Source organism: Variovorax sp. J2P1-31 (assembly GCF_030317215.1).
In the GTDB taxonomy this organism is placed as follows: Bacteria; Pseudomonadota; Gammaproteobacteria; order Burkholderiales; family Burkholderiaceae_C; genus Variovorax.
Window position 1 is genome coordinate 2,296,480 of sequence record NZ_JASZYA010000001.1, and the last position, 85,207, is coordinate 2,381,686.

General features: G+C 68.9%; 78 protein-coding genes, 1 tRNA gene, 1 pseudogene and 2 riboswitches (1 of these 82 cut by a window edge). Of the genes and pseudogenes, 39 read left to right on the top strand and 41 right to left on the bottom strand.

Translation table 11 applies throughout. The features are described 5' to 3' along the window. The 3 genes from QTI20_RS10660 to QTI20_RS10670 form a co-directional block, all read left to right on the top strand. A protein-coding gene (locus QTI20_RS10660) for an ATP-binding protein (protein WP_286550937.1) crosses the window boundary here: on the top strand, window positions 1-1,400 show its 3' portion. It extends 133 nt beyond the left edge of the window; only the last 1,400 of its 1,533 coding nucleotides appear in the window; its start codon lies off the left edge, out of view; it ends in the stop codon at window positions 1,398-1,400. Beyond that, complete coding sequence (locus tag QTI20_RS10665; protein WP_286547997.1) at window positions 1,397-2,077, top strand: response regulator; 681 nt, start codon at window positions 1,397-1,399, stop codon at window positions 2,075-2,077. The genes QTI20_RS10660 and QTI20_RS10665 overlap by 4 nt, the downstream gene beginning before the upstream one ends. Window positions 2,078-2,203: 126 nt before the next feature. Beyond that, window positions 2,204-3,232, top strand: coding sequence for a hypothetical protein (locus tag QTI20_RS10670; RefSeq protein ID WP_286547996.1), 1,029 nt, complete (start codon window positions 2,204-2,206; stop codon window positions 3,230-3,232). Between the two features lie 111 nt (window positions 3,233-3,343). On the opposite strand, the gene bamA is transcribed toward QTI20_RS10670, so the two are convergent. The 26 genes from bamA to QTI20_RS10800 all read right to left on the bottom strand — a co-directional run bounded on the left by bamA (window position 3,344) and on the right by QTI20_RS10800 (window position 29,730). Then, entirely contained in the window at window positions 3,344-5,752 is a 2,409-nt protein-coding gene (bamA, locus tag QTI20_RS10675) for an outer membrane protein assembly factor BamA (protein WP_286547994.1), read from the bottom strand. 74 nt (window positions 5,753-5,826) lie between these two features. Beyond that, on the bottom strand, window positions 5,827-6,264 hold the full coding sequence (locus tag QTI20_RS10680; RefSeq protein WP_286547992.1) for a DUF1178 family protein: 438 nt from the start codon (window positions 6,262-6,264) through the stop codon (window positions 5,827-5,829). 22 nt (window positions 6,265-6,286) lie between these two features. Then, entirely contained in the window at window positions 6,287-6,865 is a 579-nt protein-coding gene (locus QTI20_RS10685) for an NUDIX domain-containing protein (RefSeq protein ID WP_286547991.1), read from the bottom strand. Window positions 6,866-6,868: 3 nt separating this feature from the next. Then, window positions 6,869-7,177 (bottom strand): DUF2818 family protein, encoded by a 309-nt coding sequence (locus QTI20_RS10690; protein WP_286547990.1) that lies wholly within the window; start codon window positions 7,175-7,177, stop codon window positions 6,869-6,871. Window positions 7,178-7,183: 6 nt separating this feature from the next. Continuing rightward, window positions 7,184-8,671 carry an NADH-quinone oxidoreductase subunit NuoN gene (nuoN, locus tag QTI20_RS10695; RefSeq protein ID WP_286547989.1) on the bottom strand — a complete coding sequence of 496 codons (1,488 nt, stop codon included), beginning with the start codon at window positions 8,669-8,671 and terminating at the stop codon, window positions 7,184-7,186. Window positions 8,672-8,695: 24 nt separating this feature from the next. Then, window positions 8,696-10,171 carry an NADH-quinone oxidoreductase subunit M gene (locus QTI20_RS10700; protein ID WP_286547988.1) on the bottom strand — a complete coding sequence of 492 codons (1,476 nt, stop codon included), beginning with the start codon at window positions 10,169-10,171 and terminating at the stop codon, window positions 8,696-8,698. Between the two features lie 25 nt (window positions 10,172-10,196). Then, window positions 10,197-12,227, bottom strand: coding sequence for an NADH-quinone oxidoreductase subunit L (nuoL, locus tag QTI20_RS10705; protein ID WP_286547987.1), 2,031 nt, complete (start codon window positions 12,225-12,227; stop codon window positions 10,197-10,199). Between the two features lie 12 nt (window positions 12,228-12,239). Further along, window positions 12,240-12,548, bottom strand: coding sequence for an NADH-quinone oxidoreductase subunit NuoK (nuoK, locus tag QTI20_RS10710; RefSeq protein WP_183026580.1), 309 nt, complete (start codon window positions 12,546-12,548; stop codon window positions 12,240-12,242). After that, complete coding sequence (locus QTI20_RS10715; protein WP_183026581.1) at window positions 12,545-13,210, bottom strand: NADH-quinone oxidoreductase subunit J; 666 nt, start codon at window positions 13,208-13,210, stop codon at window positions 12,545-12,547. The genes nuoK and QTI20_RS10715 overlap by 4 nt, the downstream gene beginning before the upstream one ends. 26 nt (window positions 13,211-13,236) lie before the next feature. Further along, window positions 13,237-13,749, bottom strand: coding sequence for an NADH-quinone oxidoreductase subunit NuoI (gene nuoI / locus QTI20_RS10720; protein ID WP_183026582.1), 513 nt, complete (start codon window positions 13,747-13,749; stop codon window positions 13,237-13,239). A gap of 15 nt (window positions 13,750-13,764) precedes the next feature. Next, a complete protein-coding gene (nuoH, locus tag QTI20_RS10725; protein ID WP_286547985.1) occupies window positions 13,765-14,841 on the bottom strand; it encodes an NADH-quinone oxidoreductase subunit NuoH in 1,077 nt (358 codons plus the stop codon). Beyond that, on the bottom strand, window positions 14,838-17,024 hold the full coding sequence (gene nuoG, locus QTI20_RS10730; protein ID WP_286547984.1) for an NADH-quinone oxidoreductase subunit NuoG: 2,187 nt from the start codon (window positions 17,022-17,024) through the stop codon (window positions 14,838-14,840). The genes nuoH and nuoG overlap by 4 nt, the downstream gene beginning before the upstream one ends. 19 nt (window positions 17,025-17,043) lie before the next feature. Beyond that, on the bottom strand, window positions 17,044-18,384 hold the full coding sequence (gene nuoF / locus QTI20_RS10735; RefSeq protein ID WP_183026585.1) for an NADH-quinone oxidoreductase subunit NuoF: 1,341 nt from the start codon (window positions 18,382-18,384) through the stop codon (window positions 17,044-17,046). Further along, on the bottom strand, window positions 18,381-18,917 hold the full coding sequence (gene nuoE, locus QTI20_RS10740) for an NADH-quinone oxidoreductase subunit NuoE (protein WP_286547983.1): 537 nt from the start codon (window positions 18,915-18,917) through the stop codon (window positions 18,381-18,383). The genes nuoF and nuoE overlap by 4 nt, the downstream gene beginning before the upstream one ends. Beyond that, complete coding sequence (locus QTI20_RS10745) at window positions 18,914-20,167, bottom strand: NADH-quinone oxidoreductase subunit D (RefSeq protein ID WP_183026587.1); 1,254 nt, start codon at window positions 20,165-20,167, stop codon at window positions 18,914-18,916. Before QTI20_RS10745 ends, nuoE begins: the two co-directional genes overlap by 4 nt. Before the next feature lie 9 nt (window positions 20,168-20,176). Next, window positions 20,177-20,788: an NADH-quinone oxidoreductase subunit C gene (locus QTI20_RS10750; RefSeq protein ID WP_286547982.1), complete on the bottom strand. Its 612-nt coding sequence runs from the start codon at window positions 20,786-20,788 to the stop codon at window positions 20,177-20,179. A gap of 10 nt (window positions 20,789-20,798) precedes the next feature. After that, window positions 20,799-21,281 carry a NuoB/complex I 20 kDa subunit family protein gene (locus tag QTI20_RS10755; RefSeq protein WP_140839331.1) on the bottom strand — a complete coding sequence of 161 codons (483 nt, stop codon included), beginning with the start codon at window positions 21,279-21,281 and terminating at the stop codon, window positions 20,799-20,801. Window positions 21,282-21,307: 26 nt separating this feature from the next. Then, window positions 21,308-21,667, bottom strand: coding sequence for an NADH-quinone oxidoreductase subunit A (locus QTI20_RS10760; protein ID WP_183026589.1), 360 nt, complete (start codon window positions 21,665-21,667; stop codon window positions 21,308-21,310). A gap of 65 nt (window positions 21,668-21,732) precedes the next feature. Then, a tRNA-Leu gene (locus tag QTI20_RS10765) sits at window positions 21,733-21,817 on the bottom strand. A gap of 116 nt (window positions 21,818-21,933) precedes the next feature. Then, window positions 21,934-22,341, bottom strand: coding sequence for a preprotein translocase subunit SecG (gene secG, locus QTI20_RS10770; protein ID WP_286547981.1), 408 nt, complete (start codon window positions 22,339-22,341; stop codon window positions 21,934-21,936). A gap of 32 nt (window positions 22,342-22,373) precedes the next feature. Next, window positions 22,374-23,123, bottom strand: a complete 750-nt coding sequence (gene tpiA / locus QTI20_RS10775; protein ID WP_286547980.1) for a triose-phosphate isomerase — start codon at window positions 23,121-23,123, stop codon at window positions 22,374-22,376. Between the two features lie 17 nt (window positions 23,124-23,140). Continuing rightward, window positions 23,141-24,139 (bottom strand): NAD(P)H-quinone oxidoreductase, encoded by a 999-nt coding sequence (locus QTI20_RS10780; protein ID WP_286547979.1) that lies wholly within the window; start codon window positions 24,137-24,139, stop codon window positions 23,141-23,143. A 96-nt stretch (window positions 24,140-24,235) separates the two neighbouring features. Next, entirely contained in the window at window positions 24,236-26,551 is a 2,316-nt protein-coding gene (pnp, locus tag QTI20_RS10785) for a polyribonucleotide nucleotidyltransferase (protein ID WP_286547978.1), read from the bottom strand. Between the two features lie 214 nt (window positions 26,552-26,765). Next, window positions 26,766-27,032, bottom strand: a complete 267-nt coding sequence (gene rpsO, locus QTI20_RS10790) for a 30S ribosomal protein S15 (protein WP_007837783.1) — start codon at window positions 27,030-27,032, stop codon at window positions 26,766-26,768. A gap of 231 nt (window positions 27,033-27,263) precedes the next feature. Next, window positions 27,264-28,427 (bottom strand): pyridoxal phosphate-dependent aminotransferase, encoded by a 1,164-nt coding sequence (locus QTI20_RS10795; protein ID WP_286547977.1) that lies wholly within the window; start codon window positions 28,425-28,427, stop codon window positions 27,264-27,266. A 19-nt stretch (window positions 28,428-28,446) separates the two neighbouring features. Beyond that, window positions 28,447-29,730: a branched-chain amino acid ABC transporter substrate-binding protein gene (locus tag QTI20_RS10800; RefSeq protein ID WP_286547976.1), complete on the bottom strand. Its 1,284-nt coding sequence runs from the start codon at window positions 29,728-29,730 to the stop codon at window positions 28,447-28,449. A 116-nt stretch (window positions 29,731-29,846) separates the two neighbouring features. Here QTI20_RS10800 and QTI20_RS10805 point away from each other — a divergent pair, with 116 nt between their 5' ends. The 3 genes from QTI20_RS10805 to QTI20_RS10815 all read left to right on the top strand — a co-directional run bounded on the left by QTI20_RS10805 (window position 29,847) and on the right by QTI20_RS10815 (window position 31,820). Beyond that, window positions 29,847-30,221 carry an Hsp20/alpha crystallin family protein gene (locus tag QTI20_RS10805; protein WP_286547975.1) on the top strand — a complete coding sequence of 125 codons (375 nt, stop codon included), beginning with the start codon at window positions 29,847-29,849 and terminating at the stop codon, window positions 30,219-30,221. Window positions 30,222-30,563: 342 nt separating this feature from the next. Continuing rightward, window positions 30,564-31,148, top strand: a complete 585-nt coding sequence (locus QTI20_RS10810; RefSeq protein ID WP_286574185.1) for an alpha/beta hydrolase — start codon at window positions 30,564-30,566, stop codon at window positions 31,146-31,148. Between the two features lie 78 nt (window positions 31,149-31,226). Beyond that, window positions 31,227-31,820, top strand: a complete 594-nt coding sequence (locus QTI20_RS10815) for a phospholipase D family nuclease (RefSeq protein ID WP_286547972.1) — start codon at window positions 31,227-31,229, stop codon at window positions 31,818-31,820. Window positions 31,821-31,829: 9 nt separating this feature from the next. Here QTI20_RS10815 and tsaD read toward each other — a convergent pair whose 3' ends face one another. Continuing rightward, window positions 31,830-32,885: a tRNA (adenosine(37)-N6)-threonylcarbamoyltransferase complex transferase subunit TsaD gene (gene tsaD / locus QTI20_RS10820; protein WP_286547971.1), complete on the bottom strand. Its 1,056-nt coding sequence runs from the start codon at window positions 32,883-32,885 to the stop codon at window positions 31,830-31,832. 90 nt (window positions 32,886-32,975) lie between these two features. Between tsaD and QTI20_RS10825 the strand changes: the two genes are divergently transcribed. The 4 genes from QTI20_RS10825 (at window position 32,976) to QTI20_RS10840 (ending at window position 37,489) form a co-directional block, all read left to right on the top strand. Beyond that, the gene (locus tag QTI20_RS10825) at window positions 32,976-34,229 is read left to right on the top strand and encodes a nitrate regulatory protein (RefSeq protein WP_286547970.1); all 1,254 of its coding nucleotides are present in this window, start codon (window positions 32,976-32,978) and stop codon (window positions 34,227-34,229) included. A 284-nt stretch (window positions 34,230-34,513) separates the two neighbouring features. Next, window positions 34,514-35,758 (top strand): CmpA/NrtA family ABC transporter substrate-binding protein, encoded by a 1,245-nt coding sequence (locus QTI20_RS10830; RefSeq protein ID WP_286547969.1) that lies wholly within the window; start codon window positions 34,514-34,516, stop codon window positions 35,756-35,758. 10 nt (window positions 35,759-35,768) lie between these two features. Then, entirely contained in the window at window positions 35,769-36,680 is a 912-nt protein-coding gene (gene ntrB, locus QTI20_RS10835; protein ID WP_286547967.1) for a nitrate ABC transporter permease, read from the top strand. Then, window positions 36,677-37,489 carry an ABC transporter ATP-binding protein gene (locus tag QTI20_RS10840; protein WP_286547966.1) on the top strand — a complete coding sequence of 271 codons (813 nt, stop codon included), beginning with the start codon at window positions 36,677-36,679 and terminating at the stop codon, window positions 37,487-37,489. Before ntrB ends, QTI20_RS10840 begins: the two co-directional genes overlap by 4 nt. A 17-nt stretch (window positions 37,490-37,506) precedes the next feature. On the opposite strand, the gene QTI20_RS10845 is transcribed toward QTI20_RS10840, so the two are convergent. From QTI20_RS10845 to QTI20_RS10855, 3 genes are all read right to left on the bottom strand, one after another. Further along, window positions 37,507-38,154, bottom strand: a complete 648-nt coding sequence (locus QTI20_RS10845; RefSeq protein ID WP_503011344.1) for a 4-carboxy-4-hydroxy-2-oxoadipate aldolase/oxaloacetate decarboxylase — start codon at window positions 38,152-38,154, stop codon at window positions 37,507-37,509. Between the two features lie 8 nt (window positions 38,155-38,162). Continuing rightward, window positions 38,163-39,146 (bottom strand): Bug family tripartite tricarboxylate transporter substrate binding protein, encoded by a 984-nt coding sequence (locus QTI20_RS10850; RefSeq protein WP_286547964.1) that lies wholly within the window; start codon window positions 39,144-39,146, stop codon window positions 38,163-38,165. 63 nt (window positions 39,147-39,209) lie between these two features. Beyond that, entirely contained in the window at window positions 39,210-39,887 is a 678-nt protein-coding gene (locus QTI20_RS10855) for an RraA family protein (RefSeq protein WP_286547963.1), read from the bottom strand. Window positions 39,888-39,954: 67 nt separating this feature from the next. Between QTI20_RS10855 and QTI20_RS10860 the strand changes: the two genes are divergently transcribed. The 3 genes and pseudogenes from QTI20_RS10860 to QTI20_RS10870 all read left to right on the top strand — a co-directional run bounded on the left by QTI20_RS10860 (window position 39,955) and on the right by QTI20_RS10870 (window position 45,490). Beyond that, a complete protein-coding gene (locus tag QTI20_RS10860; RefSeq protein WP_286547962.1) occupies window positions 39,955-40,926 on the top strand; it encodes a LysR family transcriptional regulator in 972 nt (323 codons plus the stop codon). A 239-nt stretch (window positions 40,927-41,165) separates the two neighbouring features. After that, window positions 41,166-42,386: pseudogene (locus QTI20_RS10865) on the top strand (NAD(P)/FAD-dependent oxidoreductase); the annotation flags it as partial. Between the two features lie 290 nt (window positions 42,387-42,676). Further along, window positions 42,677-45,490, top strand: coding sequence for a nitrate reductase (locus QTI20_RS10870; RefSeq protein WP_286547961.1), 2,814 nt, complete (start codon window positions 42,677-42,679; stop codon window positions 45,488-45,490). Here QTI20_RS10870 and QTI20_RS10875 read toward each other — a convergent pair. Next, window positions 45,484-47,754: a DUF6351 family protein gene (locus QTI20_RS10875; RefSeq protein ID WP_286547960.1), complete on the bottom strand. Its 2,271-nt coding sequence runs from the start codon at window positions 47,752-47,754 to the stop codon at window positions 45,484-45,486. The genes QTI20_RS10870 and QTI20_RS10875 overlap by 7 nt on opposite strands. Window positions 47,755-47,959: 205 nt before the next feature. Here QTI20_RS10875 and QTI20_RS10880 point away from each other — a divergent pair, with 205 nt between their 5' ends. The 11 genes from QTI20_RS10880 (at window position 47,960) to QTI20_RS10930 (ending at window position 58,637) form a co-directional block, all read left to right on the top strand. Continuing rightward, window positions 47,960-49,045 carry a PAS domain-containing sensor histidine kinase gene (locus QTI20_RS10880; RefSeq protein ID WP_286547959.1) on the top strand — a complete coding sequence of 362 codons (1,086 nt, stop codon included), beginning with the start codon at window positions 47,960-47,962 and terminating at the stop codon, window positions 49,043-49,045. Further along, window positions 49,042-49,677 carry a response regulator gene (locus QTI20_RS10885; RefSeq protein WP_286547957.1) on the top strand — a complete coding sequence of 212 codons (636 nt, stop codon included), beginning with the start codon at window positions 49,042-49,044 and terminating at the stop codon, window positions 49,675-49,677. The genes QTI20_RS10880 and QTI20_RS10885 overlap by 4 nt, the downstream gene beginning before the upstream one ends. A 142-nt stretch (window positions 49,678-49,819) precedes the next feature. After that, entirely contained in the window at window positions 49,820-52,240 is a 2,421-nt protein-coding gene (locus QTI20_RS10890) for a DUF6351 family protein (RefSeq protein ID WP_286547955.1), read from the top strand. A gap of 115 nt (window positions 52,241-52,355) precedes the next feature. Beyond that, the gene (ybiB, locus tag QTI20_RS10895; RefSeq protein WP_286547954.1) at window positions 52,356-53,267 is read left to right on the top strand and encodes a DNA-binding protein YbiB; all 912 of its coding nucleotides are present in this window, start codon (window positions 52,356-52,358) and stop codon (window positions 53,265-53,267) included. Continuing rightward, window positions 53,264-54,058 carry a uroporphyrinogen-III C-methyltransferase gene (gene cobA / locus QTI20_RS10900; RefSeq protein WP_286547953.1) on the top strand — a complete coding sequence of 265 codons (795 nt, stop codon included), beginning with the start codon at window positions 53,264-53,266 and terminating at the stop codon, window positions 54,056-54,058. The genes ybiB and cobA overlap by 4 nt, the downstream gene beginning before the upstream one ends. A gap of 69 nt (window positions 54,059-54,127) precedes the next feature. Beyond that, window positions 54,128-55,258 carry a sterol desaturase family protein gene (locus QTI20_RS10905; RefSeq protein WP_286547951.1) on the top strand — a complete coding sequence of 377 codons (1,131 nt, stop codon included), beginning with the start codon at window positions 54,128-54,130 and terminating at the stop codon, window positions 55,256-55,258. Window positions 55,259-55,262: 4 nt separating this feature from the next. Further along, a complete protein-coding gene (locus tag QTI20_RS10910; protein ID WP_286547950.1) occupies window positions 55,263-56,045 on the top strand; it encodes a YaeF family permuted papain-like enzyme in 783 nt (260 codons plus the stop codon). Further along, window positions 56,042-57,250 (top strand): BaiN/RdsA family NAD(P)/FAD-dependent oxidoreductase, encoded by a 1,209-nt coding sequence (locus tag QTI20_RS10915; protein WP_286547949.1) that lies wholly within the window; start codon window positions 56,042-56,044, stop codon window positions 57,248-57,250. Before QTI20_RS10910 ends, QTI20_RS10915 begins: the two co-directional genes overlap by 4 nt. Window positions 57,251-57,396: 146 nt before the next feature. Beyond that, a complete protein-coding gene (gene rpsU, locus QTI20_RS10920) occupies window positions 57,397-57,609 on the top strand; it encodes a 30S ribosomal protein S21 (RefSeq protein ID WP_007833691.1) in 213 nt (70 codons plus the stop codon). Window positions 57,610-57,717: 108 nt separating this feature from the next. Next, entirely contained in the window at window positions 57,718-58,167 is a 450-nt protein-coding gene (locus QTI20_RS10925) for a GatB/YqeY domain-containing protein (RefSeq protein WP_286547948.1), read from the top strand. A 2-nt stretch (window positions 58,168-58,169) separates the two neighbouring features. After that, complete coding sequence (locus QTI20_RS10930) at window positions 58,170-58,637, top strand: NUDIX domain-containing protein (RefSeq protein ID WP_219217941.1); 468 nt, start codon at window positions 58,170-58,172, stop codon at window positions 58,635-58,637. A 6-nt stretch (window positions 58,638-58,643) separates the two neighbouring features. On the opposite strand, the gene QTI20_RS10935 is transcribed toward QTI20_RS10930, so the two are convergent. After that, window positions 58,644-59,402, bottom strand: a complete 759-nt coding sequence (locus tag QTI20_RS10935; RefSeq protein ID WP_286547945.1) for a sulfite exporter TauE/SafE family protein — start codon at window positions 59,400-59,402, stop codon at window positions 58,644-58,646. Window positions 59,403-59,493: 91 nt separating this feature from the next. On the opposite strand from QTI20_RS10935, the gene QTI20_RS10940 reads away from it, so the two are divergent. Continuing rightward, window positions 59,494-60,396 carry a LysR family transcriptional regulator gene (locus QTI20_RS10940; protein ID WP_286547944.1) on the top strand — a complete coding sequence of 301 codons (903 nt, stop codon included), beginning with the start codon at window positions 59,494-59,496 and terminating at the stop codon, window positions 60,394-60,396. Here the strand turns inward: QTI20_RS10940 and QTI20_RS10945 are convergent. The 5 genes from QTI20_RS10945 to pmbA all read right to left on the bottom strand — a co-directional run bounded on the left by QTI20_RS10945 (window position 60,386) and on the right by pmbA (window position 66,025). Beyond that, window positions 60,386-61,381: an SDR family oxidoreductase gene (locus tag QTI20_RS10945; RefSeq protein ID WP_286547942.1), complete on the bottom strand. Its 996-nt coding sequence runs from the start codon at window positions 61,379-61,381 to the stop codon at window positions 60,386-60,388. The genes QTI20_RS10940 and QTI20_RS10945 overlap by 11 nt on opposite strands. Then, on the bottom strand, window positions 61,378-62,280 hold the full coding sequence (locus QTI20_RS10950) for a bile acid:sodium symporter family protein (RefSeq protein ID WP_286547941.1): 903 nt from the start codon (window positions 62,278-62,280) through the stop codon (window positions 61,378-61,380). Before QTI20_RS10950 ends, QTI20_RS10945 begins: the two co-directional genes overlap by 4 nt. 7 nt (window positions 62,281-62,287) lie before the next feature. Next, the gene (locus QTI20_RS10955) at window positions 62,288-63,616 is read right to left on the bottom strand and encodes a flavin-containing monooxygenase (RefSeq protein WP_286547940.1); all 1,329 of its coding nucleotides are present in this window, start codon (window positions 63,614-63,616) and stop codon (window positions 62,288-62,290) included. Then, on the bottom strand, window positions 63,616-64,443 hold the full coding sequence (locus tag QTI20_RS10960) for an SDR family oxidoreductase (protein WP_286547938.1): 828 nt from the start codon (window positions 64,441-64,443) through the stop codon (window positions 63,616-63,618). Before QTI20_RS10960 ends, QTI20_RS10955 begins: the two co-directional genes overlap by 1 nt. Before the next feature lie 211 nt (window positions 64,444-64,654). Next, window positions 64,655-66,025: a metalloprotease PmbA gene (pmbA, locus tag QTI20_RS10965; protein ID WP_286547937.1), complete on the bottom strand. Its 1,371-nt coding sequence runs from the start codon at window positions 66,023-66,025 to the stop codon at window positions 64,655-64,657. 69 nt (window positions 66,026-66,094) lie between these two features. Between pmbA and yjgA the strand changes: the two genes are divergently transcribed. The 5 genes from yjgA to QTI20_RS10990 all read left to right on the top strand — a co-directional run bounded on the left by yjgA (window position 66,095) and on the right by QTI20_RS10990 (window position 70,321). Then, window positions 66,095-66,751, top strand: coding sequence for a ribosome biogenesis factor YjgA (yjgA, locus tag QTI20_RS10970; protein ID WP_286547935.1), 657 nt, complete (start codon window positions 66,095-66,097; stop codon window positions 66,749-66,751). Continuing rightward, window positions 66,748-67,353, top strand: coding sequence for a molybdopterin adenylyltransferase (gene mog, locus QTI20_RS10975; protein ID WP_286547934.1), 606 nt, complete (start codon window positions 66,748-66,750; stop codon window positions 67,351-67,353). The genes yjgA and mog overlap by 4 nt, the downstream gene beginning before the upstream one ends. Before the next feature lie 142 nt (window positions 67,354-67,495). Next, complete coding sequence (locus QTI20_RS10980) at window positions 67,496-68,467, top strand: TRAP transporter substrate-binding protein (RefSeq protein ID WP_286547932.1); 972 nt, start codon at window positions 67,496-67,498, stop codon at window positions 68,465-68,467. An 85-nt stretch (window positions 68,468-68,552) separates the two neighbouring features. Further along, a complete protein-coding gene (locus QTI20_RS10985; RefSeq protein WP_286547931.1) occupies window positions 68,553-69,047 on the top strand; it encodes a TRAP transporter small permease in 495 nt (164 codons plus the stop codon). Next, window positions 69,044-70,321, top strand: coding sequence for a TRAP transporter large permease (locus QTI20_RS10990; protein ID WP_286547929.1), 1,278 nt, complete (start codon window positions 69,044-69,046; stop codon window positions 70,319-70,321). The genes QTI20_RS10985 and QTI20_RS10990 overlap by 4 nt, the downstream gene beginning before the upstream one ends. Here the strand turns inward: QTI20_RS10990 and QTI20_RS10995 are convergent. Further along, entirely contained in the window at window positions 70,309-71,106 is a 798-nt protein-coding gene (locus tag QTI20_RS10995; protein WP_286547928.1) for an AraC family transcriptional regulator, read from the bottom strand. The genes QTI20_RS10990 and QTI20_RS10995 overlap by 13 nt on opposite strands. A 95-nt stretch (window positions 71,107-71,201) precedes the next feature. Here QTI20_RS10995 and QTI20_RS11000 point away from each other — a divergent pair, with 95 nt between their 5' ends. The 6 genes from QTI20_RS11000 to QTI20_RS11025 all read left to right on the top strand — a co-directional run bounded on the left by QTI20_RS11000 (window position 71,202) and on the right by QTI20_RS11025 (window position 78,786). After that, window positions 71,202-72,395, top strand: coding sequence for an MFS transporter (locus QTI20_RS11000; RefSeq protein ID WP_286547925.1), 1,194 nt, complete (start codon window positions 71,202-71,204; stop codon window positions 72,393-72,395). 84 nt (window positions 72,396-72,479) lie between these two features. Continuing rightward, window positions 72,480-72,983, top strand: coding sequence for a hypothetical protein (locus tag QTI20_RS11005; RefSeq protein WP_286547923.1), 504 nt, complete (start codon window positions 72,480-72,482; stop codon window positions 72,981-72,983). Between the two features lie 39 nt (window positions 72,984-73,022). Beyond that, window positions 73,023-73,099, top strand: a riboswitch (glycine riboswitch). Window positions 73,100-73,119: 20 nt separating this feature from the next. Then, a riboswitch (glycine riboswitch) is annotated at window positions 73,120-73,232 on the top strand. Window positions 73,233-73,279: 47 nt separating this feature from the next. Continuing rightward, window positions 73,280-74,446 (top strand): glycine cleavage system aminomethyltransferase GcvT, encoded by a 1,167-nt coding sequence (gcvT, locus tag QTI20_RS11010; RefSeq protein WP_286547922.1) that lies wholly within the window; start codon window positions 73,280-73,282, stop codon window positions 74,444-74,446. Window positions 74,447-74,509: 63 nt separating this feature from the next. Next, on the top strand, window positions 74,510-74,881 hold the full coding sequence (gcvH, locus tag QTI20_RS11015) for a glycine cleavage system protein GcvH (protein ID WP_183026637.1): 372 nt from the start codon (window positions 74,510-74,512) through the stop codon (window positions 74,879-74,881). Between the two features lie 174 nt (window positions 74,882-75,055). Continuing rightward, on the top strand, window positions 75,056-77,956 hold the full coding sequence (gene gcvP / locus QTI20_RS11020; RefSeq protein ID WP_286547918.1) for an aminomethyl-transferring glycine dehydrogenase: 2,901 nt from the start codon (window positions 75,056-75,058) through the stop codon (window positions 77,954-77,956). 44 nt (window positions 77,957-78,000) lie between these two features. Beyond that, window positions 78,001-78,786: an SDR family oxidoreductase gene (locus tag QTI20_RS11025; protein ID WP_286547916.1), complete on the top strand. Its 786-nt coding sequence runs from the start codon at window positions 78,001-78,003 to the stop codon at window positions 78,784-78,786. 3 nt (window positions 78,787-78,789) lie between these two features. Here QTI20_RS11025 and QTI20_RS11030 read toward each other — a convergent pair whose 3' ends face one another. The 3 genes from QTI20_RS11030 to QTI20_RS11040 form a co-directional block, all read right to left on the bottom strand. Further along, a complete protein-coding gene (locus QTI20_RS11030; protein ID WP_286550936.1) occupies window positions 78,790-80,358 on the bottom strand; it encodes a TerC family protein in 1,569 nt (522 codons plus the stop codon). 289 nt (window positions 80,359-80,647) lie between these two features. Then, window positions 80,648-81,418: an exodeoxyribonuclease III gene (locus QTI20_RS11035; protein ID WP_286547913.1), complete on the bottom strand. Its 771-nt coding sequence runs from the start codon at window positions 81,416-81,418 to the stop codon at window positions 80,648-80,650. A 1-nt stretch (window position 81,419) separates the two neighbouring features. Next, window positions 81,420-82,310 carry a DUF3014 domain-containing protein gene (locus tag QTI20_RS11040; protein ID WP_286547910.1) on the bottom strand — a complete coding sequence of 297 codons (891 nt, stop codon included), beginning with the start codon at window positions 82,308-82,310 and terminating at the stop codon, window positions 81,420-81,422. Window positions 82,311-82,547: 237 nt separating this feature from the next. On the opposite strand from QTI20_RS11040, the gene pdxR reads away from it, so the two are divergent. The 3 genes from pdxR to QTI20_RS11055 all read left to right on the top strand — a co-directional run. Continuing rightward, a complete protein-coding gene (gene pdxR, locus QTI20_RS11045; protein ID WP_286547908.1) occupies window positions 82,548-83,969 on the top strand; it encodes a MocR-like pyridoxine biosynthesis transcription factor PdxR in 1,422 nt (473 codons plus the stop codon). Window positions 83,970-84,074: 105 nt separating this feature from the next. Then, window positions 84,075-84,542: a carboxymuconolactone decarboxylase family protein gene (locus tag QTI20_RS11050; RefSeq protein ID WP_286547906.1), complete on the top strand. Its 468-nt coding sequence runs from the start codon at window positions 84,075-84,077 to the stop codon at window positions 84,540-84,542. A gap of 78 nt (window positions 84,543-84,620) precedes the next feature. Beyond that, window positions 84,621-85,207: flavin reductase family protein (locus QTI20_RS11055; RefSeq protein WP_286574187.1), on the top strand; the 587-nt coding region annotated here is incomplete at its 3' end.

An 85,207-nucleotide genomic window follows, 5' to 3' on the forward strand; every position in this document is an offset into this window, starting at 1 on the left:
AGGTCCGGCGCATGGACTGGCTGGCCGAGGCCCTGCAAAAGAAGTACGCGAGCGACGGCAGCTGGGAGCCGCTGCATGCCGATCGCTCGGCCTGGATACGGCTGCAATGGGGCGAGCATGCGCTGGCCGGCCCCTTCGCGAGCGAGCGCCGGCTGCCGCGCTGGTACGACCGCCGGCTGCCGGCCGATGGGGGCGCCGCCGCCGATGGCCCGCCGCCCTTCGAACCCCTGTTCTTCCGCAGCCGCTCGCCCGACGAGGGGCCGCGCGGCGGGCCCGACGCGATCTACCAGCGGCTGGGGGTGACCGACCGCGCAGGCGCCCACGTCGCGGGTGCCACGGTCGACCCGGCCTCGGCCGCGCGGCTGCCGCTGCGACACCTGGGCCACACCGTCGGCTACCTGGTGCTGGCGCCGATGCAGGTGCTCGAAAGCCAGGCCGACCGCGCCTTCCTCGCGCGCCAGGCCGGCTTCATCGCGCTCACCGGCCTGGCCGGGCTGGCCTTGGCGCTCGCGCTGTCGTGGTTCGTCGCGCGCCGCTGGCTGCGGCCCATCGACGCGCTCTCGCAGGGCGCGCAGGACATCGCGCGCGGCCGGCTCCACACGCGCGTGGCGGTGCGCGGCAACGACGAGCTCGCCATGCTGGGCCAGACCTTCAACTCGATGGCCGAGCGGCTCGACACCGTCGAGGCCTCGCGCCGCAGCTGGCTGGCCGATGTGGCGCACGAACTGCGCACCCCGCTCGCGGCCATGCGCGCGGAGATCGAGGCGCTGCAGGACGGCGTGCGCCGCTTCGACGACCGCACCGCGCTGCGGCTGCACCGCCAGGTGATGCGGCTCGGGCAACTGGTGGACGACCTGCGCAGCAGCATGCACGAGCCGGAGTCGGCGGGATCGAGCGCCGCCGGCGCGGCCTTCGCGCCCATCTACCCGCTGGCCCTGCTGGCCGAGGCCGTCGAGATGATGCGCGGGCGCTTCGCGCAGCGCGGCCTCGCGCTCGACAGCAGCGGGCTCGACGCGCCCGGCGTCCAGCCCGCGGTCGACGGCGACGCGCCGCGGCTGCACCAGGTCTTCATGAACCTGCTCGAGAACAGCCTGGGCTACACCGACCCCGGCGGCAGCCTGCGCCTGGGCGCGGCCATCGAGGGCAGCGGCGCCGCGGCCCGGCTGCAGATCCGCTTCGACGACAGCGCGCCAGGCCCGCTGGCGAGCGAGCTGCCGCGCCTGTTCGACCGCCTGTTCCGCGGCGAGGCCTCGCGCAGCCGCGAGACCGGCGGCTCGGGCCTGGGTCTGTCGATCTGCCGCACCCTGGTCGAGGCCCATGGCGGCGCCATCGACGCCTCGCCCTCGCCCCTGGGCGGGCTGCGCATCCTCATCACCCTGCCCCTGAGCACCCACCCATGACCCGCATCCTCATCGTCGAAGACGAGCAAGACATCGCCTCGGTGCTGCAGGACTACCTGCGCCACGACGGCCACGACACCGAGCACCTGGCCGACGGCCGGCAGGCGCTCGAACGCCTCCGGGCCGATCCGCCCGACCTCACGCTGCTCGACGTGATGCTGCCCGGGCTCGACGGCCTGGGCGTGCTGCGCGGCGCAAGGACCTGCACGCAGGCGCCCGTGATCATGCTGACCGCGCGCACCGAGGAGATCGACCGGCTGATCGGCCTGGAGCTGGGCGCCGACGACTACATCTGCAAGCCCTTCTCGCCGCGCGAGGTGGTGGCCCGCGTGCGCGCGGTGCTGCGCCGCACCGCTGCGAACGCGCCGCACGCCAGCACGCAGGGGCCGCTGGTGCTCGACGAGACCGAGTGGAACGCGAGCCTGCACGGCCTGCCGCTGCAGCTCACGCGGCGCGAGTTCCGGCTGCTGCAGGCGCTCGCGCGGCATCCGGGCCGGATCTTCTCGCGCGGCCAGCTGCTCGAGCTGGCCTACGAGCTGGTCGACGACGTGACCGAGCGCGCCATCGACAGCCACATCAAGAACCTGCGCCGCAAGCTCGGCGCCGCCTCGCCGGACCACGACTGGATCCGCTCGGTCTACGGCATCGGCTTCTCGCTCGAAGCGCCCGCGCGCTGAAGCCCGGGCCCGCGCGCAGCTTCCCACATTCCTCCGAATTCGGTGGCCACAGTGAAGGCTTCTCAACACCGGAGCCGAAGTGATGAACCCAGGGGATTGCATGCGGGCGCTCGGCCGCGCACGGCCATGAAGACCTCGCTGCCTTTCGCGGCGCTGATGGGCCTGTCGATGGCCATCGGTGCCCAGGCCAACCTGAGCCGCGCGCCGTCGCTGCGCGAACCCGGCGCGATGGTGCGCAACGCCCCTGCCGCGGCGCCGGCGCCATCGCCCTTGGCCGGCGACGGCTGGTGGCGCGGCTTCCAGGACGACACGCTGGGCACGCTGATCCTCGCGGCCCGGCATGCGGCGGCCTCGACGACCGGCAGCCGCCTGCTGCTCACCGGCGATGCGCCCGCGCTGCCGCCCGAGATGAAGGTCGCCGCGGCCTACGTGAGCCTGCAGGCCGACAGCATCGGACTGGACCTGATCGGCGAAGCCTCGGCCGCGGCGCGGCGCGAGCTGCCGCTGGTCGAGGCCGGGCCCGCGGGCGATGCCGACCGTGCGCTGATCGGCGTCCGACTGGTCGACGCGGACCGTGCCGCCGCCACGATCCGCGCGCGCCGCGATGCCGCGCTCGACCTGCTGTCGGCGCTGTGCGGCATGCCGGCCGCCACGCTCACCGCGCTGCTCGCGCCCGTTCTCGCGCAGCACCGACTGCCGCAGTTCAGCGCGCCGCTGCCGCCGCGCGATGCCGACGACTGGCTGCTGCAGCGCCAGGACGTGGCGCTGGCCGGCGCGCTGCGCGACGTGAGCCCGCCCCCGCAACGGCCGGCGTCGGAGGCGAACTTCTCGGTGGTCGTCGCCCGCGCCCAGCAGGAGATCGCTGGCGCCATCGAGGCGCTGGAAGCGCAGCGCGCCAGCACCGCCGCGCTCTACACCCGGGCCGCCGAGGTGCGGACGGTCTTCGACGAGACGGTGGCGCGGCAACGCGAGGGCCGGGCCTCCGAACTCGAGGTGCTGGAGCGCTACCAGCAGTTCCTGCTGTATTCGCAGCAGCTCAGCAGCGCCAGCGGCTCGCTCGCGCTCGGCTGGATCGCGCTGCTCTGCCAGCTGCAGGGCGCGCTCGACGTGCAGCCGCCGGCGCCGATGCGCAGCGCGCTCGCGAAGCTGCTCTGAGCCGCATGGACTTCCTGCGCGCGCTCGCGGCGCTGTGGGCGGCCCTGGTGGCCCTGGCCCACCTGATCGGCCGGCTGCTCGACCTGCTGCCCTGAGCGCCGCGGCACCCGTTCAGAACGCGGTGCCGATCTGGAACTGGATCTTCTGCGTGCGGTCGGCCACGATGCCGTTGGCCTCGTCCAGCCGCTGGTAGCGGATCGGCACCGCATAGGCCAGGCGCAAGGGGCCCAGCGGCGAGATCCAGCTGATGCCCAGGCCCACCGACGCGCGCAGGCTCTGCTGGGCCTTCCACTGCGCGTCGGTGAGGCCCGGCGCGCGGTCGGCGAACACGTTGCCGACGTCGAAGAAGGAATAGAGGCGCAGCGTGCGGTCGTTGCCCGCGCCAGGGAACGGCGAGCTCAGCTCCGCGTTGAAGATCGCCTTCTTGGTGCCGCCCAGCGCGCCCTGGGTCACGCTGTCGAGCGGGCCCAGCGCGTTCTGCTCGAAACCGCGGATCGAGCCCAGGCCGCCCGCATAGAAGTTCTTGAAGATCGGGAACGCGGTGCCGCCCAGCGCGCGCGCATAGCCCAGCTGCCCGTTGATGGCGAAGGTGTACTGCTTGTTCAACGGGAAGTACTGCTGGTACTGGTAGGTGCTCTTGAGGTAGCGCAGGTCCGAGCCCACGCCCAGTTCGAGGTTCGCGCCCTGCAGCCGGCCGCGGGTCGGTACCAGCGCGCTGTCGCGGTCGTCGCGCGCCCAGCCGACGGTGAGCGGCACGCCGAGGATGCTGTCCCGGGCGCAGCTCACGCTGGGCACGGTGCCCGTGCACTGGAAGTAGTCGAGGTAGGCCTGCGGCGTCGCGGTGTAGACCGACACACCGTCGACCACCGTGTAGGTGCCGTTGGTGCCGGGCGTGAAGCGGTAGCGCTCGAGGCCGATGCCGAAGAAGACGGTGTCGACCTCGCCGAAGGGCACGCCGAACTTGACCGAGCCGCCCTCGCTCACGAGCTTGTAGTTGCCGTCGGCTTCGTAATAAGGCCGCGTCGAGGTCTGGAACACGTTGAGCGTGCGCGAGATGCCATCCATCGTGAAGTACGGGTCGGTGGCGGTGAGCGACACCGTGCGGTTGTACTTGCTGGTGTTGACCTGCAGGCCCAGGTAGTTGCCGGAGCCGAACACGTTCTCCTGCGTGATGCCGAAGGTCAGCGACACCTTCTCGCTGCTGGAGAATCCCGCGCCCAGCTGCAGGCTGCCGGTGGGCTTCTCGACCAGCGTCACGGCCAGGTCGACCTGGTCGGGCGAGCCGGGCACTTCCTGCGTCTCGACGTTCACGTCGGTGAAGAAGCCCAGGCGGTCGACGCGGTCGCGCGACAGCTTGATCTTGTCGCCGTCGTACCAGGACGCTTCGTACTGCCGGAACTCGCGCCGGATCACTTCGTCGCGCGTGCGGTTGTTGCCGCCGATGCTCACGCGGCGCACGTAGACGCGTCGCGACGGCTCGGCCTTCAAGGTCAGCGTCACGCGGTTGTTGGTGCGGTCGATCTCGGGCTGCGCCTCGACGCGCGCGAAGGCGTAGCCGAAGGTGCCGAAGTAGTCGGTGAAGGCCTTGGTCGTGTCCGTCAGCTGCTCGCCGTTGTAGGGCTGGCCCGGCTTGATGGTCACCAGCGACTTGAACTCCTCTTCGCGGCCCAGGTAGTTGCCGTCGAGCTTCACGCCGGCCACCACGAACTTATCGCCTTCGGTGATGTTCACCGTCACGGTCAGGTCCGAGCGATCGGGCGAGATCGCGACCTGCGTCGAATCGATGCGGAACTCGAGGTAGCCGCGCGTGAGGTAGTAGGAGCGCAAGGTCTCGAGGTCGGCGTTGAGCTTGGCGCGCGAGTACTGGTTGGACTTGGTGTACCAGCTCAGGTAGCCGCCGCTGTCCTGGTCGAACAGGCTCAGCAGCGTCGATTCGCTGAAGGCCTTGTTGCCGACCACGCGCACCTCGCGGATGCGCGCCGGCTCGCCTTCGGTCACCGTGAAGGTCAGGTTCACGCGGTTGCGCTCGATGGGCGTGACGGTGGTCACGACCTCGGCGTTGTAGAGGCTGCGGCTCACGTACTGGCGCTTGAGCTCCTGCTCGGCGCGGTCGGTCAGGGCCTTGTCGTAGGGGCGGCCGTCGGCCAGGCCCACTTCGCGCAGCGCCTTCTGCAGCGCCGCCTTGTCGAATTCCTTGGTGCCGACGAAGTCGACGTCGGCCACGGTCGGGCGCTCCTCCACGATCACCACCAGCACGTTGCCGCTGACGTCGAGCCGCACGTCCTTGAACAGGCCCAGCTCGAACAGCGCGCGGATCGTGGCCGAGCCGCGTTCATCGCTGTAGGTGTCGCCCACATGCAGCGGCATGGTGGCGAACACCGTGCCGGGCTCGACGCGTTGCAGGCCTTCGATGCGGATGTCGCGCACCGCAAAAGGTTCGACGGCCTGGGCGGCAAAGGAGGCCCAGGTGCAGGCCATGACGGCGACGGTGCGCGTCAGGCGCGGATGGAGAAGGCACATGCCCGCATGATCGGGAGCGACTGCGGAGAAATCTGGGAGAAGACGCCGGCCGCGGCGGCCCGCGCCTCAAACGATCAGTGCGAGCTTTCCTTGAGCGCCGCCGGCAGCACCAGCGAGACGAAGGGCACGCCCTCCTCCCGCAGCGCCTCGGCCTGCTCGGGCGAGGCCTGGCCGCGGATGCCGCGCTCCTCGGTTTCGCCGTAGTGCATCTTGCGGGCCTCGTCGGCGAAGCGTTCGCCGACGTCCTCGGTCTTGGCCATGACCTCGCGCACGGCACGCATCCAGCGCGCCTCGGGGGAATCGACGGCGGGGGTCTGGGGGGCGACCGGTGCGGGCGCGGTCGCGCCGCTCAGGTTCAGGCGCGGCGCCGACAGCAGCTTGGTGATCGCGGTGTCGGCGCAGATCGGGCACGCGACCAGACCGGCCGCGAGCTGCGACTCGAAGGCTTCGCTGGACGCGAACCATCCTTCGAAGCCGTGGCCATGTGCGCATTGCAGGTCTAGAACCTTCATGCGCGCATTATCGGCCGGGGTCTCAACCCGCCGCTGCGGACCAGTCGAGCGTCCATGCGCCGGACAGGACGTTCTGCAGCCAGATCGCGCAGGTCAGCGTCTTGGCATCGGTCACGCTGCCGTCGCGGCAGCCGTCGAACAGTTCCTGCGGCGTGGCTGTGAAGACGTCGACGAACTCGCCATGGTCGAGCTGGCGCTCGCCCAGCACCAGGCCACGCGCGAAGTAGATGTGGATGATCTCGGTCGAATAGCCGACCGCCAGGTGCATCAGGCCGGCCCGGGCCCATTCACGGGCGGTGTAGCCGGTTTCCTCGAGCAGCTCGCGCTGGCCGCAGACCAGAGGGTCCTCGCCGGCATCGAGCTTGCCGGCCGGGAATTCGGTCAGGACCTGGCGCACCGGGTAGCGGTACTGGCGCTCCAGCACGATGCGGCCGTCGTCGAGCAGCGGCACCACCACCACCGCGCCGGGATGGATCACGTACTCGCGCGTGGCGGTGTGGCCGTCGGGCAGGCGCACGGTGTCGCGCTTGGCGTGCAGGAAGTTGCCCTCGAACAGCGACTCGCTGGCGATGCCCTCTTCCTTCAGGTGCGATTCATCCATGGCTCAGTTCCTGTGCTTGAGAAGGTAGCGCCAGGTGAAGCCCGGAAACGCCAGCACGATGAACAGCGAGGCCGTCACCGCATAGAACTCCCAGCCTTGCGGGGCGATCTGCCCCACGCGGCGCTCGAACAGGAGGCCGATGCCGCCCACGATGAAGTAGAGCAGCACCAGCTCGGCCAGGCGCACCGCCAGCGACTTCCTGCCGGCCGCGCCCACCGGCACCAGTGCCAGCAGCCGCTCGTTGACGAAAGGCAGGTTGGCCGCCGCCAGCGCGAGCAGCAGCACCAGCCAGACCGAGGCGCTTTGCGACACGCCGGGTCAGTTGGCCAGCGTGGCCACGATGGCCTGCGCGCACAGCGTCATCAGGCCGCCGGGCACGATGCCCAGGATCAGGATCAGCGCGCCATTGAGCGTGAGCACGAAGCGCACGTCGCGCGGTGCCGACACGGTGGTGGCCGTCACCGGCGCGTCGAAGTACATGACCTTGACGATGCGCAGGTAGTAGAAGGCGCCGATCAGCGACATGATCACCGCGAACACCGCCAGCCCGATGTAGATGGCCTGGCCCGAGGCGATCAGCGCCTGCAGCACGGCCAGCTTGGCGTAGAAGCCCACCAGCGGCGGCAGGCCGGCCAGCGAGAACATCGCCACCGCCATCACGCCGGCATACAGCGGGCTGCGCTGGTTGAGGCCGGCCAGGTCGGTGATCTCTTCGCTCTCGAAGCCTTCGCGCGCCAGCAGCAGGATGATGCCGAAGCTCGCCAGCGTGGTCAGCACGTAGGTGATGACGTAGAACATCGAGGCGCTGTAGGCGAACTGGGCGTTGTAGGTGTTGCCGTTGACCACGCCCGCCACCAGGCCCAGCAGCATGAAGCCCATCTGCGCGATGGTCGAATAGGCCAGCATGCGCTTGAGGTTGGTCTGCGCGATGGCGGCCAGGTTGCCCACCACCAGCGAGGCGACGGCCAGCACCGCCAGCATCTGCTGCCAGTCGATCGCCAGCGGCAGCAGGCCTTCGACCAGCATGCGGATGATGATCGCGAAGGCGGCCAGCTCGGGCGCGGCGCCGATCACCAGTGTGATCGCGGTCGGCGCGCCCTGGTAGACGTCGGGCACCCACATGTGGAAGGGCGCGGCGCCGACCTTGAACGCCAGGCCGGCCACGATGAACACCAGGCCGAACACCAGCACCTGGTGGTCCACCTTGCGGCTCGCGACGGCCTTGAACACCTCGTTGATGTCCAGCGAACCGGTGGCGCCGTACATCATCGACATGCCGTAGAGCAGGAAGCCGCTGGCCATCGCGCCGAGCACGAAGTACTTCATGGCCGCTTCGCTCGCGACCGCGTTCTCGCGCCGCAGCGCGACCAGCGCGTAGCTCGACAGCGTGAGCAGTTCCAGGCCCAGGTAGATCAGCAGGAAGTTGCTGCCCGAGATCATCACGAACATGCCCAGCAGCGAGAACATGCTCAGGGTGAACATCTCGCCGCCGCGCAGCATGCCGCGGTCGGCCGCATAGGGACGGCCATAGACCAGGGTCACCATCAGCGCGAGGCTGGCGAAGCACTTGAGCCAGTTGCCCATCGGGTCGCTGACCACCATGCCGCCGAAGCCGTAGACAGTCTGGCCATGGACGGCGGCCATGCCGGTGAGGAAGGCCACCACGGCCAGCGTCAGCAGCGTGAGGATGTAGGTACGGGTGCGGCGGGCGCCGGTGGTCGACAGATCCACCAGCGCAATGATGCAGGCCATGACCAGCAGCACCACTTCGGGGTAAATCGCCATCCAGCTGAGTTTGTCAATCATCTCGTTCTCTTGTTCAGCGTGGACTCAGGGCAGCTTCGACTTGGCGACGTGCTGCAGCAGGTTGCCCACGGAGGCGTCCATCACGTCGGTGAAAGGCTTGGGATAGAGGCCCATCCACAGCACGGCGATCGCCAGCAGCGACATCATCAGGAACTCACGGGCGTTGAGGTCCTTGAGCTCCTTGACGTGGTCGTTGCCGACCGGGCCGAGGTAGACGCGCTTGTACATCCACAGGGTGTAGGCGGCGCCGAAGATCAGCGCGGTGGCGGCACCGAGGCCGATCCAGAAGTTGGCCTTGACGGCACCCAGGATCACCATCCACTCGCCCACGAAACCGGCGGTGCCCGGCAGGCCGCAGTTGGCCATGGCGAACAGCAGCGCGAAGGCGGCGAACTTGGGCATGGTGTTGACCACGCCGCCGTAGGCGGCGATCTCACGCGAATGCACGCGGTCGTAGAGCACGCCGATGCCCAGGAACATCGCGGCCGACACGAAGCCGTGCGCAACCATCTGGACGATGCCGCCCGAGACGCCGAGGTCGTTGAAGATGAAGAAGCCCAGGGTCACGAAGCCCATGTGGGCGACCGACGAATAGGCCACCAGCTTCTTCATGTCGCGCTGCACCAGCGCCACCAGGCCGACGTAGATCACGGCGATCAGCGACAGCGCGATCATCAGCCAGGCCCATTCACGCGAGGCGTCGGGCGCGATGGGCATCGAGAAGCGCAGGAAGCCGTAGGCGCCCAGCTTCAGCATGATCGCGGCCAGCACGGCCGAGCCGCCGGTGGGCGCCTCGACGTGCACGTCGGGCAGCCAGGTGTGGACCGGCCACATCGGCACCTTCACCGCGAAGGCGGCGAAGAAGGCGAAGAACAGGAAGCTCTGCGCCCCACCCGCCAGCGGCAGCCGATGCCAGCTCAGGATGTCGAAGCTGCCGCCCGACTTGTTGTACAGGTAGATCAGCGCGACCAGCATCAGGAGCGAGCCGAGCAGCGTGTACAGGAAGAACTTGAAGGCCGCGTAGATCTTGTTCGGGCCGCCCCAGATGCCGATGATCAGGTACATCGGGATCAGCGTGGCTTCGAAGAACACGTAGAACAGGATGCCGTCGAGCGCGGCGAACACGCCGATCATGAAACCCGAGAGGATCAGGAAGGCGCCCATGTACTGGTTCACGCGCTCGGTGATCACCTGCCAGGCCGAGATCACCACGATCACCGTGATGAAGGAGGTCAGCAGCACCATCCAGAGCGACAGGCCGTCGACCCCGAGGTGGTAGTTGACGTTGAAGCGCTGGATCCAGCTGAACTTCTCGACGAACTGCATGGACGCGGTGCCGAGTTCGAAGCGCGTGTAGAGCGGCACCGTGACCGCGAAGCTCACGAGGGCACCGATCAAAGCGGTCCAACGCACGAGGTTCGCGCGATCGTCCCGACCGAAGGCCAACAGCAGGACGCCGAACGCGATCGGCACCCAGATGGCAAGGCTCAACAAACCCATTTTTCTTTTTCTCCAGCGAGAGCGCTTACTTGTTGAACCATACGAAGTACGTCATGAGCACGAAGATGCCCAGCAGCATGGCGAACGCGTAGTGATAGATGTAGCCGGACTGGAACCAGCGCACCACGCCCGACAGGCGGCCGATGGCTTTCCAGGACCCGTTGACGATCGCGCCGTCGATGACGGCCTGGTCGCCGCCCTTCCAGAAGGCGGTGCCGAGGGCCCGGGCGCCGCGCGCCACGATGTTCTCGTTGATCCAGTCGAGGTAGTACTTGTTTTCCAGCAGGCGGTAGACCGGGCCGAAGGCGCGCTTGATCGCGGCCGGCAGCGCCGGATTGACCATGTACATGTAGTAGGAGAGCACCACGCCCGCCAGCGCCAGCCAGAAAGGCATCGTCGTCAGGCCGTGCACCGCCATCGCCCAGGGGCCGTGGAAGGCTTCGGCCATCTCGCGCATCGCATGGTGCTTGTCGAGATTGAAGAAGATCGCGTCCTTGAAGAAGTCGCCGTAGAGCATCGGCTGGATCGTGAAGTAGCCGATCACCACCGAGGGGATCGCCAGCAGCACCAGCGGCAGCCAGACCACCCAGGGCGACTCGTGCGGCTTGGTGTCATGGCCGTGGCCATGGTCGTCGTGGCCGTGGTGGTCGTCGTGGTGCGCGTCCGGGTTCTGGTCGTAGCGTTCCTTGCCGTGGAAGACCAGGAAGTACATGCGGAACGAGTAGAAGGCGGTCACGAACACACCCGCCAGCACGGCGAAGTTCGCAAAGCCGGCGCCCCACAGGTGGCTTTCGTGCACGGCCTCGATGATGCTGTCCTTCGAGTAGAAGCCCGAGAACAGCGGCGTGCCGATCAGCGCCAGCGAGCCCAGCAGCGAGGTGATCCAGGTGATGGGCATGTACTTGCGCACGCCGCCCATCCAGCGGATGTCCTGGTTGTGGTGCATGCCGATGATCACCGAGCCCGCGCCGAGGAACAGCAGCGCCTTGAAGAAGGCGTGGGTCATCAGGTGGAACACCGCCACCGAGTAGGCCGAGGCGCCCAGCGCGACCGTCATGTAGCCCAGCTGCGAGAGCGTCGAGTAAGCGACCACGCGCTTGATGTCGTTCTGGATGATGCCCAGGAAGCCCATGAACAGCGCGGTGATCGAGCCGATCACGAGGATGAAGCTCAGGGCCGTGTCGCTCAGCTCGAACAGCGGCGACATGCGCGCCACCATGAAGATGCCGGCCGTGACCATGGTCGCGGCGTGGATCAGCGCGGAGATGGGGGTCGGGCCTTCCATCGAGTCCGGCAGCCAGACGTGCAGCGGGAACTGCGCGCTCTTGCCCATCGCACCGATGAACAGGCAGATGCAGATCACGGTCACGAGCATCCACTCGGTGCCCGGGAAGCTCAGCTTGGCGAGTTCGTCGGCCTTGGCGAAGGCCTCGCCGTAGTTCAGCGTGTTGGCATAGGCCGCGATCAGGCCGATGCCCAGGATGAAGCCGAAGTCGCCCACGCGGTTGACCAGGAAGGCCTTCATGTTGGCGAAGATCGCGGTCGGCTTGTTGTACCAGAAGCCGATCAGCAGGTACGACACCAGGCCCACGGCTTCCCAGCCGAAGAACAGCTGCAGCATGTTGTTGCTCATCACGAGCATCAGCATGGAGAAGGTGAACAGCGAGATGTACGAGAAGAAGCGGTTGTAGCCTTCGTCTTCTTCCATGTAGCCGATGGTGTAGATGTGCACCATCAGCGACACGAAGGTCACGACGCACATCATCATGGCGGTCAGGCCGTCGACCAGGAAGCCGACTTCCATCTTCAGGCCGCCGACGACCATCCATTCGTACAGCGTGGCGTTGAAGCGTGCGCCGTCGACGACCACGCTCTTGAGCGTCATCGCGGAAATGATGAAGGCCACCAGCACGCCGAGGATGGTCAGCGAGTGGGTGATCTTGCGGCCGATGTGGTTGCCACCGAATTTCGTGCCGAACAGGCCCGCCAGCACGGCGCCGACCAGCGGCGCCATCGGAACGGCCAGCAATGTGGATGCGGAGAGGGTTGCGCTCATGGTCGAGTCTTCTTATCCCTTGAGCGTGTTGAGTTCGTCGACATTGATGCTCGACTTGTTGCGGAACAGCAGCACCAGCAGCGCCAGCCCGATGGCCGACTCGGCCGCGGCCACCGTCAGGATGAAGAACACGAAGATCTGGCCGTGCATGTCGCCCAGGTAGTGCGAGAAGGCCACGAAGTTCATGTTGACCGCCAGCAGCATCAGTTCGATGCACATCAGCAGCACGATCAGGTTCTTGCGGTTCAGGAAGATGCCGACGACCGACATCGCGAACAGCATCGCACCGAGCGACAGGAAATGAGGGAGGGTCAGAGTCATGCCTTCTTCTCCGGAGCGGCAGCGGCCGTCGGGGCCGGTTCGGGCGCTGGCGCGGGCGGCGGCGCGGGTTGCGTCGCGTCGAGCTTGACCAGCTGCAGGCGGTCGCGCGACTTCACGCGGATCTGGTCGCCCACGTCGATGAACTTGGTGTCCTTGCGCTGGCGCAGCGTGAGCGCGATGGCGGCGATCATGGCCACGACCAGGATCACGGCCGCGATCTGCACCGGGTAGAGGTACTCGGTGTACATCAGGATACCGAGCGCCTTGGTGTTGGAGCCGCCGGCCGTCATGGCCGCCTGCGTCGCGGCCGGTTGACCGCGGAAGCCGCCCATCAGGACATAGGCCATCTCGAGCGCGATCACCACGCCGATCAGCGCCGCCAGCGGGAAGTGCCGCCAGAAGCCCTGCCGCAGGCTGTCCATGTTGAGGTCGAGCATCATCACGACGAACAGGAACAGCACCATCACGGCGCCCAGGTAGACCAGCACCAGCACGATGGCCAGGAACTCGGCCTGCAGCAGCAGCCACACGGCCGATGCCTGCGAGAACGCGAGCATCAGGTAGAGCACCGCATGCACGGGGTTGCGCGCGGTGATGACTCGGAAGGCCGCGAACAGCAGCACCAGCGAGAACAGATAGAAGAAGCCAGTCTTGACGTCCATGGATTTTTTCTTTGGGGCGTCTGCCGTTAACGGTATTTCGCGTCGGCGGCCTTGTTGGCCGCGATCTCGGGTTCGTAGCGGTCACCCACGGCGAGCAGCATTTCCTTGGTGAAGTACAGGTCACCGCGCTTTTCGCCGTGGTACTCGAGGATGTGCGTCTCGACGATCGAGTCGACCGGGCAGCTCTCTTCGCAGAAGCCGCAGAAGATGCACTTGGTCAGGTCGATGTCGTAGCGCGAGGTGCGGCGCGAGCCGTCGTCACGCACTTCGGACTCGATGGTGATCGCGACCGCGGGGCACACGGCCTCGCAGAGCTTGCAGGCGATGCAGCGCTCTTCGCCGTTTTCGTAGCGGCGCAGCGCGTGCAGGCCGCGGAAGCGCGGCGACAGCGGGGTCTTTTCTTCGGGGAACTGGACCGTGATCTTGCGGCGGAACGCGTAGCGACCCGTCAGGACCATGCCCTTGAACAGTTCCGTGAGCATGAAGCTCTTGAGGAAGTCCTTGACCGAAAAGGAGGAAGCAGCAACAGCTGAAGACATCGTGTGTTTCTCCGCTTATTTCCAGATGTTCCAGGGCGTCTGCATCCAGCCCCCGACCACCAGCAGCCACACCAGGGTGACCGGAATGAAGATCTTCCAGCCCAGACGCATGATCTGGTCGTAGCGGAAGCGCGGGAAGGTGCCGCGAATCCAGATGAAGAGCGAGACCACGAAGAAGGTCTTGATCCCCAGCCAGATCCAGCCCGGAATGAAGTCGAGGAAGCCGACCGGCGACAGCCAGCCGCCGAGGAACATCAGCGCGGCCAGGATCGACACCAGCCACATGCTGGCGTACTCGGCCAGGAAGAAGATCGCGAAGCCCATGCCCGAGTACTCGACCATGTGGCCAGCCACGATTTCGGCTTCGCCTTCGACCACGTCGAAGGGGTGGCGGTTGGTCTCGGCCACGCCGGAGATCACGTAGACCACGAAGATCGGCAGCAGCGGCAGCCAGTTCCAGGACAGGAAGCCCAGGCCCATGTCGGCGCCCATGCCCTTGCCCTGCGCCGCGACCACGTCGCCCAGGTGCAGGCTGCCCGTGACCATGATCACCACGACCAGGCAGAAGCCCATCGCGATTTCGTAGCTCACCATCTGGGCCGAGGCGCGCAGCGCGCCCAGGAAGGCGTACTTCGAGTTCGAGGCCCAGCCCGCGATGATCACGCCGTAGACCTCGATCGAGGTGATGGCCATGATCAGCAGCAGGCCCGCGTTGACGTTCGCGAGGATCGCTTCGGGACCGAAGGGGATCGCGACCCAGGCGGCCAGCGCCGGCATGATCGCCATGATCGGGCCGAGGCGGAACAGGCCCTGGCTGGCGGCCGTCGGGCTGATGATTTCCTTGGTCAGCAGCTTGACCGCGTCGGCGATCGGCTGCAGCAGGCCCAGCGGGCCGACCCGGTTGGGGCCGTGACGCACCTGGATGAAGCCCAGCAGCTTGCGCTCCCAGAGCGTGAGGTAGGCGACCGCGCCCATCAGCGGCGCGAGCACGCAGATGATCTTGATCAGCGCCCAGACCACGGGCCAGCCGCCCGCCGTCCACCAGTGGGCCGCGATCAGGCCCTGGCCGAAGTTGAAGATCGAATCGATCATGCCGCCACCTCTTCCACCGCGGGATGCGGGCCGGGACGGACACCGGTCGCCGCATGGCGCCCGCGTGCGTCGGCCGTCAACTGCAGCGACGTGGCACGGCGCACGAGGCCGTCCAGTTGGTAGATCGAGGCGGTCACCGGCGCGGCCGCGGCCGTGGCCGGTGCGGCCAGGTCGAGGTTCGCGGGCGCTTCGTTGTTCAGGCGTTCGGCCGCCACGTGCGTCACGGCATCGGCGCCGCGCACGCTGGCCAGCACTTCTTGTGCGGTCTCGAAATCGAAGCCCGGCACGCCCAGCAGGTTGGCCAGCACGCGCAGGACCTTCCAGCCCGGACGCGCCTCGCCGCGCGGCTTGACCACCGCGTGGAAGCTCTGGATCCGGCCTTCGGCATTGACGAAGGTGCCCGGCGTTTCGGTGAAGGGCGCGATCGGCAGCAGCACGTCGCTGATCGCGAGGTTGGCCTTGAAGGGGCTCAGCGTCACGACCATCTGCGCATGCTCCAGACCGGCGGCCGTGCGTGCACCGGCGGCCGAATCGAATTCGGGTTCGTTGTTGAGCAGCAGCACGGCCTTGAGGCCGCCCGCCAGCATCTGGCCGGCATGGAGACCGCCCTGCCCTGGCAGCGCGTTGACCCACTGCGCGCCCACGGTGTTGGCGGCTTCGGTGAGATAGCCGACGCTGGCGCCGGTCTGCGCGCCGATCCACTGCGCGAGCGCCAGCAGGCGCGAGGCGTCCGCATGGTGCGCGGCGGCATTGCCCAGCAGGATGGCCTTGCGTTCGCCGCCGATCAGCGACTGGGCGAAGGCCTTGGCTTCCTCGGTGGCGTGGCCTGCGGCGGGCGCGGCCACGCCCTTCTCGGCACCGATGGCGCTGGCCACGTCGGCCAGGGCCTGCAGCCAGCCGTCGGCGGCCACGGTCGTCACGCCGGCCAGCGACAGGGCCCAGGCGTCACGCGATGCGAGTTCGTCCGCCGAGGCGATCACGCTCACGGCGGCGCCCTTGCGCACGGCCTGGCGGATGCGCTGCGCGAACAGCGGATGGTCCTTGCGCAGGTTCGAGCCCACGACCAGCACGCGCTGCAGGTTCGACAGCGAGGCGATCGAGGTGCCGAGCCAGCGGACGCCGGCGCTGGCCGTGAAGTCGGCGTGGCGCAGGCGGTGGTCGATGTTCTCGCTGCCCAGGCCGCGCACCAGCGCGCCGGCCAGGGCCAGTTCTTCCACCGTGCTGTGCGGGCTCACCAGCGCGCCGATCGCGGCGGCGCCGTGGTCGGTCTTGATCTGGCGCAGGCCGTTGGCCACGTATTCGAGCGCGGTCTGCCAGTCGACGGTCTGCCATTGGCCGCCCTGCTTGAGCATGGGCTGCGTGAGGCGCTCGTCGCTGTTGAGCGATTCGTAGGAGAAGCGGTCGCGGTCGGCGATCCAGCACTCGTTGACGTCTTCGTTCTCGAGCGGGACGACGCGCATCACCTGGTTGTTCTTGACCTGGACGATCAGGTTGGCACCGGTCGAGTCGTGCGGGCTCACCGACTTGCGGCGCGACAGTTCCCAGGTGCGGGCGCTGTAGCGGAAGGGCTTGCTGGTGAGCGCGCCGACCGGGCAGATGTCGATCATGTTGCCCGACAGCTCGGAGTCGACGGTCTCGCCCATCACGGTCGTGATCTCGGAGTGCTCGCCGCGGTGGATCATGCCCAGCTCCATCACGCCGGCCACTTCCTGGCCGAAGCGCACGCAGCGGGTGCAATGGATGCAGCGGCTCATCTCTTCCATGCTGATGAGCGGGCCCACGTCCTTGTGGAAGACCACGCGCTTCTCTTCCTCGTAGCGCGAGGTCGAGCCGCCGTAGCCCACGGCCAGGTCCTGCAGCTGGCATTCGCCGCCCTGGTCGCAGATCGGGCAGTCGAGCGGGTGGTTGATGAGCAGGAACTCCATCACCGATTGCTGGGCCTTGATGGCCTTCTCGCTCTTGGTGCGGACGATCATGCCCTGGGTCACGGGCGTGGCGCAGGCCGGCATCGGCTTGGGCGCCTTCTCCACGTCGACCAGGCACATGCGGCAGTTGGCCGCGATGCTGAGTTTCTTGTGATAGCAGAAGTGCGGGATGTAGGTCCCCGCCTTTTCGGCCGCATGCATGATCATGCTGCCTTCGATGATGTCGACCTTCTTGCCGTCGAGTTCGATTTCAACCATATGTGTCGCGTTTTCGTGCTCAGGCTTGGGCCGGCGTCTTGGGGACGTAGCCAGGGATCAGCGCCTCGAACTCGTGGCGGAAGTGCTTGATCATGGCGCGCACCGGCATGGCCGCGGCGTCGCCGAGTGCGCAGATGGTGCGGCCCTGGATGTTGTCCGCGACCGAGTTGAGCAGGTCCATGTCGTTGGCCTTGCCCTGACCGTTGTGGATGCGGTCGACCACGCGCCAGAGCCAGCCCGTGCCTTCGCGGCAGGGCGTGCACTGGCCGCAGGATTCGTGCATGTAGAAGTACGAGAGGCGCTTGAGCGACTCGACCATCGAGCGGCTGTCGTCCATGACGATCACCGCGCCCGAGCCCAGCATCGAGCCGGCCTTGGCGATGGAGTCGTAGTCCATGGTGCAGGCCATCATGATGTCGGCCGGCAGCACCGGCGACGACGAGCCGCCGGGGATCACGGCCTTGAGCGTGCGGCCCTTGCGCACGCCGCCGGCGAGTTCGAGCAGCTTGGAGAACGGCGTGCCCATGGGCACTTCGTAGTTGCCCGGCAGCTCGACGTCGCCGCTGACCGAGTAGATCTTGGTGCCGCCGTTGTTCGGCTTGCCGCACTCGAGATACGCCGGACCGCCGTTGCGGATGATCCAGGGCACCGCCGCGAAGGTCTCGGTGTTGTTGATGGTGGTCGGCTTGCCGTAGAGGCCGAAGCTGGCCGGGAACGGCGGCTTGAAGCGCGGCTGGCCCTTCTTGCCTTCCAGCGATTCGAGCAGCGCGGTTTCCTCGCCGCAGATGTAGGCGCCGAAGCCGTGGGCCGCGTGCAACTGGAAGTTGTACGTGCTGCCCATGATCTTGTCGCCGAGGTAGCCGGCGGCGCGCGCTTCCTCCAGCGCTTCCTCGAAACGGTCGTAGCTCTGGAAGATCTCGCCGTGGATGTAGTTGTAGCCGACGCTGATGCCCATCGCGTACGCCGCGATGGCCATGCCTTCGATCACGATGTGCGGGTTGAACTGCAGGATGTCGCGGTCCTTGCAGGTGCCCGGTTCGCCTTCGTCCGAGTTGCAGACCAGGTACTTCTGGCCCGGGAACTGGCGGGGCATGAAGCTCCACTTGAGGCCGGTCGGGAAACCCGCGCCGCCGCGGCCGCGCAGGCCCGAGGCCTTGACTTCGGCGATCACCTGGTCGGGCGTCAGGCCCTCGGTCAGGATCTTGCGCAGCGCCTGGTAGCCGCCGCGCGCTTCGTAGTCGGCCAGGCGCCAGTTGGTGCCGTCGAGGCCTGCGTAGATCTGCGCACCGATGTGGCGATCGTGGAAGCAGGTCTGGACACCGGTCGCCTGGAACTGCGACAGGACTTGTTCGGGCGTCATGCGGCGTCTCCCTTCGACGAGGCACGCAGGCCGTCGATGAGCTGGTCGAGCTTGTCGTTGCTCATGAAGCTGCACATGGTGCGGTCGTTGACCAGCATCACGGGCGAATCGGCGCAGGCGCCCAGGCATTCGCTCTGCTGCAGCGTGAACAGGCCGTCGGCGGTGGTGCCGCCCATCGGGATGCCCAGCTTCTTCTCGAGGTGCGCGAGCGCGGTCGCGCCGTCACGCAGCTGGCACGGCAGGTTGGTGCAGACGTTGAGCTTGAAGCGGCCCGTGGGCTGCTGGTTGTACATGTTGTAGAAGGTCGTGACTTCGTGCACGGCGATCTGCGGCATGCCGAGGAAGTCGGCCACGACCTTCTCGCTCTCGAGGCTCACGAAGCCCTGCTCCTGCTGCACGATGGCCAGGCAGGCCATCACGGCGGACTGCGCCTGCTCGGCCGGGTACTTGGCGACTTCGCGCGCGAAGCGCTCCAGGGCGTGGGCGGACAGCGGCTTCGCGGCCGCCGGGGTGCTGGTGTTGGGATTGCTCATCGATCGATTTCTCCGAACACGATGTCCAGGGTGCCGATCACGGCCACGGTGTCCGCGATCATGTGGCCGCGCGTCATTTCGTCGAGCGCAGCCAGGTGCGCAAAGCCGGGTGCGCGGATTTTGAGGCGGTACGGCTTGTTGGCGCCGTCGCTCACCAGGTAGATGCCGAACTCGCCCTTGGGGTGCTCGACGGCCGCATAGGCTTCGCCTTCGGGCACGTGGAAGCCTTCGGTGAAGAGCTTGAAGTGATGGATCAGCTCTTCCATGTTGCCCTTCATCGACTCGCGCGCAGGTGCTGCCACCTTGTGGTTGTCGGTGATGACGGGGCCGGGGTTCACGCGCAGCCAGTCGACGCACTGCTTGATGATGCGATTGGACTGCACCATCTCTTCCATGCGCACCAGGTAGCGGTCGTAGCAGTCGCCGGTCTTGCCCACGGGGATGTCGAAATCCATGCGGTCGTAGACGTCGTAGGGCTGCTTCTTGCGCAGGTCCCAGGCGATGCCGGAGCCACGCAGCATCGGGCCCGTGAGGCCCAGGCTCAGCGCGCGCTCGGGCGTCATGACGCCGATGCCCACGGTGCGCTGCTTCCAGATGCGGTTGTCGGTCAGGAGCGTGTGGTACTCCTCCATGTGCTTCACGAAACGCTTCGTGAAGTCATCGATGAAGTCGAGCATCGAACCCTGGCGGTTCTCGTTCATGCGCTCGAGGGCCTTGGCGTTCTTGATCTTGCTGACCTTGTACTGCGGCATCGTGTCCGGCAGGTCGCGGTAGACGCCGCCCGGGCGGAAGTAGGCGGCGTGCATGCGCGCGCCCGAGACCGCTTCGTAGATGTCGAACAGGTCTTCGCGCTCGCGGAAGGCGTAGATCAGGATGGTCGAGCTGCCGCAGTCGTTGCCGTGCGAGCCGAGCCACATCAGGTGGTTCAGCAGGCGCGTGATCTCGGCGAACATCACGCGGATGTACTGCGCGCGGATCGGCACCTCGATGCCCATCAGCTTCTCGATCGCGAGGCAGTAGGCATGTTCGTTGGACATCATCGACACGTAGTCGAGGCGGTCCATGTAGGGCAGCGACTGGATGTAGGTCTTGCCTTCGGCCAGCTTCTCGGTCGCGCGGTGCAGCAGGCCGATGTGCGGGTCGGCGCGCTGGACGACTTCGCCGTCGAGCTCGAGCACGAGACGCAGAACGCCGTGGGCGGCGGGATGCTGGGGCCCGAAGTTGAGCGTGTAGTTCTTGATTTCAGCCATGTCAGTGCGTCAGTGCAGTCCGCCGCCGTAGTTCTCTTCGCGGATCACGCGCGGCGTGACCTCGCGCGGCTCGATGCTCACCGGCTGGTAGACCACGCGCTTGAGTTCTTCGTCGTAGCGCATCTCGACGTGACCAGACAGGGGGAAGTCCTTGCGGAAGGGATGGCCGATGAAGCCGTAGTCGGTCAGGATGCGGCGCAGGTCCTCGTGGCCTTCGAACACGATGCCGTACAGGTCGAAGGCTTCGCGCTCGAACCAGTTGGCCGAGTTCCAGAGGTGCATCACCGAGGGCAGCACGGGGAAGTCGTCGTCCTCGCAGAAGGTCTTGACGCGCACGCGCTGGTTCAGGCTCACCGACAGCAGGTGCGAGACCGCGCAGTAGCGCAGGCCGTCCCACTCGGTGTCGCGGTAGGTCGAGTAGTCGAGTCCGCAGATGTCGACCAGCTGCTCGAACTTGCAGCCGGGCGCGTCGCGCAGGGTCTGCATGGCGGCCAGGTAGTCGGCCGCCTTCACCACCAGCGTGACCTCGCCGAGCGCCACGGTGATACGTTTCACCTTGTCGCCCAGGGCCAGGGAAATGGTGTCCTTCAGGACATCAGGATCGATCGCGAAAGCTGTCATGGGGTTCCCGTCAGGCACGGGCGATGGTGTTGGTGCGGCGCACCTTCTGCTGCAGCTGGATGATTCCGTAGATCAGCGCTTCGGCCGTCGGCGGGCAGCCGGGCACGTAGACGTCGACCGGCACGATGCGGTCGCAGCCGCGCACCACGGAATAACTGTAGTGGTAGTAGCCGCCGCCGTTGGCGCACGAGCCCATCGACAGCACCCAACGCGGCTCGGCCATCTGGTCGTAGACCTTGCGCAAAGCGGGCGCCATCTTGTTGCACAGCGTGCCGGCCACGATCATCAGATCGGACTGGCGCGGACTGGCGCGGAACACCTCGGCGCCGAAGCGGCCGATGTCGTAGCGCGCGGCGGCCGCGTGCATCATTTCGACTGCGCAGCAGGCCAGACCGAAGGTCATGGGCCACAACGAGCCTGTCTTGGCCCAGTTCACCACCGAATCGTAGGAGGTGGTGACGAAGCCTTCTTTGAAAACGCCTTCAATGGCCATGGCTGTACCTTGTTGCCGTTGTACGGCTATTCCCAGTCAAGCGCACCCTTTTTCCATTCGTAGGCAAAGCCCACGACGAGGATCGCCAGGAAGATCACGACCGCCCAGAAGCCCGCTGCACCCACTTCTTTGAGCGCCACGGCCCAGGGGAAGAGGAAAGCGATTTCCAGGTCGAACAGGATGAAGAGGATGGCCACCAGGTAGTAGCGGACATCGAATTGCATGCGGGCGTTTTCGAAGGCTTCGAAACCGCACTCGTAAGGGGAGTTTTTGGCCGCGTCGGGCCGGTTCGGGCCAAGGATGTAGCCGAGAACCTGGGGGGCGATGCCTACCCCGATACCGACCAGAATAAACAACAGGACGGGGAGGTAGGAATCGAGGTTCATCAGGGTTCTATCACCGCTTGACATCGACAAGAGCCAACTTTGCGCTGACTCCTGCCGATGAGATTTGGTGCGGTCGGCGAGACTCGAACTCGCACAGCTTTCGCCACTACCCCCTCAAGATAGCGTGTCTACCAATTTCACCACGACCGCGGTTTTCTGCTGCCCGGATGGCATGAGGAACCCAGAGGGTTTTGGCTTTCCGGTGCAGATTTAGAGTTTACCCTGAAATGCAGCCTTTTTCACTTGAGGCTGCATTGTCACAAAGATTATTTGCCGGGAATCTGAGCCGCGCCCGATGCAGGGGCCGCAGGGGCCGATGCGGGCGCCGCGGGCGCGGGCAATGCCGACGGAATCTGCGAGGCCGAACCCGAGGCGGCAGGCGCCGGCGCACCGACCGCGGCGCGCTCCAGCAGGCTGTTGCCGCCGGCCGACGGGCGTGCATGGCTGAAGTAGGCCAGCAGCAGCGTCGTCACGAAAAAGACGGCTGCCAGCACGGCCGTGGTGCGCGACAGGAAGTTGGCACTGCCGCTGGCGCCGAACAGGCTGCCGGCACTGCCGCTGCCGAAGGCCGCGCCCATGTCGGCGCCCTTGCCGTGTTGCACGAGGATCAGGCCGATCATCGCGAGCGCGGTCAGCATCTGCACGCCGACGAGAATGTTGAGGACCAGGTTCATATCTTGTTTACTCCTAAGGGAACGCCGTGCGCTCAGCGCGCGGCGGCAATGATTTGCAGAAAGTCGGGGGCCTTGAGCGATGCGCCGCCGATCAGGCCGCCGTCGATGTCGGGCTGCGACAGCAGTTCGGCGGCGTTGGCCGCGTTCATGCTGCCGCCGTAGAGGATGCGGATGCCCGCGGCATGCTCGCTGGCCGCATGGTGCAGTTGCGCGCGCAGCACCGCATGCACGCCCTGCGCCTGCTCGGGCGAAGCCGTCTTGCCGGTGCCGATGGCCCACACGGGCTCGTAGGCCACGACGATCTCGCTGATGCAGTGGCCGTTGACGTGGATCACCGCGGCCAGTTGGCGCTTGACCACCTCTTCCGTGCGCCCTGCTTCGCGCTCGGCCAGCGTCTCGCCGACGCAGACGATCGGCGTGATGCCGCGTGCCAGTGCGGCGGCGGTCTTGGCCGCCACCACCTCGTCGCTCTCGCCGTGGTACTGGCGGCGCTCGGAATGGCCGACGATCGCATAGCGCACGCCGAATTCGTTGAGCATCGCGGCCGACTGCTCGCCCGTGAAGGCGCCCTGCGGCTGCGCGGACACGTCCTGCGCGCCCAGCGCGATCGGCGAGCCCGCGACCTTGGCCTGCACCTGCGCCAGGTACGGCGCCGGCACGCAGACCGCCACGTCGCAATTCGGCGCGCCCACGCCCTGCAGCAGCGCGTCGAGCAGCGCCTCGTTGGCAGCCAGGCTGCCGTTCATCTTCCAGTTGCCGGCGATCAGCTTCCTGTTCGTCATCGTCTTGTTCGTTCCGTTCACCAGGTCAGCACGATCTTGCCGATGTGCTGGTTCGATTCCATCAGGACATGCGCCTGCGCCGCGCCGCTGGGCTCGCCCACGGCCGCGAAGGTGCTGTGAATGACCGGCTTGACCGCACCGCTGGCCAGCAGCGGCCAGACCTTGGCGTGCAATGCCTGCGCGATCGCCGCCTTGAAGGCGACCGGCCGCGGCCGCAGCGTCGAGCCCGTGACCGTGAGCCGGCGCCGCAGCACCAGGCCCGCATTGATCTCGGCCTTGATGCCGCCCTGCACCGCGATGATGACCAGCCGGCCGTCCTCGGCCAGGCAGTCGATCTCGCGCGCCACGTAGGCACCGGCGACCATGTCGAGGATCACGTCGACGCCCTTGCCGCCGGTGAGCGTCTTCACCTCGGCCGCGAAGTCGGCGGTCTTGTAGTTGATGGCATGGTCCGCGCCCAGTTGCAGGCAGGCCGCGCACTTCTCGTCGCTGCCGGCGGTGGCGATCACGGTCGCGCCCAGCGCCTTGGCGAGCTGGATCGCGGTCACGCCGATGCCGCTGGTGCCACCCTGGACCAGCAGCGTCTCGCCCTTCTGCAGGCGGCCGCGCTCGAACACATTGCTCCAGACGGTGAAGAAGGTCTCGGGCAGCGACGCCGCCTCGGTATCGCTCCAGCCCTGGGGCACCGGCAGGCATTGCGCGACCGGGGCCACGCACAGTGCGGCGTAGCCGCCACCGGCCACCAGCGCACAGACGCGGTCGCCCACGGCCAGGCCGGCCTCGGCCAGCGCCTTGGCATCGCCCGCGACGATCGTGCCCGCGACCTCGAGGCCCGGCAGGTCGGAGGCGCCCGGCGGCACCGGGTAGTTGCCGGTGCGCTGCAGCACGTCGGGACGGTTCACGCCGCTCGCGGCCACCCGAATCAGCAGCTCGCCCTCGCCCGCGACGGGATCGGGACGCTCGACGACGCGCAGGACGTCCGGCGCGCCGAAGGATGTGATTTCAATGGCTTTCATGGGTCTTCCTGACGGCAACGCCCGCCTCCAGGGGAGTCGGGCGCCACGGTGGAAAAAAGGACGCAAGCGGCAGGGGCCGCTGCGTCCGCATCCGCATCAACCTTGATGGTCGCCGCGCGGGGCGTCTTGCGACGACTGCTCGGGCTGCTGTTGCTGCGGCTCGCCGTTGCGATCGCCGTTGCCTTCGAAACGCGGCGCGCGGTCGCCACGCGGGGGACGCTCGCCACGTTCGCGGCGCTCGCCACCACGGTCGCCACGGTCGCCACGGTCACCGCCGCGGTCTTCGCGCGGCGCACGTTCCTGGAACTCCATGCCGGCCGGACGCTCGGTCAGGGCCTTCATGGACAGCTTGACGCGGCCCTTCTCGTCGGTCTCGAGCACCTTGACCTTGACGATCTGGCCTTCGCTCAGGTAGTCGGTCACCTTCTCGACGCGTTCGTGCGCGATCTGGCTGATGTGCAGCAGGCCGTCCTTGCCGGGCAGCAGGTTGATCAGCGCGCCGAAGTCCAGGATCTTGGTGACCGGGCCTTCGTACACCTTGCCGATTTCGACTTCCGCCGTGATCTGCGCGATGCGCTGCTTGGCCGCCTCGGCCTTTTCCGGATCGGTCGACGCGATGGTGATGGTGCCGTCTTCGTCGATGTTGATCTGGCAGCCGGTCTCCTCGGTCAGCGCACGGATCACCGAGCCGCCCTTGCCGATCACGTCGCGGATCTTTTCCGGGTTGATCTTCATGGTGAACAGGCGCGGTGCGAAGTTCGAGACTTCGGCCTTGGCCTCGCCCATGGCTTCCTGCATCTTGCCCAGGATGTGCATGCGCGCTTCCTTGGCCTGCGCCAGCGCGACCTGCATGATTTCCTTGGTGATGCCCTGGATCTTGATGTCCATCTGCAGCGCGGTGATGCCGTTGGTGGTGCCCGCGACCTTGAAGTCCATGTCACCCAGGTGATCTTCGTCGCCCAGGATGTCGGTCAGCACCGCGAAGCGGTTGCCTTCCTTGATCAGGCCCATGGCGATGCCGGCCACGTGGGCCTTCATCGGCACGCCGGCGTCCATCATCGACAGGCAGCCGCCGCAGACCGAAGCCATCGACGACGAACCGTTCGACTCGGTGATTTCCGACACCACACGGATCGTGTAGGGGAATTCTTCCTTGTTCGGCAGCACCGCGACCAGCGCGCGCTTGGCCAGGCGGCCGTGGCCGATTTCGCGGCGCTTGGTCGAGCCCATGCGGCCCACTTCACCGGTGGCGAAGGGAGGCATGTTGTAGTGGAACAGGAAGCGGTCTTCGTACTCGCCGGCCAGCGCGTCGATGCGCTGTGCGTCGCGTTCGGTGCCCAGCGTGGTGATGACCAGCGCCTGGGTTTCGCCGCGCGTGAACAGGGCCGAACCGTGGGTGCGGGGCAGCACCGAGTTGCGGATCTCGATCGGGCGCACGGTGCGCGTGTCGCGGCCGTCGATGCGGGGCTCGCCTTCGAGGATCTGGCTGCGCACGATCTTCGATTCGATCGCGAACAGCAGGTCGCTGACCTTGCCCGCGTCGAAGGGCTCGCCGCTTTCCTTCAGGGCCGCCAGCACGCCGGCATTGGCTTCGCGCAGGGCTTGCGTGCGGGCCTGCTTGCTGCGGATCTGGTAGACCGCGCGCAGCTTCTCTTCGGCCAGGCCGTTGACCTTGGCGACGAAGGCTTCGTCTTCGGCCGGCGCGACCCAGTCCCACACCGGCTTGCCGGCGTCACGCACCAGGTCGTGGATGGCGTTGATCGCGACGTTGGCCTGTTCGTGGCCGAACACCACACCACCCAGCATGACTTCTTCGGACAGCTGCAGCGCTTCCGACTCGACCATCAGCACGGCCGCTTCGGTGCCGGCGACGACCAGGTCCATCTGCGAATCCTTGCGCGCGGTCTGGCCCGGGTTCAGCACGTACTGGCCGTTGATGTAGCCCACGCGGGCGGCGCCGATCGGGCCGCTGAAGGGGATGCCGGAAATCGACAGCGCGGCGGACACGCCGATCATGGCGGCGATGTCGGCGTCGACTTCGGGGTTGAGCGACAGCGTGTGGATGACCACGTGCACTTCGTTCAGGAAACCTTCGGGGAACAGCGGGCGGATCGGACGGTCGATCAGGCGGCTGGTCAGGGTTTCGTGTTCGCTGGGCTTGGCTTCGCGCTTGAAGAAGCTGCCGGGGATCTTGCCCGCGGCGTAGGTCTTCTCGATGTAGTCGACGGTCAGCGGGAAGAAGTCCTGGCCGGGCTTGGCCGACTTGGACGCCACGACGGTGGCGAGCACGACGGTGCCGTCGATGTCGACCTTGACGGCGCCGCTGGCCTGGCGGGCGATCTCACCGGTTTCCAGGACGACGGTCTTGTCGCCCCACTGGAAGGACTTGGTGACTTTGTTGAAGAGGCTCATGTTTTGCTCCTGAGTGAAGGGCGTGACCGGTCGGATTGACAGGTCCGCGGGGTTGGAGCGCTTCTCAGAACACGATGCCATTCCAGTGAAGCTCGGCCTCGAACTTCATTGGAATGACACAGCTTCGCTCTGTTTTGGCACTCCGATTGAATCGCGAAGTAAAAAACGCCTGAGCTAGCGGACTAACCCAGGCGTTTTTTTCATGCGATCCGAATTACTTGCGCAGACCCAGCTTGGCGATCAGCGCGGTGTAGCGGTCGGCATCCTTGGACTTCAGGTAGTCCAGCAGCTTGCGGCGACGGCTCACCATGCGCAGCAGACCGCGACGGCCGTGGTGGTCCTTGGCGTGCGTCTTGAAGTGGGGGGTCAGCTCGTTGATGCGAGCGGTCAGCAGTGCGACTTGCACTTCGGGGCTGCCCGTGTCGTTGGCGGCGCGGGCGTTGTCCTTGACGACTTCGGCCTTGATGGAGGCTGCGATCATTTGATTTTCCTTGTGTTCCGGGATGTTTGACTTGCGGTGTGCGCTGGAACTGCACGCACCGTGCGCCTTGCGGCATGCAAAGCCCGGGGATTATAGCCCGCCCCCGAGGCGGCGCGCACTTCGTGTCGCTTGCCCTCCCCCTCACGGGGGCGATGCCTGCGGCCCGGCGGAGCCGGTTCCGCGGCATCCCGCGAACGGACGCTCGCCTTCGGCCTCGCTATGGGGGCGGGGTCAGGGGCGGTTGTTTTGCAGCCAGGTTTTGAGGCGGGCGACGCCTTCGACCAGGCGCTGGGGGTCCTTGGAGGCGAAGCACCAGCGCAGCCAGCCCTGGGCTTCGGGGGCGAAGGCGTTGCCGGGGGCCAGGCCGAGGCCGGCTTCGGTGACCAGGCGCTTGGCGACGGCCAGGGAGTCGTCGAAGCCGTCGAGCTTGAAGAAGGCGTACATGCCGCCCTTGGCCGCCGCCACCTGCACGCCGGGGATCTCGGCCAGCAGGGGCACGAGCACGTCGCGGCAGGCCTTGAGGTGGGCCACGACGCGGGGCGTGATGTCGGGGCCGTGCTCGATGGCCGCGATGCCGGCGCGCTGGGTGAAGACGCTGGTGCAGGAGGTGTTGAACTCGATCAGCTTGCCCATGCCCTCCATCAGCGACGCGGGCAGCACCAGCCATCCCAGGCGCCAGCCGGTCATGAGGAAGCTCTTGGAGAAGCTGTGGGCCACGACCAGCCGGTCGTCCGGCGTCGCCACGTCCAGGAAGCTGGGCGCGCAGGCCTTGGCGGTGGGTTCGAAGTAGAGGCGCTCGTAGACCTCGTCGGCCAGGATCCAGGTGCCGGTGTCGCGGCAATGCGCGAGGATGGCCGCCTGCTCGTCGCGGGTCAGCGTCCAGCCGGTCGGGTTGTTGGGCGCATTGACGATCAGCAGCTTCGTGCGCGGCGTGATGGCGGCGCGCAGCGCGTCGAGGTTCAGCGTCCACTCGCCGCCCACGGGTTCGAGCGGCACGGTGCGCACGGTCGCGCCCATGATCGCGGGCTGCGCGACCAGGTTGGGCCACACGGGCGTGACCGCCACCACCTCGTCGCCGGCATCGACCAGCGCCTGCACCGCCAGCATCAGGGCGCTGACGCCGCCCGAGGTGACCGCGATGCGCCCGGCATCGACCGCCGGATGCAGGCTGCTGGTGTAACGCGCGATGGCCTCGCGCAGTTCGGGCAGGCCCAGGTTGTGGGCGTAGAAGGTCTCGCCCTTCTGCAGCGAGTCGATCGCGGCCTGCCGCACCAGCTCGGGCGTGACCTCGTCGCTCTCGCCGAACCAGAAGGCGAGCACGTCGTCGCGGCCCAGGCCGGCGTTGGCGACCTCGCGGATCTTGGAGGCTTCGAGGTCGTGAATGGCTTGGCGCATGTCTTGTTTCTCCTGGCCCTCAGGGCCGTTGCATCCTGCAGATGGTAGGCATTTCCGCGCGCTCCGCCGCGACGGTCTTCACCACGCGGAAGCCGTAGCCCGAGCCCTCGACGTCGAACTTCACGCCCGGCGCGCCCTGGCGGTCCATCACGCCCACCACCAGCTGCTGCTGGAACTGGTGGTCGGCCGCGCGCATCCGGCCGCGCTGGCCGGCCAGCGTGACGTCGGCGCGCTCCAGGGCGCGCGCCACGGCGACCGTGTCGACGCTGCCCGCACGCTCCATGGCCTGCGCCAGCGCCTCGATCACCAGCTGCATGCGCATGTGCACATAGTCCTCCGACGGCTTGGGGAAGCGCGTGCGGAAGGCCCGGTAGAAGTCCTCCGAGGCCGCGGTCTGCACGTTCGGCAGCCAGTCGGCCACCGCGATCACCCGGCCGATGCCCGCATCGCCGATGGCCGCGGGCGCGCCCAGCGCGTTGCCGTAGAAGGTGTAGAAGCTGCCGTTGAAGCCGGCCTCGCGGGCGGCCTTGACCAGCAGCGTGAGGTCGTTGCCCCAGTTGCCCGTGACCACCGCCTGCGCGCCGCTCGCGAGGATCTTGCTGGCATAGGGCGCGAAGTCCTTGACCCGGCCCATCGGATGCAGCTCGTCGCCCACGATCTGCACGTCCGGGCGCAGCACGCCCAACTGGCGCCGCGATTCGCGCAGCACCGCCTGGCCGAAGCTGTAGTCCTGGCCGATCAGGTAGACGCGCTGCAGCGCGGCCTCGTCCTTCACCACGTCCATCAGCGCCGTCACCCGCATGTCGGCATGGGCGTCGAAGCGGAAGTGCCAGAAGCTGCAGCGTTCGTTGGTCAGCACCGGATCGACGGCCGAATAGTTGAGGAACAGCACACGCCGTTGCGGGTCGCGCTCGTTGTTCTTGTCGATGGCGTCCAGCAGCGCTGCGGCCGTGGCCGAGGAATTGCCCTGCAGCACGATGCGCGCGCCGTCGTCGATTGCCGCGCGCAGCGCCGAGAGGGCCTCTTCGTTCTGGCCCTTGCTGTCGTAGCGCACCAGTTCCAGCCTGCGCGAACCGCCCGGCAGCTTGACACCGCCGCGCGCGTTGACGCGCTCGACCGCCCAGAGGATGTTGCGGAACACGGCCTCGCCGGTGTTGGCGAAAGGCCCGCTCATGCTTTCGATCAAGGCCAGCCGGATCGGGCCTGCGGGCGCGCTCCTGGCCACCGCCGGCAAGGCCGCCGCGCATAGCGCCGACGCGGCGAATTTCAAGGCCTGGCGGCGCCAAATAAAGCTCGGATTCATTCTCTTGAAACGCCTGGCCCCATGCCTAGATGGGGAGCAAGCGGCACTCATGTCAAAGGCCGCGCAGTGTAAGGGACACACCTTCTTGTCCCGCCGTGTACATCAGGAGTTTCACCATGTTCTTCGCACCCGCCGTCCGCACCGCCCGCTTCGTTCCGCGCAGCCTCGACCGCAGCTTCGAACGCTTCGTCAACGACGCCCTCGTGAGCGGCCCGCAACGCTCGCTCAACGTCGAGCAGGACGACACCAGCTGGACCCTCACGCTCGACGTGCCCGGCCTGTCGCGCGACGACCTCAGCATCGGCATCGAGGCCTCGGTGGTCCGCATCGAAAGCAAGGCCGACGCCAAGCGCCAGTTCAAGGCCGCCTACGAACTGCCGCAGGAAATCGATGCCGCCACCAGCGAAGCCAAGCTCGAGAACGGCGTGCTGTCGCTCAAGCTGGGCAAACTGGCACCGGTGCGCCATGTGCACTCGCTGACCATCAACTGAGCGCGGCCCCACCGCTTTCAGGCGACGGTGTCAAGCCGTTGATCTGAATCAAAATCAGTCGATCCGCAAAACGGCCACATTTCGTGGTCGTTTTTTTATGCTTCAATGTGAAATGAATGTAAAACATCGCGGTAAGTGCATGTTTTATAGAACCTTTTTACTATTTTGAAGTCGCGGATCCGCTGAGCTTCCTCTTCCAGCGGGCCCCGATACAAGGGGTCACCGTTGGACACACATTTACACGCCGCTCGCCCTGGCACCCGCTCGGACACGCTTCTGGTGTTCCTCCCCGGTGCCTTTCTCGAACCCGAAGCGTTCGAGCGCGAGGGATTCCTGAGCGCCGTGCGCGCGCACGATGTGGCGGCCGATGTGATGCTGGTCGATGCCAACGTCTCCTATTACTACGACCAGAGCTTCGTGCAGCGCCTGCACGAGGACGTGCTCGCCCCGGCGCGCCAGGGCGGCTACCGCAAGATCTGGCTGGTGGGCATCTCGATCGGCGGCTTCGGCGCGCTGACCCACGAACTGGCCCGTCCCGGCCTGGTGGACGGCATCGTGGTGTTGGCCCCCTACCTGGGCCGCCGCCCGCTCGGCGCCGAGATCCAGAAGGCCGGCGGCCTGCGGGCCTGGAAAGCGCCCGAGAAGCCGTCCGACGAGGAAGTCGACCGCAAGCTCTGGCCCTGGCTGCAGCAGTACGCGAGCCCCGCGCTCGCCGCCACGCTGCCGCCGCTCTACCTGGGCTACGGCCTGGCCGACCGCTTCGCGCCCAACCACCAGCTGCTGGCCGAGGTGCTGCCGCAGGGCCATGTGTTCACCACCGAAGGCGGGCACGACTGGCCGCAGTGGTCGCGTCTGTGGCGCAGCATGCTCGACGTGCTGCCGCTGCCCAAGCACGAAGAGACCGAAGCACTGCTCGCCTGCGCCTGAGCGTTCCCGGCGCGCGCGGCCCCACAATAGGCGCCGGGCCGCACCGCGCTGCGGCCGCAGCTTTCAGGGAGCGATCACATGAAGAGCCTTCAAGGCCTCGTCCTTCTTCTCGCAGCGGCGCTGACGGCACCGGTCCACGCCAGGGGCCTCGCGGTCCCCTTGCCCGCGCCCTCCTCCGGCGCCAGCGCCGAAGTCTTCTTTTCGCCCGGCGCCGACACCGACCGCGCCATCGCGCATGCCGTGGACGCGGCGCGCCGGCGGGTCTGGATCGCCGGCTACTTCTTCACCGCCTCGACGATCGCCAAGGCCGTGGCGCAGGCCCATGCGCGCGGCCTCGACGTGCGGGTGCTGCTCGACAGTTCGCAGGCCACGCACCGCTATTCGAGCGCGACCTACTTCCACAACCAGGGCGTGCCGCTGTGGATCGATGCGCGCTACCCGGTCATGCACCACAAGTTCGTGCTCGTCGACGCCGACACCGTGGGCTTCGGTTCGATGAACTTCACCCGCGCCGGCGCCCAGCAGAACGCCGAGAACTTCAACCTGTTCCGGCGGTGGCCGCAGCTCGCGGCCACCTACGCGCAGGAGTTCGAGCGGCTGCAGCAGGAGTCGGAACCCTACCGGCCCGGCATGCGATTCGACAAGACGGGCGGCGGCGAAGACCGGCCCTGAACGAAGCGCTCAGGCCGGCGCGCCTTCGGGCGAGCGCACCAGGCTGTCCAGCGGCCAGCGCGGCTTGACGTCGAAGGCGTAGACCTCGGTCGGCTGCTGCATGCCGGCCTGCAGCCGCATCGCCGCGGCCATGGCGATCATCGCGCCGTTGTCGGTGCACAGGTGCAGCTCGGGGTAGTGCACCCGCACGCCGCGCCTGGCGCAGGCCGCGTCGAGTTGCGCGCGCAGGTCGCGGTTGGCGCCCACGCCGCCGGCCACCACCAGCCGCTTGAGGCCGGTCTGCGCCAGCGCCGCCAGGCTCTTTTTCAGCAGCACCTCGACGATCGCGGCCTGCGTCGCCGCCGCCAGGTCGGCCTTGCGGGCCTCGAGTTCGTCGCCGAGCTTGCGCGCCTGCGTCATGACGGCGGTCTTGAGGCCGGCGAAGGAAAAGTCGAGGTCGCCGCTGTGCAGCAGCGGCCGCGGCAGCTTGAAGGCGGCCGGGTCGCCCTGCTCCGCCAGCTTGGCGAGCCAGGGGCCGCCCGGGTAGGGCAGGCCCATGAGCTTGGCCGACTTGTCGAAGGCCTCGCCGGCCGCGTCGTCGATGGTCTCGCCCAGCATCTCGTAGCGGCCGACGCCGTCGACCCGCATCAGCTGGGTGTGGCCGCCCGACACCAGCAGCGCCACGAAGGGGAACTCGGGCGCATCGGCGCTCAGGAAAGGCGACAGCAGGTGGCCTTCGAGGTGGTGCACGCCCAGCACCGGCTTGCCCAGCGCAGCACCCAGCGCGCAGGCCACGCCCGCGCCGACCAGCAAGGCGCCGGCCAGGCCCGGGCCACGGGTGTAGGCCACCACGTCGACCTCGGCCAGCCGCCGGCCGGCCTCGTCGAACACGCTCTGCGCCAGCGGCAGCACGCGGCGGATGTGGTCGCGGCTGGCGAGTTCGGGCACCACGCCGCCATAGGCCTGGTGCATGGCGATCTGGCTGTGCAGCGCGTGGGCACACAGGCGCGGCAGCGCGGTTCCCTGCGTTTCCACCAGCGCCACGCCGGTTTCGTCGCAGGACGATTCGATTCCAAGTACGAGCATGGGTCGAGTGTAGGGGGCGCCCGATTTCGGGGCACGGTTGTTGCTGCATGCCCTTGCGGGACCTCCCCGCGACGCCCCACACTGCCCACGATGACCTCCGGACTGAGTTTTCTGATCGCCGCCCTGCGCTGTGAAATCGACGCGCTCGACCAACTCGGCCGCACCAGCGCGCTGGTGACGAGCATCGCGCGCCTGGTCCATGCGCTGCAGCGCGAACGGGGCCTGTCCAACCTGCTGCTGGGCTCGGGCGGGCGCCGCTTCGCGAGCGAACTCGGCGCCCAGGTGGCCGAATGCCGGCGGCTCGAGCAGCAGGTGCGGGCCTGCTTCGACCAGCTGGAGGCCGACCCGCGCCGCCTCAACAACGGCGCGCGCCTGTTCAGCCGCATCGCCGCCGTGCTGCCCGGCCTGGACGCCCTGCCCGGCCTGCGCCAGCGCATCGCCCGCCTGCAGCTGCCGCCGGAGCAGGCCACGGCCGCCTTCGTCAAGCTCGTGGCCGGCCTGCTGGGCGTGGTGTTCGAAGCCGCCGACGGCGCCACCGATCCCGAGATCTCGCGCCTGCTCGCGGCGCTGTTCAACTTCATGCAGGGCAAGGAATTCGCGGGGCAGGAACGCGCCTGCGGCAGCGCCGCCTTTGCGTCGGGACGCAACGACGGCGAGCGGCAACAGCGCTGGCTGCACCTGATCGACTCGCAGGAGCGCTGCTTCCAGGTCTTCTCCGGCTTCGCCGGCCCGGCGCTCGAGGCCCAGTGGCTGGCCGGCCTGCCGCCGGCGCAGACGGCCGAACTCGAGCGGCTGCGCCGCATCGCCTGCGCGGCCCCGGCCGGCGCGGCGCTGGACCCGGAGCAGAGCGCCGCCTGGTTCGACTGCTGCACGCGGCGGATCGACGCGATGCAGACCGTCGAGGAACGCCTGACGGCCGACCTGCACCAGCTGTGCGATGCCAAGACGGCCCATGCGCGCGCCGAATTGCAGGCCCACGAGACGCTGCAGGCCCAGCTCGCGACGCAGCCGGCCCTGCCGCCGAGCGCCTTCTTCGACGAGGCGGCGGCCGGCGCGACCGAGGGCGCGCCGCCCTACGGCCGCCAGCTCGAACGCTCGATCCTCGACCTGGTGCAGGACCAGTCGCAGCGGCTGCAGGCCATGAGCGACGAACTCGACACCGTGCGCGCCTCGCTCAACGAGCGCAAGGTGATCGAACGCGCCAAGGGCCTGCTGATGGCGCACCGCCGCCTGAGCGAGGAAGAGGCGCACAAGATGCTGCGCCAGACCGCGATGAACCAGAACCGCCGGCTGATCGACGTCGCCGAATCGGTGCTCGCGATGGCCGAGTACCTCGAAGGCTGATCGCCCCCCTGAAATGGTGCAGCGCACTGGAAGCGTGCCCGCCACCAGGGCACAGGTCCCGGCGCCCCCTCTGTAGCCCCGCGAGACCCCCCTGGCACGGCGCTTGCGTGGCATGGGCACAGACCCCTCAGGTCTTCAGGCGGGCGGCATCCAACGGCGGATGCCACCCACCGCACCGGACAAAGGCGTCCGTATCCCGCAGGGGCTCGTTCTCGAGCCTCCCTGCGCGATGCGGACGCCTTTTTTGTTTTCCGTTCCTGTTCCTTCCTTCCGGAGTCCGCCCCATGTCCGATCTGCTGAAAACGAAGTTGAGCCGCCGCCGCGTGCTGCAGGCCGCCGCCATCGGTGCCGCCGGCATCGACCCCGCCCTGCGTGCGCTGGCCTACGCCCAGGGCTCCGACAAGCCCGAGAAGGAGGAAGTGAAGATCGGCTTCATTCCGCTGACCGACTGCGCGAGCGTGGTGATGGCCTCGGTGCTCGGCATCGACCGGAAGTACGGCGTGAAGATCGTGCCGAGCAAGGAGGCCAGCTGGGCCGGCGTGCGCGACAAGCTGGTCAACGGTGACCTCGACATGGCCCACGTGCTCTATGGCCTGGTCTACGGCGTGCACCTGGGCGTGAGCGGGCCGAAGAAGGACATGGCGGTGCTCATGACCTTGAACAACAACGGCCAGGCGATCACGCTGTCGAAGAAGCTGGCCGACAAGGGCGCGGTCGATGCGCCCTCGCTGGCCAGGCTGATCGCCAAGGAGAAGGGCGACTACACCTTCGCCCAGACCTTCCCCACCGGCACCCATGCGATGTGGCTTTACTACTGGCTGGCCTCGGCCGGCATCGACCCCTTCAAGGACGTGAAGAACATCGTGGTGCCGCCGCCGCAGATGGTGGCCAACATGCGCATCGGCAACATGGACGGCTACTGCGTGGGCGAACCCTGGAACCAGCGCGCGATCATGGACGGCATCGGGGTCACGGCCATCACCACCCAGGACATCTGGAAGGACCATCCCGAGAAGGTGCTGGGCTGCACCGCCGACTTCGTGAAGAAGTATCCCCACACCGCGCGCGCCGTGACCGCCGCCATCCTCGAGGCCGGCCAATGGATCGACACCGGCCTGCAGAACAAGAACAAGATGGCCGAGACCATCGCCGACAAGAGCTACGTCAACACCAGCGTGGACGCGATCAACCAGCGCATCCTGGGCCGCTACACCAACGGCATGGGCCGGAACTGGGACGACCCGAACCACATGAAGTTCTACAACGACGGCGCGGTGAACTTCCCCTACCTGTCCGACGGCATGTGGTTCCTCACGCAGCACAAGCGCTGGGGCCTGCTCAAGGAGCACCCGGACTACCTCAAGGTCGCGACCGACATCAACCGCATCGACATCTACAAGCAGGCCGCCACGGCCAGCAAGACGCCCGTGCCCGCCTCGGCCATGCGCAGCAGCAAGCTGATGGACGGCGTGGTGTGGGACGGCAGGGAGCCGAAGAAGTACGCCGAATCCTTCAAGTTGCATGCCTGAGGAGAACACCATGGTCAGTGCCGTCTTTCATTCGCCGCTCGAGGCCCCGCCTTCCCTGCCGCGTGCGGGCGAAGCCGCGGTCCGTGTCGAAACCGCCGCACCTGCGCGGCCCATCGCCAACAAGCAGCGCAGGCCCCTCGACCTGCGCGCCTTCTGGATGCGCGTGCTGCCGCCGCTGGTCGGCTTCGGCCTGCTGTTGCTGGTCTGGGAGCTGATCGCCATGAACAGCAGCACCGGCTTTCCCTCGCCGCTGGTGACGGGCAAGCAGGCGCTGGCGGTCTTCGCCGACCCCTTCTACAGCAAGGGCCCCAACGACCAGGGCGTGGGCTGGAACGTGCTGGCGTCGCTGCAGCGCGTGGCCCTGGGCTTCGGCCTGGCGGCGCTGGTGGGCATTCCGGCGGGCTTCGCGATCGGCCGTTTCGAATTCCTCGCGCGCATGTTCAACCCGCTGATCAGCCTGCTGCGGCCGGTCTCGCCGCTGGCCTGGCTGCCGATCGGCCTGCTGGTGTTCAAGGGCGCCAACCCGGCGGCGATCTGGACCATCTTCATCTGCTCGATCTGGCCGATGGTGATCAACACCGCGGTCGGCGTGCAGCGCGTGCCCAGCGACTACATGAACGTGGCCCGGGTGCTGAACCTCAGCGAATGGAAGATCCTCACCCGGATCCTGTTCCCCGCCGTGCTGCCCTACATGCTGACCGGCGTGCGCCTGGCCGTGGGCACCGCCTGGCTGGTGATCGTCGCGGCCGAGATGCTGACCGGCGGCGTGGGCATCGGCTTCTGGGTGTGGGACGAGTGGAACAACCTCAACGTCGCCAACATCATCATCGCGATCTTCGTGATCGGCGTGGTCGGGCTGGTGCTCGAGTTCGCGCTGATCAAGGTCGCCACCGCGTTCACGTTCGAAGAGGTGAAGTCATGAACGAACTGCAGAACAGCCGTTTCATCGAGATCAGCGACGTCGGGCAGACCTTCAAGACGGCCAAGGGCAGCTTCCAGGCGCTGCGCGACATCCACCTGACGGTGGCCAAGGGCGAGTTCGTGGCGCTGATCGGCCACTCGGGCTGCGGCAAGTCCACGCTGCTCAACCTGATCGCCGGCCTCACCCGGCCGACGCAGGGCACGCTGCTGTGCGCCAACAAGGAGATCACCGGCCCGGGCCCGGAGCGCGCGGTGGTGTTCCAGAACCACTCGCTGCTGCCCTGGCTCAGCTGCTACGAGAACATCTTCCTGGGCGTGGAGCGGGTGTTCGCCGCCACCGAATCGAAGGCCCAACTCAAGGCCCGCACCGAGGCCGCGCTGGCGCTGGTGGGCCTCACGCCCGCCACCCACAAGCGGCCCGGCGAGATCTCGGGCGGCATGAAGCAGCGCGTGGGCATCGCGCGCGCGCTGGCGATGGAACCCAAGGTGCTGCTGATGGACGAACCCTTCGGCGCGCTCGACGCGCTGACCCGCGCGCGGCTGCAGGACGAGCTGCTCGCCATCGTGCAGAAGACGCGCAGCACGGTGGTGATGGTCACGCACGACGTCGACGAGGCGGTGCTGCTGGCCGACCGGATCGTGATGATGACCAACGGCCCCGCGGCCACCATCGGCGAGGTGCTGCCGGTGAATCTGCCGCGCCCGCGCCACCGCGTCGAACTCGCCGAAGACCGCGACTACGTGCACTGCCGCAAGGCGGTGATCGACTTCCTCTACACGCGGCAGGGCCACGTCGAGAAGGCGGCCTGACGAGCCCTTCCCGCTAGCTAGCGCAGGCCGAGTCGGTCCAGCGCCGGCTGCAGGCCCAGCAGCTCGATCGTCGAGGTGCCGCGCTCGATGGCCAGGCGCTGCGCCCGCTCCTTGTCCTCGCGCGCCAGGCTGTTCTCCAGCGCCGCCGCCACCTCGTCCTGCGGCACCACGACCAGGCCGTCGCGGTCGCCCACCACGATGTCGCCCGGGTGCACCACGCCGCCGCCGATGGCCAGCGGCGCGTTCAGCACACCCGGCTGGTTCTTGCCCGTGCCCTTGATCGACAGGCCGCGGCAGAAGACCGGAAAGCCAAGGCCGACGATGGCGCTGGCGTCGCGGACACAGCCGCTGATGACCAGGCCTGCAATCCCCTTATGCATGGCCTGCAGCGTCAGGACGTCGCCCCAGGGGCCGGCCTCCATGAAGGCCTTGGCGTCCACCACCAGCACGTCGCCCGGGCGGGCTTTCTGCACCGCCAGGTGCAGGATCAGGTTGTCGGCCGGCCGGGCGTCGACGGTGAAGGCCGGCCCCACCAGGATGCTGCCCGGATCGAGCGGCTTCAGCCCGCTGTCGAGCGCGCCCCTGGCGCCCTGCGCCTCGTAGATCGTGGCGGCCCCGAGGCGGCGCAAGGCGTCGAGCTGGGCCGGCGTGCATGTCGTGTTCATGTTCATCTTCAATCCACCTTCGCGCCGGAACGCTTGACCACCGTCGTCCAGTAAGGGACTTCCTTCTGGATGAAACCGTTGAATGCCTCGACGCTGCCGCTGACGTCGGTCGAGCCCATGTCCTTGAGCTTCTTCGCCACCGCGGGCGCGCGCAGGGCCTGGTTCAGCGCCTCGTTGAGCCGCTGCACCACCGGTGCCGGCGTCTTCGACGGCACCAGCACGCCGTACCAGTTCTCGATCACGAAGTCTTCGAAGCCCGCCTCCTTCATGGTCGGCACCTCGGGCAATCCGTCGACCCGCTTGGCCGCCGTGGTCGCCAGCACGTGCACCCGGCCACCGGACAGGTGCGGCCCCAGCGCCGTGGTGGTCTCGAAGGCCATCGCGACCTGGCCCGACAGCACATCCGTCATCGCCGGACCCTGCCCTCGGTAGGGCACGTGCAGCAGGTCCAGCTGGCGGTCGATCTTGAGCAGTTCGCCCGCCAGGTGCTGCGGGCTGCCCGCGCCGCCCGATGCATAGGCGTACTTGCCGGGCGCGGCCTTCACCAGCTTCACCAGCGCCCCCAGGTCCCGGGCCGGCACGCTCGCGCTGTTGACGTAGAGCAGCAGCGGCACCGAGGCCACCGCACCCACCCCCACCAGCGCCTTGACCGGGTCCAGGCGCAGCTCGTAGAGGTTGCGGTTGATGACCACGCCCGTGTTGTTGCCCAGCAGCGCGGTGCAGCCGTCGGGCTGCGCGCGGGCCACGAACTCGGTGCCGATGTTGCTGCTGGCGCCGCCCCGGTTGTCGACGATCACGGTCGCGCCCAGCGCGGTCGCCATGCCGGGCGCGACGAGGCGGGCCAGGATGTCGGTGGTGCCGCCGGGCGGGTAAGGCGAGACCAGCGTGACGGTCTTGCACGGGAAGGGCGCGCCAGCCGCATGGGCGCTGGCGACCAGGGTGAGCGCCGCGGCGGCGTGGGCGAGGCGGAAGGCGAACTTGCGAACGGTCATGATGTTTTGTCTCTGGGATGGATGTCGATCGGCCCGCCCCGCGCCGCGGGGCCGGGCGCGCATTCAGTGGCCGGGCCGCTGCAGCGTGTGGTAGCCGAACTGCTGGCGCGCCTCCCGCAGGGGCACGCCGTCCAGTGCCGCGTCCAGGATGCGTTGCTCCCGTTCCCGCGTGTGCAGCGCCTTGGCCAGCACCGCTTCCACACGCGAGGCCGGAACCACGACCACGCCGTCGGCATCGCCGCAGACCAGGTCGCCGGGCATCACGCGCACGTCGCCCAGGGACACCGGTCCGTTGACCGCCTCCACCTGCACCCGGTCCTTGCCGGTGCGCATGAAGGAGGCCGAGGCGTAGAGCGCATAGCCGGCCGCGTCGGCTTCGGCGATGTCGCGGCAGGCGCCGTGGACGACGGTGCCGCCCACGCCGCGCCGGGCCGCCACCTGGCTCAGGATGCCGCCCCAGACCGTGCAGTCCGGGCGGCCGCCGTTGTCCACCACGACCACCGCGCCCGGGGGCACGTCGTCGATGAAGTCGCCCACGGTGCCGGGCGCGTCCTGCGAGATCGGCACCAGCCGGACCGTGAAGGCCGGGCCCATCAGTTTCTTCGCGCCGGCCACGTGGCGGATGCCCAGGGCGCTGCCCGGGAGCCGCAGCGCATCGAGCGCATCGGAGATTTCGGCGGTGGTGAGCGAACGGGCCGCGTCGTCGATGGACGCTGGCGTGGAGAGGACGTGTTCTTGCATGCCGATGAGTCTAGAACGGCATAAATCCAGAACAAAGCAGCGAATTTTGGCTATATGCTCAATAAAAATGAACTTACGCCAGCTTCAGTATTTCTGCGAAATGGCCGAGGGCGGCTCCGCCGTCCAGGCGGCCCAGCGCCTCTTCGTGGCCCCGACCGCCATCAGCATGAGCGTGTCCCAACTCGAGGCGGACCTGGGCGGGCAGCTGTTCGACCGCAGCACGCGCCCGATGCGGCTCACGCCGCTGGGCAAGTTCCTGCTGCCGCGCGCGCAGGAGCTGCTGGCCCAGACACGCCGCCTCGAAGGCGACGCCCGCCGCGTGGCGTCGGCCCGGCAGGGCTGGCTGGGCGTGGGCTTCACCCGCTCGGTGATGCTCTCGGTGCTGCCGGTGGCGGTGCGCCGCTTCCGCGAAGCCTTTCCCGATGTGCGGCTGGAGATGGTGGAGCTGCTGGCCGAACACCAGCCCGCCCAGATGGAAAGCGGCAAGGTGCACCTGGGCATCGCCCGCTTCATCGAGCCGGTGCCGCCGCCGCCCGGCTTCAGCACCTGCACGCTGTTCGAGGAGCCCCTGCTCGCGGCCCTGCCCCTCGGCATCCGGGCCGATGCGAGCACCCCCCTGACCCTGGCCGAACTGGCGCGCTACCCGTTCATCAGCTATCCCCGGGACCCCAAGACCCGCTACGCGGCCCAGGTGCTGGCCGCGGCCGAACAGCGGGGCTCGCCGCTGACCGTGCAGCACGAAGCGATGGAGATCCACACCGCGCTGGGGCTGGTCGCGGCAGGGCTGGGCGTCACGCTGGTCGGTGCATCGGTCGCGCTGAACGCCCGCCAGGACGTGGCATTGCACGCCGTCGAAGGCCTGGACGCCACCACGACCGTGGTGACCGTCATGCCGGACGTGGGCCGGAATGCGTTCGTGGACCCCTTCGTCGCGCTGCTGCAGGAGGCCACGGTCCAATTGGGACTCGCGCCGTCCCCCGCCCTCGCGCCCGCCGCCGTGCCCGCAGCACGGCCGCCCGCCAAGCGCCGCCGCCCCTGAGCTGGACGCACCAAGCACGCGCGCGAACGCACCAGGGCAAGGCACGGCGACCGGCCGGGCGCGCGCTGCCAGGGACGCTGGCTGGCACAGGCCTTGCGTGATATTCCGTGACGATCCGCCTGCGGCAATGACGCCGCGGGGATCCACAGGACAAAGGCGTCCGCATGACCCTCCAGCCGCAAGCTGCATGGGTGGTGCGGACGCTTTTTCGTTTCCAGGACAGGCCACGGAGATCCACCATGGACATGCGCGTGAAGCAGAAGAGACAGAAGCTGGTGCTGGTCGGCAACGGCATGGCCGGCGTGCGCACGCTCGAGGAACTGATCCGGATCGATCCGTCGCTCTACGACATCACGGTCTTCGGCGCCGAGCCGCATCCCAACTACAACCGCATCATGCTGTCGCCGGTGCTCGCGGGCGAACAGACGTTGGACGAGATCGTGCTCAACCCCTGGTCGTGGTACGCGGCGAACGGCATCACCGTGCACCCGGGCCGCAAGGTGGTCGCGATCGACCGCGTGAAGCGCATCGTGCGCGCCGACGACGGCACCGAAGCCGAATACGACCGCCTGCTGCTGTGCACCGGCTCCCACCCCTTCATGCTGCCGGTGCCGGGCAAGGACCTGGCGGGCGTGATCGCCTACCGCGACATCGCCGACACGCAGGCCATGATCGACACCGCGAAGACCCACACGCACGCGGTCGTGATCGGCGGCGGCCTGCTGGGGCTGGAGGCCGCCAACGGCCTGATGCTGCGCGGCATGCAGGTGACGGTGGTGCATGTGCACGGTTGGCTCATGGACCGCCAGCTCGACGAGGTGGCGGCCGGCCTGCTGCGTCGCTCGCTGGAGGCGCGCGGGCTGCGGTTCAGGCTCAACGCCCACACGCAGGAACTCGTGGGCGACGCCGACGGCCGCGTGACGGCCGTGCGCTTCAAGGACGGCACCGAGGCCCCCGCCGACCTGGTGGTGATGGCCGTGGGCATCCGCCCCAACGTGCAGTTGGCCGAATCGGCGCGCCTGCACTGCGAGCGCGGCATCGTCGTGACCGACACGCTGCAGACCGTGACCGATGCGCGCATCTACGCGGTGGGCGAATGCGCGGCCCACCGCGGCATCGCCTACGGCCTGGTCGCGCCGCTGTTCGAGCAGGCGCGCGTGGCCGCCAACCACCTGGCCCGGATGGGCTACGGCCGCTACCTGGGCTCGCTCGTCTCGACCCAACTCAAGGTGACCGGCATCGAACTGTTCAGCGCGGGCGACTTCATGGGCGGCGAAGGCACCGAGGCGATCGTGCTGAGCGACCCCCTCGGCGGCGTCTACAAGAAGCTGGTGATCAAGGACGACAGACTGGTCGGCGCCTGCCTCTACGGCGACACCGCGGACGGGGGCTGGTACCTGCGGCTGCTGCGCGAGGCGAGCGATGTACAGGGCATCCGGGACCAGTTGATGTTTGGGGAAGTGCATGGCTGAGGCCGCGCTTTCTTTTCGTGCTGGAAAAGGGCGTGACCCAGCCCCGGAGCCCGGCAGGCGGTGCGGGTCGGGTGATCCCCTCGGCGCCGCCGAGGCGCGCAGCGCGCTTCGTCCTCTGACTTGTCGCAGCTGTTTGAGCGCAGTGAACGAAGTGAACGCAGCGAGTTCTGCGACAGGCCGCTGGTGCGAGCACCGCAGGGAAGCCGCGCAGCGGCCGGCGCAGCGGGGTCGTCCGGCCCGCATCGCCTGCCGGGCGGACGTCGCAGGAAGCGCAAGCCATGGCTGAAACCCGATCCACCTGCCCCTACTGCGGCGTCGGCTGTGGTGTGGTCATCGAATCTGAGGGCGCCCAGATCATCGGCGTGCGCGGCGACCCGGACCATCCGGCCAACTTCGGGCGGCTCTGCACCAAGGGCTCGACGCTGCACCTCACCGCGACCGCCGAGGTCACGCTGCAGGCGCGGCTGCTGCACCCCCTGCGGCGCGCCGGACGCGGCGCCGCACCCGCGAAGATCACGTGGCACGACGCGCTGACGCAGGCCGCCGACACCTTCGCGCAGGTGATCCACGACCACGGCCCCGACGCGGTCGGCTTCTACCTCTCGGGCCAGCTGCTGACCGAGGACTACTACGTCTTCAACAAGCTGGCCAAGGGCCTGATCGGCACCAACAACATCGACACCAACTCGCGCCTGTGCATGAGCAGCGCGGTCGCGGGCTACAAGAAGACGCTGGGCGCCGACGCGCCGCCCGCCTGCTACGAGGACTTCGACGCGGCGCAGTGCCTGTTCATCGTGGGCAGCAACACGGCCTGGGCCCACCCGATCGCGTTCCGCCGCATCGAGGACGCGAAGCGCGCCAATCCCGCACTGAAGATCGTGGTGGTCGATCCGCGCCGCACCGACACCTGCGAGATCGCCGACCTGCACCTCGCGATCCGGCCCGGCACCGACGTGATGCTGTTCCATGGCCTGCTGCACCTGATGCTGCGCGAGGGCTGGACGCAGCCCGGCTACATCGCCGCCCACACCAGCGGCTTCGAGGCCCTGGCACAGACCGTGCACGACTGCACGCCCGAGCGCGTCGCGCAGACCTGCGGCATCGACCCCAAGGACCTGCACGAGACCGCGCGCCTGTTCGCCACCTCGGCCGCAACGCTGAGCCTCTACTGCCAGGGCCTCAATCAGTCGTCCGCGGGCACGGCCAAGAACGCGTCGCTGATCAACCTGCACCTGGCCACGGCGCAGATCGGCCGGCCCGGCGCCGGGCCCTTCTCGCTCACCGGCCAGCCCAATGCGATGGGCGGCCGCGAGGTCGGCGGCATGGCCAACCTGCTGGGCGCGCACCGCGATCTGGCGAACCCCGCGCACCGCGCCGAGGTGGCGGCGCTGTGGGGCGTGCCGGACGTGCCGGCCATGCCCGGCAAGACGGCGGTCGAGATGTTCGAAGCCGCGGCCGACGGCGAGATCCGCGCGCTGTGGATCGCCTGCACCAACCCCGCGCAGTCGATGCCCGACCAGGCCACGGTGCGGCGCGCGCTCGAGCGCTGCGCGTTCGTGGTGGTGCAGGAAGCCTTCGCCACCACCGCGACCTGCGCCTTCGCCGACCTGCTGCTGCCCGCCACCACCTGGGGCGAGAAGGTCGGCACCGTGACCAACAGCGAGCGCCGCATTTCGCGCGTGCGCCCGGCCGTGCCGGCTCCCGGCGCGACGCGGCACGACTGGTCGGCCGCGGCCGACTTCGCACGGCGGCTCGAGGCCCGGCTGCCGGCGCGCAGCGCCCGCACCCTGTTCCCCTATGCGCTCGACAGCGCCGCCGGCGCCGAGGCGATCTGGAACGAACACCGCGAGAGCACGCGCAGCCGCGACCTCGACATCACCGGCCTGAGCTGGGCGCTGCTCGATGCCGACGGCCCGCAGCAATGGCCGCTGCCGGAAGGCCGCGCTGCCGGCCGCGCGCGCCTCTACGAAGACGGCGTGTTCGCCACGCCCGACGGCCGCGCCCGCTTCTTCGACGCGGCCTACCGGCCGGTCGCCGAAGCCCCCGATGCGGCCTTCCCCTTCTCGCTCAACACCGGGCGGCTGCGCGACCAGTGGCACGGCATGAGCCGCACCGGCACCCTGGGGCGGCTGTACGGCCATGCACCCGAACCCGCGGTGCAGATGCATCCCCAGGACATGGCGCACCGCCACATCGGCGACGGCGAGCTGGTGCGGGTCGCGTCCCGGCGCGGCGCCATCGTGCTGCCCGCGCAGGCCAGCACCGACATCGGCCCCGGCCAGAGCTTCATCGCGATGCACTGGGGCGAGGAAGCGCTGAGCGGGCACGACGACCAGGGCCGCCGCCTGGCCGGCGTGAATGCGCTCAGCAACCCGGCCTTCTGCCCCGATTCGAAGCAGCCCGAGCTCAAGCACGCGGCCGTGCGCATCGACCGGGCCGAGCTGCCGTGGTCGATGCTGGCCATGGCCTGGCTGCCGAACGACACCGCCTTGTCGACGCGCCGTGCGCTCATGCCCTTGATGGCGAAGTTCGGCTTCGCGAGCTGCGTGCCCTTCGGCGCGGGCACGGCGCGCAGCGGCCTGCTGTTCCGCGCGGCGGCCGCGCACGCGCCGGACGATGCGCTGCTCGACCGGATCGAAACGCTGATGGGCCTGCAGGACCCGCGCACGCTGCGCTACCTCGACCGCCGGCGCGGCCAGCGCCGTGCCGCACGGCTCCTGCCCCGGGCCGATGGCACGGCCGGCCTGGAAGCCTTCCTGCTGGGCGGCGACACGCGCGCCGGCGCCTGGCTCGGCACGCTGCTGCGCGAGGAACTGGTCGCGCAGCACTACGGCCGCGCGCTGCTGTCGCCCGGTGCCTCGCCGCCGATGGCACTGGCCTCGCGCGGCAAGCCGGTGTGCAACTGCCTGGACGTGAGCGACCAGGCGATCCGCGCCGAGCTCTCACGCTGCGAGGGCCATGCCGACGCACGGCTGGCCCATCTGCAGGCCACGCTGAAGTGCGGTACGCAGTGCGGCTCCTGCGTGCCCGAGCTGCGCCGCATGGTGCGGCTCCACCTGCCGACCGCTGCGCCCGCCCAGGCCGCTCAGTAGCGCAGCCAGGTTCCCTTCAACGCCGCCTGGCCGACGCCGGGCTTGGAGAAATCGCAGACCCCGTCGGGGAAGATCGCTTCCAGCCGCAGCTTCTCGGCCGGGCTGAACACCGCCGGCGCCATGAGGAAGTCCTCGTCGCGCAGCGGCTTGCGCTGGCACTTGACCACGTTGTCCGCCAGCGGCCCGCCCGCCACCATGCGCGGCGCCGGGGTCTTGGGGTAGAGCGTGTTGCAGGTCCCGGCGCTGTCGTAGGTCGCGGTCTCGTTGATGCGCGCGCTGTTGCGCACGTCCCAGCAGGCATCGACCGCATCGGCCGGCTTGAGCCGCGCCACCTTGTCGGCGGTGAGCGGCGCGGCGTCGCCGGTGATGGCATCGAGCCACTGGGCCATCAGGTCCAGCCGCGCGAACAGCGTGTCGCGCAGCAGCGCGGTCAGCGGCGCGACCTGGCCCGGCAGGCTGATCAGCGCGGCGAGCTGCGGGTTCGGGAACAGCCAGATCACCTGGTTGTCCGAACGGCCGTTGGCCTGCTGCAGCTGCGCGCGGATCTTGAGGTCGTTGTAGATGGTGTGGATGTCGGCGCCCGGTTCGGCATAAGGGTGCAGCCCCAGCATCGGCACGGTGGCCAGCCCGCCGCCGCCGCTGCCGATGCGGCCCAGCGTGTAGGCCCGCGCCAGCCCCTCGGCATCGGCCACGGTGCGCTGCGTCGAGAGATTGCCATCGGCGTCGAAGCCGCCGACCTTCTCGTTGAGATCGAGGAATTCGGTGACCGAGAGCTGGCCCTTCCGGAGCGCCTCCAGCCCGTAGGCCACGCCCACGTTGTCGAGCGGCCGGCGCGCGATGCCGGTGGCCGGGTCGACACCCAGCGACTTGGCGTTGATGTCGTACACGGTGCAGCGCGCGCCGTTGCGGTTGGTCACGGGGTGGTAGACCCGGGTCGAATCGATCAGGCCGCAGGCCGGCGTGACCGAGCCGCTGGTGGCCAGCACCGCGTCGCCGTTGCCCGCGCTCCAGTTCGCGCAGGTGTTCTTGAGGTGCCCTTCGACGGCCTTGCGCTTGGCGTCGCTGAAGGGATAGCCCGGGCTCGCGGGGTTGGTGAAGTAGGTGTGGAGCAGGCGGCAGTCCGAGACCGCCAGCGCGGTGCTGAAGACATCGGGGAAGGCCGCATCGGGCATCAGGCCGTCGAGGATGCCCGGGTAGTTCTGCGCGATCAGCAGCTGCTGGATCGCGCCGCCCGAGCCGCCCATGCCCACCATCCAGCGCGGCAGGCCGTAGCGCTTGGCGATGTGCTCGCGCAGCATCATCGCGGTCTCGGCCGCCAGCACATCGTTGACATTGACCTTGTTGATGTTGAGCGTGGACAGCACGTAGGCGTAGCCCTTGCCCAGCGCGTAGAGGCTCTGCCGGTCGGTCGTGTCGGCCTTGAACACCTCGCTCAGGCTGTTCGATCCCTGGTTGTACTGCGCGGCGGTCGATTCGCCGAAGCGGAACACGATGCGCCCGTTCCAGCCGGCCGGGTTCCAGCGATCGGCCTCGACGGGATCGTCGAGCACGCCGATGCGGTAGATCGAGCGGTTGATCGTGCCCGACTCGACGCGCACGATGAAGGGCACGGTCCGGCCGTCCTGCGTGGTGGTGGTGGCGAGGTCGACGGGGCGCGGACCGAGCGGATCGGCCAGCGGCTTGCGGTTGCCGGCGGCATCGAAGTAGAACCAGTCGTAGCGCGTGGCGACGGAGCAGTCCGCGTCCTGCGGGCTACCCAGCGCGGACTCGACCGTGCGGCATTCGAAGGGCTGCAGGTGCGCGCCCGAGAACACCGGCCCGGTGATCGGGTGGTTGGTCAGCACCAGCTTGCCGGCGGCCTTGTCGCCCGCGCTCGCCGCGAGCGTGTTCTCGCCCTGCGCCAGGCCCGCCACCAGGCCGCGCAGCGAGCGCCCGTCGGCCTGCGCGCTGAAGGCCGCGCTGACGTCCTCGCCGTTGCGCGTCACGCGCACGTCGGCCGCGGCCACGCCCGCGGGCAGCGCGACCTGCACCAGCGCGTCGCCGCCGGTCACCATGTCGGCGCGGCTCGACAGGCTGCTCAGCGTCAAGGCTGCCACCACGGGCGGCGTCCCGGGGTCGCCGCCGTTGCCGTTGCCGCCGGGCGCCACGACGTCGGGCCCGGCGCTGTTGCCGCTGCCGCCGCCGCAGCTCACGAGCAGCAGCGCCGCCAGGCTCAGGGCCAGCGGCCGCAGCAGGCGTCTGGAGGGTGGCGAACAGGGTGTCATGGGAGGTCTCCGGCCGATGGACAAAGGCGCGACTCTAGGCAAAAGCCGCGCGCTTTTCTGTCAGATAAGCGGGTGGCGCGCCTCGGGGAAACACGGATGCCGGGGCGTCGTTTCAGCCCCCGCCGCCGTCATCGGATCGTCATAATTCCCACGTTGGCAGCAGCCCGTGCGCGCAGACGCATCCCAGACGGGCCGAAGAAGAGAGATGAGACAAGACACCAACACCCCGCCCTTCGACGTGCAGTCCGTCCCGTTCCGCGGCATCGTGGAACAGTCGGTCGCAGGCATCTACATCCTGCAGGACGAGCACTTCCAGTACACCAACGCCACCTTCTCGGGCATGGCCGGCTACTCCACCGACGAGGTGGTGGGCAAGCCGCTGCGCGACTGCGTGCCCGTCTACTACGTGGGCGAGGTGATGGACCGCTACCGGCGCCGCATCTCGGGCGAGGTGCGCAGCATGCACTTCGTCACCCACGGCCTGCACCGCGACGGCAGCGTGGTCCACATCGACGTGCACGGCCAGTCGATGCAGTTCCGCGGCCGGCCGGCGGTGGTGGGCGTGGGCGTCAACGTGACCGAGCAGATCAAGCGCGACGCCGAACTGCTCGAATCGCGCTACGAGTACCGCGAGCTGGCCTCGCGCCTCAACACCATGCGCGAGCAGCAGCGCGCCGAGTACGCACGCGAGGTGCACGACGTGCTGGGCGGCCTGCTGACCTCGATGAAGCTCGACGTGGGCCGGATCGCGCGCCGTTCGCGCTCGACCGCGATCCGCGGCATCGCGGCCGACCTCAACGCACTGCTGGTCGAGGCCATCGACAACGTGCGCGAGCTGTCGGAATCGATGCGGCCGCAGGCGCTCGACCACCTGGGCCTGGGCGCGGCCATCGCCAGCCATGTGAAGCGCTTCCGCGAGCGCTCCGAACTGCGCGTGAGCCTGCAGCCGCCCGAGTTCGACATCGACCTGCCGCGCTGGCGTTCGATCGGGGTGTTCCGCATCTTCCAGGAGGCGCTGACCAACGTGGCGCGGCATGCACACGCGAGCGGCGTGGTGATCCGCTTCCGGCGCGACAGCCGCGATTTCTGGCTGGAGATCGAGGACGACGGCGAGGGCTTCGACGTCGACGCGCCCGACCTGGCGTCGATGCGCCAGTCGCTGGGCCTGATCTCGATGCGCGAGCGCGCCTACGAACTCGGTGGCACGCTGACCATCGATTCGGCGCCGAACACCGGCACCCGCGTGACGCTGCATGCGCCCATCGTTTCGAACCCCCTGGTGCGCGCATGACCCGGCTGCTCATCATCGACGACCATGCGATGTTCCGCGCGGGCCTGCGCAAGGTGCTGCAGGACGCGCCCGAGATCAGCGCCATCGCCGAAGCGGGCGACTGGCATGGCGGCATGGCCTGCCTCGAGGCCCAGCCCATCGACGTGCTGCTGCTGGACATCAACATGCCCGGCTGCAGCGGGCTCGACCTGATCGCGCCGATCCTCGAGCGCTTCAAGTCGCTGCGCATCATCATGCTCAGCATGTACTCCGAGCCGCAGTACGCGGTGCGCGCGCTGCGCAACGGCGCGCACGGCTACGTGGCCAAGGACATGGAGGCGGTCGACCTGATCGCCGCCATCCGCATCGTGAGCCGGGGCCGGCAGTTCGTCGCGCCCTCGATCACGCGCGCGCTGATGGACACCGCGCAGGGCCTGGCACCCGATCCGCGGCCGCACGAGCGGCTCTCGTCGCGCGAGTCGGAGATCCTGCGCATGATCGTGGGCGGCGAGTCGCTCACGGCCATCGCCGAACGGCTCGCGATCAACGTCAAGACGGTCAGCACCTACCGCCGGCGCCTGCTCGAGAAGATGGCGCTGGGCTCGAACGCGCAACTGGTGCAGTACGCGGTGCACCACCGGCTGGTGGACTGAACCGGCCTCCTGCGCGTCATCGATATCTGACAGCCGATGCCCGGGTGTCTGACTTGTGGCGTGGACCCCTCCTCCCTAGCATGACTGCGGGTCGCGCGCCCGAAGGCCGCGCCCTGTCAGCACAACAATCGAGGAGACAGACATGAGTTCTTGGAAGCAGGTCGCGGCCTGTACGGCGGGCGCGATCGTGATCGCTGCCTGCGGCGGCAGTGACAACGGCAACAACGGCGGCGGCACCGCCGTGACGCCACCGACGACGACGCCCCCCATCACCACACCGCCCGCAGAATCGACGATCTCGCTGAAGGTGCTGTCGAGCCAACCCGAGCAGGTGTCGGGCGGCGACGCGCGCATCGCGGTGCTGGCACCGAAGGCCGACCAGGGCCAGCTCGAGCTGTGGCTCAACGACAAGCAGATCAGCCCCGCGCTGGACGCGAGCGCCGACCGGCTCGAGGGGGTGGTCAGCGGCCTCAAGCGCGGCGCCAATACCCTGACGGTGCGCCACAAGACGCGCGGCAAGCTCGACACGCTGACGCTCACCAACCACCCGATCACCGGCCCGATGTTCGCCGGCCCCAAGCAGGAGCCCTTCGTCTGCACGGTGACCACCGAGCTCGGCAAGGAACCGCTGGTCGACACCACCGATCCCAAGTACTACGCGGTCAAGGACGCGGGCGGCGCCACCATCGGCTACAGCCAGCACTGCTCGATCGATTCCTATGTGCAGTACTACTACATGCCGGTGGGCGGCACCACGCACAGCCACTACCTGCCGCTGCCGACCGACGGCTCGCGTCCGGCCAACATCGCCAAGACCACGCTGACCGACGGCCGCACGGTCGACTTCATCGTGCGCTGGGAACGCGGCACCATCAACCGCTTCATCTACCAGTACGTGATGCTCGCGCCCTTCGGCGAGGACCCGACGAAGCCCGACACCGGGCTGTGGAACAGGAAGCTGGTCTACCACTTCCAGGGCGGCGTGGGCTTCGGCCACTACCAGGGCGGCCCCGACAAGCGCGCCGGCCTGGTCGACGCCATCGGCAAGGGCTACGCCATCGCCTACTCCACCGGCAACCGCACCGGCGAGCACTACGACATGATCCTCGGCGGCGAGACCGCGCTGATGACCAAGGAAGGTTTCGTCAAGCGCTACGGCGTGCCCAGCTACACCGTGGGCCTGGGCGCCTCGGGCGGCGGCATCCAGCAGTACCTCTATCCGCAGAACCACCCGGGCCTGATCGACGCGGCCATCGCGGTGCAGCCCTATCCCGACATGGTGGGCCAGATCCCGCACGTGGGCGACTGCGAGCTGCTCGAGTACTACATGGACGTCACGGACCGCGCCAATGGCAAATGGACCAGCGACATCAAGAACCGCACCTGGCTGGTCGGCCTGAACGCCGAGGAGAGCGTCAAGAACCCCTACTTCGGCCTGCAAGCCTATCTGCCCAACGTCCGCATGGCCACCGGCTCGACCGAATGCCGCAAGGCCTGGCAAGGCCTGACCGCCGGCGCGATGAACCCCAGGTTCGACGCCGACGACATCCTGACCAAGGGCGGCGCGCGCATGAACATGGCGGCCTTCGGCGACATTCCCTTCAGCCACTTCGACGACGTGCGCAACATCTACGGCATCGGCGCCGACGGCTACCCCCGCTCGACCTGGGACAACGTGGGCGTGCAGTACGGCCTGCAGTCGATGAAGGACGGCAAGATCACGCCGGCCGAGTTCCTCGACCTCAACTTCAAGGTCGGCGGCTGGAAGCGCATGAGCGAGATGGTGCCGGAGGGCTTCCCCTACCGGGGCACGGGCACGCAGGAACTGCAGAAGGTCATGAGCGACGCCAGCTACTTCGACCCCTGGGGCAGCCGCAACATGAACCGGTGGAACGCCGCCACGCCCGACGTGCCCGCGCCGCGCACCCACGGCGACCTGGACGCGCTCAAGGCGATGCAGCGCTCGGGCCTGGTCTTCACCGGCCAGACCGACATCCCGACCATCGACTGGCATCCCTACCTGGAGCACAAGCTGAACATGCACAACGTGCACCAGTCCTTCGCGATCCGCCAGCGCATCCGCCAGAAGATGGGCAATGCCGACCATCAGGCCATCTGGTTCACCGAGACACGCAACGCGGCCACGGAGTTCGACCAGACGCCGATGGCCTTCGAAGTGATCGACGAGTGGATGACGAAGATCCGCGCCAACCCGAAGCGCACCGTGGCGGACAACCGCCCCGAGCGCGCGGTCGACAGCTGCTTCGACAAGGACGGCGCGCTGATGGCCAAGGGCGCAAGCGTCTGGGGCGGCGTGCTCGACAAGCAGCCACCCGGCGCCTGCACCCAGGCCTTCCCGATGTACGGCACCTCGCGCATCGTCGCGGGCGGGCCGATCGAAGGCGGCAGCTTCAAGTGCGCACTCAAGTCGGTGGACACCGCGCTCAGCGACGGCACCTACGGGTCCTGGAAGCCCAACGCCGCCGAGATCCGCAAGCTGCAGGCCACCTTCCCCGAAGGTGTCTGCGACTTCAGCCGGCCGGACCAGGGCGCGCCCTCCTGAACGCGGGCTGAAACCTTCTCGAGCCACCGTCCGCGGTGGCTTTTTCATTTATGGGCACCAGGGCATAAGCAACTGCGCGCTGCGGCATAAGTCTTGCTGGACAATCCCCACACCCATGGGAATCAGTCAATACATCAAGGAAATCGGCCGCGGCGCGCGAGGCGCCAAGCCGCTCACGCGCGCGCAATCGGCCGATCTGTTCGGCCAAGTGCTCGACGGCACGGTCAGCGACCTCGAGCTCGGCGGCTTCTGCCTGGCCATGCGCATCAAGGGCGAGACGCCCGAGGAGATGGCCGGCTTCCTCGATGCCACCCACGCACGGCTGCACCATTTCCCGGTGCCGGGCCGCGCGCTGGTCGTGCTGCCCAGCTACAACGGCGCGCGCAAGCTGCCGGTGCTCACGCCCCTGCTGGCCCTGCTGCTGGCGCGCGAAGGCCTGCCGGTGCTGGTGCACGGCAGCGCCAGCGCCAGCGAATCGAGCCGGGTGCTGGCCTCGAACGTGCTCGCCGGGCTCGGCGTGCATGCGCTCGACACGGTGCGGCCGATCGCCGACGGCGAGGTCGGCTTCGCGCCGACCGCGTTGCTCAACCCCGCGCTCAAGCGGCTGCTCGACGTGCGCCGCGTGGTCGGCCTGCGCAACCCGGGCCACAGCGTGGTCAAGCTGATGCGGCCCACGACCGGCCCCTGCGTGGTGGTGGCCAGCTACACCCATCCGGCCTACGCCACGGTGATGGGCGAGACCTTCACGCTCACCGGCACCACCGCCCTGCTCTCGCGCGGACTCGAGGGCGAGGTGGTCTCGGACCCGCGCCGCACCGCGCAGATCGACGGCTACCTGCGCGGCGAGCGGCAGGAGCTTCAGGCCCAGCAGCCCGGCACGTTGAGCGAGGTGCCGGGCCTGCCGGCCGAGATCGACATCGAGACGACCGTGCGCTACACGCAGCGCGTGCTGGCGGGCGAACTGCCGCTGCCCGAGGCGATCGCGGTACAGGTCGAACACATCAAGACACTGGCAGCCCACGCATGAACTCCTTTCTCACCGGCCGCTGCACCCTGGTCGGCGCCGGCCCCGGCGACCCCGAACTGCTGACGCTCAAGGCGGTCAAGGCCATCCAGGCCGCGACCGTGCTGTTCGTCGACGACCTGGTGAACGACGCGATCCTGGCCCATGCGCGGCCCGGCGCGCGCATCGTGCACGTGGGCAAGCGCGGCGGCTGCAAGAGCACGCCGCAGGCCTTCATCGAGAAGCTCATGATCACCGCGGTGCGCGAAGGCGAGACCGTGGTGCGGCTCAAGGGCGGCGACCCCTTCATCTTCGGCCGCGGCGGCGAGGAGGTGGAGCACCTGCGCGAAGCCGGCATCGAATGCACCGTGGTCAACGGCATCACGGCCGGCCTGGCCGCCGTGACCGCGCTGGGCGTGCCGCTCACGCACCGCGACCACGCCCAGGGCGTGGTCTTCGTGACTGGCCATGCCAAGACCGGTGTCGACGCCCACGACCCGACCGACTGGCGCGGCCTGGCCGCCACCGTGCACAACGCCCGGCTCACGCTGGTGATCTACATGGGCGTGGCGGGCGCGGCCCACATCGAGCGCGAGCTGCTGCAGGGACTGCCCGCGACCACGCCGGTGGCCGTGATCCAGCATGCGAGCCTGCCGCGGCAGCGCCACATCGCGACCACGCTCGAGCGGCTGTCGCGCGACATGGCCGATGCGGGCCTGGGCAGCCCGGCGGTGATCGTGGTGGGCGACGTGCTGCTCGGGCTGCAGGCCGCGGGCATGTCCGCCGACGCGGGACCGCATCGCGGCGTCGGCTGAGCACCCGCCCGGCCAGGCCGGCCGCCCTAGAATCCGCCCTCTTCCCACAACAACAATCCCGGGGGCGAGATGCTGGAACTCGACAAACTCAACGAATTCACCGAAAGCCACGGCCAGCTGCAGCGCGGCCGCGGCCTGGTCACGGGCACCATCGCGCTGAGCCTGGGCATCCTGTGCTTCCTGGGCGTGCTGGCCTTCCACTTCCCGCAGTACCTGACCACGCCCGAGCTGCGGCGCAGCTACAACGTCGACATCATGCGCACCATCCTGCTGGTGGCGATGGTGGTGGCGGGCGGGCTGTCGCTGGTCAACATCGTGTTCAACCGCTCGCGCTGGCTGTCGTCGGCGGCCTTCCTGCTGATCGTGGCGGCGGCGCTGCTGGGCGGCCACAAGGTGCCGGTCAACGACTTCGCCGACAACACGCCCTACATCGGCCTCGACTGGTTCATCCTCGACCTGCTGGGCTCGGCGCTGATCTTCATCTTCATCGAGAAGCTGTTCGCGCTGCGCAGGGACCAGCCGGTGTTCCGCGAGGAGTGGCAGACCGACTTCCACCACTTCGTGGTCAACCACATGATCGTGGGCTTCGTGCTGCTCGCGACCAACCTGCTGGTCCACAAGCTGTTCGGCTGGGCCGCCAACGACGGCATCCGCGGCTGGGTCGGCAACCTGCCCTTCTGGGCCGGCATCCTGCTCATCATCCTCGTGGCCGACCTGGTGCAGTACTGGACCCACCGCGCCTACCACGAGGTGCCGGTGCTCTGGCGCCTGCACGCGGTGCACCACAGCGTGAAGAGCATGGACTGGATGGCCGGCTCGCGCCAGCACATCCTCGAGCTGCTGATCACGCGCACGCTGGTGCTGGCGCCGATCTACGTGCTGGGCTTCAGCAAGGAAGTGATCGACGCCTACATCGTGGTGGTGGGCTTCCAGGCGGTGTTCAACCACTGCAACGTGAGCGTGCGGCTGGGCCCGCTGCGCTACGTGATCGTCACGCCCAACTTCCACCACTGGCACCACAGCCAGGACGTCGAGGCGCTGGACAAGAACTACGCGGCGCACTATGCCTTCCTCGACTACCTGTTCGGCACGGCGGTGAAGAGCACCCGGCTCTGGCCCGAGAAGTACGGCGTGCTGGGCGACTACGTGCCCAACGGCTTCTTCAAGCAGCTCAAGTTTCCCTTCGTGTGGAAGGGCTGAGCCGGTGATCGCCGCACGCCTGCTCGCCCTCGGGGCCGCGCTGCTGATGGCCGGCTGCGCCTCGCGCTTCGAGGCCTCGCCCGACGGCGGCCTGCCGCGGCTCAACGTCCAGAGCTCGGTCATCGCACCGGGCAACGGCGGCGAGCTCGTCACGCCGGCCGCGCTCGAGCCGGGCGACATCCTGCTGACCTCGGTCGCCACGCTGGGCTCCTTCGGCATCCGCCTGGGCACCTTCTCGCCGGTGAGCCATGCGGTGGTCTACCTGGGCGACGGCCGGATCGCCGAAGCGGTGGGCGACGGCGTGCGTTCGCGCTCCATCGCGGAAGTCGTGGACGAAGAGCAGATGGTGGTCGCCTTCCGCCATCCGGGCATGGACGCCGCCCATGCTGAGCGCCTGCGCGCCTGGGCGCTGGCCCAGGTCGGCACCGACTACAACACCGTCGGCGTGATGCTCAACGCCCCCTTCGTGCTGAACCGCCGGATCTGCGAGCTGCCGCTGATCCCGGGCCCGGCGCGCGAGTTCTGCCTGCGCGGCTTCGCGATGGTGCAGCTCGGCGGCAGCCGCAACGACCAGTTCTTCTGCTCGCAGTTCGTGCTCGAGGCCTACAACCAGGCCGGCCTGCCCGTGACCACGGCCGACCCGCGCTGGGTCAGCCCGGCCGACCTGCTGCACATGCGCGAGGGCGACGTGCCCTCGATTCCCTCCACCCAACCTTTGCGCTACGTGGGCCACCTCAAATACAACCCGCCGCCGGTGATCACCGCCGACGGCGCCACCTCCCGTTGAACTTCTTCGACGCCATCATCATCGGCGCTGGCGCCGCGGGGCTCTTCTGCGCCGCGCAGGCCGGCCAGCGCGGCCGCCGCGTGCTGCTCATCGACCACAGCGAGCGCATCGCCGAGAAGATCCGCATCTCCGGCGGCGGCCGTTGCAACTTCACCAACCGCGACCTCGACCCGCGCGCGCCGCAGAAGCATTTCGTGGGCGAGAACCCCAACTTCTGCCGCTCGGCGCTGTCGCGCTACACGCCGCAGCAGTTCGTCGCGCTGATCGAACGCCATGGCATCGCGTACCACGAGAAGCACAAGGGCCAGCTGTTCTGCGACGGGCCCTCGCAGCAGATCATCGACATGCTGCTGGCCGAGTGCGCTGCGGGCGGCGTCACGCGCTGGCAGCCCTGCGCGGTGCGCGGCGTGACCCACACGCCCGACGACGGCGGGCGCTACCGGCTCGAGACCGACCGCGGCCCGGCCGAGGCGCCGCGGCTGGTCATCGCGACCGGCGGGCTGTCGATCCCGCAGCTGGGCGCGAGCGACTTCGGCTACCGGATCGCGCGCCAGTTCGGCCTGCGCGTGGTCGAGCCACGGCCGGCGCTGGTGCCGCTCACCTTCGCCGGCGAAGGCTGGGCACCATATGCCTCGCTGGCCGGACTGGCGCTGCCGGTGCAGATCGAGACCGGCGCGAAGAAGGAACGCATGGTCTTCCTCGAGGACCTGCTGTTCACCCACCGCGGCCTGTCGGGCCCGGCGGTGCTGCAGATCTCCAGCTACTGGCGCGAAGGCGCGCCGCTGCGCATCGACTTCGCGCCCGGCACCGACATTGCCGCCGCGCTGGGCGAGGCCAAGGCGCGCTCGCGCAAGCGCATCGCCAACGAGCTCGCCACGCTGGTGCCCTCGCGCCTGGCCGACGCCTGGGTCGGCGACGATCCCGCGCTGCAGCGCCCGGTCAACGAGGCGGCCGACCGCTCGCTGGCCCAGCTGGCCGAACGCATCGCGCGCTGGCAGATCACGCCCAACGGCACCGAGGGTTACAAGAAGGCCGAAGTCACGGCCGGCGGCGTCGACACGCGCGCGCTGTCGTCCCAGACCCTGGAGTCGAAGCAACCCGGTCTGCACTTCATCGGCGAGACCGTCGACGTCACCGGCTGGCTGGGCGGTTACAACTTCCAGTGGGCCTGGGCCAGCGCCAACGCCTGCGCCGAGGCGCTCTGAGCGGCACGAAGTGCGCCGAGCCTGGGCAGTGCTATAATTTCCGGCTAACTTTGGCCCTCCCTCAACGGCCGCAAAAACCTTCAGTTGAGGAACCCCGGCCTGGGGCCTCGATCTCCCCCGGCCAACTTCAGTTCAACGAATCATTCATGACCACCATTCGCGTTAAAGAAAACGAGCCCTTCGACGTTGCCCTGCGTCGCTTCAAGCGCACCATCGAAAAGCTCGGCCTGCTGACCGACCTGCGCGCTCGCGAGTTCTACGAGAAGCCGACGGCCGAGCGCAAGCGCAAGAAGGCTGCTGCGGTCAAGCGCCACTACAAGCGCGTGCGCAGCATGCAGCTCCCCAAGAAGCTGTACTAAGCAGCGCTGGCTGGCCACGCCAGCAGCACGAGCCGCGCCGGGGAGACCTGCCGCGGCTTTTTGTTTTGCCGAACGACGACAACGTCCACGAAAAGAAGGAAGAACGCCATGAGCCTCAAGGAACAGATCACCGAAGACATGAAGACCGCGATGCGGGCCAAGGACGCCGAACGCCTGGCCACCATCCGTCTGCTGCTGGCCGCCCTCAAGCAGAAGGAAGTCGACGAGCGCGTGGAACTCGACGACGCCATGGTCGTGGCCATCGTCGACAAGATGGTCAAGCAGCGCAAGGACTCCATCGCCGCCTTCACCACCGGCGGCCGCACCGACCTGGCCGACAAGGAAGCCGCCGAGATCAAGGTGCTCGAGGTCTACCTGCCGCAGCGCATGAGCGCCGAGGAAGTCACCGTCGCCGTGAAGGCCATCGTCGAACAGCTGGGTGCCAAGGGCCCGGGCGACATGGGCAAGGTGATGGGCGCCGTGAAGACCCAGCTCGCCGGCAAGGCCGACATGGGCCAGGTCAGCGCCGCGGTCAAGGCCGCACTGGCCGGCGCCTGAACATGCCCAGCCGCCGCGCCCCGATTCCCAAGGCCTGCGCCTGCCTGGTCGACGCACGGGGCCGGCTGCTGGTGTTCCGCCATCCCGAGGACGGCAACATGCAGCTGCCCAAGGGCACGATCGAGCCCGGCGAATCGCCCGAGGCTGCGGTGCGGCGCGAGCTGCTCGAGGAATCGGGCATCGCCCACACCGGCGCGCTGGAATCGCTGGGCACGCTGGCGCGCCGCTGCGAAGCCGGCGTCGAGGGCAACACCCACCGCCACGCGCAGCTCTGGCACCTGTTCCTGATGCGTGCCGAGCAGCCGCTGCCCGAGACCTTCGAGCACACGGCCAGCGGCAGCCCCGAGGAAGACGGCCTGGTGTTCGCCTTCCGCTGGCTTGCGGCCGAGGACACGCTCGAGCGCTTCGCCCTGCCCTACCGCCAGACCATCGAGCGCGCGCGCGCCGCGCTGCTGCAACCGGCCGCCTGAAACCCATCAGGCCATGGCGCGCACCGCCATGTAGAGCCCCAGCAGCGCCAGCCCGATCAGGAAGCAGCGCTTGAACAGCGCCACCGACAGGCGCTTGCGCAGCCAGGTGCCCAGCACCATGCCGACGATGGCCGGCACCAGCATCGCGAAGGAGCCGCCCAGCGCGGCCACCGGCAGCCCGCCATTGCCCGCCAGCCCGATGGCCAGCACCACGGTCGAGGTGGTGAAGGAAATGCCCATCGCCTGGATCAGCGAATCGCGCTCGAAGCCCAGCGCCTGCAGATAGGGCACGGCCGGCACCGCGAACACCCCCGTCAACGAGGTCACCACGCCCGTGGCCACGCCCACCAGCGGCCCCAGCCAGCGCGCCCGCGCCGGGCTCACATGCAGCTGCCGCCCGGTGAGTCCCCAGAGCGCATAGACCATCAGCGCCACGCCCAGCGCCAGCGAGGCCCAGGCGCCGGCCGGCACGCCGAAGTACAGCGAGCCGCCCAGGGTGCCCACCACCACGCCCGCCTGCATGCCGGCGATGCGGCGCCACACCGCCCTGAAGCTTTCGCGCGGCCCGGTCTGCCAGAGGTTGGTGAGCAGCGAGGGCACCACCAGCAGCGCGGCCGCGCGTGCCGGCACCATCCACAGCGCGAGCAGCGCCATCGAGACGGTCGGCAGCCCGAGGCCCACCACGCCCTTGATCGCGCCGGCCAGCATGAAGACGGCGGCGGTGGCGGCCCAGTGGCTCAGGGCCAGTTCGTTTGGATTCGTCATGGCCTGCAGTCTGCCGGCCGGCGCGGCGGTTGAAAATGCGGCTCTTGCGCACCCGGCCTCAGGCACAGACTGAGGCCCTCCCGGAGTTCCCATGCGATTCGACCTGACCGACCTGCAGCTCTTCCTCCACGTGGTCGAGGCCGGCAGCCTGACGGCCGGCGCCGAGCGCTCGCACATGACGCTGGCCTCGGCCAGCCAGCGCGTGCGCGGCATGGAAGCGGTGCTGGGCACGCCGCTGCTCACGCGCCATGCGCAGGGCGTGCGCCCCACCGAGGCCGGCCGCACGCTGCTGCACCATGCACGTGTCGTGCTGCAGCAGATGGCCCGGCTGCGCGGCGAACTGGGCGAGTACGGCCAGGGCCTCAAGGGCCATGTGCGGCTCATGTGCGGTACCTCGGCGCTCAGCGAGCACCTGCCCGAGGTGCTGAGCCGCTTCCTCGCACAGCACCCGCGCATCTCGGTGGACCTCGAGGAACGGCCCAGCCCCGAGGCCGTCGACGGGCTGCGCGCGGGGCTGTGCGACATCGGCATCGTCTCGGACGCGATCGACACCGAGGGCCTCGAATGCCACCCCTTCCGCCGCGACGACCTGGTGCTGGTGATGCCGCCCGGCCACGCGCTGGCCCGGCGCAAACGCGTGCAGCTGGCCGAGGTGGTCGACAGCGAATTCGTGGGCCTGCCCGCCGACAGCGCGCTCACGCAGTTGGTCACGCTGCATGCGCGCGCGCTCGGCAAGCACCTGGCCTACCGGGTGCGCGCGGGCCACTTCGAGGCGGTGTGCCGCATGGTGGCCTACGGCATCGGCGTGGGCATCGTGCCGCAGGCCGCGGCCGAGCGCTGCGCGCGCACGATGAAGATCGCCCATGCCGCGCTGGCCGAGCCCTGGGCCGAGCGCACGTTGATGGCCTGCGTGCGCTCGTCGCAGGACCTGCCGCTCAACGCGCGGCGCATGCTCGAGCACCTGATCGCGCCGCCGCCGGCCGCTACGCCCTGACGACCGGCCGCCCCTGGCGCGCACGCGCCGCCACGAAGGCGTCGAAGGCCTCGGCGCTGGTCTTGCGCGGCACATAGCCGAAGCGCTGCTTGAGCGCGCTGTTGCGCAGCACCGGCCGGTAGCGCAGGAAGTCGAGCTGCTCGGGCCCGTAGCGGCTCACCCCGAGCGCCGAGCCCACGGCCAGCGCGGCCTGGAGCAGGCCCGCCGGCCAACCGATCGCACGCTTGCCCAGCCGGGCCGCGATCTCGTGGATCGTGAGCGCGCCGTCGCCCGCGAGGTTGTAGCAACCGGGCGGCGCCCCTCGCAGTGCATGCGTGATGGCGCCGGTCACGTCCTCGTCCCAGACGAAGACGAAGGGGCTGGCGCTGCCGCGGATCGCGATCAGCCGCTTCTTCTCGAACAGCGCGGTGATCTGGTTGTCGACCCGCTCGCCCAGGATGGTGCCGATGCGCAGCACCGTCTGCGCCAGCGCCGGATGCTGCACGCGGGCCTCGGCCAGCAGTTCCTCGACCTGGCGCTTGTGGTCGGCATAGGCGAACACCGGGTTGCCGCGCAGCGGCTGCGACTCGTCGATCCAGTCCGGGTTGTCGGCGTGGTAGCCGTAGGCCGCACCGCTCGACGACACCACCAGGTGCCGCACGCCCTGCGCCACGCAGGCCGCGAGCACGTTGCGCGTGCCGCCCACGTCCACCGAATGCTCGAAGGCCCGGTCCGAGCCCTGGCCCGGCGTGACGATGGAGGCCAGATGCACGACCGTGTCGATGGCGTGCGCGGCCAGCGTGTCGGCGATGCCCAGGTCGCGCACGTCCTGCTGCAGGTAGCGCACGCCCGGCCGCCGGCGCTCGGCCGGCACCTCGCGCACGTCGAGCGCGACCAGGCATTCGAGCGAAGCCCCGGCGAGCGCGGCCAGCACGCCGCGGCCCAGGAAACCGTCGCCGCCCGTCACGAGCACGCGCCGTGCGATCCAGCCTTGTGCGTCGCTCATGGCTGCACCGGCTTGCGCCCCCACCAGCTCGCGAGCGCCAGGCCCGCGATGATGTCCCAGAAGCCCCAGACGCCGGCCACCACCGCCATGCCGCCCAGGCCGCCGAAGAAGCTGAAGATCAGCACCAGCCCGAGCCCCGCGTTGCGGATGCCGACCTCGATCGCCACCGCGCGCCGGTCGTAGTCGGCCAGCCCCGCGAGCCGCGCGCAGAGGTAGCCGGTGCCGAAGGCCAGCGCGTCGTGGATCACCACCGCCAGCAGCACCAGCCCCACGTAGTCGAGAAAGTAGCGCCAGTTGCCCGCGATCGCGCCCACGATGAAGGCGATCAGCGCCAGGAAGCTCAGGAGGCGCGCCGGCTTCTTGATGCGCGCGGTGAGCGCGGGAAAGCGGTGCGCGCAGGCCACGCCCAGCACGAAGGGGATGCCGATGATCATCACGATGTGGCCCAGCATGTCCAGGGGGTCGAGCGCGATGGTCTTGAGCAGTGCCGAGGCCGTGGGATGCAGGCCGCCCCAGAACGCGAAGTTGAGCGGCATCAGCACGATCGACAGCGCGTTCGAGATCGCGGTCATCGACACCGACAGCGCCACGTTGCCGCCCGCGCGGTGCGTGAGGATCTGCGAGATGTTGCCCGGCGGGCAGCAGGCCACGAGGATCATGCCCAGCGCGATGCTGGGTCCGGGCTGCAGCAGCAGCGTGAGCGCGAAGGTCACGGCCGGCAGCACGACGAACTGCGCGCCGATGCCCACGGCCATCGCGCCGGGCATGCGCGCCACGCGTTTGAAGTCCTCGATGCGGGTGTCCAGCGCGATGCCGAACATCAGGAAGCCCAGCACCGCGTTGAGCAGCAGCAGCGAGGCGGGATTGAAGTTCAGGCGGATCTCGTCGACGGGCAGCATGGCGTCCTCACTCCGGCAGGGCGAGCATCGCCGAGGCCTCGCGCACGGCCGCGCGGTACGTGTCCTTGTGGACGTAATAGGCCATGCGCTCGAGCTGCAGGTACTTGAAGCCGCCCGACAGGTCGGGTGGCGGCCCCTGCACCGCCGCGCGCAGGGTGCAGGCCTTGGGCGAGTCCGCGGCCCGCGCGCGGAACCAGCGCGCCACCAGCTCGGCCTGCTCGTAGCGCCCCTGCCAGCCGATCCCGCTGGCCTCGATCATGCCGAGCACCGCGATGTTCTCGAAGCGCGGCGAGAAGATGTTGAGGTACAGCCGGGGCGCCATGCCCTGCCACTCGAGCAGCTCGCGCTTGATGAAGGGATAGTGCAGCGCATAGCCGGTGGCCGCGAGGATCAGGTCGTAGTCGCGTGCGCTGCCGTCCTTGAAGTGCACCGTGCGGCCAGCCAGCCGTGCGATGTCGGCGCGCACGCCGATGTCGCCGTGGCCCACGTGGTGCAGCACCAGCGAGTTCACCACCGGGTGCGACTCGTACATCCGGTAGTCGGGCTTGGGAAAGCCGAAGCGCACCGGGTCGCCGGTGAACCACTTGAGCACGGTCGCGTCGACCCGCTGCTTGAGCCAGGCCGGCAGCGGCCGCTTGCCGCCCAGCGTGTCGGCCGGCCTGCCGAACACGTACTTGGGCACGAAGTAGTAGCCGCGCCGCACCGACAGGTCGACGCTCCGGGCGTAGTGCACCGCATCGACCGCGATGTCGCAGCCCGAATTGCCGGCGCCCACGATCAGCACGCGCTTGCCCTTGAACAGCTCGGGGTGCTTGTAGTCGCTGGTGTGCAGCAATTCGCCGTCGAAGCGGCCCTCGAACTTCGGCCGCTTGGGCTCGGCCAGCGTGCCGTTGGCGATCACCACGCCCTTGTACTCTGCGGTCTCGACCCGGCCGTCGCCCGCATCCACGCTCACGCGCCAGCGGGTGTCGGGCGCCTCGCTCACGGGTTCGACGTTGAGCACGCGCGTGTTGAAGCGGAAATGCTCGCGCAGTTCGAAGCGGTCGGCGAAGTCGCTGAAGTAGCGCCGCAGTTCGCGGTGGCTCGGGTAGTCGGCCACGCCGTCGGCCATCGGGAACTCGGCGAACTCGGTGGTGCGCTTGCTCGAGATCAGGTGGGCCGAGTGGTAGACCGTGGAGCGCGGGTTGTCGATGTCCCAGAGGCCGCCCACGTCGCTGTGGGCTTCGAAGCCCTGGAAGGGCACGCCGTGTTTCTGGAGGTTGCGTGCGCCGGCCAGGCCCGAGGGGCCGGCGCCGATCAGCGCGATCTGTTCATGGGTCGGTTCGGTGGCGGACATCAGGGCGGTGGTTCCTTCGAGAGACCCGGAATGGCGGTGGCGCCGGCCTCGCCCACGCGGGGCTTGCGCGGCTGGGCCCGCAGCAGGCGGTCGTGCAGGGTGTCGGGCAGCAGGCCCAGCGCGCGTGACAGCCAGCCGATGCGGCGCGGCAGCACGATCTGCTCGCGGCCCGCGCGCACGCCGGCCAGCAATTGCCGCGCGGCCGTGTCGGCCTCGAGCAGTCCCGGCATCGCGAAGCGGTTGCCGGCCGTGAGCGCGGTGCGGATGTAGCCGGGGCTGACGGTGTGCACCGAGACGCCCGTGCCGCGCAGTTCGGCGCGCAGGCTCTCGAGGTAGCGGATCAGGCCGGCCTTGCTCGCGCAATAGGCGCCGTTGCCCGGCATGCCGCGCCAGCCCGCGATGCTGGCCACCCCGACCAACGCGCCGCGCCGCTGCGCGCGCATCGCGGACAGGAAGGGCTGGAAGGTGGTGGCCGCGCCCAGCAGGTTGATCTCCAGCATGCGGCGCAGCACCGCCAGGTCGTCGGCCTCTGCCGTGTCGTAGCCGCCCGCGACCCCCGCATTGGCGATCACCAGGTCGGGCACGCCGTGGCGCCCCATCCAGTCGGCGGCCATGGCCTGCATGGGCTCGCCCTGCGACACGTCGGGTGTGTAGGTCGCGCAGCGCGCGGGCGCCAGCGCGGCCAGTGCGACGAGCCGGCCGCGATCGAGACCGACCAACGCCACCTGGGCGCCGCTGGCGATCAGTTCACGCGCCAGGGCCTGGCCCAGGCCTCCGCAGGCTCCCGTGAGAACAACGTTGCGAAACGGCGGCGGTGGCGAAGTCACAGGCGGGCGGCGCGGGCGCCGAGTGGCGAAGACCGAATCACTTTAGCCGCGGCGATGCAGTGCAACCCCTGGCATTTCCCCTTGCTGGCGCGTCCCGTCGAAACGAGCGGATCGCGCGGCGCCCGCATCGGACCACGGATGCACGCGCGCGCAAACAACGCGAGCGTGTTTGCTTATGCGGTGGGGCGCGTGCCGGCGCGCCCGGCCCGGCTCAGGAGCCGGCGACCTTCATGCGGTTGATCAGCAGCGAGCCCGTGGTCTTGGCACCGTAGTTGTAAGTGTCGGCGCCCACGGCCTGGATGCCCATCAGCATGTCCTTGAGGTTGCCGGCGATGGTGATCTCCTGCACCGGGAACGCGATGCGGCCCTTCTCGACCCAGAAGCCGCTGGCGCCGCGCGAGTAGTCGCCGGTCACGTAGTTCACGCCCTGGCCCATGAGTTCGATCACGAACAGGCCGGTGCCCAGCTTGCGCAGCATCTCGTCGAGGTCGTCGCCGGCCTTGGTCAGGCGCGAGCTCAGCACCAGGTTGTGCGAGCCGCCGGCGTTGCCGGTGGTCTTCATGCCCAGCTTGCGTGCCGAATAGGTGCTGAGGAAATAGCCCTCGAGCCGGCCGGCGTCGACCACCTTGCGCGCCCGCGTGGTCACGCCTTCGTCGTCGAAGGGCGCGCTGCCCTTGCCGCGCGGCAGGTGCGGGTCTTCGGTCACATCGATGTGATCGGGCAGCACCGGCTTGCCCAGCGAGTCGAGCAGGAAAGTGCTCTTGCGGTAGAGCGCGCCGCCGCTGGTGGCCTGCACCAGGCCGCCCAGCAGGCCGGCCGCGAGCGGCGACTCGAACAGCACCGGGCACTCGGTGGTCTTGATCTTGCGCGACTTCAGGCGCGACAGCGCGCGTTCGGCCGCATAGCGGCCCACGGCCTGCGGGCTGGCCAGTTCGTCGGCCGAGCGCATCGAGCTGTACCAGGCGTCGCGCTGCATGTCGTTGCCCTTGCCGGCGATCGGGGCGACCGAGATCGAGTGGCGCGAGCTGGCATAGCCGCCCCGGAAACCGTGGGTGTGGGCGCTGAAGAAGTGGCTCTGCTGGGCCGAGACGCCCGCGCCCTCGCTGTTGGTGATGCGCTTGTCGGTCGACAGGGCGGCGGCCTCGCACTCGAGCGCCAGCTTCGCGGCGCCCTCGCTGTCGATGTCCCAGGGGTGGAACAGGTCGAGGTCGGGCTGCTCGCGCACGATGTCGGCCTCGTCGGGCAGGCCGGCGACCGGGTCTTCGGCGGTGAAGCGCGCGATGTCGTAGGCCGCCTGCACGGTCTGCTCGATGGCGGCGCCGGAAAAGTCGGAGGTGCTGGCGTTGCCGCGGCGGTTGCCGACGTAGACGGTGATGCCCAGGGATTTGTCGCGGTTGCGCTCGACGTTCTCGAGCTCGCCCTTGCGCACCGAGACGCTCAGGCCGCAGCCTTCGGAGGCCTCGGCCCCGGCGTTGGTGGCGCCGAGCTTCTTGGCATGGGCCAAGGCCGAGTCGACCAGGTCTTCGAAGAAGGAGCGGCTGTAGGCAAAGCCGGACGCGGGGCGCGTGGAGGATGTCGTCATGTGTTGGCTATGATACTTGTCGCCCCCAGTTTTCTTATCGCGCGGTCCTTTGCGGCCCAGGATTCACGCATGTCCCGCAAACCCAAAAAAGGCTATTTCGTCCGTGGAGAGTTCGTTGCAGAAGGCAGCGAGCTCGATCTTCAGCTCAAACGCGAGCTCAAGGGCACCGACGACGCCAGCAAGACCGACCTCAAGCGTGAAAGCGCCGAGCTGCAGAAGCTCGGCGAAGACCTGCTCGACCTGCGCGCCGGCCTGTTCGACAAGCTCCCGATCGGCGAAAAGCTGCGCGACGCCGTCATCGAGGCCCGCCGCATCACCAATTTCGAAGGCAAGCGCCGCCAGATGCAGTTCATCGGCAAGCTGATGCGCCTGCAGGACCCGGGCGTGCTCGACGCGGTGCGCACCGCGCTCGACGAGCAGCACCGCGGCCCGGCTGAGGACATCGCGGTGCTGCACGAGGCCGAGCGCTGGCGCGACCAGCTGATCGCCGACGACGATTCCTTGGGCGGCTGGATCGAGACCCACCCCGACACCGACAGCCAGCAGCTGCGCGCCCTGGTGCGCCAGGCCCGCAAGGACCTCAAGGCCGGCAAGCCCGGCGAGGCCCCGCGCCAGGGCAAGGCCTACCGCGAGATCTTCCAGCTGGTGCGCGCCCAGCTCTCCGTCCACGGCGGCGACGACCGCGCCACCGAAGCCGGCGAGGAATCGCAGGCGCGCGACGCATGACCGACAGCACGGCCCTGGCGCCGGTGCGCATCGGCATCGTCTCGGTGAGCGACCGCGCCTCGGGCGGCGTGTACGAGGACAAGGGCCTGCCCGCGCTGAAAGACTGGCTGAGCCGCGCGCTGCGCAACCCGATCGACTTCGAAGCCCGGCTGATCCCCGACGAGCAGGCCGGCATCAGCGCCACGCTGATCGAGCTGGTCGACGCCGGCTGTTCGCTGGTGCTGACCACCGGCGGCACCGGCCCCGCGCTGCGCGACGTCACGCCCGAGGCCACGCTGGCCGTGGCGCACAAGGAGATGCCCGGCTTCGGCGAGCAGATGCGCCAGATCAGCCTGCGCTTCGTGCCGACCGCGATCCTCTCGCGCCAGGTGGCGGTGGTGCGCGAGCGCAGCCTGATCCTCAACCTGCCCGGCCAGCCCAAGGCCATCGCCGAGACGCTCGAGGGCCTGAAGAACGCCGACGGCTCGCAGGCCGTGCCCGGCATCTTCGCGGCCGTGCCCTACTGCATCGACCTGATCGGCGGTCCGTACCTGGAAACCGACGACACGGTGTGCAAGGCCTTCCGGCCCAAATCGGCGATCCGGCCCACGCGCGCGGCCTGAACTGTCTCCAAGGCGCCTGCAAAGGTGTCTTCTCCCCGTACAAATCCCGACGCTGCAGTGCAGCAGCGTGGGGCATAGTCGTCGACTGCCTGCATACCGGGGAAAGCCCGTCCTGCAGTCTTTCAATCACAGGAGACACCGCATGAAGTTGACCCGTCTGGCCGCCGGCCTGGTTCTGGGAATGGGCATGGCCTGCGCCGCATTCGCGCAGACCACGATGAAGATCAGCATCTCGACGGCACAGAACTCGCACCAGGGCGTGGCGATCGACACCTTTGCCAAGGAAGTCGCGGCCCGCACCAACGGCCGCTACAAGGTCGAGACCTTCTACAACGGCGCGCTCGGCGGCGAGCGCGAGTCGATCGAGGCGGTGCAGCTGGGCACGCAGGAACTGGCCTTCTCGTCGACCGGCCCGGTGCCCAACTTCGTGCCCGAGACCAAGATCCTCGACGTGCCCTTCCTGTTCCGCGACAAGGCGCATGCGCGCGCGGTGCTCGACGGCCCGATCGGCCAGGACCTGCTCGGCAAGTTCGACGCCAAGGGCTTCAAGGCGCTGGCCTGGGCCGAGAACGGCTTCCGCCACATGACCAACAGCAAGCGCGACGTGAAGGCGCCCGAGGACCTCAAGGGCCTGAAGATGCGCACCATGGAGAACCCGGTGCACATCGCGGCCTACAAGGGCCTGGGCATCATCACCACGCCGATGGCCTTCCCCGAGGTCTTCACCGCGCTCCAGCAGGGCACGGTCGACGGCCAGGAGAACCCGCTGCCGGTGATCATGTCGGCCAAGTTCTCGCAGGTGCAGAAGCACCTGACGCTGACCGGCCATGTCTACTCGCCCTGCATCTTCGTGATGAACAAGGCCGCCTTCGACAAGCTCGGCGCCGCCGACAAGACCGCCTTCCTCGAAGCCGCCAAGGTGGCGGTCAAGGCCAACCGCGACCGCGTCGACCAGGACGACGCCAACGGCGTGAAGGAACTCCGCGCCCAGGGCATGACCGTGATCGACAACATCGACAAGGCCAAGTTCGTGGCGATGCTGGCGCCGGTCAATGCCGACTTCGAGAAGCAGTTCGGCAAGGCCAACCTCGACAAGATCCGCGACGTCAAGTAAGGCTCGGGCCGCCGTCCCTTCGCGGGACGGTTCGGGGCCCGCCGCGCAACCGGCGGGCTTTTTTGTTTTCTCGAACGGCTTTGAGATGAAAGAAAAATTCCTTGGATTGGAGCGCTGGACGACGACGGCGTCGATGGTGCTCGCCTGCCTGATGCTGGTGGTCGCCTCGGCCCTGGGCGTGTTCCAGATCGTCACGCGCTTCGTGCTCGAACAACCCGCCGAATGGAGCGAGATCCTGATCCGGGTGAGCCTGATCTGGATGGTCTTCCTCGGCATCCCCATGGCCTTCCGCCAGGGCGCGATGGTCAGCGTGGACGTGCTCTACCGCTGGAGCCCGCCGCGCTTTCGGCGCGTGCTCGACGCGGTCGTGAGCCTCGCGGCCCTGACGTTGATGCTGGTGATCCTCTGGTACGGCTGGGACTACGCGATGCGCGGCCGGGTGCAGTCCATGGCCGGGCTCGAGAGCCTGTCGATGGTCTGGGCCTACCTCGCGCTGCCGGTGGGCGCCGTCTTCTCCCTGTTCGGCATCGCCGGCAATTTCCTCGACCCGAAGCGGCTCGAGCTGGAGACTGCGCAATGACGCCGGTGATGGTCGCAACGATGGTGCTGTGTTTCGCACTGTCGGTCTCGGTGGCGGTGTCCATCGGCCTGGCCTCGGTGCTGGGCATCCAGGTGACGGGCGCCAACATGCTGATCTCCGCCAAGGAGATCTTCAACTCGATCAACAAGTTTCCGCTGGCGGCGATCCCCTTCTTCATCCTCGCGGGCAACCTGATGGAGACCGGCGGCATCTCGCGCCGGCTGGTGGAGTTCGCCAAGAGCATCGTGGGCGGCGTGCAGGGCGGCCTGCCGATGACCTGCGTGCTGACCTGCATGATCTTCGCGGCGGTCTCGGGCTCGTCGGTGGCGACCACCTTCGCGATCGGCGCCATCCTGATCCCCGCACTGATCAAGCACGGCTACCCGACCTCCTACGCCGCGGCGCTGCAGGCCACCAGCGCGGAGCTGGGCGTGATCATCCCGCCCTCGATCCCGATGATCCTGTACGGCGTGAGCGCCGAAGTCTCGATCGGCGAACTGTTCATCGCGGGCTTCGGCCCGGGCATCCTGATCAGCCTCGCGCTCATGCTCTTCGTCTGGATCTACTGCAAGTGGAAGGGCTGGGGCAAGAACGACGGCGAGGGCCGCATGGCCTTCGGGCCCGCGCTGTGGCAGGCCGGCTGGGCGCTGCTGATGCCGGTCATCATTTTGGGCGGCATCTACGGCGGCGTGTTCACGCCGACCGAAGCCTCGGCCGTGGCCGTGCTCTATGCGCTGATCGTGGGCATGGTGATCTACCGCGAGATCAAGATCACCGACCTGTACGTGATCCTGCGCAAGTCGGTGCTGTCGTCGGCGGTGATCATGTTCATCATCGCCAACGCCGGCCTGTTCGCCTTCCTGATCACGCGCGCCGGCGTGCCCGACGCCATCGGCCACTGGCTGCAGGAGGTGCTCCAGTCGCCGGCGATGTTCCTGCTGGGCGTGAACGCGGCGCTGTTCATCATCGGCATGTTCATCGAGACCAGCGCGGCCATCATCGTGCTGGCACCGATCCTGGCGCCGGTGGCGGTGCACTTCGGCATCGACCCGGTGCACTTCGGGCTGATCATGGTCGTCAACCTGGCGCTGGGCATGATCACGCCGCCCTTCGGCGTGAACCTGTTCGCGGCCTGCACGGTGGCGCGCATCTCGCTGGACCGCATCGTGAAGCACCTGATCCCCTTCGTGCTCGTGATCCTGGCCTGCCTGATGGTGATCACCTACGTGCCCTGGGTCTCGCTGGCCCTGCGCGACCTGGTCTACGCCAGGTAGTCGCGGCGCAGGTACACGCTCGGCGGCACGCCGAGCGTGCGCCGGAACATCGCGGTGAAGGCGCTCGGGCTCTCGTAGCCGTGGGCCAGCGCCACCGCCAGGATGGACGCCCCGCCCGCCAGCTTCGGCAGGCTCAGCAGCAGCCGCGCCTGCCGGCACCAGGCACCGAAGTTCATGCCGGTCTCGCGCTGGAACAGCCGGGCCAGCGTGCGCGGGTTCATGTGCAGGCGCAGCGCCCAGTCGTCGAGCGTGGCCGGCAGCGCGGGGTCGCGCACCAGTTCCTCGCACAGCGCGGCCAGGCGCGCATGGCGCGGCATGGGCACGTGCAGCGACAAGGCGGGCGCGGCCTCGATCTCGTCGAGCATCAACTCCATCACCCGCTCGTCGCGCCCGCCCGGCGCATAGTCCAGCGGCAGCGCGGCGGCCGTGACGATCAATGCGCGCAGCAGTTCGCCGACCTCGATCACGCGGCAGCGGCGGCCCAGGTCCGCGCGCATGCCGGGCTCGACGAAGACCGTGCGCATGCGCACCTCGCCCGCCATCCGGATCTGGTGTTCCATGCCGCCCGGCACCCACACGCCGCGCCCGGTCGGCACCACCCAGCTGCCGGCCGCGGCGCTCACCAGCATCACGCCCGAGATGGCGTGGATCAGCTGTCCGCGCCGGTGCGTGTGCGGCGGGATGAAGGCGTCGCCCTCGGGGTCGGTGGCCAGCACCGCGACGGCGCGCGGGGTCGACTCGCCTTCTTCGGGGCGCAGGTTGAGCGGCGGGATCGGTTTGTCCATTTCGCGACGATTCTTGCCGATTCGTAGCGAGATCATCTTTCCATCGCTTCCTACGATGCCTTTTTCCCTCTGGCACACATGAAAGAAGCGATCGAATGAACAAGCGCCGACTCGGGCTGCTCACCGGCACCCATGCCGTCAATGACCTCTACCAGGGCCTCGTGCCCGCGCTGCTGCCCTTCATGGTGCTGGAGCGCGGCTACAGCTACACGGCCGTGAGCGGCCTGATGCTCGCGGCCACCGGCCTGTCGAGCGTGGTGCAGCCGCTGTTCGGTCTCTATGCCGACCGCCACCCGCGCAGCTGGCTGGTGCCGGTCGGCTTCCTGGTGGCGGCGCTGGGCGTGGTGCTGGCGGGCTTGAGCCAGAGCTACCTGCTGACCTGGATCGCCATGGTGCTGTGCGGACTGGGCATTGCGGCCTACCATCCGCCGGCCACCGTGGCCGCGCGCGCGGCCGGCGGCGCTTCGCAGAAGGCGATGAGCGTGTTCTCGGTGGGCGGCACCATCGGCGCTTCCTTCGCGCCGGTGCTCGCCGCCACCGTGATCGGCGGCGGGGGCCTGTCGCGCAGCTACCTGCTCGGGCTGCCCGCGCTGGCGATGGGCATCGTGTGGATGGTCGCCAACGCCGGCCGCGGTGCCGCGTCCGCGGCCAAGGCGGCGGCCGCGCGCCAGGCCGGCAGCCATCTGCTGAAGCCGAACAACGACTGGCGCGCCTTCAGCCTGCTGGTGGCCACCATCGTGGGCTGGTCGATCCCCTATGTCACGGTGCTGTCGATGCTGTCGCTGCGCATCACGCGCGACCTGCACGGCACCAGCTTCCAGGGCGCGGCCGCCCTGACCGGCTTCACGGCCGCGGGCGCGGTGGGCGTGCTGCTGGGCGGCTGGCTCGGCGACCGCATCGACCGCATCGGCCGCATGGGCACCATCCGCACCGGCTACCTGCTGGCGCTGCCCTCGCTTGCCGGCCTGGTGCTGGCACCGACGGCCGGCTGGGCCCTGGCCTGCACCGCGCTGCTGGGCATGAGCATGTTCCTGCCCTTCGCGGCGCAGGTCACGCTGGCGCAGGACTACCTGCCGCGCAACCCGGCCACGGCCAGCGGCATCACGCTGGGGCTGGCGCTGTCGGTGGGCGGGCTGGTGTCGCCGCTGTTCGGCCTGCTGTCGGATGCGCGTGGCCTCGGCGTCACGCTGACCGCGGTGCTGTGCGTGCTCTGCGTCGCGACCGTGCTGGCCCTGCGCATGCGCAACCGGACGCCGCAGCCGGTCGCGCCCGAAGCCGCCGCGGCCTGAGGCGACGGGGCCGCGGGACATTCACGAGGATGTCACCGCGGCGGGCGATGCTGCGCTCCCTGCTCTCCCGAGGCCGTGGCTGCCATGTTTCCCACCAAGACCGACAAGGCGCGCGACGAACTGCATGGCGGGCGGCGCACCCTGAGCCAGCGCGAGCGCGCGCTGCTGCTGATGGCCGACGGCCGGCGCACGCTGAGCGACTTCAGCCCGCTGTTCAGCAACCGCGACGAGGCCGCGCAGGCGATCGAGGCGCTGGTGCAGAGGGGCTACCTGCAGGCGCCGGAGGCGCCACCCGTGGCGGTGCAGCTGCCGCCGGCCAGCGCGGCCGACACCTTCGACGGCAAGCGATCGCTGGCCACCACGCGCATGTTCCTGTTCGACATCTGCGAACGCATGTTCGTGCGCCGCGACCCGGCGCTCGCGCAGCAGATCCGCGACGCGCTGCGCGAGGCCCGCGACCGCGAATCCATGCTGGCGATCGCCGCGCTGATGCTGGCCGAGGTCGAGAAGAGCGCCGGGCCGGAGCGCGCCGCGTCGCTGCGCGAGCGCATCGACCGCTTGCTGCCGCTCACCGACATCGTTCACTGACACGCCGCCCTGCCCCCGGCGATCCACTACACTCGCGGGGTCAGGAGAGAGCCCCGCGCGACGGGGCCGCCGAAGGCGCAGGGGGTTTCCCCGAACGCTCAGGCAAAAGGACTGACGAGGCGCCGGTGACCACCGGCGTTTCCTTGCTGGAGAGAGGCCGCCGTACCGGAAACGATGCAGCGGCCCACCGAAGGAGCAAACCCCGATCGTGGGGCGAATCTCTCAGGTAAAGCGGACAGCAGGGGTGGCCCGTGGCGTTGCAGCCATGGATTTCGACTGCCCCTTTAGAGTGCCCCGTGGCTGCTTCCTCCGACATCCAGCTTCTCAAGACACCCCTGTACGACCTGCACGTCGAACTCGGCGCCCGCATGGTGCCCTTCGCCGGCTATTCGATGCCGGTGCAGTACCCGGCCGGCCTGATGGCCGAACACAAACACACGCGCACCGCCGCCGGCCTGTTCGACATCTCGCACATGGGCCAGCTGCGCCTGGTCGGCCCCGACGCCGCGGCCGCCTTCGAGACTTTGATGCCGGTCGACGTGATCGACCTGGCGCCCGGCAAGCAGCGCTACGGCCTGCTGCTCGACGACGCGGGCGGCATCCTCGACGACCTGATGTTCTTCAACGAAGGCCACGATTCGCTCTTCGTGATCGTCAACGGCGCCTGCAAGGTGGCCGACATCGCCCACATCCGGCAGCGGATCGGCGCGCGCTGCGCGGTGCAGCCCCTGCCCGACCACGCGCTGCTCGCGTTGCAGGGCCCGCAGGCCGCGGCCACGCTGGCGCGGCTGTCGCCGGGCATCGAGCGCTTCGTGTTCATGACCGGCGGCGCGGTGCGGATCGGCGGCATCGCGGCCTTCGTCACGCGCAGCGGCTACACCGGCGAAGACGGCTTCGAGATCTCGGTGGCCGCGAAAGACGCCGACGCCCTGGCCCGGCTGCTGCTGGCCCAGCCCGAGGTCCAGCCCATCGGCCTGGGCGCGCGCAACTCGCTGCGGCTCGAGGCCGGCCTGTGCCTCTACGGCAACGACATCGACACCACGACCACCCCGGTCGAGGCCTCGCTCCACTGGGCGATCCAGAAGGTGCGCCGCGCGGGCGGTGCGCGCGCGGGCGGCTTCCCGGGTGCCGACCGGATCCTGGCCCAGCTCGCCGCCGCCACGACCGGCGCGGCCGGCCACACCGACCACCACACCCTGACGCGCAAGCGCGTGGGCCTGGTCGCGCTGGAACGCATCCCGGTGCGCGACGGCACGCTGCTGCAGTCTTTCGAAGGCCACGACATCGGCAGCGTCACCAGCGGCCTGCTCGGCCCCTCGGCCGACCGCTGCATCGCCATGGGCTACGTGGCCACGGCCTTCGCCGAGCCCGGCACGCGCATCCAGGCCATCGTGCGCGGCAAGCCGGTGCCGATGGAAGTCTCGACCCTGCCTTTCGTTCCGACCCGTTACTACCGCGGCTGAAGCCCGCGGAGCCGGCTAGGCTCTGCACCCCTGAACATTTTTTCCACGAGGAGTCTTTTCACCATGAGCATCAAGTACACCAAGGACCACGAATGGGTCGCGGCCGAGGGCGATGCCGCCACCGTCGGCATCACCGTGCACGCGCAGGACGCGCTGGGCGACGTGGTCTTCGTCGACCTGCCCGAAGTCGGCAAGACCTTCGCGCAGGGCGAGGTCGCCGGCGTCGTCGAGTCGGTCAAGGCCGCGGCCGACGTGTTCATGCCCGTGTCGGGCGAGATCACCGAAGTCAACGAAGCGCTGCGCGCCGACCCCTCGCTGGCCAACAGCGACCCGCTGGCCAGCGGCTGGTTCTTCAAGGTCAAGCTCAGCGAGCCGGCGCAGCTCGATGCGCTGCTGGAAGCGGCCGACTACGACAAGTTCGCCGCGGAATCCTGATGCGCCGCTGAAAGCGGACATCCGGACGCAGAGGACGCAAAGATTGCGCAGAGGACGCAGAAAAATCTGAACAGAAATTTGGTATTTCTTTTTGCGCCCTCTGCGAAACCTCCGCGTCCTCTGCGTCCTGTACCCGTACCCGTACCCGTCCCCTCCCGTCTTCCTCCCACCGCCATGCCCTCCACCGCCTTCCCCACCCTGCGCGAACTCGATACCGCCGACGAGTTCATCGCCCGCCACATCGGCATCGAGCCCGCGGACGAGGCGCGCATGCTGCCGGTCATCGGCTCGGCCACGCGGCAGGAGCTGATCGACGGCATCGTGCCCGCGGCCATCCGCCGCTCGAAGCCGATGCGGCTGCCGCCCGCGGCGAGCGAGGCCGATGCGCTGGCGGAGCTGCGGAAGATGGCGGCGAAGAACCAGGTGGCGCGCAACTTCATCGGCCAGGGCTACTACGGCACGCACACGCCCGGCGTGATCCTGCGCAACATCCTCGAGAACCCGGCCTGGTACACGGCCTACACGCCCTACCAGGCCGAGATCTCGCAGGGCCGCATGGAGGCGCTGGTCAACTTCCAGACCCTGGTCTGCGACCTGACCGGCATGGCGATCGCCAACGCCTCGATGCTCGACGAGGCCACCGCGGCGGCCGAAGCGATGACGCTGGCCAAACGCAGCGTCAAGAGCAAGAGCAACGTCTTCCTGGTGGCGGGTGACTGCCATCCACAGACCATCGAGGTGCTGCGCACGCGCGCCGCGCCGCTGGGCATCGAGATCAAGGTCAGCACCGCCTCGGAAACCCTGCCGCACCTGATGGCGAGCTGCGACTTCTTCGGCGTGCTCGCGCAGTATCCGGCCACCACCGGCCAGGTCCACGACCTGCGCCCGCTGGCCGGCCATGCGCACGCCTGCGGCGCGGCGCTGTGCGTCGCGGCCGACCTGCTGGCGCTCACGCTGCTCACGCCCCCCGGCGAATGGGACGCCGACATCGTCTGCGGCACCACCCAGCGCTTCGGCATGCCGATGTGCAACGGCGGCCCGCACGCGGCCTACCTGGCCTGCCGCGACGCCTTCAAGCGCTCGCTGCCGGGCCGGCTGGTGGGCGTGAGCGTCGACGTGCACGGCGCGCCCGCCTATCGGCTCGCGCTGCAGACGCGCGAGCAGCACATCCGGCGCGAGAAGGCCACCTCGAACATCTGCACCGCGCAGGTGCTGCCGGCGGTGGTCGCGAGCATGTACGCGGTCTACCACGGCCCGGCAGGCCTCCTGCGCATCGCGCAGCGCGTGGCCGCGCTCACCGCCGTGCTGGCCGCGGGCCTGGAGCAGATGGGCTTCGAGCTGGCCCACGCCACGGCCTTCGACTCGCTCACGGTGAAGAGCGGCGACGGCACCGCGGCGATCCTCGAACGCGCCCGCCACGCAGGCTTGAACCTGCGCCACCGGCTGCAGCAGCACCTGGGCATCTCGCTCGACGAGACCCACACGCGCGCCGACGTCGAGACGCTCTGGGCGCTGTTCGCGCGGCCCGGCACGCCGATGCCCCGCTTCGACACGCTGGCCGAGACCGCCGAGGTGCGCATTCCGGCGGACCTGCGCCGCACCAGCGCCTTCCTTACGCATCCGGTGTTCAACACCCACAAGAGCGAGACCGCGATGCTGCGCTACATCCGCAGCCTCTCGGACAAGGACCTCGCGCTCGACCGCAGCATGATCCCGCTGGGCAGCTGCACCATGAAGCTCAACGCGACCAGCGAGATGATCCCGATCACCTGGCCCGAGTTCGCCAATATCCATCCCTTCGCGCCGGCCGAGCAGCTGCAGGGCTATGCCGAGCTCGACGAACAGCTGCGCGCCTGGCTCTGCGAGGCCACGGGCTACGCGGGCATCAGCCTGCAGCCCAACGCCGGTTCGCAGGGCGAGTACGCGGGCCTGCTGGCGATCAAGGCCTTCCACGCCTCCAGGGGCCAGGGCGGCCGCAACATCTGCCTGATCCCCTCGTCGGCGCACGGCACCAACCCGGCCAGCGCGCAGATGGTGGGCATGCAGGTGGTGGTGACCGCCTGCGACGCGCAGGGCAACGTCGACCTCGACGACCTCAAGCGCGCCTGCGAGAAGCACAGCGAACACCTGGCGGCGGTGATGATCACCTACCCCAGCACCCACGGCGTGTTCGAGACCCGCGTGAAGGAACTCTGCGCGCTGGTGCATTCGCACGGCGGGCGGGTCTATGTCGACGGCGCCAACATGAACGCGCTGGTGGGCGTGGCCGCGCCGGGCGAGTTCGGCGGCGACGTGAGCCACCTGAACCTGCACAAGACCTTCTGCATCCCGCACGGCGGCGGCGGGCCGGGCGTGGGCCCGGTGTGCGTGGTCGAGGATTTGGTGCCCTTCCTGCCTGGCCATGCGACCGCGGGCATCGGCTCCGAGGGACCGGGCGCCGTGTCGGCCGCGCCGCTGGGCAATGCCGCGGTGCTGCCGATCAGCTGGATGTACTGCCGCATGATGGGCGCCGAGGGCCTGCAGGCCGCGACCGAGACCGCGATCCTCTCGGCCAACTACATCAGCGCGCGCCTGAAGGACCACTACCCCACGCTCTACGCCAGCCCCAACGGCCATGTGGCGCACGAGTGCATCCTCGACCTGCGTCCGCTCAAGGAAAGCAGCGGCGTGACCGCCGAAGACGTGGCCAAGCGCCTGATCGACTACGGCTTCCACGCGCCCACGCTGAGCTTCCCGGTGCCGGGCACGCTGATGGTCGAGCCGACCGAAAGCGAGCCGCTGGCCGAGCTCGACCGCTTCGTCGACGCGATGATCGCGATCCGCGGCGAGATCCGGCGCATCGAGGAAGGCGTCTGGCCGCAGGACGACAACCCGCTCAAGCACGCGCCGCACACGGCCGCCAGCCTGCTGAGCACCGAGTGGGCGCACCCCTACTCGCGCGAACTCGGCGCCTACCCGCTGGCCGCGCTGCGCCAGGCCAAGTACTGGTCGCCGATCGGCCGGGTCGACAACGTCTACGGCGACCGCAACCTGTTCTGCAGCTGCCTGCCCGTGGGCGACTACGCGACGAGCTGAGCACCGGCACAATCGATGTTTCCTGCATTCCAACGGAGACATCGATGAGTCAAAGCAAGCAGCCCCTCGACGGACAGATCGCCTGGGTCACGGGGGGCGGCAGCGGCATCGGCCTGGCCGGCGCCATCGACCTCGCGAAGGCGGGTTGCCGCGTCGTGATCTCCGGGCGCGATGCCGCCAAGCTCCAGGCCGCGGTGGCCGAGGCCGAAGCCAAGGGCGCGCCGCAAGGCCGCATCAGCGCCATGCCGCTCGATGTCGGCGACCGGCCTGCGGTCGACACGGTGGCGGCGGCCATCGAGGCCGAACACGGCGGCGTCGACATCCTGGTCAACAGCGCCGGCGTCAACTTCCCCAAGCGCTTCTGGAGCGAGACCGACGGCGACACTTTCGCCAAGGTGGTGAACATCAACCTCAACGGCGTCACCTTCTGCACGCTGGCCGTGCTCAAGGGCATGCAGGCGCGGCGCCGCGGCACGGTGATCAACATCGCCTCCTTCGCCGGCTGGCACCAGAGCTTCCTCACCGGCCCGGCCTACGTGGCGAGCAAGGCCGGCCTGATCGCGATGACGCACAACTTCAACATCGAGCAGTGCGTGCACGGCCTGCGCGCCACCTCGGTGTGCCCGGGCGAGGTCGCGACGCCGATCCTCAAGAACCGGCCGGTGGAGCCGAGCGCGGAGGACAAGGCGCTGATGCTGCAGGAAGAAGACCTGGGCCGCACCATCCGCTTCATCGCCGAGATGCCGCCGCATGTCTGCATCAACGAACTCGTGATCGCGCCGGTCCACAACCGGATCTTCATGGGCGGCAGCGAGTTGCAGCGGCGCTGAGCCTCAAGCCGGCGCGGCCTCGCCCGCGTCGCCGCGCCCGATGCGCCGCACCTCCAGCTGCCGGATGCGCTGCGCATCGGCGTCGGTCACGGCGAACTCGAATGCGCCGTGGCGCAGCGTTTCGCCCACCACCGGCACCCGGCCCAGCTGCGCCAGCAGGAAGCCCGCGGCCGAGCTGTAGCTGTCGTCCTCGCTCACCAGCCCCTCGGTCTCGAGCATGCGCTCGAGCTGGTGCAGGTCGGCGGCGCCGGCCACGCGCCAGAGGTCGGGGCCCATGGCCTGGATCTCCAGCGCCTCGTCCTCGTCGGGGAACTCGCCCGCGATCGCCTCCAGCACGTCGATGGGCGTGACGATGCCCTGCAGGGTGCCGTACTCGTCGTGCACCAGCGCGACCTGGCCGCGCGCATTGCGCAGCGTGTCGATCAGGCCCATCACCGGTCCGCTTTCGGGCACGTAGATCGGCTGGCGCAGGTCGGTCAGCGGGTCGATGCGGCCGTGCGCGAGCAGCGCGCCCAGCAGGTCCTTGGCGCGCGCGATGCCCAGCACCTCGTCGAGCGAGCCGCGGCACACCGGGAACATGCCGTGCGGCGTGTCGAGCAGCTGCTGGCGAATCGATTCGGAGGGATCGTCCAGGTCGACCCAGGAGATGTCCGAGCGCAGCGTCATGATCGAGCTGACCTTGCGCTGCGCGAGCTTGAGCACGCCGCTGACCATGTCGCGCTCCTCGGGCGCGAACACCGCCTGTTCGGCCGCGGCCTCGGCGCTCGAGGCGCCGCCGTCCGCGGCCGCCTGCCGCTGGCCGCCCAGCAGCCGCAGCACCGACTCGGCCGTGCGCTCGCGCAGCGGGCGGCGCGCCTGCTGCTTCACGTAGTTGCGGCGCGCGAGCTGGTTGAAGAACTCGATCACGATCGAGAAGCCGATGGCGGCGTAGAGGTAGCCCTTGGGCAGGTGGAAGCCCAGGCCCTCGGCGACCAGGCTCAGGCCGATCATCAGGAGGAAGCTCAGGCACAGCACCACCACGGTCGGGTGTGCGTTGACGAAGCGCGTCAGCGGCTTGGACGCCAGCAGCATGATGCCGATCGAGATCACCACCGCCGCCATCATCACCGGCAGGTCGTTGACCATGCCCACCGCGGTGATCACCGCGTCGAGCGAGAACACCGCATCGAGCACCACGATCTGCGCCACCACCAGCGAGAAGCCCGCATAGACCGGCGAGGCGGTGCTCGCATGCGTGACGCCCTCGAGCCGCTCGTGCAGTTCGGTGGTGGCCTTGAACAGCAGGAACAGGCCGCCCACCAGCAGGATCAGGTCGCGCCCCGAGAAGCCGTGGCCCCAGACCGAGAACAGCGGCGTGGTCAGCGTGACCAGCCACGAGATCACCGACAGCAGCAGCAGGCGCATCAGCAGCGCCAGGCTCAGGCCGATCACGCGCGCCCGGTCGCGCTGGTGCGGCGGCAGCTTCTCCGCCAGGATGGCGATGAAGATCAGGTTGTCGATGCCGAGCACTATCTCGAGCACGACGAGCGTGAGAAGACCGACCCAGGTGGCCGGGTTGGAAAGCAGTTCGATCATGGGGTGTGGGGAAGCACGGTCGCGGGCGACGCGATGTGCGGGGGGCGCGGGCCCGGAATGACGCCATCCATCACGGGACGGCCGAAGGGCACGGGGAAGAAGCGGTGCTGCGGTGGCAGCGCTGTCGCGCCGGGAGGTTGGCTGGCCTGCGCCAGCCCCGTACTGGGAGGCTCGGAGAGAGAGTTCACCACCAAAGTTTAGGGCATCCGCCACGGCGCCCCGGAATTCCCCCAGCCGGACGACCGGACTCCCGCCGGTTCAGGCCCGCACGCTCGGGCCCGCACGCTCAGGCCAGCACGATCCAGGCCGGCGCATGGTCGCTGGCGCCCGGGCGCCCGCGCACCTCGCGGTCCACGCCGGCCTCGCGCAGCCGCGGCGCGAGCTCGGGGTTGAGCAGCAGGTGGTCGATGCGCAGCCCGGCGTTGCGCGGCCAGCGGTTGCGCCAGTAGTCCCAGTAGGTGTAGATGCGCTCGTCCGGATGCAGCGCGCGGATGGCATCGGTCCAGCCCTGTTCGAGCAGCCGCGCGAAGGCGGCGCGGCTCGCGGGCTGCAGCAGCGCGTCGTCGCGCCAGGAGGCCGGGTTGTAGATGTCGGCGTCGGTCGGCACCACGTTGTAGTCGCCGCACAGCACCACCGGCAGCCCGCTGCGGAACAACCTGGCGGCATGCGCGTTGAAATGCTCGAACCAGGCCAGCTTGTAGTCGAACTTCGGCCCCGGTTGCGGATTGCCGTTGGGCAGGTAGAGGCAGCCGATCACGATGCCGTCGACCATGGCCTCGAGGTAGCGACTCTGCACGTCGTCCTCGAAGCCCGGCAGGCCGCGGCCGGTCTCGATCGGCTCGCGCCCGCGCGCCAGGATCGCGACGCCGTTCCAGGCCCGCTGGCCATGGAACAGCACGCCATAGCCCGCGGCCCGGATCGCCGCGGCGGGGAAGTTGGCATCGGGCGACTTGAGCTCCTGCAGGCAGGCCACGTCGGGCTTCGACGTCTGCAGCCACTCCAGCAGCCGCTCCAGCCGGCCGTTGACGCCATTGACGTTGAAGGTCGCGATCTTCATCTCAGCGCTTGGTCGCGATCTCGCCTGTCGCGACCTGGGCCCGGAAACGCTTGAGCACGGCCTTGAGCCGGCGCTCGTGGGCCAGGCCCACGCGCACCATCATCTTCTGGCCGCTCGACAGCGACTCGAGCGCGGGGTCGGCGAATTCGTAGCGCGTCCAGGGCCGCGCCGCGGTGAACTCGCCACGCACCTCGGTGAGCTGCACCGCGACCGGGCCGCCGGGCTCGGGCGCCGCCAGCAGATGGTCGATGGCCGCCACCAGCCGGTCGTTGAAGTAGCGCCCCGGATAGCCCAGTTCCTCGTAGGCCTGCTGGAACAGCGGGTACAGGCGCGCGTAGAGCGCGGCCACGCGCTCCGCGTCGAGGGCCTCGGCCAGGGCCACGATGGCGTCGTAGCGCGCCGCATTGGCGGCGTCGATGTGCTGCGTCGGACCGGCCGCACCCGTCACGCTGAAGTGCTCGGGCGTGGGCTGCACCGGCCACAGCCGCGACGGGGTCTGGGCACGCGGCAGGTTGTCGACGGTGGCCACCACGCGGCGCACGAAGCCATCGACGTTGAGCATGGCGACCACGCGCTTGGCGCCCAGCCAGCCGTTGAGGGCCGAGGTGATCTGCGCATCCGAAGCAGCCAGCGTGGGCAGCACCGCATCGGGCTCGGCCAGCGCATCGATCGGGTTCTGGGGCCCGGAGGCGGCCGGCTGCGGCGCGGGCGCCGGCGCATCGGCGGGCGCCGCGGCCGCGACCGGCGGTGGCGCAGGCGGCGGCTCGGCACGCTGCTGCCACCAGTACCAGCCACCACCCGCGGCGGCGATGGCGAGCAGCACCAGGATGACGATCTTCGAGGCCGAGCTCTCGCGCGCGGGCCTGAAGTCGGAGGGTTCGCGTTCGGGCATGAAGCAGTTCCTTGGTTCCGTCGCCGCAGGCGCGGCAACGCAGTTCATTGGAAACCATGCCTCGCCGCAGCGGCGTAACGCCTTGTGTAACCCGCAGGCCACGCGAGGCATGGGCCTTGTCCACGCATGGCCCACATGCTAGCGCGAGGAATCGTTGCTTGGGCAAGACCATGACAGGGGTACGATGGCGCCCGGAAAGTTCCCCACCCGCCCTCGGCCGCCCTCCCCCGCCCCGCCATGACTCCTGCGAAGACCGGCCCGTTGTCCGCATGGGAGCCCGCAGCCGGCACGCCTTACTACCGCCAGATCTACGACCGCTTTCGCAGCGCGATCGACAGCGGCCTGCTCAAGCCCGGCGACCGCATCCCTTCGGCGCGCGCGCTGACCCAGGAACTGGGCCTGGCACGCGGCACGATCGAGGCCGCCTACGCCCTGCTGGCCGCCGAGGGCTACATCCAGGCCCGCGGCCAGGCCGGCACCATCGTCACGCCGGAACTCAAGCCACGCATGCCGGTGGCAAGTCCTGCCGCGGCGGTGACCGACGGTGCGCCCCGGCTCAGTTTTCGCCCCGACTCGGTCCTGCCTTTCCAGATGGGCCTGCCCGCGCTGGATGCCTTTCCGCGGAAGATCTGGGCCCGGCTGGGCGCGCGCTGCGTGCGCGCGATGCAACCGCTCGACATGACGCATCCCAGCGTCTATGGCCTGCCCGCGCTGCGTGCCGAGATCGCGGCCTATCTCCAGGTCTCGCGCGGCATCCAGTGCACGCCGTCGCAGGTCTTCCTGACCTCGGGCTACCGCCACAGCATCGAGCTGATCGGCCTGGCCCTGCTCAAGGCCGGCGACCGCGTCTGGCTCGAGGACCCCGGCTACCCGCCGACCAAGGCCTTGCTGCAGCACCTGCGCATGGCCTGCGTGCCGGTGCCGGTCGATGCCGACGGCCTGGTCGTGTCCGAGGGCCTGCGCCGCGCGCCACGGGCGCGCGCGGCGGTGGTCACGCCCGCGCACCAGAGCCCGCTGTGCGTGTCGCTGTCGCTGCCCCGGCGCATGGCGCTGCTGGACTGGGCCGCGCGCAACGAGGCCTGGATCGTCGAGGACGACTACGACGGCGAGTACCGCTATGCGAGCCGCCCGCTGCCCGCGCTCAAGAGCCTGGACCGCGAGGGGCGCGTGCTCTATGCGGGCACCTTCAGCAAGGTGCTGTTCCCGAGCATCCGGCTGGCCTACCTGGTGGTGCCGCAGCCCCAGGTCGAGCGCTTCGAGCAGGTGCTCCAGACCTTCGCCGGCGGCAGCCCGGCGCTGACGCAGGCCATCGTGACCGCCTTCATCGCCGAAGGCCACTTCGCGCGCCACATCCAGCGCATGCGCAAGCTTTACGCCGAGCGCCGCGATGCGGTTCGGGCCGGGCTGGAGAAGGTGCTGGGGTCGCGCCTGCGCATCGACTCGCCGCCCGGCGGCATGCACCTGATCCTGCGGCTGCAGGGCCGGCGCTCGGACCGCAAGCTGGCGGCGCGCATGCGGGAGGCCGGCCTGTATGCGGAAGCGCTGACGAACTGGACCCAGGACCACGAGGGCAGCCCGGCCCTGCTGCTGGCCTTCACGAACATCGAATCGCAGCAGGCTGCGGAAGCGCTCGGGCGACGCATCCTGGCCTTGATGTGAAGGCCATCATGGCCCAGTTCCAAACACCGATCATGGCTCTTCTGGAATAGGCCAAGATTGCGCACCATGGCGTCCTTCCCTTCCCGTCAAACACAAGGACCTTCCATGACGACCCCTCGCATCGACTACGCCCGCGTCTCGCCCGACATCTACAAGGCCTTCGGCGCCGTGCACACCGCCGTGCACAAGAGCGGCCTGCCCAAGGCGCTGATCGACCTGGTCTACCTGCGCGTGTCGCAGATCAACGGCTGCGCCTACTGCATCGACATGCACTCGCGCGACCTGCTCAAGGCCGGCCTGGCGGTGGACAAGCTGGTGCTGGTTCCGGTGTGGCACGAAGCCGGCGCGGTCTTCAGCGCCCGCGAACGCGCCGCGCTGGCCTGGGCCGAAAGCGTGACGCGCGTGGCCGACACCGGCGTGCCCGATGCCGACTACGCGGCCGCCACGGCCGCCTTCGACGACAAGGAACTGGCCGACCTGAGCTATGCGATCGCGCTGATGAACGCCTTCAACCGCTTCGGCGTCTCCTTCCGCATGGCGCCGGCCGCGGCCGTTGCGGCCACCAGCGCCTGAGGCCGGAGGGCCGCGGCGGCACCGAAAGTGCTTGGGGCTTGGCGGCACAATGCCCGCAACCCCTTCGCACCCGCCGCCATGGACATCGACTTCTCCCAGCTCACCGAATACCAGCGCTATAAATTGATGGCCAGCCTGATCGTGCCGCGGCCGATCGCGCTGGTCACCACGCTCGGGCCCGACGGCACCGTCAATGCCGCGCCCTTCAGCATGTTCAACATGGTGGGCGAGGAGCCGCCGATCGTGATGATCAGCCTCAACCGGCGCGACGATGCCTCGCTCAAGGACACGGCGCTCAACATCGTGCGCACCGGCGAGTTCGTGGTGCACATGGCCGACGAAGCCATCGCCGCGCAGATGCACCGCTGCGGCGAGCACCACCCGCCCCATGTGAGCGAGCTCGACGTGGTCGGCTTCACCGCGCTGCCCAGCAAGGTGGTCGCGCCGCCGCGCATCGCCGAGGCGCCGGTGGCCTTCGAGTGCACGCTGTTCGAGACCATGGAGACCGCGAGCCGTCAGGTCTTCATCGGCCAGGTGCGCTGGATGCATGCGCGCGACGAGCAGGGCCTGTTCACCCTATTTCCGGGGTCGCGAAGGCCTGCCACGGCGGGCCAATCAAGGCGCGTGACGCTGCGCGTGCTGAAGCACGCGCAAGGAACGCAACG

Bases quoted from the DNA above. Each gene is read 5' to 3' on its own strand.
- pdxR (WP_286547908.1), top strand. From the start codon at position 82,548: ATGACTCCTGCGAAGACCGGCCCGTTGTCCGCATGGGAGCCCGCAGCC.
- tpiA (WP_286547980.1), bottom strand. From the start codon at position 23,123: ATGACGAACAGGAAGCTGATCGCCGGCAACTGGAAGATGAACGGCAGC.
- QTI20_RS10930 (WP_219217941.1), top strand. From the start codon at position 58,170: ATGCCCAGCCGCCGCGCCCCGATTCCCAAGGCCTGCGCCTGCCTGGTC.
- QTI20_RS10685 (WP_286547991.1), bottom strand. From the start codon at position 6,865: ATGGATGAATCGCACCTGAAGGAAGAGGGCATCGCCAGCGAGTCGCTG.
- QTI20_RS10860 (WP_286547962.1), top strand. From the start codon at position 39,955: ATGAACTTACGCCAGCTTCAGTATTTCTGCGAAATGGCCGAGGGCGGC.
- QTI20_RS10680 (WP_286547992.1), bottom strand. From the start codon at position 6,264: ATGAAGGTTCTAGACCTGCAATGCGCACATGGCCACGGCTTCGAAGGA.
- nuoK (WP_183026580.1), bottom strand. From the start codon at position 12,548: ATGACTCTGACCCTCCCTCATTTCCTGTCGCTCGGTGCGATGCTGTTC.
- QTI20_RS10845 (WP_503011344.1), bottom strand. From the start codon at position 38,154: ATGAACACGACATGCACGCCGGCCCAGCTCGACGCCTTGCGCCGCCTC.
- QTI20_RS10805 (WP_286547975.1), top strand. From the start codon at position 29,847: ATGTTCTTCGCACCCGCCGTCCGCACCGCCCGCTTCGTTCCGCGCAGC.
- QTI20_RS11050 (WP_286547906.1), top strand. From the start codon at position 84,075: ATGACGACCCCTCGCATCGACTACGCCCGCGTCTCGCCCGACATCTAC.
- rpsU (WP_007833691.1), top strand. From the start codon at position 57,397: ATGACCACCATTCGCGTTAAAGAAAACGAGCCCTTCGACGTTGCCCTG.
- gcvH (WP_183026637.1), top strand. From the start codon at position 74,510: ATGAGCATCAAGTACACCAAGGACCACGAATGGGTCGCGGCCGAGGGC.
- QTI20_RS10830 (WP_286547969.1), top strand. From the start codon at position 34,514: ATGTCCGATCTGCTGAAAACGAAGTTGAGCCGCCGCCGCGTGCTGCAG.
- QTI20_RS10665 (WP_286547997.1), top strand. From the start codon at position 1,397: ATGACCCGCATCCTCATCGTCGAAGACGAGCAAGACATCGCCTCGGTG.
- QTI20_RS10890 (WP_286547955.1), top strand. From the start codon at position 49,820: ATGAGTTCTTGGAAGCAGGTCGCGGCCTGTACGGCGGGCGCGATCGTG.
- QTI20_RS11000 (WP_286547925.1), top strand. From the start codon at position 71,202: ATGAACAAGCGCCGACTCGGGCTGCTCACCGGCACCCATGCCGTCAAT.
- secG (WP_286547981.1), bottom strand. From the start codon at position 22,341: ATGAACCTGGTCCTCAACATTCTCGTCGGCGTGCAGATGCTGACCGCG.
- yjgA (WP_286547935.1), top strand. From the start codon at position 66,095: ATGTCCCGCAAACCCAAAAAAGGCTATTTCGTCCGTGGAGAGTTCGTT.
- QTI20_RS10880 (WP_286547959.1), top strand. From the start codon at position 47,960: ATGAGACAAGACACCAACACCCCGCCCTTCGACGTGCAGTCCGTCCCG.
- nuoG (WP_286547984.1), bottom strand. From the start codon at position 17,024: ATGGTTGAAATCGAACTCGACGGCAAGAAGGTCGACATCATCGAAGGC.
- QTI20_RS10950 (WP_286547941.1), bottom strand. From the start codon at position 62,280: ATGCTGCCCGTCGACGAGATCCGCCTGAACTTCAATCCCGCCTCGCTG.
- QTI20_RS10870 (WP_286547961.1), top strand. From the start codon at position 42,677: ATGGCTGAAACCCGATCCACCTGCCCCTACTGCGGCGTCGGCTGTGGT.
- ybiB (WP_286547954.1), top strand. From the start codon at position 52,356: ATGGGAATCAGTCAATACATCAAGGAAATCGGCCGCGGCGCGCGAGGC.
- pmbA (WP_286547937.1), bottom strand. From the start codon at position 66,025: ATGACGACATCCTCCACGCGCCCCGCGTCCGGCTTTGCCTACAGCCGC.
- QTI20_RS10955 (WP_286547940.1), bottom strand. From the start codon at position 63,616: ATGTCCGCCACCGAACCGACCCATGAACAGATCGCGCTGATCGGCGCC.
- QTI20_RS10885 (WP_286547957.1), top strand. From the start codon at position 49,042: ATGACCCGGCTGCTCATCATCGACGACCATGCGATGTTCCGCGCGGGC.
- nuoH (WP_286547985.1), bottom strand. From the start codon at position 14,841: ATGATCGATTCGATCTTCAACTTCGGCCAGGGCCTGATCGCGGCCCAC.
- QTI20_RS10745 (WP_183026587.1), bottom strand. From the start codon at position 20,167: ATGGCTGAAATCAAGAACTACACGCTCAACTTCGGGCCCCAGCATCCC.
- QTI20_RS10755 (WP_140839331.1), bottom strand. From the start codon at position 21,281: ATGGCCATTGAAGGCGTTTTCAAAGAAGGCTTCGTCACCACCTCCTAC.
- pnp (WP_286547978.1), bottom strand. From the start codon at position 26,551: ATGAGCCTCTTCAACAAAGTCACCAAGTCCTTCCAGTGGGGCGACAAG.
- bamA (WP_286547994.1), bottom strand. From the start codon at position 5,752: ATGTGCCTTCTCCATCCGCGCCTGACGCGCACCGTCGCCGTCATGGCC.
- QTI20_RS11005 (WP_286547923.1), top strand. From the start codon at position 72,480: ATGTTTCCCACCAAGACCGACAAGGCGCGCGACGAACTGCATGGCGGG.
- QTI20_RS11040 (WP_286547910.1), bottom strand. From the start codon at position 82,310: ATGCCCGAACGCGAACCCTCCGACTTCAGGCCCGCGCGCGAGAGCTCG.
- QTI20_RS10825 (WP_286547970.1), top strand. From the start codon at position 32,976: ATGACCTCCGGACTGAGTTTTCTGATCGCCGCCCTGCGCTGTGAAATC.
- gcvP (WP_286547918.1), top strand. From the start codon at position 75,056: ATGCCCTCCACCGCCTTCCCCACCCTGCGCGAACTCGATACCGCCGAC.
- QTI20_RS10985 (WP_286547931.1), top strand. From the start codon at position 68,553: ATGAAAGAAAAATTCCTTGGATTGGAGCGCTGGACGACGACGGCGTCG.
- QTI20_RS10875 (WP_286547960.1), bottom strand. From the start codon at position 47,754: ATGACACCCTGTTCGCCACCCTCCAGACGCCTGCTGCGGCCGCTGGCC.
- QTI20_RS10800 (WP_286547976.1), bottom strand. From the start codon at position 29,730: ATGAATCCGAGCTTTATTTGGCGCCGCCAGGCCTTGAAATTCGCCGCG.
- QTI20_RS11025 (WP_286547916.1), top strand. From the start codon at position 78,001: ATGAGTCAAAGCAAGCAGCCCCTCGACGGACAGATCGCCTGGGTCACG.
- QTI20_RS10850 (WP_286547964.1), bottom strand. From the start codon at position 39,146: ATGACCGTTCGCAAGTTCGCCTTCCGCCTCGCCCACGCCGCCGCGGCG.
- ntrB (WP_286547967.1), top strand. From the start codon at position 35,769: ATGGTCAGTGCCGTCTTTCATTCGCCGCTCGAGGCCCCGCCTTCCCTG.
- QTI20_RS10935 (WP_286547945.1), bottom strand. From the start codon at position 59,402: ATGACGAATCCAAACGAACTGGCCCTGAGCCACTGGGCCGCCACCGCC.
- QTI20_RS10840 (WP_286547966.1), top strand. From the start codon at position 36,677: ATGAACGAACTGCAGAACAGCCGTTTCATCGAGATCAGCGACGTCGGG.
- QTI20_RS10795 (WP_286547977.1), bottom strand. From the start codon at position 28,427: ATGCGCCAAGCCATTCACGACCTCGAAGCCTCCAAGATCCGCGAGGTC.
- QTI20_RS10750 (WP_286547982.1), bottom strand. From the start codon at position 20,788: ATGACAGCTTTCGCGATCGATCCTGATGTCCTGAAGGACACCATTTCC.
- QTI20_RS10940 (WP_286547944.1), top strand. From the start codon at position 59,494: ATGCGATTCGACCTGACCGACCTGCAGCTCTTCCTCCACGTGGTCGAG.
- QTI20_RS10780 (WP_286547979.1), bottom strand. From the start codon at position 24,139: ATGAAAGCCATTGAAATCACATCCTTCGGCGCGCCGGACGTCCTGCGC.
- QTI20_RS10980 (WP_286547932.1), top strand. From the start codon at position 67,496: ATGAAGTTGACCCGTCTGGCCGCCGGCCTGGTTCTGGGAATGGGCATG.
- QTI20_RS10995 (WP_286547928.1), bottom strand. From the start codon at position 71,106: ATGGACAAACCGATCCCGCCGCTCAACCTGCGCCCCGAAGAAGGCGAG.
- nuoF (WP_183026585.1), bottom strand. From the start codon at position 18,384: ATGACGCCCGAACAAGTCCTGTCGCAGTTCCAGGCGACCGGTGTCCAG.
- QTI20_RS10760 (WP_183026589.1), bottom strand. From the start codon at position 21,667: ATGAACCTCGATTCCTACCTCCCCGTCCTGTTGTTTATTCTGGTCGGT.
- QTI20_RS10945 (WP_286547942.1), bottom strand. From the start codon at position 61,381: ATGAGCGACGCACAAGGCTGGATCGCACGGCGCGTGCTCGTGACGGGC.
- nuoE (WP_286547983.1), bottom strand. From the start codon at position 18,917: ATGAGCAATCCCAACACCAGCACCCCGGCGGCCGCGAAGCCGCTGTCC.
- nuoN (WP_286547989.1), bottom strand. From the start codon at position 8,671: ATGATTGACAAACTCAGCTGGATGGCGATTTACCCCGAAGTGGTGCTG.
- QTI20_RS10715 (WP_183026581.1), bottom strand. From the start codon at position 13,210: ATGGACGTCAAGACTGGCTTCTTCTATCTGTTCTCGCTGGTGCTGCTG.
- QTI20_RS10855 (WP_286547963.1), bottom strand. From the start codon at position 39,887: ATGCAAGAACACGTCCTCTCCACGCCAGCGTCCATCGACGACGCGGCC.
- nuoI (WP_183026582.1), bottom strand. From the start codon at position 13,749: ATGTCTTCAGCTGTTGCTGCTTCCTCCTTTTCGGTCAAGGACTTCCTC.
- QTI20_RS10905 (WP_286547951.1), top strand. From the start codon at position 54,128: ATGCTGGAACTCGACAAACTCAACGAATTCACCGAAAGCCACGGCCAG.
- mog (WP_286547934.1), top strand. From the start codon at position 66,748: ATGACCGACAGCACGGCCCTGGCGCCGGTGCGCATCGGCATCGTCTCG.
- QTI20_RS11035 (WP_286547913.1), bottom strand. From the start codon at position 81,418: ATGAAGATCGCGACCTTCAACGTCAATGGCGTCAACGGCCGGCTGGAG.
- nuoL (WP_286547987.1), bottom strand. From the start codon at position 12,227: ATGAGCGCAACCCTCTCCGCATCCACATTGCTGGCCGTTCCGATGGCG.
- rpsO (WP_007837783.1), bottom strand. From the start codon at position 27,032: ATGATCGCAGCCTCCATCAAGGCCGAAGTCGTCAAGGACAACGCCCGC.
- QTI20_RS10925 (WP_286547948.1), top strand. From the start codon at position 57,718: ATGAGCCTCAAGGAACAGATCACCGAAGACATGAAGACCGCGATGCGG.
- cobA (WP_286547953.1), top strand. From the start codon at position 53,264: ATGAACTCCTTTCTCACCGGCCGCTGCACCCTGGTCGGCGCCGGCCCC.
- QTI20_RS10700 (WP_286547988.1), bottom strand. From the start codon at position 10,171: ATGGGTTTGTTGAGCCTTGCCATCTGGGTGCCGATCGCGTTCGGCGTC.
- tsaD (WP_286547971.1), bottom strand. From the start codon at position 32,885: ATGCTCGTACTTGGAATCGAATCGTCCTGCGACGAAACCGGCGTGGCG.
- QTI20_RS10815 (WP_286547972.1), top strand. From the start codon at position 31,227: ATGAAGAGCCTTCAAGGCCTCGTCCTTCTTCTCGCAGCGGCGCTGACG.
- QTI20_RS10670 (WP_286547996.1), top strand. From the start codon at position 2,204: ATGAAGACCTCGCTGCCTTTCGCGGCGCTGATGGGCCTGTCGATGGCC.
- QTI20_RS10990 (WP_286547929.1), top strand. From the start codon at position 69,044: ATGACGCCGGTGATGGTCGCAACGATGGTGCTGTGTTTCGCACTGTCG.